The sequence below is a fragment of the Aeromonas encheleia genome, assembly GCF_900637545.1.
Lineage (GTDB): Bacteria > Pseudomonadota > Gammaproteobacteria > Enterobacterales > Aeromonadaceae > Aeromonas > Aeromonas encheleia.
On the sequence record NZ_LR134376.1, the window covers coordinates 3120564 to 3235906 of the forward strand.

Here is a 115343-nt window from a genome sequence, read left to right on the forward strand (position 1 = left end):
CCGCGCCCTGTTCAAGGTTGCCAAGGAGCTGGGCCTCGGGGTGCTGACCGAGGTGAGCAACGAAGAGGAGCTGACCCGCGCCATCGCCCTGGGGGCGCCGGTGATCGGCATCAATAACCGAGACCTGCGCGATCTCAGCGTGGATCTCGCCCGCACCGGCCAGCTGGCCGCCGACATTCCCGCCGATCGCGTGGTGATCAGCGAATCCGGCATCCGGGATCGCAGCCAGGTCGCCCGCCTGCGCCAGCATGCCAAGGGCTTCCTGGTAGGCTCCTCCTTGATGGAGGAGGCGGATCTGGAGGCCGCGGTGCGCAAGCTCACCCTCGGCCAGAACAAGGTGTGTGGCCTGACCCGCGCCGAAGATGCCGCCGCCGCCCATCAGGCAGGTGCGGTATTTGGCGGCCTTATCTTCGTGGCCAAGAGCCCGCGCTACGTGGACATCCCCGGCGCCCGTGCCGTGATGGCCGGCGCCCCGCTCAACTATGTGGGGGTGTTTCGCAATGCCCAGCCCCAGACCATAGCCCTGACGGTCGAGGCCCTCGGGCTCGCCGCGGTGCAGCTGCACGGGGATGAAGACGCCGCCTATATCGAGGCGCTGCGTACTCTGCTGCCCGAGGGTTGCGAGATCTGGAAGGCGGTCGGTGTCACGAGCGGCGAGCCGCTGCCCGCCCTCGACTATCCGGCGGATCGGCTGCTGCTCGATACGAAAGTCGGCAGCCAGAGCGGCGGCACCGGTCAGGCGTTCGACTGGGCCATGCTGGCAAGCCTTGATAAATCTCGCCTGATGCTGGCGGGGGGCCTCAATCCCGACAACGCCCTGCGTGCCGCAGAGGTGGGTTGTCTCGGCCTCGATTTCAACTCCGGGGTGGAAAGCGCCCCGGGCCAGAAGGATGCACAGAAGCTTGAGGCCGCCTTCGCCGCCCTGCGCAAGCTGTGACGCACCTGCCGCATTGACGGCACCGAATTTGATGCTGAATTTTTGATATTTAAGTTTTTAATGAATCTGAACAAGGAATAGATCATGACCCTGCTTAACCCGTTTTTTGGTGAATTTGGCGGCATGTATGTGCCCCAGATCCTCATCCCCGCCCTGCTCCAGCTGGAGAAGGCCTTCGTCGATGCCAAGGATGACCCGGCCTTTATCGCCGAGTTTCAGGAGCTGTTGACCGAGTACGCCGGGCGCCCGACCCCGCTCACCCTGACCCGCAACCTGACCAAGGGCACCAAGACCCGCCTCTATCTGAAGCGCGAAGACTTGCTGCACGGCGGCGCCCACAAGACCAACCAGGTGTTGGGCCAGGCCCTGCTCGCCAAACGCATGGGCAAGAAAGAGATCATCGCCGAGACCGGCGCCGGTCAGCACGGGGTCGCCACGGCCCTGGCCTGCGCCCTGCTCGGCCTCAAGTGCCGGGTCTACATGGGTGCCAAGGATTGCGAGCGGCAGAAGCCGAACGTGTTTCGCATGAAGTTGATGGGGGCCACCGTCATACCGGTGCATTCGGGCTCATCCACCCTGAAGGATGCCTGCAACGAGGCGCTGCGCGACTGGGCTGCCAACTACGACAGCGCCCACTACCTGCTCGGCACCGCCGCCGGTCCGCACCCCTTCCCCACCATAGTGCGGGAGTTCCAGAAGATGATCGGTGAGGAGGCCAAGGCCCAGTGCTTCGTAAAAGAAGAACGGCTGCCCGATGCCGTGATCGCCTGCGTCGGCGGCGGCTCCAACGCCATCGGCATCTTTGCTGATTTCATCGACGAGCCCTCGGTGCGCCTCATCGGGGTCGAGCCCGGTGGCCACGGCATCGAGAGCGGCGAGCACGGTGCGCCGCTGGGTCACGGCAGCAAGGGGGTCTTCTTCGGCATGCACTCCTACCTGATGCAGGACGAGCAGGGTCAAATTCAGGAGTCCTACTCCGTCTCGGCGGGGCTGGACTTCCCCTCCGTCGGCCCGCAGCACGCCCACCTGGCCGCCATCGGCCGCGCCGACTATGTCTCCATCACCGACAAGGAGGCGCTGGACGCCTTCCAGGAGCTGGCCAAATCCGAGGGGATCATCCCGGCGCTGGAGTCCTCCCACGCCCTGGCCCACGCCCTCAAGATGGCGCGCAGCGAACCCGAGAAAGAGCAGGTGCTGATCGTCAACCTCTCCGGCCGTGGCGACAAGGACATCTTCACCGTCGCCGATATCTTCGAAAAAGAAGGAACCCTGTCATGAATCGCTACGCACAACTCTTCTCCCGTCTGGATGCCGTCAATCAGGGCGCCTTCGTGCCGTTCGTGATGCTGGGGGATCCCACTCCCGAATTGTCGCTGGCCATCGTCGATGCGCTGGTCGAGGGGGGCGCCGATGCCCTCGAGCTCGGTATTCCCTTCTCCGACCCGGTGGCGGACGGCCCCACCATCCAGGGCGCGGCCCTGCGCGCCTTCGCGAGCCACACCACCCCGGATGGCTGCTTCGAGCTGCTCACCAGGGTGCGCGCCAAGTACCCGCAGATCCCCATCGGTCTGCTGGTCTACGCCAACCTGGTCTATGTGCGCCACATCGACGGCTTCTATGAGAAGTGCCAGCAGGCAGGCGTGGATTCGGTGCTGGTAGCGGACGTGCCGGTGCAGATGTGCGAGCCCTACAAGGCGGCGGCCGATCGCTTCGGCATCGACAGCATCTTCATCGCGCCGCCCAACGGCGATACCGAGACCCTCAAGGCCGTGGCTGAGCTCGGCAGCGGTTACACCTATCTGGTGAGCCGCGCCGGCGTGACCGGCGCCGAGACCAAGGCCGGCATGCCGGTGGATGGCCTGATCAATACCCTGCGCGAGTTCAAGGCGCCGCCTGCCCTGCTCGGTTTCGGCATCAGCGAACCGGCCCAGGTCCGTGACGCCATCAAGGCCGGCGCCGCCGGTGCCATCTCCGGCTCCGCCGTGGTGAAGATCATCGAGACCCACCACCAGAACCCGGAACATATGCTCACTCGTCTGAAAGAGTTTGTGGAAGGGATGAAGGCCGCGACCAATCGATAAGGAATGGCATTAGCCAAATGCCATTGGCCGTGTCTGAGAAAAGGGAGCCTGATAGGCTCCCTTTTGTTATCCGGTGTCAGAGGTTGGCTTATCTGTAGGTCTGATTAGCGAAGCATAATCAGACGATCGCGGAGTTGATCTGGTGGCGCGGCTTTGCCACGCAGGATGCGAGGACTCCGTCCTCGACGGGGTTTCGCCCGCCCTTCGGGCCTGGGCGAGTGACTTTTCTTTGCGTGGCCAAAGAAAAGTCACCAAAAGAAAGGCCACCCCCACTTATTCGCCCGACTGACGTCGGGTACCTTCGGCTCACCCTCTTGTCCAATGGCACGCGCCGATGGGCCGTCCATGGCCCAACGGCGCTCGCTCGGCATCCTGCCTCGCGGCCTGGACAAGAGGCCTCGCCTCAGCGAATAAGAGGGGGATCAAGACAAGACAGTGCCAACCCTCACCACCGCGTAACCATGAACAAACCCCCTCTCCCCTTGGGAGAGGGTTGGGGTGAGGGGAACTCCCACTCTTCTGCTAACCCAGCAACCAATCTAAAGCAGCTGTTTATCACTAATTGGTTGAACCTGCTCAGATTTTTATCAACCTCTTCTTCCCATGCCCCGAACAGAGCCCTTAAGATAGCCAAACGACAATCCATCTCTAGGGAGAGCCCCATGACAGCGATTGTTGCTATCTCACAGGTTAAAAGCAGCGAACTGGGAGCTGTCACTCAGGGGCGGTAGCCTTGCCAAAAAATAGTAGCCCCTCAAATAACGAGCTTTCTCTAGATATAAAACAAATTAAGAATCAGACCAATAGGTACAAAATGAAACAGTTGGATAGAAAATATTACAATTTAAAACCAATCCATTCTAATTTATATGACCATTACATATTGGGGCTAGCTTGGAAAAAATCAGATGGGTTTGTCAGAAACTACAATTGGTACGCTGATTTATTATCTCTCGATAAATACACTCTAATTATTGATTCGGCAATAAAATCTTGGTCAAATAAAATTTCAAACGGACACTTTACAAGTGTAAAACTGAACCTCATCCCTGCACCTAAATCTGCAAAATGGACGATTAAAAATGGCGAGTGGACTTTGAACGATAGTGAGAGAACGTTGCGTCCTTTAGCTGACATTTCTATTAGAGACCAAACCATAGCGACAACTGTACTGATGTGCCTTGCCGATGCACTGGAAAGTCGGCAAAAAAACTGTTCTTTATCCGAGCAAGATTACTCTGAACACATTAAAAACAAAGTTGTTAGTTATGGTAATCGCTTACTTTGTGATTGGGAGGGAGAGGTTGCTAGATTCCGGTGGGGCGGTAGTGAGTTTTATCGGAAATATTCTTCAGACTATCGCTCATTTTTACAAAGACCGATATCGATCGGACGAAAAATTAGAGAACAAGTAAGTACTGCCGATGAAGTTTATATCATTCACTTAGACCTAAAGAACTTTTATGGCTCTATAAAGCTAGAATTACTCATTAAGAAACTAGAGGAGATAGTTACCACCCACTATAAAGATTTGGAAGATGAAGCATATGTTTATGATGATGTATTCTGGAAGAAGACTTTAGATTTATTCCAATGGAGCTGGACTGATGAGTCAAAAAAAATATCTGATGAATTAAACTTTTCAGGTCCAATAGGATTGCCACAAGGACTTGCCTCTTCTGGGGCCTTGTCTAACGCTTACCTTATAAGGTTTGATGAAAAGATAATTAATAACCTAAGACAGAAAATAAATGATAGTGAGATTTACATACATGACTACTGCAGGTATGTAGATGACCTTAGATTTGTCGTTTCTGGCGTGTCATTAACTAAAGAGTACATCAAGAGCACAATTAAGGATTTTATACAGCATGTTCTTGACGAAGACCTGGAACAAAGCCCAAAAGACGCCTCAAATAAATTACCTTACTTAGAAGTAAACAGTCAAAAAACTCAAATTTTTGAATTGTCGGCTCTCGATAACTGGAGCAGTTTAACTAACAGAGTAAATGAAATACAAAGTGAAATTGGCTCTTCGTGTATTGCAGAACGACATACATTGGATTTAAATATCCCAGCACTTCAACAATTACTGCAGATAGACCACAATGATACACTTCAAAATATTGAGCAGGTTTTCCCCGACCTTAACTTGGGCAGTGTAATAAAAGTAGACTCTTTGCATAGGTTTTCTGCACATAGACTAAGCTCGGCATTAATGAGCAAAAGCAAGCTAATATCTCCAAACGAAAACTTCATTTTAGAAAATGAAGCTAGCGTTGTTTCCAATAAGTTAATATCCACTTGGTTAAAAGACCCATCTAACATGGTCTTATTTCGCAAGGCGATAGAAATACACCCATCAACTCCTGCATATGAAAATATACTAGAATTCATTCTTAATAAGGCCATAAATAGCGCCGATATAAAAGAAGTATATATAATGACATACTTGTTGTCAGATATTTTCAGGAGCGTTACGGATATTTACATAAAACTTAATACTTTTCAACTTAATGATTACAACCCTTTGTTTAGCAAGACTACAATCGCGGCTCAAAAATTACTGTCTTGTAAATCAGATTTACCCAGCTATATTTACAAACAAGCATTATTCTATTTAGCAGTTATAAAAAAACCATTCATTAGCATAAAGAGAAGAGATAAAAATATAGCAAAATTACATAAAGTTATTATGAGACAACAATTTAATCAACTTCGTCTTTTTGATGGATATTTATTCGAAATAGCTGCACAAATAACTGGTGACTATAAAGCTAATGCTTCTTTTTTACTATTACATGAGTCTAGCTCGTCAGTTCTAAATAAAATTTTAGACTCATATGCCTTTCGCGGCGGCAAGTTCTGGAATGCTATCTGGAATGAACTTTTAAATAACAATAATGAGGAACTTATAGCTAAATACCGATGGGCTTCACCAAAAATCAACTTGAGTCCAAATGGAAACTCTCATTATCTATCAACTATTGCCGCCTTTAAAGATAACCCTTTCAAACATGAACATTCATTACTAAAACTAGGACTTGCGCTGATAGATGTAGTGGAGAGAGAAAAGTCTAAGTTTTGGAGGAAAGATGGCTATCAACTTTCACCTCATGAACTAAGAGTGGAGATACAGTCTGGAAAATCATGGTGTGATTTATGGAAAATAGATACAGAACTAACTTGTATTCCAGACCCCAAAGAGATGAGTCTTAGCTCATATGATCCAAGATACGAGACTCCAGAATGGTTGGCAAACGATAATGAAGGTTATCAATATGAAAGAAAAATATATTGGATATGTAGTATATTACGAGGGGCAGCATTAGGTAACATTGATTTCACTCAACGAAATAACTTGAGTTATGAAGATGACCGATATTCTGGCATCAGAACTCAATGGCTCAAAAGACGAATGGGAATGTTACAATCACCTGAATCTATTGTTGGCTCTTTTGGGACAATTAGTGATTGGTTTACTCATCTACTCCAGCATGGTCTTCAATGGCCAGGTTTTTCTTCATCATATATCGAAGAAAAAGAAATATTGTCAATAAGCAGCTTGAATGATTTTAAAATTTGTTTGAAGGAAAGATTAGATGCTCTAAACTCTAGAGTGTGTGTGGCATCCAATGTTCCAACATTACCTACCGTAATTAACCGACCAGAACTTTCAGCAAATCTATTCCGAGTTGTAACTGTCCAGCAGTTATTTCCAAAAGAAATACACTTTCATCGTTCGGATGTAACGTTGGACAATAAAGATGTTCGATGGAAACACCGTGAACATTTAGCCGAAGTGTGTAAGTTAACAGAGCAAACATTGAGAGCAAAACTAAGAGTTGAACAAAAAAACTATAAAAGCACCGCTGATTTGATCGTTTTTTCAGAATTAGCAGTACATCCTGATGATGAAGACATCATACGAGGTCTTGCACTTAGAACCAAGTCAATTGTCTTTGCTGGATTCGTTTTCAGCGAGCATAATGGTAAAGTTATAAATAAAGCCCGCTGGATAATACCAGATAAAGCAGAGTTTGGTATGCAATGGCGCGTGCGAGATCAAGGAAAACTTCACATGACACCAGGAGAGAAATCTTTAAATATTGAAGGATATCGACCGTGCCAACATGTCATCGAAATTGAGGGCAGTCCAGAAGGACCATTCAAGATCACTGGAGCTATCTGTTACGATGCGACAGATATTAAATTAGCTGCTGATTTAAGAGACCAAACTGACATGTTTGTCATCTCTGCGTATAACAAAGATGTCAACACCTTTGATAACATGGCATCTGCACTCCAATGGCACATGTATCAGCACATTATCATAGCAAATACAGGGGAGTATGGAGGTTCAACCATGCAAGCCCCATACAAAGAAAAACATCACAAGTTAATATCTCATGCACATGGAACAGGCCAAATCGCCATTAGTACTGCAGATATTGACCTAGCAGCATTTAGACGCAAAGTTATAGAATACAAAAAAACAAAAGCAGAACCGGCGGGTTTCAATCGAAAGCACTAAGGGTGTAAAGATGGATAATCTAGTGAAGTTAGCCACAATATTATCTCCATTAGTAAGTGGTTGCATTGCCATCTGGGCAATTTTAATTGCAAGGAAAACCATTGATGAAAATAAAGAAATCGCAAAAAAACAGTCGCAGATACTGCTTATCAAGAATATTTACGATTAGCGATGGAAAACCCTCAATTTGCAAAAGGCTATAGTGCAACTTCTGAGAAAGACCCCATGTACGACAAATATGTTTGGTATGTTTCCAGAATGCTGTTCTGCTTTGAGAGAGTGATAGATGTCAAAGACAGTTTGAAAGATAAATCATGGAGTAAAACAATTACCAAACATTTGAATTTTCATTCCGAACATTTCAAGAAAACAAAGGCTGTTGATGAAAAACTCTATTGCGAACCAATTCTAGATCTCATTCAGTTAAGCCAAAAAACAGATTAAAACATAGCAACAAAAATTAGGGCTTCCATCTTTCTGAGCAAGACGTAGCATAGCCAACGCACAGGAAGATGGGTGTCCTTTTTACCTAATTTGGTTTCCCCCGGGGATATAAAGAGCAATTTGTGGCTGGAATGATGCCCTCTATTTACCTAATCACAATATATCCTGCAATCACTTCACATCCCACTACTACCACCCCCCTACCCCACACCAGCCTCCCCATCAATACCAGCATCAACATAATTCCCGACAACCAAACCCAGTAGAGCTTTGAGAAGAGCACAGCTTGGCCACGGGCGGTGAGATAAACCTCTAGCTTGAAGGGGGCAACCTTGGGATTGCCAGCCATGGAGCAAAGAAGCACACGGTACGGCACACCGCCAGCCTTGAGCCCATGGCGGGCATTGCCTACAATGACCCACTTTTTATCAAACTCAGGTCTATAAAATGAGCGACAACAAACCCGCACTGCCCGACCATCTGGCGGCCAACCCGCGCAGCCCGCACCATGTGGCGGAGTGCTTCGAGCACGAGATCGGCATTCGCCTCAACGGCAAGGAGCGCACCAATGTCGAGGAGTACTGCATCAGCGAAGGCTGGGTGAAGATCCCCTCCCCCAAGGCCAAGGATCGCTATGGCAACCCCATGCTGATCACCGTCAAGGGCACCGTCGAGGCGTTTTACGCCTAAGCGCATTGCCGCCGCGCCCTGACAAGGGGCTCGACTCTGTGATCCCAAGACACCGGCCTCGCGCCGGTGTCTTGTTTTGTGCGGCACTTGCCGGCAGGCAGCGCCATGGGATCGCCAAGCCCGATCCCTCCAGCCATTAGCTACTGGCGACAAAAAGCCCCGTCTTGCCTTAAAGCGAGACGGGGCTTTTTATTGCTGCGGCTGGCTTGCCGGGCATCGATGCATCAACCCAGCGAGACGAAGATCCCCGCCAGGGTGGCGCTCATCAGGTTCGCCAGGGTGGCGGCCAGCACGGCTTTGAGACCCATGCGGGCGACGTCCTGGCGGCGCTCCGGCGCCATGGTACCGATGGAGCCAAGCTGGATGGCGATCGACCCCAGGTTCGCGAAGCCGCACAGGGCGAAGGTGATGATGATCTGGCTATGGGCGCTCAAGTTCTCCTTGATGCTGGCAAAGTCCAGATAGGCGACGAACTCGTTCATGATCACCTTCTGGCCGATGAGGGAACCGGCCGCCATCATCTCGTCGCTCGGCACCCCGATGAGCCAGGCCACGGGGGCAAACAGGTAGCCCAGCAGCAGTTGCAATGAGAGATCGGCCCAGCCGAACCAGCCCCCGACGGTGGCAAAACCTGCGTTGATCATGGTGATGACGCTGACAAACACCAGCAGTATGGTGCCGATGGCCACCGCGATTTTCATGCCACCCATGGCGCCGCCCGCCAGGGCGTCGATGGCGTTGCTGTAGTCGCTCTTGTCCAGGGTGATCTCGTCCTGCTCGCGCACCCGCTCCTGCTCCGGCACCAGCAGTTTGGCCATCAGCAGGCCGCCCGGCGCCGCCATGAAGGAGGCGGCGATGAGGTATTTGAGATCCACGCCGAGCCCGGCGTAGCCCCCCAGCACCGAGCCCGCCACCGAGGCCATGCCGCAGGTCATCACCGCAAACAGCTCTGAGCGGGTCATGCCAGCCAGGAAGGGGCGGATGAGCAGCGGCGACTCCCCCTGGGAGAGGAAGATGTTGCCGGTGGCCACCAGGGACTCGGCGCGGCTGGTGCCGAGCAGGCGGTGAATGCCGCCCCCCAGCACCCGGATCACCCACTGCATGATGCCGAAGTGATAGAGCACGGCGATGAGGGCACTGATGAAGATCACCAGCGGCAGCACCCGCACGGCGAAGATGAAACCGTTGCTGGCCAGATCGCCAAACACGAAGCGGATGCCGCTGTCGGCGAAGCCGAGTAGGGCGGAGACGCCGTTGCTCATGGCGCCGAGCAGGAGCTGGCCCGGGGGAAAGTAGAGCACCAGGGCGGCCAGGCTTATCTGCAGCGCCAGGGCGCCCAGCACGGTGCGCCAGCGGATGGCACGGCGATTTTCACTCGCCAGCCAGGCGATAAACATCAGGGCCAACATACCGACCAGACTCAATAACAGGGTCATCTTGCACCTATGAAGAGAGGAGATTCATACGGCAGGTCTGCAGAGGGGCATCGCGGGACAGTCAGGCGGGAAGTGTGCCGACCACGCGATACACAGACCACAAACCTGCTGGCTAGTGGCGGGTCCCATCCTGGGGTCATTCACGTTCCGGGTGACGGCGAGTATCGGGTGACGCCAGCGCCGCCGCGAGGATATTGCGGCCAACTAGCAGGTCGGGCGGCGATGCTACAGTGATCGCCGTCACAGAAAAAGCGGTAAAACGATTCGCATCGGCAACTTTTTGCCTGTCTGGCATAGACCCACCCGAAACGGTATCGGGATGCCCCTGCTCTGCGCTCTACCAGGCAGACTCTACAACGACTGCAGGCATCTGCTAAGACGCGTCCTCGCGGTGATGCTGATACACAAGCAATGCGGGCGACCTCCTCCTGGCCGGACAAAAGCTGCCTGTTGGTCCTGCCGGCCCCCTGTACCTGGTGCCGGATCCAGCTGTTTTAACAGCGCTTATTTTTCACAGCGTCATGGTAAACAATGCCTTCAGACCAAAACAACACAAATAACCAGCAACCTTGCAACAAAGCAGACACAACCATGGACGACCAAACCCATCCATAAAGAGGTATAAAAATATAATTCATTGATTTTTAATCAAGAAAGTCAGAAATCACCCTAAAAAAGAGCAATTTAAAAACGTTTTCCATTTAAATCCTTAAAAAAACTTTATTTTACGTCTGAACGATAATGCCAGTTCATATAATGAGCGCCTTTTCGTGGCATCACACTCGTAATAATAAAAATATAAAAACAGTTCAGTCTATTAGGAAAACACGTCATATGTTCAGAATCCTGCTCGATCAACCGATGGAAATTACCCATGCTCAAGGCGAGTCTTGGGTAGTGTTAAAAGATGGCTCGATAAAAACGGTACAGGTTGGAGACTTAATACCCAAAGGGGTATTGCTAGTGTCCAAGTCCGAGGTGGAACTCACCCCGCCGGCACCGGTTTCTGATGCGCCCGACAAGGCGCAAGCCGCCATCAGTTTCGACACCGAGCCACTGTCGCCAGAGGAACAGCAGGAACTTGCCGAGCTCCAGCAAGCGATTCTGGATGGCAAGGATCCTACCGAGGTCGCTCAGGCCACCGCCAGTGGCGGCGATGCATCAGGTATCGCCGCCGGCTCCGGCAATGCCGGCGCCATAGTGACCGAGCGCACCAATCAGGCGACTATTTCCAACGCCGGGTTTGACACGGCACATGACGCACCCGAATTTATTCGGTATCGGGATATATTGGGGGAGCTGACTGCCGAAGAGGCTGAACACGATCCGATCGCATTTGACCAATCACATATTATTTCGGAAGATGCCCCGACGCTTTATGCTCAAGTACCCGCAGCACAAGATCCCGATCATGACGGTATTAATCCCCAAGGCTATTCCCTAGTGACGGATGTAGATCGGGGCCAGCTGATATTAAATGCCGACGGAAGCTATATTTATACCCCCTCTGCAGAGTTCCAATCCCTTAAAGAAGGGGAAACCCAGCAGGTTTCCTTTACCTATATTGCCACCGATCCCAATGGCAACCAGAGTGCCCCGGCGACGGTCACCATCACCATCACCGGCACCAACGACGATGCCAGCATCGGCGTCGCCACCCCGGGTGCCGACCAGGGCGCGGTGAAAGAAGATGTGACCCTCACCACCGGCGGCAAGCTGGTTGCCACCGATGTCGATCAGGGCGAGGCCCACTTCCAGCCCCAGGACCAGGTCAAGGGCGCCCACGGTACCTTCAGCCTGGATGCCGACGGCAACTGGACCTATAACCTCGACAACAACGACCCCGCCGTGCAGGCCCTCAAGGAGGGCGAGACCCTGCCGAGCGAGCACTTCGTGGTCAAGAGCGCCGATGGCTCCGCCGAGCACAGCGTCACCGTCACCATCACCGGCACCAACGACGTCGCCAGCATCGGCGTCGCCACCCCGGGTGCTGACCAGGGCGCGGTCAAAGAAGATGTGACCCTCAGCACCGGCGGCAAGCTGGTCGCCACCGATGTCGATCAGGGCGAGGCCCGCTTCCAGCCCCAGGACCAGGTCAAAGGCGCCCACGGCACCTTCAGCCTGGATGCCGACGGCAACTGGACCTACAACCTCGACAACAACGACCCCGCCGTGCAGGCCCTCAAGGAGGGTGAGACCCTGCCGAGCGAGCACTTCGTGGTCAAGAGCGCCGATGGCTCCGCCGAGCACAGCGTCACCGTCACCATCACCGGCACCAATGACGACGCCAGCATCGGCGTCGCCACCCCGGGTGCCGACCAGGGCGCGGTGAAAGAAGATGTGACCCTCAGCACCGGCGGCAAGCTGGTCGCCACCGATGTCGATCAGGGCGAGGCCCGCTTCCAGCCCCAGGACCAGGTCAAAGGCGCCCACGGCACCTTCAGCCTGGATGCCGACGGCAACTGGACCTACAACCTCGACAACAACGACCCCGCCGTGCAGGCCCTCAAGGAGGGTGAGACCCTGCCGAGCGAGCACTTCGTGGTCAAGAGCGCCGATGGCTCCGCCGAGCACAGCGTCACCGTCACCATCACCGGCACCAATGACGACGCCAGCATCGGCGTCGCCACCCCGGGTGCCGACCAGGGCGCGGTGAAAGAAGATGTGACCCTCAGCACCGGCGGCAAGCTGGTCGCCACCGATGTCGATCAGGGCGAGGCCCGCTTCCAGCCCCAGGACCAGGTCAAAGGCGCCCACGGCACCTTCAGCCTGGATGCCGACGGCAACTGGACCTACAACCTCGACAACAACGACCCCGCCGTGCAGGCCCTCAAGGAGGGTGAGACCCTGCCGAGCGAGCACTTCGTGGTCAAGAGCGCCGATGGCTCCGCCGAGCACAGCGTCACCGTCACCATCACCGGCACCAACGACGACGCCAGCATCGGCGTCGCCACCCCGGGTGCTGACCAGGGCGCGGTCAAAGAAGATGTGACCCTCACCACCGGCGGCAAGCTGGTTGCCACCGATGTCGATCAGGGCGAGGCCCGCTTCCAGCCCCAGGACCAGGTCAAGGGCGCCCACGGCACCTTCAGCCTCGATGCCGACGGCAACTGGACCTATAACCTCGACAACAACGACCCCGCCGTGCAGGCCCTCAAGGAGGGCGAGACCCTGCCGAGCGAGCACTTCGTGGTCAAGAGCGCCGATGGCTCCGCCGAGCACAGCGTCACCGTCACCATCACCGGCACCAATGACGACGCCAGCATCGGCGTCGCCACCCCGGGTGCCGACCAGGGCGCGGTGAAAGAAGATGTGACCCTCAGCACCGGCGGCAAGCTGGTCGCCACCGATGTCGATCAGGGCGAGGCCCGCTTCCAGCCCCAGGACCAGGTCAAAGGCGCCCACGGCACCTTCAGCCTGGATGCCGACGGCAACTGGACCTACAACCTCGACAACAACGACCCCGCCGTGCAGGCCCTCAAGGAGGGTGAGACCCTGCCGAGCGAGCACTTCGTGGTCAAGAGCGCCGATGGCTCCGCCGAGCACAGCGTCACCGTCACCATCACCGGCACCAATGACGACGCCAGCATCGGCGTCGCCACCCCGGGTGCCGACCAGGGCGCGGTGAAAGAAGATGTGACCCTCAGCACCGGCGGCAAGCTGGTCGCCACCGATGTCGATCAGGGCGAGGCCCGCTTCCAGCCCCAGGACCAGGTCAAAGGCGCCCACGGCACCTTCAGCCTGGATGCCGACGGCAACTGGACCTACAACCTCGACAACAACGACCCCGCCGTGCAGGCCCTCAAGGAGGGTGAGACCCTGCCGAGCGAGCACTTCGTGGTCAAGAGCGCCGATGGCTCCGCCGAGCACAGCGTCACCGTCACCATCACCGGCACCAACGACGACGCCAGCATCGGCGTCGCCACCCCGGGTGCTGACCAGGGCGCGGTCAAAGAAGATGTGACCCTCACCACCGGCGGCAAGCTGGTTGCCACCGATGTCGATCAGGGCGAGGCCCGCTTCCAGCCCCAGGACCAGGTCAAGGGCGCCCACGGCACCTTCAGCCTCGATGCCGACGGCAATTGGACCTACAACCTCGACAACAACGACCCCGCGGTGCAGGCCCTCAAGGAGGGTGAGACCCTGCCGAGCGAGCACTTCGTGGTCAAGAGCGCCGATGGCTCCGCCGAGCACGGCGTCACCGTCACCATCACCGGCACCAACGACGACGCCAGCATCGGCGTCGCCACCCCGGGTGCTGACCAGGGCGCGGTCAAAGAAGATGTGACCCTCACCACCGGCGGCAAGCTGGTCGCCACCGATGTCGATCAGGGCGAGGCCCGCTTCCAGCCCCAGGACCAGGTCAAGGGCGCCCACGGCACCTTCAGCCTCGATGCCGACGGCAATTGGACCTACAACCTCGACAACAACGACCCCGCGGTGCAGGCCCTCAAGGAGGGTGAGACCCTGCCGAGCGAGCACTTCGTGGTCAAGAGCGCCGATGGCTCCGCCGAGCACGGCGTCACCGTCACCATCACCGGCACCAACGACGACGCCAGCATCGGCGTCGCCACCCCGGGTGCTGACCAGGGCGCGGTCAAAGAAGATGTGACCCTCACCACCGGCGGCAAGCTGGTCGCCACCGATGTCGATCAGGGCGAGGCCCGCTTCCAGCCCCAGGACCAGGTCAAAGGCGCCCACGGCACCTTCAGCCTGGATGCCGACGGCAACTGGACCTACAACCTCGACAACAACGACCCCGCGGTACAGGCCCTCAAGGAGGGTGAGACCCTGCCGAGCGAGCACTTCGTGGTCAAGAGCGCCGATGGCTCCGCCGAGCACGGCGTCACCGTCACCATCACCGGCACCAACGACGACGCCAGCATCGGCGTCGCCACCCCGGGTACTGACCAGGGCGCGGTGAAAGAAGACGTCACCCTCACCACCGGCGGCAAGCTGGTCGCCACCGACGTCGATCAGGGCGAGGCCCGCTTCCAGCCCCAGGACCAGGTCAAGGGCGCCCACGGCACCTTCAGCCTCGATGCCGACGGCAACTGGACCTATAACCTCGACAACAACGACCCCGCGGTACAGGCCCTCAAGGAGGGTGAGACCCTGCCGAGCGAGCACTTCGTGGTCAAGAGCGCCGATGGCTCCGCCGAGCACAGCGTTACCGTCACCATCACCGGCACCAACGAAGCGCCCGATGCCCGGGACGATGGCGCCAGCACCCAGCAGACGGTCACGCTCGATGGCCAGAACTGGGATACCAGTGGCGATATCAAGGTCGATTACTATGTCATCGATGCGACGACCGGGTTGAAGATCGCCAATGCCGAGCAGTCGGATTACACCGGCGACGGTGATCATCGCTACGGGGTGAAGTCAGACATTGAGCAGCCCAATGCGGATGCGGTGCAGGCGGGACAGCTTGGTTATCTGGACAGCGAAAACAAGAGTGAAGCCATGCGCTTTACCTTCCAGCAAGGGCAGGTCGCCGATCACGCATCCATCGAGATCAAGAATCTGTGGTCTGATCGTTTCAATGGCGGCTGGGAGCCCGGCTGTGAGCGCGGCGTATGGAAGGCCTTCTATAAGGGTGAGCTGATCGCAACCGGTGTCTTTGAAGGCACCTCTGGCGGGAAGCAGACGCTCCAGATCGAGGCCGGCGGCCGCTACTTCGACACCATTGAGATGTCGGCCATTGGCTACAAAGATGGCATCGTCGATCCGCAAGGCTCCGAATACTTCATCACCAAGGTGACGGCAGACCTGACCCACTTCGATCAGGCCTTCCAGACCAACGAGACAGGCAGCCTCGATCTCGATGTACTGAAGAATGACACCGATCCCAATCAGGATGCGATCGCCATCGTAGAGGGCAGCTACCCGGACTACATCACGCTGGTGAATGGCAAGCTGCACTTCGATGCAGCCAAATATCTCCAGACATTGCCGGCGGGGCAACGTGACCTGCAACCGGGAGAGGTCAAGTCGATCGAGTTTGAATACAGCATCCGGGATATCCACGGCGCAACCGATCAGGCCAAGGTCACCATCACCATCATCGGCGATCCCCTCTCCGGCACGGCCCCGCTACATGTCGAGATGCAGGAAGGCGATCTGGCGGGAGGCGCCACCGCTCACAGTGAGGGCCTGCTGCCGGGCGCCCATGAGGCAACCCCTCATGACTACCGCTTTGCGACCCAGCAGAGCGGGGCCGAGGTGCACAGCGGCGGCAACCCCCTCAGTTATGAGGTCAGTCAGGATGGCCTGCAGCTGACAGGCTTCATCATGGAAGGGGGACAGAAGGTTAACGTGCTGGTCGCGCAGCTGGATCCCCAGCAAGGCTCCTATCAGTTGGATCTCTTCCGGCCGCTGGACCATGGCCTGCCGGGCAAGGATCTGCTCTCCCTCCCGTTCGACATGAATATCCAGGTCGGGAACCAGCTTACTCAGGGGAAACTGATCGTCGACATCATCGACAGCGCCCCCACCCCCGGCACCATCAGTCATGCGGTGGGCGATGTGGAGCCACAATCCAACTCCGTCATCATAGCGCTGGATATGTCAGGCTCGATGAAAGACTACGTGCACGATGCCAACGGCCAGTGGACAACCCGTTGGTCTATTTCCCAGCAGGCCATCAAGGCGATGTTCGAGCAATATGACAAGGCGGGAGAGGTGCAGTTCAAGATTGCGACTCATGCGGGCTATCCGGATGGTCAGGTCTCCGGCTGGTTGCACTCCCTTGCCGATATCCAGGCCTTCTTCGACACCATAGTTCCATCAGGCTGGACTCCCTATTATCAGGCGCTGAACCAGCTCGATGCCATTCTGAGCAACCCGCAGGATCAGGTTGCCATGGAGGGTACCAACAAGCAGTTCTATTTCCTCTCCGATGGCGCCCCCTCCGACTTCGGCTACTGGACCAACGGTTCATACAAGTCCCAGGAGATACGTGACCGGCTGATGAGTGGCATCAGCCCGGATGAAGTGGGCGGGGAGCAGCACTATCAGGAGCTGCTCAAGGGTACCGTTTCGCCTACCAAGGCTGAACAGTTCCTCATCCTGGGTGAGTCCATGGATCACATCATGGACAAACACGGCAACCCCTTCGACAGCATGAACATGCTGGCCATAGGCCAGAGCTCGTCACTCGAGTACCTGACGCCACTGGCCGGCCAGGATGGCACCGCCATCCTGGTAGAAAAGGATGCCGATGTCGTCAACATCCTGACGGAATCGGTGCCGGGTCAACTGCAGGGTGATGTCACCTTGCAGTCGATCGAGGGCGAATGGGTGCAGAGCCTGACCCACGATGACCGCACCTACTTCTATGACCAGACCAAGGGCGGCATCTTCATCCATGACAGCGCGACCGACAACAAGGTGGTCGATGGCGCCAAGCTGACGCTCGATACCACCAACGGCAAGCTGGTACTGAACTTTGAAACCGGGCAGTACGACTATCAGGCCAAGGATGTGCATGGGAATGGGCAGGACAAGTTCCTGCTCACCTTGCGCGACGGTGATGGCGATACCGCAGATACCGCTCTGGTTATCGACGTCACGGATCTGCAAGGTGGCGTCAGCGCATCACCGCTGACTCTGGGGACGGCTGAGAAGCCTGCCGCCTTTGCCCTCTCGGCCCCGCTGCTCGGTTCAGAGGCGCAGGATGAGCTCATCGAGCTCCCCGTCAGCCAGCCGGCGGCACCTGCCAGCCATCTGGAGAGCCTGACAGCAAACGGGATAGCCATCGGCGACCTGCTTGATCATGATGAGATGGACAGCCTGCTCACTCAGGTGGCGCCGGCCACGCAGGACTCCCCGGGTATTGCGGGTGAAGGTGCGGCCATGTCGGCGCTGCCGGATGGCAATGTCCCTGACTTGCTCAGCCATACCATGCCCAATCCGGTATTTGATGAGCTGTTGTCACAACAGCAATTTATCCAGTAACCCCTCAAACCAGGCCCCCAACCCAAACGTTGGGGGCTTTTTTGTATGCCGACATGCCCCATTGAACCCCGCTCACACCCCACGAAACAGTTAACCGCTCACAGTTTAAGATCCTGATCTGGAGTAATATCCCACTCTCCCCTCATCCCCACGATCGAAGAGGCATGTTCTCCTGACCGACCTCAACTGCGAGCCGACCTACATGAAGCAGACCCTACTCTCCCTGACCCTGGCCAGCCTGTTGGCACTGCCGGCGTTTCTCCCCTCTATTGCCTGGGCTGCCCCGGTACGCTCCCTGCAAAAAGAGCAGAATTACGATCAATACATCAGCAAGCGCCAGGTGGTGGATCAGCTGCTGGCGGATGCCTGGCAGATCTTCAAGTCACCGGCCAGGGTCTCGACCGCCGGGTTCACCGCCAAGATGCCGAGCAACATGGAGCGGGTCACCGAGCTCTTGCTGCAGGCCTATCAGCTCGAGCCCTATCGCACCGATCTGCTCATCTCGGCGGCCAACGCCCAGATCTACAACGGCAACGTGGAGCGGGCCATCAACCTGTTCGAGCAGGCCCTCACCACGGCGCCGGACGACTTGGACCTCAACAGCTACCTCGCCACCTGGCAGCGCTTCAAGGGCGATCAGGCCAAATCTGATACCTATCTCAAGCGAGTGAGCGAGCTCAATGGCGGGCGCGCCGCCGATCTGCAGCGCCTGTTCGATACCGTTGACCGGGTCAACGCCACCCCGCTCAAGGAGCAGGGGGAGCGCTCACCCAAGCCGGGCAACAGGGCCATCGTCACTTTGGGCTATGCCCTCAATCCGGATGGCAGCATGCACGACATCCTGCTGGGCCGGCTGGAGACCACCCGCTCCCTGGCCCAGGCCAACCCGGCCGCGCTCATCATACTGACCGGCGGCGTGCCCCAGAACCGCCAGACCGAGGGCAAGCTGATGGCGGACTGGCTGGTGAAGAAGGGCATAGACCGCTCGCGCATCATCGAGGAGAACTACGCCACCAGCACGGTGGAGAACGCCCTCTACAGCGGCTATGCCCTCGCCCGCCACCAGATCCAGTACGCGACCCTGGTGAGCTCCGCCAGCCATGTGCGCCGGGGCCAGACCCTGCTGGAGATCGCCTGCTGGCAGAGCGGTCCGGCCGGGATCCAGATAGACAGCGTCAGCTACCCGGACCAGCCGCTGTCGACCCTGGCCAAGGTGAGCGACGGCGAGCTGCTCGGCATCTACCGGGATGCCCTGCGCACCTACGGCCTGTGGAGCTACCGCTCGGCCCCGCTGATCGAACGCTAGGCCCCTGGGCCCCATCGACAGATACCCGCCGCTTGGCGGGTATCTTGTTTTCCCCCTGTTCTCGTCCCCTCATCAGCCCCGCCTATCTGAGTTGCCTCCCCCGCAGGATCCGGCTCGATTGCCAGCCAGCGAATAAGCATCCCCGCATTTGAGATATCCATATCTCATTGTTTCATTTCAGTTATTTATCTAAGAACCATAGCGTCTTAATGCAGGTTTCTCGTTCCTTCAGTCAGCGGGTCATTACGGGAAAGATGGCGTCTCCATCCCCGAAATCAGGAACGACATCATGACAGGAAAAGGAACTTCCCTCTGGCTGGCGGCGCTGGCGCTGGTCGTGCAATCCGCCCAGGCGGTCGAGGTCACGGTGGCCTACCAGACCTCGGCCGAACCCGCCAAGGTGGCCCAGGCCGACAACAGCTTCGCCAAAGAGAGCGGCGCCAAGGTGGACTGGCGCAAGTTTGACAGCGGCGCCAGCGTGGTCAGGGCGCTCGCCTCCGGCGACGTACAGATCGGCAACATAGGCTCCAGCCCGCTGGCGGTGGCGGCCAGCCAGAACGTGCCCATCGAGGTGTTCCTGCTCGCCTCCAAGCTCGGTGACTCCGAGGCACTGGTGGTGAAGAAGGGGCTCTCGACGCCTCAGGATCTGGTCGGCAAGCGCATCGCCGTGCCCTACAGCTCCACCACCCACTACAGTCTGCTGGCAGCGCTCAAGCACTGGGGAGTCGATCCCACCAAGCTGGAGATTGTGAACCTGCAACCACCGGCCATCATCGCCGCCTGGCAGCGCGGCGACATCGACGGTGCCTATGTCTGGGCCCCGGCCCTCAACAAGCTGACCAAAGAAGGATCCGTGCTGACCGATTCGGCCCAGGTCGGCAGCTGGGGCGCCCCGACCCTGGATGTGTGGGTGGTGCGCAAGGACTTTGCCAAGGCCCATCCCGAGGTGGTGCAGGCCTTCGTCAAGAGCAACCTGGCGGCGCAGCAGGCCTACCTCGACAACCCGGCCGACTGGCTGGCCCAACCGGCCAATCTGGACAAGCTGGCGAGTTTGAGCGGCGTCTCCGTGGCCGAGGTGCCCGATCTGGTGCGCGGCAACACCTACCTCGGCGCCCGTGAGCAGAGCGCCCAGCTCGGCAGCCTGGTGAACCAGACCATCGTCGATACCGCCCGCTTCCTAGAGACCCAGGGCAAGGTGCCGAGCGCCGCCCCCGACTACAGCCAGTTCGTGACCGATCGCTTCGTCAAGCCCCTGGCCCAATGACCCTGAGGAGAAGACCATGCTGCAGCTCGCCTATGTCTCTGCCGAATACGCCGGCAAGAAGGTGCTCGACAACATCAGCCTGAGCCTGGCCGAGGGCGAACTGATGGTGGTGCTAGGCCCGTCCGGGTGCGGCAAGACCACCCTGCTCAACCTCATCGCCGGATTCGAGCCCTGCCAGAACGGCCAGATAAGCCTGCAGGGCAAGCCGGTGAGGGGCCCGGGCGCCGAGCGCGGCGTGGTGTTCCAGAGCGAGGGGCTGCTGCCCTGGCGCAACGTGCAAGACAACGTCGCCCTCGGCCTGCAGCTGGCCGGGGTGCCCCGCGCCGAGCGAAGTGAGCAGGCACTGACCCTGCTGCGCAAGGTCGGTCTGGAGGGGGCGGCCGAGCGCCCCATCTGGCAGCTCTCCGGCGGTCAGCGCCAGCGGGTCGGCATTGCCCGCGCCCTGGCCACCCGGCCACAGCTGTTGCTGCTGGACGAGCCGTTCGGCGCGCTCGACGCCTTCACCCGCGAGCAGATGCAGACCCTGCTGCTGCGGCTGTGGCATGAGGGGCGTCGTCAGGTGCTGCTGATCACCCACGACATCGAGGAGGCGGTGTTCCTGGCCAGCGAGCTGGTGCTGCTCTCCCCCTCCCCGGGCCGGGTGGTGGAGCGACTGAGCCTGGATTTTGGTCGCCGCTTCGCCGCCGGCGAACCCTGCCGCAGCATCAAGTCCGATCCGGCCTTCATCGAGCGGCGCGAATATGTGCTAAGCCGGGTCTTCAACGAGCGTGAGGCCTTCGCATGAGCATCGCCCTCGTCCGATCCACCGCCGCCGGTCGTGTCCTGCGCTGGCCGCTGCCACGGCGGCTGAGCCTGAGTCTCGCCACCCTGCTCGCCCTGCTGGCCCTGTGGTGGCTGGTGGCCCGGCTCGGCTGGGTCGATCCGCTGTTCCTGCCGCCCCCCGGCCGGGTGCTGGCCCAGCTCGTAACCCTGGCCGGCCCACAGGGCTTCATGGACGCCACCCTGTGGCAACACCTGGGCGCCAGCCTGCAGCGCATCCTCATCGCCCTGCTGGCGGCGGCGGTGTTCGGCATCTCGGCCGGCCTCGCCATGGGGCTGAGCCCCACGGTGCGCGGCATGCTGGATCCACTGATCGAGCTCTATCGGCCGGTGCCGCCGCTGGCCTACCTGCCGCTCATGGTGATCTGGTTTGGCATCGGAGAAACATCCAAGGTGCTGCTCATCTATCTGGCCATCTTCGCCCCTGTGGCCATGGCGACCCTGGCCGGGGTGCAGAGCGCGCAACAGGTGCGGCTGCGGGCGGCCCGCTCGCTCGGCGCCTCCAGGCTGCAGGTGCTGTGGCATGTAATCCTGCCGGGCGCCCTGCCCGAGATCCTGACCGGGCTGCGCATCGGCCTCGGCGTGGGCTGGTCGACCCTGGTGGCGGCGGAGCTGATCGCCGCCACCCGAGGGGTGGGCTTCATGGTGCAGTCTGCCGGCGAGTTTCTGGCCACCGATGTGGTGCTGGCAGGCATTCTGGTGATCGCCCTGGTCGCCTTCGTATTGGAACTGGGTTTACGCGCACTGCAGCGCAGGCTGACGCCCTGGCATGGTGAAGGACAATGAACGACAAGCTGACCGTCCTCATGGTGATCCTTCACATCGTCTTCGTATTGGAACTGGGCTTGCGAGCCCTGCAGCGTCGACTGACGCCTTGGCATGGAGAAAGCATATGCACGACAAGCTGACGATTACCCCGCTCGGGCCCCACATCGGCGCCGAGATCGCCGGCCTCACCCTGGCCGAGCCCCTGACGCAGGAGCACTTCGAGCAGCTCCATCGTGCCCTGTTGAAGTATCAGGTGTTGTTCCTGCGGGATCAGCCCATCAGCCCAAGGCAACAGCGGGCGCTGGCGAACCGCTTCGGGGATCTGCACATCCACCCCGTCTATCCCCACGCGGAGGAGGCCGAGGAGATCATCGTGCTCGATACCCACGACGACAATCCGCCGGACAACGACAACTGGCACACCGATGTGACCTTCATCGAGACCCCGCCGGCGCTGGCCATCCTGGCCGCCAAGCAGCTGCCCCCCAGCGGCGGGGACACCCTCTGGGCCAGCGGGATCGCGGCGCTGGCGGCGCTCTCCCCGCCTTTGCAAAAACTGCTGGCGGGGCTGGAGGCCGAGCACGACTTCACCAAGTCATTCCCGGCCCACCGCCACAACGGCAGCGAAGAGGAACGCCAGCGCTGGCAGGCCGCCGTGGCCAACAACCCGCCCCTGCGCCACCCGGTGCTGCGCACCCACCCGGTGAGCGGGCGGCAGGCGCTGTTTGTCAACGAGGGCTTCACCAGCCGGCTGCCGGATCTGCCAGCCCGGGAGAGCGAGGCGCTGCTGGGCTTCCTGTTTGACCATATCCGTCGGCCCGAATTTCAGGTGCGCTGGCGCTGGCAGGAGAACGACATCGCCATCTGGGACAACAGGGTGACCCAGCACTATGCCAACGCCGACTACCTGCCGGCGCGTCGGGTGATGCACAGGGCCACCATCCTCGGGGACAAGCCCTACTGGCGGCCTTGAGCGAAAGAGATCCACCGGGTGATGCACAGGGCCGCCATGCTGGGGGCAAATCCTGCTGGCGGCCATAACGAAGAGGCCCGCCAATATGGCGGGCCTCTTCTGCTTTCAAGACACCTCAGCCGCGCAGATCCAGCACTGGGCTGAAACCCCCGAAGATCATGCGGGCACCATCGAACGGCATCGCCAGATTGGCAGGATTGCTCGGGTCCATCCTGGCGTCTTTCATTATCTTCGCCATGGCCTCATCCCGGGTGGCCTTGTCCGGCCACTCCACCCAAGAGAAGACCACGCTCTCATCTTCCTTCGCCGCCACGGCGCGGTAAAAGTCGGTCAGCTTGCCGTGAGGCACGTCGTCCCCCCAGCCCTCCAGCACCCGGGTGGCGCCGTATTCGAGGAAGATGGGATCAATTTGCCGAGCGTGATCGATCAGGGCCTGCTTGCTGGCCGTGGGCACGGCGAGCACGAATCCATCTATATATGACATGACACTCTCCTCCTTATTGAGGATCTCAGCATAGCAAGGGGTGCTGCCCGCTGCGCTGCCCAGCGTGAGTGCCCGTCAGATCGCCACCAGTCGCTCCAGATCGCTGCGCGTGAGGTGTTTGGTATCCACCTTCACGTAGAGCGAGCGTTCGGCTTCGACCAGCAGCACGTCGCTCACCCCCTCACAGGCGCGGATCTTCTGCTCCAGCGCGGGGGTCGCGGCGACCCCCTCCGGCAGCACTATGCGCAGGCTGCTCACATAGGGGGGCTCCTGCATGGTCAGGCTTATCCCCAGCCAGAGCAGGGCCAGCACGGCGCAGCTGCCGAACACCAGGGGCGCACCGCCGAGGCTGTAGAACAGGCCGCCCAGGCTGCCACCGATGGCGACCCCGATGAACTGGCTGGTGGAGTAGACCCCCATGGCAGTGCCCTTGTAACCCGGTGGCGACTCCTTGCTGATGAGCGACGGCAGCAGCGCCTCCATCACGTTGAAGCCGATGAAGAAGAGCTGCAGCCCGGCGAGCAGGCCCCACAGCTGCAACCCGGCTTGCCACAGCACCACTTCGGCGATGAGCATCACCAGCACGCAAGCCTGGAATACCCGCTTCATCTGGCGGCGTTTTTCGGCATAGATGATGAAGGGCACCACGCTGACAAAGGCGACCAGCATGGTGACCAGATAGGCCTGCCACTGGCTGTCACGGGGCAGACCGGCCTGCTCCAGCAGCGGCGGCAGCGCCACGAAGCTCGACATCAGCAGGGTGTGCACGCAGAGGATGCCGAGGTTGAGTTTGAGCAGGCGCGGGTTGGTGAGCACTGTGCGGATCCCCCCCTTCACCAGCGCCGACTCGCGGTTGCGCAGGTGGCTGGTCGGGGTCGGCACCCACCACAGGGTGATGCCGATGCCCCCCAGCGCCAAGAGGGCGATCAGCCAGAACAGGCCGGACAGCCCCAGCGCGTGGGTGATGAGGGGGCCCGTCACCATGGCGATAGCGAAGGTGATGCCAAAGCTCACCCCGATGAAGGCCATCGCCTTGGTGCGGTTCTGCTCGCGGGTGAGATCCGAGAGCAGCGCCATGACGGCCGCCGAGATGGCGCCGCTGCCCTGCAGGGCACGGCCGACGATGACCCCCAAGATGGAGTCGCTGAGGGCGGCGATGACGGCCCCAAGGGCGAACATCAGCAGGCCGCCGACGATGAGCGGCTTTCTGCCGATGCGATCGGAGAGCAGGCCGAACGGGATCTGGAACAGCGCCTGGGTCATGCCATAGATGCCGATGGCAAGGCCGATCAGGGCTTCGGAGGCGCCCGCCAGAGACATGCCATAGGTGGTCAGCACCGGCAGCACCATAAACATGCCGAGCATGCGCAGGGAGAAGACGGAGCCGAGCGCCCAGGTCGCGCGGCGCTCGCCCCTCGTCATGGTGAAATCATTCATGATGGCCTCGATAGGTCAAAGAGAAGGGAGACGCAAGGGGTGGATGACGCAAGGCGCGTCACACCCGAACAGCGGGAAAAGTGCCCCGCAGGGCGGCCCCATAATAACAGAGCCGGGAAGGTTCCCGGCTCTGGATTTCATGCATTTAGGGGTGCAGTTCACACTATCAGGGCAGCATGCTCACCAGCACGGGAGTCGCGTCCGGCTGGAAGTCCACCGACATCATCACGCTCAGGCAGGTGATGGTGACGATGGAGAACATGTCCGCGTCAGGATCACGGCAGCATGCTCACCAATACCGGCGTCGCGTCCGGCTGGAAGTCCACCGACATCATCACGCTCAGACAGGTAATGGTGACGATGGAGAACATGAACAACTTGCGGGCCCACAGGGAGTCATCGACCGCCTGCTTGTAACCCGACAGCGCCATCCCCAGCCACCAGACACTCACCGCCGTGGCCACGATCAGATACTTGTAACCGGCATAACCGCCGAGGAACAGCATCAGGGTCGGCACCATAAACGCCAGTATGTAGAGGGTGATATGGTGTTTGGCCACCGAGATCCCCTTCACCACCGGCAACACCGGGATGTTGGCGGCCTGGTAATCCTTGAAGCGGAAGATGGCAATCGCATAGGAGTGCGGCATCTGCCACAGGCTGAAGATCGCCAGCAGGATCAGGGCGCCCGAGTCGAACTCGTTGCTCACCGCGCAGTAGCCGATGACGGGTGGCGCGGCGCCGGAGAGGCTGCCGACCAGGGTGCCATAGACCGAATGGCGCTTCATGTAGAGGCTGTAGACGCCCACATAGACCAGGAAGCCGAGCACTGCCAGCAAGGCGGCCAACGGATTGGCCGCAAAGTAGAGCAGTGCAATGCCCGCAACGCCGAGTGCGCTCGCATACCAGAGCGACACGCCAGGGGCGATCAGCCCCTTCACCAGGGCGCGGTTCTTGGTCCGCTCCATGATGCAGTCGATGTCCCGGTCGATGTAGTTGTTGAACACACAACCGGAGGCGACCACCAGTGACACCCCCGCCATGGTCAGGATGAACAGGGGAACGTCCAGGCTCCCCTTGGAGGCCAGCAGGAATCCGCCGATAACCGAGATGAGGTTACCGAAGATGATGCCCGGTTTGGTCACTTGCAGGTATTGCTTCATCATCACACCAACCCGCTTAGTGAACCATCATGTTGACGTTGAGGTTGTACATGATCCACAGGGAACCCACCACCACTATGGCGATGATGAGCACGGTAAACACCAGTGCCACCAGGTTCCAGCGCTCCTCAGACGAGGTGTTCATGTGCAGGAAGTAGGCCAGATGCACGAAGATCTGGACCACCGCCATGGCAACCACGGTACCCAGCACCATGGCATGGGAGGCGCTGCCGTCCATCACCATCCAGAACGGGATCGCGGTCAGGATCACTGACAGCACGAAGCCGATCAGGTAGGACTTGGCGCTGCCGTGGCTGGCGCCGTGATTATCGACTGCATGACTACTCATTTACATTGCCCCCATCAGATAGACCACGGTGAAGACGCAGATCCACACCACGTCCAGGAAGTGCCAGAACAGGCTCAGGCACATCAGGCGAGTACGGTTGCGCTCGGTCAGCCCCTTCTTGGCTACCAGCACCATCATCACGATGATCCAGATAAGGCCGCTGGTCACGTGGATACCGTGGGTACCGACCAGGGTGAAGAAGGCGGACAGGAAGCCACTGCGCTGCGGGCCGAAGCCCTCGGCGATCAGGTGATGGAACTCGTAGATCTCCATGGCGATGAAGCCGGCACCGAGCAAGAAGGTCACCAGCAGCCAGCCGTTGACGGCGGCCACCTTGTTCTTGTTCATGGCCAGCATGCCAAAACCGAAGGTGATGGAGCTGAACAGCAGCAGCATGGTTTCGGCGAACACGAACGGCAGCTCGAAAATGTCCTTGCCGCTCGGGCCGCCGGCGGTGCCGTTGACCAGGACTGCATAGGTTGCGAACAGGGTCGCAAACAGGATGCAGTCACTCATCAGGTAGATCCAGAAACCGAACACCTTGGTGGCACCGGCATCATGGTGCCCATGATCGTCATGGGCGCCGTGAGTGTGATGTAGAACGTCAGTTGCCATAGCGTCAGGCTACCTTGTTGATGTTGTCGAAATGCTGACCTTCGATGCGCTCGATCTCGTCAACCTGTACGTAGTAGTCCACATCCTCGTTGAAGCTGTGGATGATCCAGGTGGCGATCATGCCGACGAAGCCGGCGATGGCCATCCACCAGATGTGCCAGATCATGGCGAAGCCAAACACCACGCTGAGGGCGGCGATGACCACACCGGCACCAGAGTTCTTCGGCATGTGGATGGGGGCGTACCTGGCCGGCTGCAGGAAGGCAGAGCCGTCCTCTTTCGCTTCCCAGAAGGCGTCGAGACCCTTCACCTTCGGCTCGATGGCGAAGTTGTAGAACGGCGGCGGAGAGGAAGTGGCCCACTCCAGGGTACGGCCACCCCAGGGATCGCCGGTCCAGTCACGGTTCTTCTCGCGGTCACGGATACTGACCACGACCTGGATCACCTGGCACAGGACGCCGATGGCAATCAGGCCGGCACCGCAGGCGGCCACGACCAGCCAGCCGTGGAACTCGGGATCGATGTTCTGGCTGACCCTACGGGTCATGCCCATGAAGCCCAGCACATAGAGCGGCATGAAGGCCACGAAGAAGCCGGTGATCCAGAACCAGAACGCGCGCTTGCCCCAGACGTCATCCAGCTTGAAGCCGAACGCCTTCGGGAACCAGTAGGTGATACCGGCGAAGCAACCGAACACCACGCCGCCGATGATGACGTTGTGGAAGTGGGCGATCAGGAACAGGCTGTTGTGCAGCACGAAGTTGGCGGCCGGCACCGACAGCAGTACCCCGGTCATGCCACCGACGGTGAAGGTGATGATGAAGCCGACGGTCCATAGCATGGGCGAGCTGAACTCGATGCGACCGCGATACATGGTGAACAGCCAGTTGAAGATCTTCACCCCGGTCGGGATGGAGATGATCATGGTGGTGATGCCGAAGAAGGCATTCACGTTGGCGCCCGATCCCATGGTGAAGAAGTGGTGCAACCAGACCACGAAGGAGAGCACGGTAATGGCCACGGTGGCCCACACCAGGGAGGTGTAACCGAACAGCTTCTTCTTGCAGAAGGTCGCCACGATTTCGGAGAAGATCCCGAACACCGGCAGCACCAGGATATACACCTCGGGGTGACCCCAGGCCCAGATCAGGTTGATGTACATCATCATGTTGCCACCCATGTCATTGGTAAAGAAATGGGTGCCGAGGTAACGGTCTGCGGTGAGCAGGGCGATGGTGACGGTCAGGATCGGGAAGGAGGCGATGATCAGGATGTTGGCGCACAGGGCGGTCCAGGTGAACACCGGCAACCGCATCATGGTCATGCCTGGGGCACGCATCCGGATGATGGTGGCAAAGAAGTTGACACCGGTCAGCAGGGTACCCAGACCCGAGATCTGCAGGCTCCAGATCCAGTAATCGACCCCGACGCCCGGACTGAAGTCCACGCCCGACAAGGGCGGATAGGCCAGCCAGCCGGTCTGGGCGAATTCACCGACCGCCAGGGAGACGTTGATCAACACCACGGCCGCGGCGGTAAACCAGAAGCTCAGGTTGTTGAGGAAGGGGAAGGCGACGTCACGGGCACCGATCTGCAGCGGCACTACGATGTTCATCAGGCCGATCACCAGTGGCATGGCCACGAAGAAGATCATGATGACGCCGTGGGCGGTGAAAATCTGGTCGTAGTGATGCGGTGGCAGTATGCCCTCGCCCCCGGCCGACGCCATCACCTGCTGGGTCCGCATCATCACCGCATCGGCGAAGCCGCGCAGCAGCATGACCATCCCCAGGATGAGATACATGATACCGAGGCGCTTGTGATCCACCGAGGTGAACCACTCTTTCCACAGGTATTCCCACTTGCCGAAATAGGTGATCAGCCCGGCAATGGCCAACCCGCCCAATATGATACCGGCTATCGTGACCATGATGATGGGTTCATGGTACGGGATAGCGTCGAGTGTTAACTTTCCAAACATCGATTATTCCTCGGATCCTGCTTTCACACTCTTGTCATCCATCGGCATGGCCATGTGCCCGGCATGCTCAGCGGAGGTCATGTCGCCATGATCCATGTCGGCCATGTCCATCCCGTCGTCATGCTTGGCGGCGGCTTCGTGCTGCATGCCTTTGTGCTCACCCGGCTTCATGTCACCCATGAACTTGTTGATCACATTGACGAACAGCTTGGGATCGGCGCTGGCGAAGTACTCTACCGGATGGTTTTCGCTCTTCTTGGCCAGCACATCGAACTCGCCCATGGTGTTCAGCATCTTGGGAGACTGCTTCACCTTGGCGACCCAGGCATCGAAACCGGCCTGATCGGTCGTGGCGATGGCCTTGAACTTCATGCCGGAGAAGCCGGCGCCGCTGTAGCTGCCGGAGATCCCCTTGTACTGACCCGCCTCGTTGGCAATCAGATGCAACTTGGTCTGCATCCCGGCCATGGCGTAGATCTGACCGCCCAGTTGCGGAATGAAGAAGGAGTTCATCACGGTGTCGGAGGTCACCCGGAAATTGACCGGGGTATTGACCGGGAAGGCCAGCTCATTGACCGAGGCGATACCCAGTTCCGGATAGACAAACAACCATTTCCAGTCGAGGGAAATAACATCGACCTGGATCGGTTTGACGTCCGATTCCAGCGGTTTATAAGGATCCAGCGAGTGGGAAGTTTTCCAGGTAATCACCGCCAGGATGGCGACAATAATGACGGGTACGGTCCAGACAACCGCTTCAATCTTGTTGGAGTGAGACCAATCCGGGGTGTATTTGGCGGTGGTATTGGATGCTCTGTATTTACGAGCAAAGGCCACCGTCATAATAATCACAGGAATCACTACAATTAACATCAGACCGAGTGCGGTTAATATTAGTGACTTCTGTTCCAGACCAACCTGCCCTTTGGGGCTCATCAGAGCCATGTCGCAGCCACTCAGCAAGCCAGCGGTTGCAATCAACAGCAAAGCGCCCAAGCCCCTCTTTACTTCAAAAGGTCTCATGCAATGTCCTCATCGTTTCAAGGCTTATTGGTATAATAAAAATGCAGCATTTTATTGCATCAGACCGGCATGTGAACAACATGAAAAATTAATCCGGAAGTTGTTTTTTGTTTGGTGCGAAGATGCGTTATTTGTTAAACGCTTGACAGTGACGATTTTTATACGATCACAAATTTCTGATTCAGCCTGCATTGCTTTCATTTCGATCCCTCATCGAGCAACAACTGGGCAACACTCTCACTTCCCCTTAATGTTGTCATGGTCAATATGCATCATTTTCTGCTGGTGGATATTCTGACTGCACGCTTTTTAATCAACAAAACCTTGATCTGATCGGGGTAAGTGATGAGATAAAATAATAAATAATTAATCAAATAACTGTGTGATTAACTTCCTGCCATGGTGGGAACGGCGGCAAAAAACGGCCATTAGAGTCCGCCTCCCATCCATGCCTCATAAAAAAGGCCTCCAATGGAGACCTTTCTATCGAGCTTCCCTGCTCCTGTTCACACCAGGTTCATCTCCCTGGATGACAGGGCGGCCATGCCCCTCTCCAGACTCAGCTAAGCGGGTGTTCCATCCGGGTGGCGACGGCAATCCGGTTCCAGGCGTTGATGGTGACTATCTGCATCAGACACTGGGCCAGCAGGGTCTCGCCGAGCAGCGCCAGCCCCTGCCGATAGACCTCCTCGCTCAGCCCCTGCCCGGCGATCAGGGTCACCTCGTCGGTCAGCGCCAGCACGGCCCGCTCACGCTCATCGAACAGCGGGGATTCGCGCCAGGCGGACAGCGCCAGCAGACGTTGCGGGCTCTCCTGCTGCTTCATCGCCACCTCGGCGTGCATCTGGATGCAGTAGGCGCAGCCATTGATCATGGAGGCCCGCAGCTTGATGAGCTCCTTGAGCCGGGAGGGGATCTCGGTGCCACCGAGATAGGACTCCAGCCCCATCATGGCCTGGATGGCGGCGGGGATCTGCTGGGCGAGCTGGATACGGTCTGACATGGTGCGGCTCCTGTGGCGCTATGCCCGTCTCGGGCGATGACGGCATTGTTCACCTTCTCACCGATGAATAGAATACCGTCACAACCTGCAACAGTTTTGCATTAAACGCAAAGGAGTGTCCGTGCTGGATCGCATTCGTATCCTGGCCCAGGTAGTGGAGTCAGGCAGCTTCTCCCGCGCCGCCCGCGCCCTCAATCTGGCCCCCTCCTCGGTGACCCGTACCATCGACAGCCTGGAGCAACAGCTGGGGGTGCCCCTGTTCAAGCGCAGCACCCGCCAGCTGGTGCTGACCGAGCAGGGGGAGTATTTCCTCGCCCGCTCGGTGCGCCTGCTGGAGGAGGCCGAGCAGCTGGTGCAATCCCTCCAGCCCCTGCACGTGGCGCCCCGTGGCCCATTGCGGGTCTCGGTGTTCGAGAGCTTCGGGGCGGCCTGGCTGGCGCCGCGGCTGCCCGCGTTTCTGGCCCGCTACCCCGGGGTCAGGGTCGAGATCGAGTTCGACAACCGGCTGGTGGATCTCAATGCCGACAACGTAGACGTGGCCATTCGCATCGGGCGCCCGACCGACAGCAGCCTGCATGCCCGCCACCTGCTGGCGAACCGGACCCTGCTGGTCGCCTCCCCCGCCTATCTGGCGCAGCATGGCGAGCCCGTCCATCCCGATGAGCTGGCCAGTCACAACTGCCTCATCCGCGGCCAGGGCCGTCAGCGCCAGCATTGGTTTTTCCGGCGCGGGGCTGAGCGGCGCAAGGTCGCGGTGCAGGGCAATCTCGCCTCCGTCGGCGGCACGCCCCTGCTCTGCGCGGCCCAGGCGGGATGCGGGCTCTTGCTGCTGTCGAGCTGGATGGTGCAGCAGGGGATCGACGATGGCAGCCTGCGCCAGCTGCTGCCCGACTGGCAGGCCTCCCCTTACGAGGATCGCCACGACGAGATCTTTGCGGTGTTTCGCGGTGGCCGCTTCTTGAAGCCGCAGACCCGCGCCTTCATCGACTTTCTGATCGAGGTGATGGCGCCGCTGCAGGGGTCAGACGGGAAGGCTTGACCGCCTGCTGCCTAGTCGGCCAGGGCGATGGGAAAGAGAGGATGCGAAAATAAGAAAATAAACAGCCGGGCACCTGGCCCGACTGCGGCTCACGGGGTATGCATGTCGGCTCTATTTATGCGGCTTGCGCCCGTCCGGGACGGCGGGAGGGGTACGGTAGTCACCATAGGGAAAGATGTTGCGCAGCCGCTGGGCCACCGGCTCGGGGATGGAGCGGGAGAAGACCAGCCTGACGCCGTTGTCGTCGCGCTGACCCAGGATCCGGCCCCGCACCGGATCCTGCTGCAGGATCTGCTTGGCCTGGGCCAGGAAGCGCGGCGACACCGCGCCTCGCTTCAGCTGCACCTTGCCAGGTTGCAGCCGGATCTCGAACAGGGCGCCACGCCCCAGCTTCATCAGCCACCAGATCAGGGCTATCGCCACCAACAAAGACAACCAGGCCATCCGTTTCCCCTTCCCATGCTTAACTTCTGGTCAGTATAGGCCGCGCCAGCCGGTGATTACCTGGCGAGCATCACGCTTTGTCCATCCTGCGGGCGAGCCTCAGCAATCCTTGCCCCAGGCCACCAGCGTCTCGCGATAGAGCGCCAGCAGCGCCTGATCCCGTACCGCCACCCCGACCCGCTGGGCCGGATAGCCCGCCCACTCATCGTGGGGATGCGCCTTGTCATCGAACTTCTGCAGGGTGTGGCCGATGGCGGGGCCACCGTCGATGACCCGCACCGGCCCTTCCCGCAGGGTAAACAGGGTCGGATCGATCACATAGGCGATGGCGGAGGGATCGTGCACATGGCAGCCATCCAGGCCGATGCGCTCGGAATAGAAGCGCAGGTAGAAGCGGCTCACCGCCCACAGGAAGCGACCCGGCTCGCCCGCCTCATCCCGCAGCGCATCGAGGTAGCGGCTGCTGAAGAAGCTCTGCTGGGTCACGTCCAGCCCGATGATCACCACGGGCCAGGGGGCGGTGAACACCACATCCGCGGCCTCGGGATCATCGTGAATATTGGCCTCGGCATAGGGGGTCACGTTGCCGCGATGACCGTTGACGCCAAAGGCGCCGCCCATCACCACCACCTGCTTCACCAGCCCGGTGATCTCGGGCGCCTCCTGCAGCGCCAGCGCCAGGTTGGTGAGCGGCCCTATGGTGACCAGGGTGATCTCGCCGGGAGCGGCCTTCACCGCCTCGACTATGTATTGCCAGGCCGGACGGGGATCCGCGCTGATGGTCACCTCCCCCGCCTCCACATCCCCCAGCCCGCTCGGGCCGTGCACCACTGTGGTCGGCCCGACCGGCTCGCGTCGCAGCGGGGCGGCCGCTCCCTGGGCCACATCCGCCTTCATGCCGTATTTCTGCTTGAGCCAGAGTGCGTTGCGGGTACCGTTCTCGATGGTGGCATTGCCAAACACTGTGGTGATGGCGAGCAGATCGATGGCGGGGTGTGCCTCGGCAAAGAGTATTGCCATGGCGTCGTCGATACCGGGATCGGTATCCAGAATGATCTTGTGGGTCATGGGGCCTCCATACAACAGAACTGCCAGTGTAGCGGTCTGCCACCCGTTTAACAGCGCAGGGATCACAGCCTAGCGCTTTGCTCTGCTTCAACCCCGCCGACCGACGACATCTTGAGCAAGCCAGACTGACCGGCAGAGGGCGGCCCTGCACCGAGGGGGCAAACTGCCGAGATTATGGGCAACCGGACGGGGATCGGCCTCCATCGCCTTGTGGGCCGGCGTACGGGATGGTATCACTTGGCCTCATTGCCACTCATTCCAACCACTTGCCGAGGCACCCTAGTGATCACCCTGATTAAAGAGTCTGACCAGCTGAAGATGCCCTGGAAGAACAAGCAGGGCACCACGGCCCAGATCCTCATCTCCCCCAAGGGGGCGACTCTGGACAAGCTCGACTTCGATTACCGTCTCAGCTCGGCCCCCATCAAGGCGGCGGGCCCCTTCTCCACGTTTCCCGGCTACAGGCGCATCCTGCTGCCCATCAGCGGCGCTGGCTTCGTGCTCAACGGTCACCCCTATGCGACCCATGAGGCGGCCCACTTTGACGGTGACGAGGAGACCCACTGCGAACTGCTGAAGAAGGAGGTGACGGATCTCGGCCTCATCTATCATCCCGAGCGCATCAGCGCCAACGTGCGGGTGCTGAATCTGCCCTTCCCGCTCACCCTCACCCTGGAGGCGGACAAGACCTATCTCTGCCATCTGCTGAGCGGTCAGCTCAGCGTGCAGGATCGGGCCCTGGCCATCAACGAGACCCTGGTGATCAGCGGCGAGGAGAGCATCAGGCTGGAGTGCCAGAAGAAGACGGCCATCGCCTTCTTTACCCTGCAACGACGCGCATAGCGCGTCGGGGTCAGCGTTTAGGCGCGCGCCCCCCGCTGTCGAGGCAGGCCCGCATGCTGTCGTAGGGTTCGTAGTGTTTGGTGCGGCTGTAATAGGTGCCGCCCTGGGGGTGGCAGATGCCGTTGCGGCTCTTCTTGACCGGGGGCTCTGCGGCCAGTGCCATGGCACAGACCAGCATCAGGCAGCCGCTGATGACCCATTTTATGGCGCTCATAGCCCCTTCTCATCGGGTTCGTTGCCGGGTCACCTGACCCAGCTTGCGGCCCATTCTACCCCGTCACTACAGTGCGATACCGCCCGCCAGATCATGAAATTCAGCCATGAATTCAGTTGGTTCGCGCGAGCGAGCCATAAAAAAAAGCCGGGCAAGCCCGGCTTATTCTCAAAACTGGAGGTGGTCTAGCCGACCTTGAAGGAGCCCTTCATCATGGCAAAGTGGCCCGGGAAGGAGCAGAAGAAGGTGAGATCCTTGCCCGCCAGCCCGTCGGTCTTGAAGGTGACGCTGGTGCTCTCGCCGCCCCCCACCAGCTTGGTGTGAGCCAGGATCCTGGCATCTTCCTTCGGCAGGTAGTCGTGATCGACGCCGGCGCTCATGCCCGCGGTGGCGATGGCTTGATAGTCGGCGGTGTTGGCCAGCACCCAGTTATGACCCATGGCCGTCACCGGCATCTTGCCCGTGTGATTGAGGGTCACAGTCACCTCTTTGCAGGTGGCCGGCACGCTCATCTCCTTGAGGTTGTACTGCATGGCATCATTGCCTTCGATGACCAGTGCGCACTCATCGGCCAAGGCCGGTGCCGCCATGCCCAGTGCAGTAAAAATACTCAGAAACAGCAGGGTAATCGCCTTTTTCATCATCTTCTCCTTTGATTGGCAGTGGATGGCAACACGCTTGCCTGAAACTCGCGTCGGCGATGGGCAAAGATGCTGTCAGAATCGATCTTAATTGTACTCAACTGTTGTCAATCGACTATGGCTTTTGCTCAAAGCTGCGGCCCAAGTCACCTGTTTACCCCCAAAACCATTCAACTTTGGAACAGATCTGTCGGGTTAACAGCCTGAGTCGCTTAATTATTTTCCGCCCCGCGCCCGGCTGAAGACTCGTCAAGCCGGGCCCCGTTGGCTAAGCTGCTCCCCCGTCGACGATTCCCGCGAGGATGCAAGATGCCGTTCCCTTCCCCCACCCTGGCCGCACGCGGCCTGCTGCTGAGCCTGATGCTGATGCTGACCGCCTGCCAGCCCGCCCCGACCCAGCTTCGCATTCAGGGCAAGACCATGGGCACCTTCTACGTGGTGACGGTGAACGACGCCTTTCCGGGGGGAGAGGCGGCGCTGCAGCGCGAGGTCGATACCCTGCTGGTGCGCATGAATCAAGAGATCTCCACCTATGATCCGGGCTCGATCATCTCCCGCTTCAATCAGGGGCCGGCCGGGGTGCCCATGCTCATACCGGCCAGCATGGCCAAGATTGTGCAACAGGGCATAGACGCGGGCCAGCTCACCGGCGGCAGGCTGGATGTGACCGTGGGCCCGCTGGTCAACCTGTGGGGCTTCGGGCCGGACAAGCGCCCGGTCAAGCGGCCGACGGCGGAGCAGATCGCCAAGGCCCGCGACAGAGTCGGCATCGACAAGCTGAGCCTGACGAACCAGGATGGCAAATTCCTGCTCGGCAAAGCCATCCCCGATCTCTATCTGGATCTCTCCACCCTGGGGGAAGGGGCGGCCGCGGACGAGCTCGCGACGCTGCTGGAGGGCAAGGGGGTAGGCAACTACCTCATCGAGGTGGCGGGGGCCGTGCGCAGCGAGGGCCACAACGCCAAGGGCAACCCCTGGCGGGTGGCCATCGTCGAACCCTCGGACCGGCCCGGCGCCATCGAGGACGTGGTGATCCCGAACGGCATGGCGCTCAGCACCGCCGGCAGCTATCGCAACTACTACGAGCTGGATGGCCGGCGTTACTCCCACATCATAGATCCCGCCAGCGGCGCCCCGGTGACCCACAGGCTGGTCTCCGCCAGCGTGATCACCCACACCGCGCTGGAGGCCGACGCCCTCGACACCGCGCTGATGGTGATGGGGCCGGAGCCGGCGCTGGCCTTCGCCAGGGAGCATAAGCTGGCGGTCTATCTCATCGTCAAGACCGAGCAGGGCTTCGAGGCCAGGTTCAGCCCCCAGTTCGCCCCCTATCTGGTCCCCAAACAGCCATAAAAACGGGGCCCCACTGCGCGGGGCCTCGCTGTTTTAAAGACGGCGCGACTCGATGGGAATACGGTGGGGCGCCGGGGTCACTGTCTGTTTGGGTAGCCGCAGGGTGCGTTCATCCTTGCTCTGACTGTCGTGCTGGCGGACCTCCGCCTTCAGGGTCACCAGCTTGCCGTGCACATCCACGTGGAGGTCCCCTTCGCCACTCCGGGCTGCTCGGCCCGGTGGTGGAGCGCGCCTTCGGCGACATCAAGCCAGTGGCCGCCGAGATCAAGTGGACCGACGGGACCCTGACCGCCGACAAGGTGCTCCCCTTCTAATCCCCACAGCCGGCCGGATCGGCAGACGGACGCGCCGCCCGGCTGCCTGCCCCGTAGAGGACAAACACCAGCACGCAAATCGCGGTCATCACGGTGAACAGGGCCGGGCCGCCCCACACCTGCAGCAGCCAGCCTCCCACCAGAGGTGAGAGCGCCCAACCGAGCCCAGCCAGGGCGCTTGCCCCGAAGTAGCTCCCCTTGAGGTGGGCCGGCGCCATCTCGTCGATGAGCACGTTAAAAAGCGGAAACAGCACCGCCTCCCCCACGCTCAACAAGAACACCGCCACCAGCCAGGGCCACAGCAGGGCCGGACTCGACAGGGCGAACAGCACCTGGGCGGCCGCCATCAGCAGGATGGAAAACTGCAGCCGCAGGCTCACCCGCCAGCGCCGGGTCAGGTGCAGCAGGGGGAACTGCAGGGTGATGATGGTCAGCGCATTGGTGGCCACCAGCAGGGCCACCAGGGTCTCCACCTCGGGGGCACCGGCGCGGGTCAGGTACTGGATCAGCGGCGACTCCACCTGGGCGTAGACCAGCATCATCAGCAGATTGGCGAGGATAAACAGCATGAAGGCCCGATCCCGCCCCACCACCTTGAGCATGGCCCCCAGGGTGAGGCCCGCATCCGGCCGGCTGGCGCACTCGCGGCGAAAGCCGAACTGGAAGGCGATGCCGAGCAGACCATAGCTGACGGCCGTCACCACGAAGGTCTCCTGGCGCGCGCCGAGCCCCACCATCACGCCGATGAGGGGCCCCACCCCCGCCCCCACGTTGAGCAGGAAGTAGCGCAGGTGCTGGGCCAGCTCCCGCTGCCCCTTCTCGGGCAGCAGATCCCCCATCAGCGCCTTGCCCGGGGTATCGATGAAGGCGTAGGAGAGGCCGGAACCAAACACCCCGAGGGCGATGAGCCAGAGGGAGTGACCAAAACCGAGCAGCAGGTAAGCAACGCACGACAGGGCGCAGCCCAGCAGCAGTATGGTGCGCCGGCCTAGCTGGTCGGAGAGCCAGCCGACGTAGAAGCCGATGAGGCAGGAGAGCACAGCCGCGCCGCCCAACAGTACCCCGATGCCGGAGGCCGACAGAGCGTACTCCCGGTAGAGCAGGATGGAGAGGAAGGGCCAGACCATGAAGAAGCTGGTGCGCACCATGAAGGTGCCCAGGATCACGATCCAGACCAGAGGGGGAAAGGGGGGCAGGCGCATGGGAACTCCTTGTCACGCAATGGCAGCATAGCCGCAGGGAAAAGCATTCATTGGTATCAAAAGACACCCATTTACACAATCCCCGCTCATAAAAAATGCCGCCCCGAGGGACGACTGCTGATCCGGCCGGCGTCACACCAAATGGAAACCTTGATGCGCTGGATGTTGCGGCTCAGCTCATCGGATACCGCACCTTGCTGGCCGCAGACGCTGGCGATCTGGATCCCCAGCTCGGCGATGCTGGTGGCCGTGTCGGCGCGCCCCTGCCGGGAGGCGATGGCCTCGCCAGGGCGCACCGGCTGGCGGTCTACCTCATCGTCAAGACAGAGCAGGGCTTCGAGGCCAGATTCAGCCCCCAGTTCGCACCCTACCTGGTCCAGAAGAGATCATGAACGGCGGGGCTTAGCGTAAAAACCGCGGCGCCACCCCATGTTCAATTGCCTGGCTGCAGACTTTGGTGGCACACTTCAGTCACCCGCCCGCAGCGTCCCGACCCAAGCAGATGCAGACTCCCGAGCCAGAGAAGAAAGCCCAGCCCAAACCCAGGCGCATCCTGCTGGTCAACGAACAGCGATCCTTCCAGATGATGATGAAGGCGATGCTGATCAACATCGGCATCAACCGCATCACCTATGTCAACTCGGCCGACGAGGCGCGGCGCCGCTGCCAGAAGGAGAGCTTCGACATCTATCTGCTCGACTACGAGCTGGGGGCCGGAGAGAACGGCCGCCAGTTGCTGGAGAGCCTGCGGGATCAGCAGCTGATCCCGCCCCAGAGCGTGGTGATCATGGTCAGCAGCGACGGCTCTCGCGCCATGGTGCTGAGCGCCCTCGAGGCCGAGCCCGACGAATACCTGATGAAGCCCTTCTCCCAGGAGCAGTTCTCGTTTCGTCTCAAACGCGCCCTCGCCCGCCGTCAGGCGCTGGAGAGCGTCTTTATCGCCCTCACCAAGGACGATCCATCGGCGCTCATCGAAGCCTGCGCCACCCAGGCCGACGCCGTGCCGCGCTTTGCCAACTTCTGCCGCTGCCTGCAGGCCGACACCCAGCTCAAGCTCGGTCAGGCCAGGGAGGCCCGCAGCCTGATGCGCCAGCTGCTGGCCGGCCAGGAGAACAGCTGGGCCAGGCTGACCCTGGGCAAGGCCTGCCACACGCTCGAACTGCACGAGGAGGCGGTGAGCCACCTGCAGGCGACACTCAAGAACACCCCGCTGATGGTGGAGGCCCACCTCTGGCTGGCGGAATCCCAGCTGGCGCTCGGCAAGGGGGAGATCGCCCAGCAGGAGCTGCGGCGGGCGGTGGACATCTCGCCCCAGTCGGTGCAACTCTCCCGCCGTCTGGCGGAGGTGTGCCTGCTGCGCCACGACTACGGCCAGGCCAAGGATGTACTGCTCGCCCTCATCGATCTGTCGCGCAACTCCATCCACCGCACCCCGCACTACCTGGGGGCCTACATCCAGACCCTCACCCTCTATGCCCTCAACAGCAACGACAGCTACCACATCGCCAACCTGCAGAAGCAGGTGAACTCGGCGCTGTCACGCATTCGCGATTCGCTGATGATGGCGGAGTTCAACTACCCGGTGTTCGAGCAGATCTGCCAGGCCCGGGTCCAGATCGCCCTCGGCGAGCTGCTCAAGGGCAAGAAGATGCTCTATCGCGCCAACCAGAACTGGCTGGATCGGCCGGAAACCATGCCCCCCGCCCTGCTCGGCGAGACCATACTGGCGCTCTATCAGCTCGGCGAGTTCGAGTACGCAGAGAGCCTGCAGGCGCTGCTGGCGGAGGATGAGGATCGGCTGCTCACCACCTGCATCCAGGTGACCCGCGACGACAAGACGGTGCAGGAGCGGCGCCAGCGCTATCAGCAGCTCAACGACCTTGGCATCAAGGCCTATCAGGGCGGGGAGCTGGAGCAGGCCCTCGGCCACTTCCGCGAGGCGCTGCGCCGGGCGCCGGCCAATACCGGCGCCGCCCTCAACAAGATCCAGGTGCTGTTGCAGCTGATGCAGAAGAACCGCAAGAGTCCGGAGTTCGGCGCCGAGTGCAAGGAGACCCTGGAGGTGCTGGAAGGCATCCCCTTGAATCCTGCCCAGCAGGATCGCTTCCGCAAGCTGCGCCAGGAATTTAACCAGTTCAACTAGCCAGCCGGGCCGGCGCCTCACCTATGCTGATACAGACTCAGCAAGGAGAGGCGACAGCATGGCGATGTGCCGATATCTGGTGGCGGATGGCCGCCACTGCAGCGAAGAGGCGGGGGAACACGACTTGTGCCGCTGGCACGATCCCCAGGCCGATCATCAATCCCCCGACACCGCCCAGGCGCTGGAGCACTACGTTCGCCAGGGCGGGCTCTGTCACGGCCTGCAGCTGGCCCGCGCCGAGCTGGCCGGCCTCAACCTGGTGAACAAGCAGGATCCCCAGGGCTTTCTGCTGGAGCAGTGCAACCTCTATCGCGCCAACCTGCGTGGCGCCCACCTCTACGGCATCCGCTTTCGCGGCGGCAGCCTGATGAAGGCGGATCTCAGCGACGCCAACCTGCACTGCGCCCAGCTGCACGACATCAACCTGCTCGGCCTGCGCTGGAAGAACACCCGGCTCGACAATCTGGATACCGGCAAGCGGCTGATGCAGGACCGCAAGGGGCGCAAGGAGCGGGATCCGGCGCAGGCCCGCATCTGGTTCAAGGAGGCGGAGGAGACCTACCGGGACCTGCGCAAGGCCTCGGAGGCCCAGGGCATCTTCACCATGTCCGGCCGCTACATCCAGCAGGAGCTGACCATGCGCCGGCTGCAGCTGCCGCTCTGCTCCTACCAGCGTTTCGCCTCCTGGATAGTGGATCTGTTCTGCGGCTACGGCGAGGCGCCGATGCGGGTGGTGCTGTTCTCCCTGCTGCTGATCCTCATCTGCAGCATCTTCTACTTCTTCTTCGGCCTGAGCTTCAACGGCAACCACCTCATCTATCGCCCCGAGGCGTCCCTCGAGCAGAACGCCATCTTCCTGCTGGAGTGCCTCTACTACAGCGTGGTGACCTTCACCACCCTGGGCTACGGCGACTTCACCCCCACCGGCCTGTCGCGGATCTTTGCCGCCTTCGAGGCCTTCACCGGCAGCTTCACGCTGGCGCTGTTTGTGGTGGTGTTTGTCAAGAAGATGACCCGCTAAAACTTGTCCACGATCTTGCTGCGAGGCCGTGATCAAGGTTCATATGCTGCTCGCTTATGTGTAACCAGGAGCTCTCATGTATACATATACACTCCGGTTCCTGCGCTTCACCTTGCTGACGACCTCTCGCGACAGATCGTGAACAGGTTCCGATGCAAGTTCAGGAGCGGCACCGGGCGTCCCCCGGAACTTGCATCCAGACCGGATTCCTAGTCCAATAGCGACTAATAAAAACGACATGAGCATCCCGGACATGAAGATCATCTCTTTCAATATCAATGGCCTGCGCGCCCGTCTTCATCAGCTGCAAGCCATCATCGACAAGCACCAGCCGGATGTGATCGGCCTGCAGGAGATCAAGGTACACGACGATGCCTTCCCGGTGGCCGACGTGGAGGCCATGGGCTATCACGTGGTGTTCCATGGCCAGAAGGGTCACTACGGGGTGGCCATCATGAGCAAGCAGCCGCCCCTCGAGGTGCAAAAAGGCTTCCCGACCGATCCCGAGGATGCCCAGCGCCGCATGATCATGGCCAGCTTCAAGCGCGAGGATGGCTCCCTCATCAAGGTGATGAACGGCTACTTCCCCCAGGGCGAGAGCCAGGATCACGAGACCAAGTTCCCGGCCAAGCAGAAGTTCTATGAGGACTTGCAGCACTACCTGGAGACCCACCACACCCCGGACGATCAGCTGGTGCTGATCGGCGATGTGAACATCTCCCCCACCGATCTCGACATCGGTATCGGCGAGGCGAACCGCAAGCGCTGGCTGCGGGATGGCAAGTGCTCCTTCCTGCCCATAGAACGCGAGTGGATGGAGCGCCTGAAAGGCTTCGGGCTGACCGACACCTTCCGCGCCGCCAACCCCACAGAGTGCGAGCGCTTCTCCTGGTTTGACTACCGCTCCAAGGGCTTTGACGAGAACCGCGGCCTGCGCATCGATCTCATCATGGCGTCCAACGCGCTCAAGGACAAAGTGACCGAGACCGGCATCGACTACGAGCTGCGCGGCATCGAGAAGCCCTCCGATCACGCCCCCATCTGGGCCTGCTTCGCCTGACCCCTCGCCAGTGGGGGCGCCCTGCCCCCACTGCTTTCCGCCTGACTCCCGACCTCCCCTCGTCAGGGATTGTCGTAATCCCCCCCGCTTTCCCCCTATAGATCCTGTATGGAGCCGACAACTTCCCCTGCCGAGCAGCTCCAGTTCAACTTTGTCACTTTATTATTAAAAAACCCGCATATATCAAGATGTTGAGTTTGTAAACATGATGTTGTCCAGGTTTGTTAATAACAACGAAAAAGCGGGCCGTCGCGGCCCGTCCAGCCAGCGTGTAGGAGTGAAGGATCACCCCAACGGGCTGCGAGTATTGCGACGCGGTTGCATCGCCCTGGCGCTGGCCGGCGCCCTGACCGGCTGTGGCGACGACGCCGCCAGCCAGGTCCAGGCGCCGCCCCCGGTGCCCGTGGTGGTGGCCGAGGTCAAGCTGACCGACGTCCCGCTCACCACCGAGATGGTGGGGGAGACCGCCGGCTTTCGTGAGATCGATGTGCGCTCCCGGGTGAACGGCATCCTGCTGCAGCGCACCTACATCGAGGGCCAGCCGGTCACCGCCGGTCAGGCCCTGTTCCTGATCGATCCTGAACCCTACAAGGTGGCACTGGAGCAGGCCAAAGGCACCCTGGCCCAGGAGCAGGCGCGCCTCAACAAGGCCCACGCAGATCGGGATCGCATCATCCCGCTCTACAAGCGCCAGGTGGTGAGCCGGCAGGATTACGACACCACCATCGCCAACTACGAGGCGGCCGTGGCCAGCCACCAGGCGGCCAAGGCCAAGGTGAAGGAGGCGGATCTCAACCTCAGCTACACCCAGGTGACCGCCCCCATCAGCGGCATGGCGAGCAAGAGCTCCCAGTCCGAGGGCAGCCTCATCGCCACCGGCGGTGACAGCGGTCTGCTCACCACCATCACCCAGTTCGATCCGCTCTACGTGAACTTCTCCTACTCGGAGCAGGATCGCCTCAACTTCGAGAACTCGGTGAAGAAAGGGCTGATCGAAGCCAGGGACGCCACCAACTGGCGCACCCATATCCGCCTCGCCGACGGCTCCGTCTACCCGCAGGCGGGCAAGCTCAACTTCTCCGACAGCCGGGTCGATCCGCAGACCGGCACCATCCGGGCCCGCGCCATCTTCGATAACCAGGAGGGTAAGCTGCTGCCCGGCCAGTTCGTGCGCATGACCATAGAGCTCGGCCTGCGCAAGCACGCCATAGTGGTGCCGCCGCGCGCCATCGTCCAGTCCCAGGCCGACCGCATGGTGATGGTGATCGATGCCGACAACAAGGTGGTGCCGCGGCCGGTCAAGCTCGGCCAGAGCGTGGACAGCGGCGTGCTGATCGACAGCGGCCTCGAGCCCGGTGAACGCTACATCGTCGAGGGCCTGATGAAGGCTCGCCCGGGCGCCGTGGTCAAGCCGGTCTCGGCCGCCGAGATGAAGGCGATCAACGCCAAGATGGTCAGCCAGATCGCGGCCAAGTAAGGAGTTCGTATGTTTTCCAAGTTCTTCATCGAACGCCCCATCTTCGCCAGCGTCATCTCCATCATCATAGTGCTGGGCGGGCTGGCGGCGATGCGAGCGCTCCCCATCGAGCAGTACCCGCAGATCACCCCGCCGGTGGTCTCGGTCACCGCCTTCTACCCGGGGGCCACCCCTGAGGTCATCTCCCAGACGGTCGCGGCTCCCCTCGAGCAACAGATCAACGGGGTGGAGGACATGCTTTATATGCAGTCCGGCTCCGCCTCCAACGGTCAGATGAACCTCAACGTCTACTTCGAGATAGGCACGGATCCGGATCAGGCCACCATCAACGTCAACAACCGGGTCAGCGCGGCCATGGCCCAGCTGCCGGAAGAGGTGAAGAAGCAGGGGGTGACGGTCAAGAAGAAGTCGACCTCCATCCTGCAGGTGGTGACGCTGCAATCCCCCGGCGGCACCTTCGACACCACCTATCTGTCGAACTACGCCCTGCTCAACATCATCGATGAGCTCAAGCGCATCCCCGGGGTCGGCGACACCACCCTGTTCGGCGGCACCGACTACGCCATGCGCATCTGGCTGCGGCCGGACCGGCTGGCCCAGCTCGAGTTGACCCCGAGCGACGTGATCGGCGCCATCCGCGAGCAGAACACCCAGTTCGCGGCCGGCAAGATCGGCGCCCAGCCCACCACGGCCCCGGTCGACTTCACCTACACGGTGCAGACCAAGGGACGGCTCGAGGATGTGCGCGAGTTCCAGAACATCATCATCCGCTCCATGCCGGATGGCTCCAAGATCCGGGTGAAGGACGTGGCCAGGGTCGAGCTCGGCGGCAAGGACTACGACCTGCTGGCCAAGGCCAACGGCAAGCCCGCCATCGGCATCGCCACCTACCTGCAGCCGGGCGCCAACGCCGTGGCGGTCGCGGATCAGGTGCATGCCACCATGGCGCGGCTCAAGGAGCGCTTCCCCCAGGACATCGAGTACCAGATCCCCTACGACACCACAGAGTTCGTGAAGATCTCCATCGAGGAGGTGGTCTACACCCTGTTCGAGGCGATAGTGCTGGTGTTCGTGGTGGTCTACCTGTTCCTGCAGAACCTGCGCGCCACCCTGATCCCCTGCATCGCGGTGCCGGTGTCGCTGATCGGCACCTTCGCCGGCATGCTGCTGCTGGGCTTCTCCATCAACCTGCTGACCCTGTTCGGCATGGTGCTCGCCATCGGCATAGTGGTGGATGACGCCATCGTGGTGCTGGAGAACGTCGAGCGGATCATGCAGGAGAAGAAGTGCTCGCCCAAGGAGGCCGCCATCCTCGCCATGCAGGAGGTGTCGGGCCCGGTGGTCGCCATCGTGCTGGTGCTGTGCGCCGTCTTCCTGCCGGTCGCCTTCATGGGCGGCATGACGGGGGTGATGTACAAGCAGTTCGCCATCACGGTGGCGGTGTCGGTGGCCATCTCCGGCCTGGTGGCGCTGACCCTGTCGCCGGCCCTGTGCGCCGTGCTGCTGAAGGAGGGCCATCACAAGCCGGCCCGCTTCTTCGTCTGGTTCAACAACGCCTTCGATGGCCTGACCCGCCGCTACGTGCGCGGGGTGGCCTTCCTCAACCGCCGGGTCGGGGTGGCGTTCACCATCATCGCGCTGATCCTGGTCTCCATCTACGGCCTGCTGCTGAAGGTGCCGGGGGAGCTGGTGCCGAACGAAGATCAGGGCTACCTGCTCTCCGCCATCATGTTGCCGGACGCGGCCGCCCTCACCCGCACCCAGGCGGTGGCGAACGACTTCGACCGCATGGCGATGGCGAACCCCAACATCAAGGACGTCATCACCTTCTCGGGCTTTGACATCCTCTCCAACGCCATCATCAGCAACAGCGGCATCAGCTTCATCACCCTCAAGGACTGGCGCGATCGCCAGGGCGAGGGGCAGGACTCCTTCTCCCTGGCCAAGACCCTTCAGGGCATGAGCCTGATGGGGCTGGCGGACGGCTTCGTCGCCTCCTTCAACCCGCCTCCCATCACCGGCATGTCCACCACCGGCGGGCTGGAGGCCTACCTGCAGAACCGCAGCACCGGCGATGCCCAGGCCTTCTCGGCCGAGGTGCAGCGCTTCCTCGAGGCGGCGAAGGCGCGTCCCGAGTTCGCCAGCGTGACCAGCACCTACCGCGCCAACGTGCCCCAGGTCTACCTGGATCTCGACAGGGAGAAGGCCAAGGCGCTGGGGCTGCCCATCAACGCGGTGTTTGACACCATGCAGGCCACCTTCGGCCAGGTCTATGTCAACGACTTCAACCAGTTCGGCCGCACCTACCGGGTCCAGCTGCAGTCCGAGGCGGACTACCGCGCCAAGAAGAGCGACATCCGCAACGTCTATGTGCGCTCCAACAAGGGGGAGATGATCCCGCTCAGCAGCCTGGTGACGGTGCGTGACGCCACCGGCCCCGAACTGGTCGAGCGCTTCAACATCTTCCAGGCGGCCAAGATCATGGCGCAGCCGGCGCCGGGTTACAGCTCGGGTCAGGCCATCGCCGCGCTGGAAGTCGTGGCAAACGACACCCTTGGCAACGACGCCAAGCTGGAGTGGACCGGCTCCGCCTATCAGGAGAAGGCCTCCGCCGGCAGCGCCGGCACCGCATTCGGCTTCGGCATAGTGATGATCTTCCTCATCCTGGCCGCCCAGTACGAGCGCTGGAGCCTGCCGTTTGCGGTGATCACCGCGGTACCCTTCGCCCTGTTCGGCGCCCTGCTCGCCACCTGGGCGGTGGGGCTCACCAACAACGTCTACTTCCAGATAGGGCTGGTGACCCTGGTCGGCCTGGCGGCCAAGAACGCCATCCTGATCGTGGAGTTCGCGGTGATGAAGCACGAGGAGGGGATGAGCCTGATCGAGTCGGCGCTGGAGGCGGCGCGACTGCGTTTTCGCCCCATCATCATGACCTCGCTGGCCTTCATCCTCGGCTGCGTGCCGCTGGTAACCTCGAGCGGCGCCGGTGCCGCCAGTCGTCATGCCCTCGGCTGGCCGGTGATCGGCGGCATGCTGGCGGCGACCTTCATCGCCACCTTCTTCATCCCGCTCTTCTTCCGCCTCATCATGAAACGATCTGAACAACGGGGGGCCCCGCTGCCGCCTCCCAAACCCTGACCCAGAGCCCCCGCCGATGCGGGGGCTTTTTTTATCCGCGCCAAGCCACCACTGAGCAGATTGCGACCAAGTTCAGGTTCCCATCACATATTCGCCCCTTATGCCCAGGCCATACCTTGACCTTCTCCTGTAGGTAAGGTTTACATTTCACCTATCCGTCAGAGGGAAAGCATCCATGTTGTCATCGAGATTGCCCACAGAGCTCATCGCCCGGCTGTTGCTGGCGCTGGTGCTCGTCTGCAATCTCACGCTCTGCATCAGCTGGCATGGCGCGGCGACGGCAGAGATGGCCATGGCCGCCGACACCCTGGTCATGACCGACGCCGCAGAGATGTCGTCCGCCATGCAGGGGCTACCCTGCCACGATGCCGGCAACGGCATGGCCGGCGCCGGCATGAGCCAGGGAGACTGCCAGATGCACGGCGGCCTCACCTCCCCGGGTGCGGGTATCCCCCTGCTGGCGGCGCTGCTGACCCTGTTTGCCCTGCCCCTGTTGCTCATGCCCCGCCCGGGCGCCACCGCGTCCCTGCTGGATCAGTGGCTGCGGGATCCCTTCCTGCGCCAGCGTGGCACCCATCCCCCCTCCTGGCCCAGACGGCATCTGATGCTCTCTGTGCTGCGCCATTAGCGTGATCTTCTCCCCCTGCAAGGTGTGGCCTGGCCCGACCTTGCACGCTGTGCCGTGCACCTGCTGATCCGTCGGCGGTGCTCCGTTTGCCGCCCCGTTCGTACGTTGTGAGGTTGTGAGAGGCAAGCCTGCCCAAGCGGGCACGCCTGTCCGGGTCTGAGAGACCCGCACTCCGACGACGACCCGGCGGCCCGACACGAGAGAAGATGTACCATGTCACCAGCCAACTTTGTCGCCTCCCCGGGCGCCCCGTCCTCCTGCACTTTCTGCATGCAGATCCGCGCCGGAGGCCTGTCATGAACAAGAGCCTGCTGATGTCCGCGCTGCTGCTCGCCCTCGGCGCCGGCGGCGGCTACTGGGCCGCCAGCCAGACCGCCGGCAGTGGGCCTGAGGCGAAGGCCCCGCTCTACTGGGTCAACCCCATGGATCCGCGCGATCGGCGCGACGCCCCCGCCAAGGACAACATGGGGATGGACTTCATCCCCGTCTATGAGGAGCAGAAGAGCGGCTCCCCCGGCACCGTCACCATCAGCCCCGAGATCCAGCAGAACCTGGGGGTACGGCTCGCCAAGGTAGAGCGCCTGCCCCTCCACCAGCAGATCGAGACGGTCGGCTACGTGGGCTACGACGAGGAGCGGCTGGAGGCCATCAATGCCCGCATGGCGGGCTGGATCCGCACCCTCGCCATCAAGAACGAGGGCCAGCGCATCGCCAAGGGCAGCTTCATCTACGATCTCTACGCGCCGGATCTGGTCAACGCCCAGCACGAATACCTGCTGGCGCTCAACACTGCCAACCCGCTGCTGCTGCGCGCCGCCGAGGGCAAGCTCAAGTCCCTGCAGGTACCGGCGGATCAGATAGCCACCCTCAAGCGCAGCCGCCAGGTGAGCGAGACGGTGCGCATCTATGCCCCGAGCAGCGGCTATGTCTCCGAGCTCAAGGTGCGCGAGGGCCAGTACGTAGAGCCCGCCGCCGCCCTGTTCAACATCAGCACCCTGCAACAGGTGTGGGTCAGCGCCGAAGTGTTTGAGCGCCAGGCCGGCCAGCTGAAGGTGGGCGACCCTGTCACCATGACCCTGGATTACGCCCCCGGCCGGCGCTGGCAGGGCAAGGTGGATTACCTCTACCCCACCCTGGACGCCGTCACCCGCACCCTCAAGGTGCGGCTGCGCTTCGACAACCCGGACGAGTTTTTGAAACCCAACATGTTCGCCAAGGTGAGCATTCGCAGCGGCGAGGGCGAACCCCAGATGGTGGTACCGAGTGAGGCGGTGATCCGCACCGGCAGTCAGAACCGGCTGGTGCTGGCACTGGGGGATGGCGGCTTCAAGTCGGTGGCGGTCACCCTGGGCGCCCAGTTCGGTGACAGGGTCGCCATCCTGGACGGGGTCGAGCCGGGGGACAACATAGTCTCCTCGGCCCAGTTCCTGCTCGACTCCGAATCCAGCATCGACTCCGACTTCCAGCGCATGACGGCGGTGCGGCCGCAGCAGATCTGGACCCAGGGGGAGATCCAGACGCTGGATCTGGCGAGCCGCACCCTGACCGTCGCCCACCAGCCGATCCCCGAGTGGCAGTGGCCCGCCATGGAGATGGACTTCGCCGTGGCAGATGGCGTCGACATGAGCAAGCTCGTTCAGGGGCAGCGCCTGCACCTGCAGGTCGAGCAGCAGGGGGACGAGTATCGCATCGTCAACATCCATGTCGAGGATGCCTCCGCCAGCCAGGCCGCCCCCGCCAAGGATGAGATGAAGGGCATGGAAAACATGGAAGGCATGGACCACAGCCAGCACCAGATGGGGGACAAGCCATGATCCCATCCATCATCTGCCGCTTTGCCGGCAACCAAGCCCTGCTGCCTGCGCGCCAAGCGAGAGGAGCCAGATCATGATCCCTTCCATCATCCGCTGGTCCGTCGGCAACCGCTTCCTGGTGTTGCTGCTCACCCTCATGCTGACCGCCTGGGGGCTCTGGTCGGTCAAGCAGACCCCGGTCGATGCCCTGCCGGATCTCTCCGACGTGCAGGTGATCATCAAGACTTCCTACCCGGGCCAGGCGCCTCAGGTGGTGGAGGATCAGGTCACCTACCCGCTCACCACCGCCATGCTGGCGGTGCCGGGCGCCACCACGGTGCGCGGCTACTCCTTCTTCGGCGACTCCTTCGTCTATGTGCTGTTTGACGACAGCACCGATCTCTACTGGGCCCGGGCCCGGGTGCTGGAGTACCTGAGCCAGGTGGCCCCCAGCCTGCCCGGTTCGGCGCAGCCCCAGCTCGGCCCCGACGCCACCGGGGTGGGCTGGGTCTACCAGTACGCCCTGGTGGACAGGAGCGGCAAGCACGATCTGAGCGAGCTCACCTCCCTGCAGAACTGGTTCCTCAAGTACGAGCTGCAGACGGTGAACGGGGTCTCGGAGGTGGCGACCGTGGGCGGCATGGTGCGCCAGTACCAGGTACGGGTCGATCCCGACAAGCTGCGCGCCTACGGCATCCCGCTCTCCCTCATCCAGACCGCCATCGAGCAGGGCAACCAGGAGACCGGCGCCTCCGTCATCGAGATGGCGGAAGCCGAGTATATGGTGCGCTCCAACGGCTATCTGAAGAGCGTCGAAGATCTCAAGCAGATACCCCTCGGCACCCAGGTGCGGGGCGCCCCCCTGCTGCTGGGAGACGTGGCGGATGTGATCACCGGCCCCCAGAGCCGGCGCGGCGTCGCCGAGCTCAACGGCGAGGGCGAGGTGGTGGGCGGCATCATCGTCATGCGTTTCGGCGAGAACGCCCAGCGCACCATAGACGGGGTCAAGGCGCGGCTGCGCGATCTCAAGAGCAGCCTGCCGGAGGGGGTGGAGGTGGTCACCGTCTACGACCGCTCCGATCTCATCCAGCGCGCCATCGACAACCTCTCCGGCAAGCTCATCGAGGAGTTCGCGGTGGTGGTGCTGGTCTGCCTGGCCTTCCTGTTCCACCTGAGATCCTCGCTGGTGGTGGTCATCACCCTGCCCATCGCGATTCTGGTGGCCTTCATCGTCATGCACCTGCAGGGGATCAACGCCAACATCATGTCCCTTGGCGGCATCGCCATCGCCATCGGCGCCATGGTGGATGGCGCCATAGTGATGATAGAGAACGTCCACAAGCATATGGAGCGCACCGAACTCACCGACAAGAACCGCTGGCAGGTGATCGCCGAGGCGAGCATAGAAGTGGGGCCCGCCATCTTCTTCTCCCTGCTCATCATCACCATGAGCTTCCTGCCGGTGTTCGCGCTGGAGGCGCAGGAGGGGCGTATGTTCCATCCCCTCGCCTACACCAAGACCTACGCCATGGCTGCGGCGGCCGGGCTCTCCATCACACTCGTTCCCGTCATCATGGGCTACTTTATCCGCGGCAAGGTGCTGGCGGAACAGGCCAACCCCCTCAACCGCTGGCTCAGTCAGGGCTATATCCCGCTGCTCAACGCCGTGCTGGCCCGCCCCAAGACCACCTTGCTGCTGGCGCTGGCAGTGACCGTCATCGGCTTCTGGCCGCTCAGATATCTGGGGTCCGAGTTCATACCGCCGTTCGATGAGGGGGACATCATGTACATGCCCACCACCGCGGCCAACATCTCGGTGGGCAAGGCCAGGGAGATACTGCAGCAGACCGACAAGCTGATCCGCACCGTGCCCGAGGTGCAGAACGTGTTCGGCAAGGCGGGGCGCGCCGACAGCGCCACCGACCCTGCCGATCTGGTGATGATGGAGACCAGCATCCAGCTTAAAGATCGCGACCAGTGGCGCCCCGGCATGACCCCGGAGAAGCTGAAGGAGGAGCTCGACTCCCTCATCCAGTTCCCCGGCCTCACCAACGCCTGGGTCCCCCCCATCAAGACCCGCATCGACATGCTGGCCACCGGCATCAAGACCCCGGTCGGCATCAAGATAGCCGGTCCGGATCTCAAGGTGATCCAGCGACTCGGCCAGCAGCTCGAGCAGATCGTCGGCAAGGTGGAGGGGGCGGCCTCGGTCTACGCCGAGCGGGTGGCCGGTGGCCGCTACGTCAAGGTGGACATAGACAGGCTCAAGGCGGCCCGCTATGGCCTCAACATCGCCGACGTGCAGGCGGTGCTGGCCACCGCCGTCGGCGGCATGGACGTGGGTCAGACCATCGAAGGCCGCGAGCGCTATCCCATCAACCTGCGCTATCCCCAGAGCTACCGCGACTCGGTGGGGAGCCTGGAGCTGCTGCCGCTGGTGACCCCCAAGGGGGAGCGGATCGCCCTGGCGGACGTGGCCCGCGTCTACATCAGCGACGAGGCCCCCATGCTGCGCAGCGAGAACGCGCGCCTCAACGGCTGGGTCTACGTGGATATCCGCGAGCGGGACATCGGCTCCTTCGTGGCCGATGCCAAGGCTCAAGTGGACAAGCAGCTGGTGCTGCCGGCGGGCTACGCCCTCACCTGGTCCGGTCAGTACGAATACATGGAGCGGGCCAAGGCGCGCCTCGCCTACGTGGTGCCGCTCACCCTCGCCATCATAGTGCTGCTGCTCTATCTGGCGTTCCGCCGCATGCAGGAAGTGCTGCTGATCCTCACCACACTGCCGCTCGCCGTGGTCGGCGGTATCTGGACCGTCTGGCTGCTGGACTTCAACCTCTCGGTGGCGGTGGGGGTGGGTTTCATCGCCCTGGCCGGGGTGGCGGTGGAGACAGGCGTGCTGATGCTGGTCTACCTCAACCACGCCTGGGACGATCTGCTGGCCCGTGGCAAACCCGACTTGCGCGGCCTGCATCAGGCCGTCATCCAGGGCGCCGCCCTGCGGCTGCGCCCCAAGATGATGACGGTGGTCACCATCATCGCCGGCTTGCTGCCCATCATGTGGAGCCACGGCACCGGCTCTGAGGTGATGCAGCGCATCGCCGCGCCCATGATAGGCGGCATGGTGACGGCCCTGGTGCTGACCCTGCTGGTGCTGCCCGCGGCCTTCTATCTGTGGCGCCGCCGTGGCCTTGCGCCCGGGCAGGCCGACTGATCCGAATTTACAACCGATACAAATTCAACGACTTCAAGGAAAACACCATGAACTACAAGACGCTGACCCTGACCCTGCTGCTTGGCCTCGCCTCTCTCCAGGCCCGGGCCGAGATGACCATGAACCACGAGGGGCACGACATGTCCCAGATGGAGGGGATGGAGATGAAACCGACAGAGGAGATCGTGATGACCAAGGGGGTCATCAGCCGCATCGACGAGGCGAACCAGAAGGTCGGGATCAAGCACGAGGCCATCGCCAACCTCAAGATGCCCGCCATGACCATGGTGTTCGTGCTGGCCGACCCGGCCCTGCTCAAGGGCCTGCAGGTGGGGGATGCGGTCGGCTTCCACGCCGAGAACCCGGCCGGCAAGCTGACCATCACCCGGCTGCAGAAACAGTAAGATACGCACCGGACAAGAAGACGGCGGGCACTGGGCCCGCCGTTTCTTTATCTGCTCTCTCGGCCGGATTCAGCCGCGAATATGGTCGATGAAGGCGTCGATCTGCTCGCGGCCGCAGGCCGGGTTCATGAACACCGCCTTCTCGCCGGCGATGTAGGAGTACTTGCCGCGGGCGTCATAGTCCGAGCGCGCCACCGCCTCCACCCAGTTGGTGAACAGCCCCACCTTGCCGCGCCCCTTGAACAGGCTGCGGTGATAGTCGGTGTTGCGCGCCAGCCTCGCCTTGTAGGCCGCATCCGAGGTGCGCGCCAGCTCGAAGGCGAACTCGGCCTCCGGATCCTGCACCCACTCAGGGTTGTAGATCTTGAAGCCCACGCTCGGCCCCTGGTTCTCCTGGGCCACCAGCTTGACGTTGCCGAGCTGGCTCAGGCGGAAGCGGAAGTAGTTCGCATTCTGCAGGCAGTGCGCCAGCACGGTGCGATAGCCCTCGACCCCCATGTAGTTGAGCGCCGCATAGGCACCGAACAGGCCGCTGGCCCCCCGGGAACACTCGATGGTGGACTGCAGGTGGGTCTGACCCTGGATGTCCCGCTCGAAGTAGGAGAAGTTCTCCGGATCGTTCTCCATCGCCTTGAGATCCTCTTGCTCCTTGATCATCACCAGGCTGGAGGTGTAAGGCACATAGCCCCACTTCTGGAAGTCGACGGTGAAGGAGTCGGCGTATTTCAGCTCGGCGAAGCGCGCCACGTTGCGCTCTATCCCCGCCAGGGTGGCGGCGTTGATGGCGAGCGGGTTGGCGCCAAAGTCGTAATCCAGGAAGAAGATCATCGACCAGCCGATGGCCGCATCCACGTGGATGTGGGGCTTGACCGCCACCTCGAACCGCTCGCACAACCTGTCCCGCAGCTCGACCACCGGCTTGACCTGATCCACCCCGAAGGTGTCGGTGGTGCCCATGGTGAGCATGATGGTGGGGACCACGTGTTTGAGGGCGAAGCAGGCGGTCAGGGTGCGCTCGAGATCCACCAGATCGATGTCGTTGTTCTCGCCGACCTGAATGCGAATGGTCTTGTGCTCTATGTCCACCCCCAGCAGGGAAAGGTTGGTGATGTTGGAGTAGTGGCCGCCCTGGGAGTTGATGATGCGGTAATCCTGATAGTGGCCGAGCCCCTTGTGCTTGGCCTCGGGCAGGCTCTTGCGGATGCCGAGCAGGTAGCCGTAGAGGTTACAGAAGGTCCCCCCCTGGGTGAAGATGCCGGTGGCGCGGGCCGGATCGTAGCCCGCCAGCAGGGCTATCTGGCGCACCACCTTCTTCTCCAGCTCCTCGGCCACCCCGGCATACTCGGAGTAGACCAGGTTGGGGTTGGCCAGGATGCCGAGCTGGGCGCCGTAGATGGCGGGATCCGCCGACATGGTGATGACGTTCTCGACGCTGGAGGGGTTCTCCCAGTCCTTGGAGAGGGCGCCGGCAAACAGCAGCTCGGCCATGGGCTCGCCCGGGGCACGCATGGCCTGGGGCACCGGCATGGTCTCGCACAGATCAGCGAGCCGGGCCCGGCCATCGGGCCAGGCGTTCAGCCGCGCGTCCGGGGCCAGACCACGGGCACGAAACTCGTTGAGGGTGGCGAAACCGGGTTCGCGGAACACCGGCCAGAGCTCGGGATTGCGGGAGAAGTAGTGGGCTTTGACGGTGGCGAAACGACGCTCGAATGCGGGGGAGACGGCATTGACACCGTCATCTTTCAGATAAACCAGATCGCTCATTTTTAGACCATTAGTACTGCAAAGGTGCCCCGTTTATACCTCTGAGGCTGCGTTTGAGACAGCGACAATATCTAATGGCCTGCCCTACTTTTTATCATGGCAGCGGCAGGCCAAGGGCTGGCGGCGAGCCGCCCCCGGCCGGCCCGATGCCGTTTCGTGATCCGGGTCATGCCCGCCTCAGCGCAGGGCCGTCACCAGCCAGGCCTCGAGTTCTGCCAGCTCGCCCGCCTGGGCAGGAAACGCCAGCCCCAACTGGCGCAACAGGGCCGCGACGGCCTCGGGTCGATAGGCAGTGCCCGGCAGCCGCTCGGCCAGCGCATCCAGCGGCGCCGGATCCAGGCTGTCGCTGAAGATCTGCACCCGGCCGATGAGCCCCTTCTCCACGTCGAAGTGCAGCTCGACCCCGCCCCAGCCGAAGCGCTCATCCAGCTGGTGACTGAAGGCAGGCGCGTGGCCGAAGTTCCACTCCCAGCTGCGCTGACGGGCGAAGGTCTCGGCGAAGCCGGGCAAGTCCGGCAGCTGTTCGGGGGAGATGTGCTCCGGGGCGACCCGGGTACCATGATGCGCAAAGAAGGCATCCGTCAGCGCCTGAACGACCCGCTCATGATCGATTCCCGGCAGCAGCTCGCAGAGGTTGGCGACCCGGCTGCGCACCGAGGTGATCCCCTTGGCCGCCAGCTTCTTGGGATCCGGGTTCAGGTAGTTCGCGAGCCGGCTCAAGTCAGCGTCCAGCAGCAGGGTGCCGTGATGAAAACCGCGATCATGGGTCTCTCGATAGGCGGAGCCCGAGACCTTGCGATCCCCGTCCGGGGTCGCCACCAGCAGATCGTTGCGACCGGAGGCGAAGGCCTCCACCCCTAGCTGTTTCAGGGCTGACAATACGATGGCAGTGGAGAGGCTCTTGTCATAGCCGGGCTTGCCGGCCATGAAGGTGAAGCAGCTGTTGCCAAGGTCGTGAAACACGGCCCCGCCCCCGCTGCTGCGGCGGGCCAGGGTCACCCCATCCTCCTCCATCCGGCGGGTGTTGCACTCCTTCCAGGGGTTCTGGGCGCGGCCGATCACCACGGTGTTGGCGTTGCGCCACAGGAACAGCACCCGCTGGGCGGGATCCATCTGGCGGAAGATGCACTCCTCCACCGCCAGGTTGAACAGGGGATCGTGAGAATCTGAGATAAGCAGGCGCAGGGGCAGCATGGGCAAGCCTTGTCAAAACAACGGGGCTCCGATGTTACCACCTTCGGCCCCGGGTGGGAGCCGTCGCGCCAGCCAGCGGCGCGATAGGCCCGGGAGACATCAGGGCTGGTTGCGTTGCTGCAGCCAGGGCAGCGTCCGATCGATGAGCAGGACACCGGCCACCATGGCGGCCACGAACAGCCCTATCATGGGCTGGCCGCTGACGAGCAGGCTCAGCGCCGGGCCCGGGCAGATCCCGGCCATGCCCCAGCCGATGCCAAACAGCGCCGAGCCGCCGAGGAGACGCGCATCCAGCACGGGCGCGGGCAGGGTGCAGATGGCGTCACCCAGCAAGCCGTGGCTGCGGGGTTTGACCAGCAGGAAGTAGCCCGGCATGAACACCAGCAGGGCCCCGCCCATCACGAACGCCAGGCTCGGATCCCAGGCCCCCGCCACGTCGAGAAAGCCCAGGATCCTGGCCGGATCCACCATGCCGGAGAGGGCGAGGCCGAGCCCGAACAGCAGGCCGGACAACAGACTGATCAGCAGTTTCATTCCGGATCTCCTTACAGCAGGTGGTGGCTGACAAACACGGTGAGCGCACCGGTGGCCATGAAGGTGAGGGTGGCGGCGAGGGAGCGACGGGACAGCCTCCCCACCCCGCAGATGCCGTGACCGCTGGTGCAGCCATTGCCGAGCCGGGTGCCTATGCCGACCAGCAGCCCGGCCAGCAGCACCAGCGGCCAGGCCGGCAGCGTCGCGAAGCTCGGCATGGGGACCCACGCCAGGCGAAACGCCAGCAGCGCCCCGCCGCCCAGCCCCAGCAGGAACAACCAGCGCCAGGCATCCGTCTGCTGCAGGGCGCCGGCCAGGATGCCGCTGATGCCGGCCACCTTGGCATTGAACAGCAACAATATCAGGGCGGCGGATCCGATCAGCATGCCGCCCCCCAGGGCAAACAGCCATTGGCTCTCAAACATAGGCACTCCTGGTAACGGGCTCAGCCTGCTGGCAGGGTAGCCCCTTGGCTTGGCCCGCCTACTGCGACGGCGGGATGATTCATAAATTAGCGATTGCTAATGTTTGGTCATTCTACGATCCAGGTAAACATTAGCAACCGCTAATTTATAGCCGCTGCCGGCGGCAGGCGCACCCTGCCGTGGTGGCGTCGCCCTTGAGGGTGCCGGGCCGGTGAAGTTGTTTCCGAATGTTGCCGCGTTAGGAGCGGGCTTTACCTCGGCGCCGCGGATGGGTACCATCTGGCCGTCCATCAACAGCGGAGACCATCAGTGGGCAATTCATCAAGTGACAGTGACAGGCCGACCCTGATCGTCGGCACCCAGGTCGCGAGATAGCCGCAGCGTTGCCTCTGCCGCCCTCTCGCAAACCTGCGAGAAGCGGAAATCCACTCCCCTCTTCTCTCGTTTTACACTTGACGTCAGGTGAGCCCCTGTCCATGTCGGCGGCCACCTTGCCTGCATAGTTTCTGCTTCCCACAAGGAGGCTGCTATGCGCTTTGTTTCGACCCTATTGACCTCAACCCAAGCCCGTCCCCTGCTGAGCAGGCTGGGCCTGTTGCCACGCTGGCCGCGCGGCAAGCAGCGCCAGCACCACTACCGGCTGCAGATCCGTTGTCAGGATCGCGCCGACATGGAGCTGGTGCTGGGCATGGTGGCCCACAGCCTGCAACCGGCCGGGCTGCACCCCATGCAGTCGCTGCGGCCGGGCCGCGGCGATGGCCGGGAGCTGGTGCTCAACCTGAGCTGCACCCCGTCCCAGCGCCGTTACCTGGTGCAGTTCGTCCATCAGGTCGGGGTCGCTCACCCCGTTCGTTGGGAGCTGCACCCACGGCGAGGTGACGAGCCCCGGCTCAATTAAATGAAAAAGGGGCCAACTTGGTTGGCCCCGTTCAATCACACTTTAGTGCCCGCCCGCCGACGGTCTGAAAACACGGGCCGGCTCGGCCTGTGCGCCCGCTTTCCATCATCATGATGGCCTTCACCGCTCAGACGCCATTTATCGGGGCATCCGACGGCCCCCTCATCCTTGCCGAAGGCCATCTTCAACCAGAAGGAGTACGCCATGAGAATGTGGCAACAACTAGACATGATTTCCCTGCTCGACACCCTGGCCAGCCTGCTGCTGGCCTTCGTGCTGGGCAGCCTGGTTGGGCTGGAGCGCCAGTACCGCCAGCGTACCGCCGGCCTGCGCACCAACGTGCTGGTCGCCGTGGGGGCGGCCCTGTTCGTCAGCCTGGCCCAGCGCATCTATGACCTGCACGGCGGCAACTACAACGTGGTCCACGTGGTGGCCTACATCGTCTCCGGCATCGGCTTCCTCGGTGCCGGCGTCATCATGCGCGAGTCCGGCAACATTCGCGGCATCAACACCGCCGCCACCCTGTGGGGCGTGGCCGCGGTCGGAGCCGCCTGCGGTGCCGGGCTGGCCATGGAGGCTGTGCTTGGCGCCCTGTTCGTGCTGGCCGCCAACACCCTGCTGCGGCCACTGGTCAATCAGATCAATCGCCGGCCGGTGGACAACACCGACACCGAGGTGACCTATCGCGTCACCGCCCTCATCCGGCGCGAGCACCAGAAGGAGGTACTGCCCTGGCTGGAGAAGATGCTGGATCAGGCCAACTACCCCCTGAGCGAGCTGGATATCGAACCCTTCGGAGAGCAGGATCTGGAGATCTCGGCGGTGCTGCTGGCCACCTCCATCGACGGCGTCGAGCTGGATGCCCTGATGCAGACCCTGGGGCAGCACCCCTGCATCCGGCAGATCTTCTGGCGCACCAGCATCACGGATTGAGCCCGCAGCCAACAGCAAAAAGCCCCGCCAGTATTGGCGGGGCTTTTTCATATGAGACGTGAACCTGAGTGACTAGCGGCGGCTGCGCCAGCGCACCCTGGGGAGGATCACCTGGGCGGTCTGTGCGGGGGGATTGCCCGCGATCAGTTGCTGCATCAGCTCGAAGGCGGCCCGGGCCAGGGCCGGACAATCCTGGGCCACCGAGTCGATGCGCATGGGAATGCAGTCGAGCAGATCGTGATCGTCGAAGGTACAGAGGCGCATCCCCGTCTCCATCAGCCCCGCCTCGTTGAGATAGCGCAGCACCCCCTCTAGCAGAGTGAAAGAGGCGGTAAAGAGCCCTTTGGGTGGCGCCCCCAGCTCGGCCACCAACTCGGCCATCAGCTGATAACCTGAGCTCGGCTGATAGTCGCGATGGCGCACCCGGGCAGGATTGGCCTCCAGCCCTGCCCGGTACAGACCGAGTTCATAACCTGCCAACCGGTGGCGGCTGGGGGAGAGATCCAGCAGACCGCCGAAGTAGTAGACCTCATCCCCACACTCATTGGCCATCTGATGCACCAGCTCGGCGGTGGCCTTGCAGGCGTCCGAGATCACCATGGGCAGGCGCGATTCGCCGATGTGGCGGTCGAGCTGCACCACCGGCAGGCGGTCGTGAATGCGGGCATAGATGTCGTCGCTGTGACCGCTGGAGGCAACGATGAGGCCATCCACCTGACGGCTGATAAGGTTGTCCACCACCTTCTGCTCCAGGGTGGGGTCATCCTCGGAGCAGGCGATCAGCAGCTGGATGCCCGCTTCCCGGCAGTGGGCCTCGAGGGCGCGCGCTATGCTGGCAAACCCGAAGTTGGTGAGATCGGGGATCACCAGCCCCCAGGTGTAGCTGCGGGTCTCGCGCAGGGAGCGGGCATGAAAGCTCGGCTGGTAGTGACACTCATCCGCCACCGCCTGGATCCGCTTGCGGGTATCGTCGGCAATCCTGTACTCCGCACTCTTGCCGTTGAGCACCAGACTGGCGGTCGCCTTGGACACCCCCGCCAGTTCGGCTATCTGGGCAATCGTGATCCGTTTCTTCTTCTCCACCTGGCCTCCCGGCTGACTAGCACCGGGCTATTGTACTAGGCAAGCCGCCAGCGGCCAGTGATCAAGGCAAATTTTGCTGCCATCATCGCCGTTACCCGATGAAAGTTGAGGCTTTTCCCCGGGGAAGTAGCGGGCTGACAGACTCTGGCGACCGCCATCCACGAAACACTCGAGGCTGGAGCGGTCACAGAGCAGCGTCAGCGGACCTCCCAGCCAGGGGGCGGCTCTCTCTTCCCACGCCCCGCTCTGCCAGTTCTGGCGGCGCAGGGTGATACGCCCCGGCTGCCACACCAGCTCGGCCACTGTGCCAAACCAGAGGCTCCCCTCGCCACAGAGATCCAGATCGAGCCAGGCCGAGTCGATGGCGAGCCCCGGAAACTCCCTGAGCGCCCCCTCGAAGCGGGTCAGTTCCCCCTTGAGGGCGGCCAGCTCAGCCACCGGTCGCTGGCAGAGCCACTCATCCTGCCAGAACAGCTCCCGCGGGCAGCTCATCTGGTGGATCCAGCCATAGGGAATGGTCGGCTGGCTCATCTCGTTCTCCTCCGGCAACCCCAGCCAGCCAAACAGCAGGCGGCAACCCTGACTATCCAGGGTGGTCTGTGGCGCATAGAACTCAAAGCCCCTGTCCAGCTCGTGAAAGTCCCCGTGGGCAAACTGCGTCCCGTCGAAAGTGCCCGCCAGCCAGCCACACTGATGGAGGTTGAGATAGTCATCCCCCTCGGGGGCAATCCCCTGGGGGCAGCAGATCAGCAGATGGCGATCCCCTAGCGGGAAGAGATCCGGGCACTCCCACATGTAGCCAAACTCCCCCAGCCCACCGTACCCGCTGCCGGCGATGGGGCCCACCAACTGCCAATGGTGCAAGGTGTCGCCGCGATAGAGCAGCACCTCACCTTTATCATCCAGGGTGCGGGCCCCCAGCACCATCAACCACTGCTGCCCGTCGTGCCACACCTTGGGGTCGCGCACATGGCCGCTGTAGCCTTCAGGCAGTTCCAGCACAGGGCCCAGCTTGTCGAAACCGCCCTCACCGTCGGCGCGGGCCAGACACTGGTAGGCGGTGCGGCTGCCATCCAGGTATTTGACGTTGCCGGTGTAGATGAGGGTCAAACGCCCCTGCTCGTCGCTCACCGCCGAACCCGAATAGCAGCCGTGGCTCTCATAGGCTTCGGTGGGCAAGAGCGCCACCGGCTCGTGCTGCCAGTGCAACAGATCGGTGGAAGTGACGTGGCCCCAGCCCTTGTTGCGGTGCTCGCAGCCGAGCGGGTTCCACTGGTAGAAGAGGTGGTAGCACCCATCATGCTCGATAAAACCGTTGGGGTCATTGAGCAGCCCCACCGGGGCTGCCAGATGCCAGCAGGGCCTATGGGGATCGGCCGCCGCCTTGAGCTGTCCGGCCAGCAGGGACCGGACAATCTGGTTGAGGAGATAAGCGTCCTTCATCACTCCACCTTGTACTTGAGCAGGTAGGAGGCGACGAAGGCGGCACCGAAGGCGATCACCAGCCCGATGACGTAGTGGATGAGGCTCATGGGCTGGACTATTGCCATGCCCGGAATGCCGGTCAGGCCCACCGCCGTCATGCCCACCTTGGCCGCCACCACGTAGGCGCCGCCGCAGGCACCGCCGAACAGACCGGCCAGGAAGGGTTTGATGTAGCGCAGGTTGACGCCGAAGATGGCGGCCTCGGTGATGCCCAGCAGGCAGGACATGGCCGCCGGCACGGTAATGGCCCTGATTTTCGGATCCCGGGTCTTGAAGTAGACCGCCAGACAAGCCCCGCCCTGCGCCACGTTGGCCATGGCCCAGATGGGCAGCAGGAAGTTGACCCCTATGGCCGGATTGGTGAGCAGTCCCGCCTCGATGGCGTGGAAGCTGTGGTGGATGCCGGTGATGACGATGAGCGAGTAAGTTCCGCCAAACACCAGCCCTGCCAGCCAGCCCGCCTGCTCATAGAGCGCACTCAGGCCAAAGGAGATGCCGTCCCCCAGCACCCGCCCGGCCGGGCCGATAAACAGCAGCGCCACGAAACCGGTGATGATGACTGTGAGGAAGGGGGTCAAGATCAGATCCAGCGCATCCGGGATCCGCTTGCGCAGCTGCTTCTCCAGATGAGACATGAACCAGACCGCCAGCAGCACCGGGAAGACGGTGCCCTGATATCCGATCATGGCCACATCAAGCCCGAAGAAGTCCATGGTCTTGAAGCCACCGGCCACCCCCCAGGCGTTGGTCAGCGCCGGATGGGTGAGGATCCCCCCCATGGTGGCGCCCAGATAGGGGTTGCCGCCAAATTCCCGCGCCGCGGTAAAGCCGATGAGGATCGGCAAGATGATGAAGGCCGCCGAGCTGAACATGTCGAGCATGACGAACAGGGCGCTGTCGGCATTGACCCAGCCGTAGGTGCGCACCATGCCGAGCAGCCCCATCAGTAGACCGGAGGCCACTATGGCCGGAATGATAGGCACGAAGATGTTGGAGAGCGTGCGTGCCAGACGCTGGGCCACATTGAGCTTGGCGCTGGCCATGTCGGTCAGCTCCGCCTTGCTGGCAGTGCCGGTCCCGGTCAGAGCCACAAACTCGGCGTAGACCCTGTTGACCAGCCCTGTGCCGAAGATCACCTGGATCTGACCCGCGTTGCTAAAGCAGCCCTTGACCCCGTCCAGCTTGTCGATGGCGGCCTTGTTCACCTTGCTGTCATCCGCCAGCACCAGCCGCAGCCGGGTGGCACAATGGGCGGCACTGACGATATTCTCACGGCCCCCAAGCAGGGGCACCAGATCCTTGGCTATCGCACTGATATTCATACTCTTCCTCTTATGGCCCGCCATGCTGGCGGGCCCTTGTCATACGTGATTAAGACCAGATCGTAAAAACACATCCAGTTGAGTGCGGGTCGGCAGCGCCGTCATGGCCCCCTTGGCGGTGGTGGCGAGCGCCCCGCAGCCATGGGCCTGGGCCAGGATGGCGGGCAGCTCGCCCATAGTGGGCAAGCGCTCGCCCTGGGCCAGCGCGGCCAACAGACCGGCGACGAAGGCATCCCCCGCCCCCGTGGTGTCGAGCGGCGCCACCTTGGGCCCCACCCACTCCAGCCGCTCGCCATCGAGCCGGGCGACCACACCAGCCGCCCCGCGGGTCACCAGCACCAGAGCGGGTCCATCGATGGTGGCAAGACCGGCAACCAGATCCTGATGGCCGCTTAGCAGTTGCAGCTCCTCGATGGAGAGCTTGACCACATCAGCCAGCCCGATGGCGTCTCGCACCACCGGTAGCATCTCGGCCGGGTTGCCCCACACCTCCGGACGCAGGTTGGGGTCAAAACAGACCCGTCCCCCTGCCACCCTGATGGCGGCCATGGCCTGCAGGCAACTGGTGCGCACCGGCTCGTTGGCGAGCGCGATGGAACAGGTCAGCAGCCACTGCCCGGCTTCGAAGCGGGGCAAGTCTGCCGGTTCGAGGAACTGGTCGGCACTGGGGCGCACCATGAAGGTGAAGCTGCGCTCCCCTTCTTCATCGAGCTCCACCAGCACGGTGGAGGTTCGGTGGGCCGGATCCTGGGTCAGATGACGGATATCGACGCCCTCTGCCACCAGGGTATCGGCCATAAAGCGGCCGAAGGGATCGGCGCCGACCCGGCCGATAAAGGCCGATTCACCGCCGAGCCGCGCCACCCCCACCGCCACGTTGGCGGGCGCACCGCCCGGACATTTGAGGTAGTGCAGCTCCCCTTCCGGGATCAAATCCACCACCGCATCCCCCATTACCCACACACGATTCCCCACCTTGCTACTCCACTGCTGCATCGGATCCACTGCCAGAGCCGGGCTCTGTTCTCTTGGTCGGCATTATCAGCTAAACCGTTTTAGCTAACCAACAGATCCCGGCGTCGGCTGCCATTTTTGTGATCGGGATAACGAACTAGAACCAGGTTTCCATCTGCACGCCAAAGTTCCACTCGCCACCGGCGGTGAAATCGCTCTGGCCCATGGCATCGGTGCTGGCGTAGTTGTCGAGCTCGGAGGACCAGTCCATCCAGGTGGCGAATACCCGCAGCTCGGGCCGCTCGAAGAAGCCGGCGGTCTGTGCCTTGAAGGTGGGGGCGAAGGTGAGCTTGGTGAAGTTGCCGCTCACCGCCTGGCGTCCCTTGTAGCCCTTGGGATCCAAGTCCATGTACTGCCAGGCGGCCTCGTAGACCAGCTCGACGTTCTGGCTCAGCACCTGGGCCACCCGGGTGTTGAGGGTCAGCCACTGATACTCGTCCCCCTTCACGTAGCGATCCTGGCTCTGCTCCGCCAGCAGGGCCGGGGCCAGCCGCCAGCGCGGAGCGATATCGGTAGCCCCGAACACGGCGACCCGTACGGCGTCGGCATCGGGCAGCAGCTCGCTGTCGGAGCCCAACCCCTTGAGCTCGGCCCCCAGGCCATGGCCGTAGAGCACCGCGGCCTTGGAGAAGCCGGGATTGATGCCAAAGAAGCTGTCGCCATGGTAGGCCACCAGGGTGTGCGCCCCCTTGTTCGCCGCCTCGCTGCCGGTGCCGCCGTCGTTGATGCGCGCCTCGTTGTCCTTGGCCGAGAGGCCGTTCAGCATCCACTGCCAGTTGCCGAACCTGTTGTTCATGGTGAGGATGTAGCTCTCTATGTCCGAGAGGCCGCTGGCGCTGATGTCGCCGTAGTCGCGGCCGTAGAGGGAGAAGTTCGCCTTCCAGCTGTCGGCCAGCTGCACGTCGTAGACGCCGCCACCTGTCCCGGCCAGGAAGACCACGTCGGAGTCGAGCCAGTGGATGTCGAAGTTGTCCCGATCGAAGCGCTTGCCCGCCCAGAGCACCGAGTGCTGGAAGGGGCCGCTGAAGCTCGCCAGATTGCCGATTTCGGCAAACACCTGGCGGGTGTTGAGGCTGGAATCGCTGGCGGTCCAGTCGTTGCTGGTCTCGACTCCATCCGCCAGCATCAGCTTGTAGCGGGCCCAGCTGCCATCGGCGAAGGTCTGGGTCTTGAGCAGGTTGGCCTCCATGTAGGTGTCGTCTTCGTTGCCTAACCTCCCTACAGCCCCCCCCACCGAACCGGCTGGCGTGATGTAAGGGCCGCCACGCCCCCCGTTGCCGTTGCTGTTGGCCAGCAGACCAGAGCGGGCGTAGCCGTGAAACTCGAAGCCCTGGGCGCCGGCGGTCTGCTTGTCCACTTTCTCGCTTTGAGCCTTGGCGACCACGGCTGTCTCCCGGGCCTCGCTCGCCTTGCTCTCGGCCTGGTCAGCCCGCGCTTCGGCAGCGGCGGCGCGGGACTCTGCCGCCTGCACCCGCGCCTCCAGCGCCGCCAGACGCGCCTCTATACCGCCCTCGGCCGCCCACAGCGGGCCGCTCATCCCCAATCCCAGCGCCACTGCCAACGCCAATTTGCTCTTGAACATCGTCATCTTCCTCACCTGTCGTGTGTTACCCGATCGGGCTCTGTTTTTATCGGCGAAGAGAGCATAGCTAAACCGCTTTAGCTAACTCAATATGGCAGCTAAACCGTTTCAGCTACAATGTGAGCGGGATAACATTTGTACAGGGAAAACTGGCGGGAGTTGTGAGGAGGATCCCTCATCGGGATCCACTCAATAGCGGGGATCCAGGCTAAATCGCAGACAAAAAGAAAGCCGGCACAGAGGCCGGCTTGCATCACGCTTGCGGTGATTACTTGGTCAGGTCATCGAAGAAGCGTTTCACCCCTTCGAAGAAGCCTTCCGATTTTGGCTTGTGGGTCTTGGCGGCGGCACCGCTGAACGACTCGTCCAGCTGACGCAGCAGCTCTCGCTGGGTCTCGGTCAGCTTGACCGGGGTCTCGATCACCACCTTGCACATCAGATCGCCAACCTGGCCGGAGCGCACGGACTTGACGCCCTTGCCGCGCAGACGGAACAGCTTGCCGGTCTGGGTTTCCGCCGTGACCTTGAGCTTGACCCGACCATCCAGGGTCGGCACCTCGATCTCGCCGCCCAGCGCCGCCGTGGTGAAGCTGATGGGTACTTCGCAGTAGAGATCATTGCCGTCACGCACGAAGATCTCGTGCTCCTTGACGTGTACCTGTACGTACAGATCCCCTGCCGAGGCCCCCGCTTCCCCCGCTTCCCCTTCACCGGAGAGACGGATGCGGTCACCGGTATCGACCCCGGCCGGGATCTTGACCGACAGGGTCTTGGTCTTCTGGTAGCGGCCCTCACCGTGACACTTGCGGCACGGATCCTTGATGATCTTGCCACGACCGTGGCAATGCGGGCAGGCCTGCTGCACCGCGAAGAAGCCCTGGCGCATCTGCACCTGACCCGCACCGTGGCAGGTCGGACAGGTATGGGCCTGGCTGCCGGTGTGGGCACCCGAGCCATTACAGACCTCGCAATGGACCTGAGTCGGTATCTTGATCTCCTTGGAGACCCCACGTACCGCCTCTTCCAGGGTCAGCTCCATGTTGTAGCGCAGGTCGGAGCCACGGGCCGGGCCACGACGGCCACCGCCACTGCGGCCACCGAAGATGTCACCAAAGATATCGCCGAATGCATCACCGAAGTCCGCGCCGCCGCCAAAGCCGCCGTGACCACCGCCACCCTGGCTCTGATCCACCCCGGCATGACCGTACTGGTCATAGCGGGCGCGCAGGTTCTCGTCGGTCAGCACCTCGTAGGCTTCCTTGACCTCTTTGAACTTCTCTTCGGATGCGGCATCACCCTGGTTGCGATCCGGGTGATACTTCATCGCCAGACGCTTGTACGCCTTCTTGATCTCGCGCTCATCGGCACCTTTCGACACCCCGAGCACTTCATAGAAATCGCGCTTCGACATACTCATCCTGTTGCTACTTAAACAGTTATGCAGACGGGCGTTGGTCACCCAACGCCCGCAAATTCAGTGACTAAGCCAATGGGCAGAGCGAACTCTGCCCAGCTGGGTATGGCTTATTTCTTGTCGTCTTTCACTTCTTCGAACTCGGCGTCGACCACGTCGTCTTCGGCCTTGGCAGAAGAAGTCTGACCGGCATCGGCGCCAGCGCCCTGTGACTGCTGCTGGGCAAGCTCCATCAGCTTCTGGGACGCTTCCAGCAAAGCCTGTTGCTTGGCTTCGATGGCCGCCTTGTCGTCACCCTTGATGACGGCTTCCAGCTCGCTCAGTGCGGTCTCGACCTTGGTCTTCTCGTCGGCGGGCAGGGCGTCACCGGCTTCGGTGATCTGCTTGCGGACCGAGTGGACCAGACCGTCAGCCTGGTTGCGGGTCTGCACCAGCTCCTCGAACTTCTTGTCTTCGGCCGCGTTGGCTTCCGCCTCGCGTACCATGCGTTCGATCTCCTCGTCGGACAGACCGGAAGAAGCCTGGATGGTGATCTTCTGCTCCTTGTTGGTCTCCTTGTCCTTGGCGGAGACGTGCAGGATGCCGTTGGCATCGATATCGAAGGTCACTTCGATCTGCGGCAGACCGCGCTGTGCCGGACGGATGCCTTCCAGGTTGAACTGGCCCAGAGACTTGTTGTCGCTGGCGCGCTTGCGCTCACCCTGCAGCACGTGAATGGTCACGGCAGACTGGTTGTCTTCAGCAGTGGAGAACACCTGGGACTTCTTGGTCGGAATGGTGGTGTTCTTCTCGATCAGCGCCGTCATCACGCTACCCATGGTTTCGATACCCAGGGAGAGCGGAGTCACGTCCAGCAGCAGCACGTCGGTCTTCTCACCGGACAGTACGGCGCCCTGAATGGCAGCACCCATGGCCACGGCTTCGTCCGGGTTGACGTCTTTGCGCGGCTCTTTGCCGAAGAAGTCAGCCACGGTTTTCTGCACCAGCGGCATACGGGTCTGACCACCCACCAGGATGACGTCGTCGATCTCGCCGACTGCCAGACCGGAGTCTTTCAGGGCGACACGGACCGGCTCCAGGGAGTCTTTCACCATGTCTTCCACCAGGGATTCCAGCTTGGCGCGGGTCACCTTGATGTTCATGTGCTTGGGACCGGTGGCATCTGCGGTGATGTACGGCAGGTTCACGTCGGTCTGCTGCGCGGAAGAGAGCTCGATCTTGGCTTTCTCGGCGGCATCTTTCAGACGCTGCAGAGCCAGCTGGTCGTTGCGCAGGTCGATGCCCTGCTCACGCTTGAACTCGTCAACCAGATAGTTGATGACACGGTTGTCGAAGTCTTCACCACCCAGGTGGGTGTTACCGTTGGTCGCCAGTACTTCGAAGGTGGTTTCCCCTTCGACTTCGTCGATCTCGATGATGGAGATGTCGAAGGTACCGCCACCCAGGTCATACACGGCAACCTTGCGCTCACCCTTGACCTTGTTCACGCCGTAGGCGAAGGCCGCAGCGGTCGGTTCGTTGATGATGCGCTTGACGTCCAGACCGGCGATGCGACCGGCATCCTTGGTGGCCTGACGCTGGGCGTCGTTGAAGTAGGCCGGTACCGTGATGACGGCTTCGGTCACCGGCTCGCCCAGGTAATCCTCGGCAGTCTTCTTCATCTTCTTCAGCACTTCGGCAGAGATCTGCGGCGGTGCCATTTTCTTGCCTTTGACTTCTACCCAGGCGTCACCGTTGTCAGCCTTGGCGATGGCGTACGGCATGATCTTCAGATCGCGCTGCACTTCTTCATCCTCGAAACGACGGCCGATCAGACGCTTGATTGCAAACAGCGTGTTCTTCGGGTTGGTGATGGCCTGACGCTTAGCCGGCTGACCAACCAGGATTTCGCCGTCATCGGCATAGGCAATGATGGACGGAGTAGTACGGTCGCCTTCCGCGTTCTCGATCACGCGAGCATGGTCGCCATCCAGAATAGCAACACAGGAGTTGGTAGTACCCAGGTCAATACCGATGATTTTACCCATTTGACGAATCTCCAAATACTTTGAATAAACTGGCGAGGTGCTCGCCTTAATACGTTAACGGCTAGGTGGGGGCTGCCACTGTGGCTTTCAAGCTCCCGACATCAAATTCTTGCCACTGTGCAGTGCAATAGTCTGTGCCGCCGTGGCCTTGCCACCTATATGGGGCCGCGATGTTGAGCTTCAAGCCCTGCGCATAAAAAACCGTACCAACTTGTCGGTCAGCGGCCACATTTTCACCCACTCGCCGCGGATCCCAATAAAAAGCCCGCCGAGCGGCGGGCTCAATGGGGGGATGCGTCTCAGGCAGGGGCCTTGGAGACCATCACCATGGCCGGACGAATGACCCGACCGTTGAGCTCGTAGCCCTTCTGCATCACGGCGATGACGGTGTTGGGTGCCAGCTCGGCATTCTCGATCATGCTGATGGCCTGATGGGCATTGGGGTCGAACGGCTGGTTCAGGGGATCCAGCGCGACCAGACCGAACTTGCCCACCGAGCTCTGCATGGACTTGAGCGTCAGCTCAACCCCTTCGATCATCGGCTTGAGGGCTTCGTCTTCTTTGTCTGCCAGCTCGATGGCCCGCTCCAGGTTGTCCAGCACCGGCAACAGTTCCCCGGCAAACTTCTCCAGCGCGAACTTGTGTGCCTTCTCCACGTCCTGGGCGACGCGGCGACGCAGGTTTTCCATCTCGGCGGCGGCGCGAATGGCGCGCTCGCGCTCGTCGGCAGCGGCCTGCTGGGCAGCTTCCAGCTGGGCTTCCAGCTCGGCAATGCGGGCCTGTTCGGCTGTCACTTCACTGTCTACATCGGTCGGCTCGACTGGCTGGACTTCCACTTGCTCCATCGCTTCAACCTTTTGTTCTTCGTGGTTCATGACATCTCCAATATTCAGGGTTACTTGTTAGGGTCTGTTGACGTTTAGGCGCAAGCCGCGTTGCTGCAACAAATGACGTCAGGCTAGGCGCGAAACGCTGGCAATGGTTGTTCCCTTGGCAAGTTCCGCAACAACGCATGGCCTCATTTGCGGCGCAACCCGCAGGGACGGGTCAGTTTTTGCGTGTAACGTCGTTACTCGACGGCTCATTTGGATGACCAAACTTCGCGTCTCGCGCCTAGCTCCGCGCAAAAACTGACTCCGTCGCGGTCGCGACGAAACATCAACAGACCCTATGTTGGCGCTATTATGGGGACGTCGCCCCGGCTTTCAAGGGGAAAAGGGCCCTCTCATGGCCAATGAGGTGAGCCAACCGGCATTTTTGCCGCTTTTCCGGGCCGGATCCGCCCGCCGGGCATGGCAGCAGACAAATCCCCACCAAAGCGCGGTATACTCCCCTCAATACTCAGCTCCAGACCCGATAACCTATGGATTCTCCGTTCAAAACCATCGCCCTGATCGGCAAACCCCATCATGAAGGTGCCAACCAGACCCTCAGCGGCCTCTATCAATACCTGAGCAGCCGTGGCTTTCGGGTGCTGCTCGAGAGCCGGGTCGCCCACACCCTGGGCGTGCTCTGCGATGACGTGATGGATCTGGTGCAGCTCGGGGAACAGGCGGATCTCGCCATAGTGGTCGGCGGCGACGGTAACATGCTGGGGGCCGCCCGGGTGCTGTCACGCTTCGATGTGGCGGTGATCGGGGTGAACCGGGGCAACCTCGGCTTTCTGACGGATCTCTCACCCCAGGATTATCTGCCGCCGCTGGAGCAGGTGCTCTCCGGCCACTTCAAGAGCGAGCATCGCTTCCTGCTGGAGGCCGCCGTCTATCGCCACGGTGAGCGCAAGTCCAGCAACCTGGCGGTGAACGAGGCGGTGCTGCACCCGGGCAAGATAGCCCACATGATCGAGTTCGAGGTCTACATCGATGGCAGCTTCATGTACAGCCAGCGCTCGGACGGCATCATAGTCGCCACCCCCACCGGCTCGACCGCCTATTCCCTGTCGGCGGGGGGCGCCATCCTCACCCCCAAGCTCAACGCCATCACGCTCGTCCCGATGTTTCCGCACACCCTGAGCAGCCGCCCCATAGTGCTGGATGCGGACAGCGAGGTGCGCCTGCTGGTCTCCCCCGACAACCAGGACGACGCCATGCAGGTGAGCTGCGACGGCCAGGTGACCCTGGCGGTGCACCCGGGTGACGAGATCCTCATCAAGAAGAGCAGCCACAAGCTGCATCTGGTCCATCCCCTCGATTACAGCTACTTCCACGTGCTGCGCAACAAGCTCGGCTGGGGCAGCAAGCTGTTCTAAGCCGGTCAGACAGCCTGTGTGAGGCCGACACTTTACTGTATGGAAAACCAGTATATACTGGATGCATACACAGTAATGTTGGCCCATACAGGATGAGACCATGCTGACCCAGCTGACCGTCAACAACTTCGCTATCGTCAAGTTTCTCGAACTCGATCTGCAATCCGGCATGACCTGCATCACGGGTGAAACCGGCGCAGGCAAATCCATTGCCATCGATGCGCTCGGCCTCTGCCTCGGCGAGCGGGCCGAGGCCAGCATGGTGCGACCGGGCAGCGACAAGGCCGAGGTCAGCGCACGTTTCCTGCTGGACGGCAACCCGGCCGCCCGCGCCTGGCTCACCGCCAACGAGCTGGAAAATGAGGGGGAGTGCATAGTGCGGCGGGTGCTCTCCGCTGAGGGGCGCTCCCGCAGCTACATCAACGGGGTGCCCGTGCCCCTGGTGCAGTTGCGCAGCCTTGGCCAGCTGCTGGTCAACGTCCACGGCCAGCACGCCCACCAGATGCTGCTCAAGCCCGATTATCAACTTGCCCTGCTGGATGGCTACGCCGGCCACCATCTGCTGCTGGACGAGGTGCGCCAGCACTACCAGCAGTGGCGCCAGCTGCAAAACGAGCTCAACCGCCTCAAGGCCGAGCAGCAGCAGCGGGAGGCTCGCCGCCAGCTGATCGAATACCAGGTGCAGGAGCTGGATGAGTTCGCCCTGCAACCGGGGGAATTCGAAACCATCGAGGAGGAGCATCAGCGGCTCGCCAACGGCACCGAGCTGATGCAGGAGTGCGGCCAATGCCTCGATCTGCTCTATGACAACGAGGAGACCACCATCGCCGGCCTGCTGCAGGTGGCGGTGGACAGGGCCGAGACCCTGGTCGCCATGGATGGTCGTCTCGGCAACGTGCTGGGGATGCTCAACGAGGCCCTGATCGGGGTGCAGGAGAGTCACAGCGAGCTGCGCAGCTACCTCGATCTGCTGGAGCTGGATCCCGAGCGCTTCAACGAGCTGGAGGCCCGCCTCTCCAAGGCCATCAATCTGGCCCGCAAACACCATGTCAAACCGGCCGAGCTGGCCCTGCATCACCAGGATCTCGCCAGCGATCTCGCCCGCCTCAACTCGGATGAGGAGCGCCTCGAAGGTATGGAAGACGAGCTGGCCCAGGCCCGCCAGGCCTTCGTGCAGGCGGCAGAGGTGCTCAGCCAGAGCCGCCAGCGCTATGCCGAGGAGCTCGGCGCCAAGGTGACCAGCAGCATGCACGAGCTGGCCATGCCAGATGGCCGCTTCATCATAGAGGTGCGGGCGGATGCCCAGAGCAGCCTCTCCCCCCTCGGCATCGATAGGGTGGAATTCATGGTGACCACCAACCCGGGGCAACCGATCCAGCCCCTTGGCAAGGTCGCCTCCGGCGGGGAGCTGTCGCGCATCAGCCTCGCCATCGTGGTGATCAGCGCCCGCAAGGTGTCGACACCGACCCTCATCTTCGATGAGGTGGACGTGGGGATCAGCGGCCCGACCGCGGCCGTGGTCGGCCGTCTGCTGCGCCAGCTCGGCGAGTCCACCCAGGTGATGGTGGTCACCCACCTGCCGCAGGTGGCCGGCAAGGGGCACCAGCACATGGTGGTCAGCAAGCATACCGATGGCAAGACCACAGAAACCCAGATGCGGGCCCTCACTCCGGGTGCCCGTCTCAACGAGCTGGCCCGCCTGCTGGGGGGGGATCAGATCACCGACAATACCCTGGCCAACGCGCGCGAGCTGCTCGCCTGCTGAGCCCGGGCCGGCAAGGGGGGTGATGCCCCCTTGCCGCCCACTTGACCGCGCCTTGCCTGCCAACGAGCCAGCTGACGCCCCCACCTGGCTGTCACCGGGTTCTGCCTGCGCCCCTTTGCCCAGCCAGGGCTGACCAGGATTGCCCCCGCGGCCCCCACGCAGTAGAGTTGAACCGACTCGGGCCCAAGGCCCTCTCTCTCATGGCCCGGCACCGCGGCCACCACCCCACATCAGGAACACCCCATGCTTCATGTCTTTGGCCACAAAAATCCCGACAGCGACAGCATCTGCACCGCGCTGGTCACCGCCGACTGGCTCAATGGCCAGGGCCGCCCCGCCCAGGCCTTCGCCTTGGGCAGCCCCATCGCCGAGACCCGCTTCATCCTGGAGACGGCGGGGGTAGAGGCACCGCCCGTGCTGACGGGCAGCGTGGCCGACAAGCCGGTCTTTCTGGTGGATTTCAGCGAACTGGAGCAGGGGCCGGAAGGGCTGGCCGATGCCGATGTGCAGGGCCTCATCGATCACCACCGCATCGGCACCCTGATCACCCGTGGCCCGCTCGATGCCTGGATCAGGGCGGTCGGTTGCAGCGCCACAGTGCTGCTTGAGCTGATGGGTTATGACAAGCTGTCCCGCGCCCAGGCCCGCCTGCTGCTGGGGGCCATCGTCAGCGACACCTTCAACTTCACCTCCCCCACCACCACTGAGCAGGACAGGGTCGCGGTCGACCGGCTGCTCCCCATCGCCGAGCTGGCGCTTGCCCCCTTTGCCCAGACCCTGCTGGAGCGCCGCACCCAGCTGGGCGACGCGCCGCTCAGCGAGTTGCTCACCGCCGACGAGAAGGCCTATCAGATCGCGGGCCACTCCCTGATGGTCAGCCAGATCTGTGTGATGAACCCGGCCGAGATCCTGGCCCGACAGGATGAGCTGCAACAGGCGATGCAGGAGAGACTTGGGCGAGACAAACTCGATGCCTATGTGCTGATGCTGACCGATCTGGCCAAGGGGGACAGCCAGCTCCATTTCGCCAGTGCCGGCATCTTGCCGGGCGAACCCGTCCACCTTGCCGGCGCCGTCAGCCGCAAGAAGGAAGGACTGCCCTGGCTCGCCAGACACTTCGCCTGAGCGCCGAGCACCCCATACCCCCTCATCACTGCCCTAGCCCCCATGCCAGCCCGCATAGGGGCTACCCAATCCAGCATCGAGTCCGTTCGCGATCCCCCTCACAATCCCCTTCATTTTCCATTCAACTCAATTTGTTATGATGTGTTAAGCGGGCCGATGCGCGGCGACGCACAATGGTTCGCTTGATGTGACATCTCGCGGGATCGCCATGGGAAGGGACAGCCGTCTTGTCCTCCATGACCCGCACATGCCAAGGAGAACTGCTTATGACCCCAACCAATATAGTGCTGTTGCTGGAAGGCAAGGATTACGAGCAGGAGACGCTGGCCAAGGCGAGCCAGTTGGCGCAGGGAATGGGTTGCACGCTGACCCTGCTGCACCTGACCCACAGTAGCAAGACCCGGCGTGACAGCCTGTCGCTGTCGGAAGAGGAGCGCAGTGCCCAGGGCACCCTGGACGCCAAGGCCGTCATCAGCGAGCTCATCACCACCTTGCGGCATCCGGTGGATTACCAGTGCCTGGTGGTGAATGAGGTGGTGTCGGATCTGCGACGCTGGCTGGCCGCACACCCGACCCAACTGCTGCTGGTCGGCAGCCGTCACCACTGGATGGAAGGCTCCCTGGCGCGCCTGCTCATCTACAAGCTGCCTATCGATATCCAGATCTGCCACGAACCCTATGCCGAGCAGAGCAAGGCCGTCGCCTGATCCCTCGAGCGCCCGCCCCTGGGGTGGGCGCTCTTTTGTTCCCCTCCCCTTTTCCCTGCGCCGCTCAACCCGGTGCCATGGCACCCGCTCGGGACGTGACTGCCCGCTGGCCACAGCGTTACTGACAAGTCCATCCACATGATTTCTTACATATTGCTCGCTGTTTTTTCAGCGCCGTTTGCTGCAGGATATTGCCCTTGCACGGCTTCGCACGTTTCGTTCAGGTGATAAATGAAAATACTCCCCAAGCAGGGCAAGCTCGTCCTGCTCGTCCTCATTCTGCTGGCCATCATCGGTTGGCTGGCCTGGCCCAGCAAGACGCAGGCCCCGGTATTGACCGCCTCCGTCATCCGCCAGGACGTGGAGCAGACCGTGCTGGCCAGCGGTGTCCTGCAAGCCATCGAGCAGGTGGATGTGGGTGCCCAGGTCTCGGGTCAGGTAACCTACCTGGCCGTAGAAGCCGGGCAGCACGTCAAGCAGGGAGACCTGCTGGCGGAGATAGATCCCCTGATCGCCCAGAACAACCTCAAGACCGCCGAGGCGGATCTGGCCAGCCGCCGTGCTCAGCTCAAGATCAAGCAGGCGCAGCTCAAGCAGAACGAGCTGGCCTGGCGCCGCCAGCAGCAGATGTTCAGGCAGGAGGCGAGCTCCCGGGCCGATCTGGAGAGTGCCGAGGCGCAGCTGGCGGTCACCCGGGCCGAGCTGCAGAGTGCCCAGGCCGACGTCGACAGCGCCCTGATCAAGGTGGATCGCACCAAGACAGAGCTGGGCTATAACCGCATTCAGGCCCCCATGGATGGGACAGTCGTCTCCATCGTGACCCGCCAGGGCCAGACCCTGGCCGCCAGCCAGACGGTGCCGACTCTGCTCAAGCTCGCCAACCTGGAGACCATGACGGTCAAGGCCCAGATCTCGGAGGCCGATGTCACCAAGGTCAAGGCTGGCATGCCGGTCTATTTCACCCTGATCGGGGATCCGGATACCCGCTATCACGCCACCCTGCGCACGGTCGAGCTGGCCCCCACCAATATCAACGAGCAGACCGCCAGCAGCACGGCGACCAGCAACGCGGCCGTCTACTACTACGCCCTGTTCGATGTGCCCAACCCGGACCATCAGCTGCGGGTCGCCATGACGACCCAGGTCACCATAGTGCTGGGTGAACGCAAGCAGGTGCTGGCGATCCCCCAGACCGCCCTCGGCAAGAAGCTGGGGGACAACGAATATGAGGTCAGCCTGCTCAAGGAGGACGAGCAGAAAGAGACCCGCCGCATCAAGACCGGCATGAAGGACGACATCAAGATCGAGGTGGTGAGCGGCCTGAACGAGCAGGACAAGGTCACCCTGGAGCAGGGCAAGCCCGTCCAGGACGATGACGGGGAGATGAGGCCGTGAGCGAGCCCCTGATCCGGCTCAAGGGCATAGAGCGTCGCTACCAGAGCGGGGAGCAGGAGGTCACGGTGCTGCACCCGCTGGATCTCTGCATCCAGGCGGGGGAGATGGTCGCCATCGTCGGCGCCTCCGGCTCCGGCAAGTCCACCCTGATGAACCTGCTGGGCTGCCTCGACCGCCCCAGCTCGGGCGAGTACCTGTTCCGCGGGCAGGACACCGCCCAGCTGGATGCCCTCGCCCTGGCCCGTCTGCGCTGCCATCACTTCGGTTTCATCTTCCAGCGCTATCACCTGCTGCCCCATCTGGATGCGGCCGCCAACGTGGAGATCCCGGCCATCTACGCCGGCACCTCGCGCCCCGAACGCCAGCTGCGGGCCCGCACCCTGCTGTCCCGCCTCGGCCTGAGCGATCGCAGCCACCACAGGCCGGGTCAGCTCTCCGGCGGGCAGCAGCAGCGGGTCAGCATAGCCCGGGCGCTGGCCAATGGCGGCGAGGTGATCCTGGCCGACGAACCCACCGGGGCCCTCGACAGCCACAGCGGCAAGGAGGTGATGGCCATCCTCAAGGAGCTGCATGGCCGGGGCCACACCATCATCCTGGTGACCCACGACATGGCGGTGGCCAACCACGCCGATCGCATCATCACCCTGCGCGATGGACGGGTAGTGGAAGACAGTGGCCAGCCCGCGACGACGACGGCCCGAGACCAGGCCGAGCCTGGTCTCCCCCTGCCCGCAGAGACGGTGGAGGAGCGCAAACTTATGCCGACCCACGCCGCCGGCCAGCCTGCGACGTCCATCGCCAAACGGGGCAGCCAGGGCTGGGATCGCTACCGGGAGGCTGGCCGCATGGCCCTGCATGCCATGCTGGCACACCGCATGCGCACCTTCCTCACCATGCTCGGCATCATCATCGGCATCGCCGCCGTGGTCAGCGTGGTCGCCCTCGGCCAGGGGGCCCGCGCCAAGGTGATCAATGACATCAACGCCATGGGCACCAACACCATCGACATCTTCCCCGGCAAGGACTGGGGGGATGAGAAGGCGGCCAGCATCCAGACCCTGAACGAGCGGGATCTCGACGCCCTGCTCGGCCAGCCCTATCTGGAGGGGGCCAGTCCCCAGATCGCGACCTCGGGTCAGCTGCGTTATCGCAACAAGACCAGCAGTGGCAACGTGGTCGGGGTCGGCAGCGACTTCTTCCGGGTCAAGGGGATGACGCTCACCCAGGGCCGGCTGTTCGATGAGCGGGATATCCAGAGCCGGACGGCGGTGGCCGTGGTGGATGGCAAGACCATAGAGAGTCTGCTCGGCAAGGAGGACCCCATCGGCCAGGTGGTGCTTGTCGGCACCCTGCCGGTGCGCATCATCGGCGTGGTGGCGCAGGAGACCGGCTTTGGCCGCAGCAGCCAGTCGGTCACCGTCTGGTTGCCCTACAGCGCCGTGATGAGCCGTCTCATCTCCCAGAACCACTTCAGCCAGATCACCATCCGGGTCAGGGACGGGATCCAGCCCGCCCTGGCCGAGCAGGCCGCCGTGGCGCTGCTGACCCAACGCCACGGGGTGAAGGACTTCTTCACCTTCAGCAGCGACAGCATCATCAAGTCGGTGGAGAAGACCACCGCCACCATGACCCTGCTGGTCTCCGCCATCGCGGTGATCTCGCTCATCGTCGGCGGCGTCGGGGTGATGAACATCATGCTGGTGTCTGTGGTGGAGCGCACCCGGGAGATCGGGATCCGCATCGCGGTCGGCGCCCGCCAGTCCGACATACTGCAACAATTCCTGATCGAGGCGGTGATGGTCAGCCTGCTGGGCGGCCTGCTCGGCATCGGCCTGGCCCTGCTCATCGGCTTCGTGTTCTCACTGATAGTGGAAAGCTTCCAGATGCACTTCTCACTCTTCTCCATCCTGATGGCCTTCGGCTGCTCCTCGCTCATCGGGATCCTGTTTGGTTACCTGCCTGCTCGCAACGCGGCCCGGCTAGATCCGGTCGAGGCGCTGGCGAGGGAATGATGATGCACAAGTTGTCCAGACAGAGGCGCCGCCTCTTATCCAGACAGGGCCGCAGCCTCTTATCGCGACCAGCGCTCTGCCTCGCCACCGGCCTTGTCCTCAGCGCCTGCAGTCAGCAGAGCACCTATCACCAACCGGATCTGGTCGTGGCGCCGAGCTGGCAGCAGGCCGACGAGGGGCTCACCCAGCAGCAGGCGGGCCTCTGGTGGCAGGGGTTTAAGGATCCCGCCCTCGACCGGCTGGTCGATGCCGTGCTGGCCGCCAACCCGGATATGCAGGTGGCGGGGCTCAGGTTGAAGAACGCCCTGCTTAGCGCCAGCCTGGCCGACACCAATCTCACCCCCTCGGTCAACGCCAGCATAGGGGTCAGCGGCAACAAGAACATGGGCACCGGCGTGACCAGCCGCAATCTGGGCCCCTCTCTCAACCTGGGTTACGAGGTGGATCTGTGGGGCAAACTCGCCTCGGTCCGGGATCAGGCCGGCTGGGAGGCCCAGGCCAGCGAGCAGGATCTGGCGGCCACCCGTCTGATGCTGATCGGCAAGGCGCTGGAGCAGTACTGGCAGCTGGCCTATCTCGGCTCGGCCATCTCCCTCGGCGAGCGCCAGCTCGCCAACTACGGCCGCGCCGAGCAGCTGACCCGCGCCAAATATGACGCCGGTGCCGTTACCCGGCTCGATCTGGTGCAGGCCGGCCAGCAGAAAGCCGGCAAGCAGGCGGAGCTCGCCTCCCTCGTCCTGCAGCGGGAGCAGGCTGGCAATGCCCTGCGGCTCTTGCTCGGCCGCAGCAGCGGTCCGCTGGAGTTCATCCCGGCCGCCCTGACGACCAGCCCCATCCCATCGCTGGCGGTCGGCATTCCGGCCGACGTGCTGGCCCGGCGCCCCGATGTGCGGGCCGCCGAGCTGCGGCTGCGCAAGACGCTGGCCAGGGGGGACGAGATCCGCACCAGCTTCTACCCCAGCCTCAGCCTGACCGGCAGCGCCAGCACCACCTCGGACACCCTGACCCAGGTGCTGCAAAATCCGGTGGGGACCCTGGGGGCCACCCTGGCCCTGCCCTTCCTCGAGTACAACAAGACCAAGCTCTCCATCGCCAGCTCCGAGGTCGATTACCAGATCGCCGAGACCGAGTTTCGCAAGCAGCTCTACGGCGCCTTGCTGGAGGTGGAGGATGGGCTGGCCGCCCGCCATCAGGGCGAGCAGCGGCTGCGCTATCTGGGGCAGCAGCTGAGCTATGCCAGGGAGGCCGAGCGGTTGGCCCGGGCCCGCTTCCAGGCCGGTGCCACCGGGGTACAGCCCTGGCTGGATGAGCAGAATCGGCTGTGGGATGCCGAGCTCAGCCTGTTGACCCAACAGCAGAGCCAGCTCAACACCATGGCCGGGATCTACCAGGCGCTGGGGGGGAGCGATCGGGGCTAGTCAGCCGCCTCTCTGTGCCACGGCCGGGGTAAATATCCCTCCCGGCCGTGGCACCCTTCTCACCCACAAACCAATTGATAATAATTTTCATTTGATGAAGAATGAGCGCCATTGCCTGTCAGGAGTACTCATATGTCACAGCCCGCCCCGGTCAATCGCCCTCGCCTGCTCACAGTCAAACAGGTCCATGATGTGGGCCCCCATCTGCGCCGCGTCTGTCTGACCAGCCCTGAGCTGGCCGACTACCCCTTCAGCTGTGGCGGCGCCCATGTCAAGATCATGCTGCCCCAGCCGGGCCAGCCCCATGCCGTGCTGCCGACCCCGACCCCCAAGGGGCCCCGCTGGGAAGACCCGAGCCAGAAACCCATCCTCCGCACCTTTACCATCCGCGCCTTCCGGCGTGAGGCGCTGGAGCTGGACATCGACTTCGCCCTGCACGGCGATGCCGGCCCGGCCAGCCGCTTCGCCCTGCGGGTCCAGCCTGGCGATCTGCTCGCCATCTCAGGCCCCGGTGGCCCGGATCCCATGCTGCAGCCGGCCCTGCACTACTACATGGCGGGGGATCTCACCTCCCTGCCCGCCATCAGCGCCATGGCAGAGGTGATGCCGGCCGAAGCCCGGGGCCATATCGCGCTGCTGGTGCCCCATAGAGAAGATGTGCAGGATCTGTCGCTGCCCGTCGGTGTCAGCCTGCGCTGGTTTGTCGGGACTCCCGACCAGACCGAGCCCCTGGTGAACTATTTCACGGCCCTGCCCATGGCCTCTGAGCAGAGCTATTTCTGGTTCGGTGGGGAAGAGGGGCTGGTGGTGCCGCTGCGCCGTCATGTCAGACGCGCGCTGGAGGTGGATCGCTCCCAGGTCTATGCGGTGCCCTACTGGCGCCACGGCAAGGATGAGGACGCCTACCATCAGGATCGCCATGTCGTGATGGATAGCTGATAACGCCTTATTTTTCTTATGGTTATCGGGCCTTTTCCCATTCGGGATCGGGCCCGATTGCAATCCGGTTTCTGCCCTTTTTACCCCCTCCCCCCCATTCTGGTGATCCTCGTTCTAGTGCTTGCATTTGAGACTGACAACAAGATAATGATAATCACTCTCAACAAATAGTGATGTGTCAGCGTCCCTCGCCGCCTGATCCGGCGTCCGGGTTTCGCAGGTACCTCATCGACCCCATTTGCACAGCAAGGTAATCCCAGATGGCAGTTTTGAATTCGGTAATGCGCGCCTTCGCGGTGGAGGCGCTCCCCACTCCTGCCGACCTGTTGGCACAGCATCCCTGCCCTGCCGAGATGGCGGAGCAGATTGACCAGCACCGTCACCAGGTTCGTCAGATCCTGACCGGTGCAGACGATCGCCTGTTGGTGGTGATCGGCCCCTGCTCCATCCATGATCCCCTCGCCGCGCTCGACTATGCTCGGCGCCTGACACGCCTCGCCGAGGCCTATCAGGACCGGCTGTTGATAGTGATGCGCACCTATTTCGAGAAACCACGCACCACCGTCGGCTGGAAGGGTCTGGTATTCGACCCCCATCTGGATGGCAGCAACGACATCGGCCAGGGTCTGTGCCTGGCGCGCCAGCTGCTGCTCGACATCAACCGGCTGGGACTGGCCACCGCCACCGAGTTTCTCGATACCACCAGCTTCCTCTACCTGGCCGATCTCATCAGCTGGGGGGCGATAGGCGCCCGCACCACCGAGTCTCAGGTACATCGGCAACTGGCCTCGGCCCTGCCCTGTCCCGTCGGTTTCAAGAACGGCACCGACGGCAATATCCAGGTGGCCATCGATGCCATCCAGGCCAGCGAGGCCTCCCATCTGTTCACCGCCCCCGGCAGCCAGGGTGGCATAGTGGTGATCAAGAGCGAGGGCAATCCGAGCGGCCACATCATCTTGCGCGGTGGTACCCTGCCCAATTATCACCAGAGCGATGTGATGGATGCCGCCGAACGGCTGGCACGGCAGGGACTCAACCATCGACTGATGGTGGATTGCAGCCACGGCAACAGCCAGAAACAGCACAAGAACCAGATCCGGGTCGCCGGGGAGCTCTGCCGCCAGCTGAGCGAGGGCAGCGAGGCCATCGCCGCCGTCATGGTCGAGAGCTTCCTGCAGGGGGGGAGCCAGAAACCGGCCCCCCTGAGTGAACTCCAGTACGGCCTGTCGGTCACCGACGCCTGTCTGTGCTGGGATGACAGCCAGACGCTGCTGGCCATGCTGGCCGATGCCGTCGAGGCTCGCCGGCAATCCCAGGGGACAAGCTCGCCGTCGACCCGCCGCGAAGAGGCGTTGCCGGTCAGTTAATCGACCGCTTATTTGTTAATGCCAGGGATCGCTCCAGATCCCTGCATTAAATAGCCGCCATCATTATCCCCCAGACAAGCTGCGCATATCGCCAGTCGTCGAGGGTCAAATAGACCAGCGATAACCCGAGTTAAATAACCTGACATGAGTTAATGCCTTTATGGCCACGCGGACAGCATCTCGGGGAGAACGAAGAAGTCTGACTGAAAGAGTGCCCTCTCATTTCCTCGATGAGGGGGTCCGTCACATGCTTCTGCGAGTTTCATAGGTGAAAATAAATGGGCTGTATGAGTCCAACTTCAAGTGGTCGGCAATGATGGGATCAGGATTGATCCCATTGCTTCCAGCAGGGGGAATCTTCTTTATTGGATCGAGATGATCATGCAGATCCAGATATGCCGGCGAAAATAGCGCAGCTGCGCCATGGGGGTGATTTTGTATTATCCCAAAAATAATAATGCCGCCCATTGGGCGGCATTATTGACAAGCGGATCCAGACAATCAGATCAAGAAGTCGTTCAGATCCTTGCCCAGCGCAACCTGCTCGGCAATGGCTTTCGGCATACGGCCCTGACCGGTCCAGGTCTTCTCCTGGCCATCTTCCTGATACTTGTACTTGGCAGGACGCGGAGCACGCTTGCTCTTGGCTGCGCCAGCGGCTGCCGGGGCAGCGACGCTGCCGATCAGCTCACGCGGGTCGATACCGGCTTGTTGCAGCATCTCGGTAAATTCGCTCAGCTTGCGCTGACGCTCTTCCTGCTCGGCACGTTCCTGTTCAACAGACTCGGCACGCTCGTTATATACCAGATCAAACTTTTCTTTCGCTTCTTGCAGTTGCTCAAACGGCAGTTCACGAATGGCAGCACGCAAGCTGCGAATGTTCAGTAGAACTTTCAGAAACTCGTTCATTACTTCCTCACAGAATTATTTTTGTATGTCACAGGGATAACACAGTTTGAGAATAGCATGTCCGCTCGATAACAACATAATGATTTTATAGTGCAAGCAGGAGGCTTGACAACATCATGACCATTATTCGTTGCCGTTAATTCACACTGTTGTCGTTATTGAAAAAGAGGGCAGCTAGACATTATTTTCTTCAGCCTTGGTTAATCACGGTCAGATCCTCAGCCAGGATATTCGTCGATCCGATAAATGAGCATGGAGTCATCCAAGCACCGGGGGATGATAAAACACCAGATCTCTCCCGACTCATGTCAGTCTGCCATCCACTGCGAATACCGAGGGCATTATCCGCCCCCGGATAGAAATAAACCGCGGCGAGTCAGCCAGCCCCGCCACAGGAATACCCCACCTTGCAGCCCTCCGACTCAGCACGCCATCGCGGCCTGGGCGCCTATCCAGTCGATGAAGGCCTGGATCTTGGGGCACTGGCGGTTGGGGAGCGTCGCCATGTAGTAACGCTGCTCGCAGCGCACCTCCCTGCCCGGGAAGGGCTCCACCAGCTCGTTGCGCTCCAGCCGCTGGCGTACCAGGTTCTTGCGGCCCATGGCCACCCCGGCGTGATTCATGGCGGCGATGATGGCGAGATCGGAGCGATCGAAGCCCATGCTCGACTGACAGCCGTCGAGGGAGATCCCGGCCTGACGGGCCCAGCTGCACCACTCGTCGGTGTCGGAGTCGTACCCCCAGGCCTGCCTGTCGTGCAGCAGGCGGCAGCGAGATAAGTTGTCAGGGTTATCCAGCAGCCCATGCTGCTCGGCATAGTCGGGGCTGCATACCGGCACCATGTATTCATCCATCAGCGGGTGGATGGCGAGCCGCTCCGGCATCTTGTCGTCGAAATAGATCGTCAGATCGATGCCATAACCGTGCAGGTTGACGTTCTCGTTGCCGGTCATGATGTTGAGATCGATCTGGGGATGCAGGCGGGAGAAGTCCGCGAGCCGCGGCACCAGCCAGCACTGGGCGATGGAGGGGCGGGAGTAGACAGTCAGGGAACCGGACAGTTCCTGATTCTTGATCTCCAGGATCTCCTGATTGATGAACTCCAGCGAGGACTTGAGCGCCCAGAAGATCCGCTGCCCCTCCGCCGTCAGCATCACCTTGCGGTGAAAACGCTGGAACAGCTTGAAGCCAAGCTCCTCTTCCAGCGCACCTATCCGGTGGCTCACCGCGCTCGGGCTGAGCGCCAGCTCATCCGCCGCCAGGGCGAAGGAGCAGTGACGGGCCGCCGCCTCGAAGGTGTGCAGCTTGGAGAGTTGATAGCCGCTCAGCAGCTTGTTTCTCGATACATAGTTGTCTTCGGTATACATCCGCCTTCCCCATCACCGGCTAAAGATCGCCGTCATGATATCCCGGAAAGCCCGCTTTAGGATGAAGCAACCGAATCCAAGTCACAGATCCACAGCTAAATGTGATGAATGTGGCACCTTTGCATCAACCCAGCGCATCCAAGACGCCATTTTCATCATTTGTCAGCCCGGCGCCATTCCCGTTCAATAGGCCCATCGTTCATCTCTTATCACCCTTGTCGAGGCGCAGTATGAATTCTGAAATGTGGGTCGTCGGTACCTTGCTGACTAGCATCATCCTGATCGTCTTCACCATAGTGAAGGGCAGGATCCACCCCTTCCTCGCCCTGCTGTTGGCGAGCTTCTATGTCGGCACCATGATGGGGATGAACCCGGTCAAGATGGTCAATGCCATGGAGGAGGGCATAGGCGGCACCCTGGGCTTCCTCGCCGCCGTCATCGGCCTTGGCACCATACTCGGCAAGATGATGGAGGTTTCGGGCGCCGCCGAGCGCATCGGCCTCACCCTGCAGAAGTGCCGCTGGCTGTCGCCTCAGGTCATCATGGTGCTGGTCGGCCTGGTGTGCGGCATCACCCTGTTCGTCGAGGTGGGGGTGGTGTTGCTGATCCCGCTCGCCTTCTCCATCGCCCGCAAGACCAACACCTCGCTGCTGACGCTCGCCATCCCGCTCTGCACCGCCCTGATGGCCGTGCACTGCATAGTGCCGCCCCATCCGGCCGCGCTCTATGTCACCAATCAGCTGGGAGCCGATATCGGATCCGTCATCGTCTACGGCCTCGCGGTCGGGCTCTTTGCCTCCCTGGTCGGCGGCCCCCTGTTCCTGAAGCTGCTGGGCAAGCGGGTGCCGTTCAAGAGCGTGCCCGCCGCCTTTGCGAATATCGAGGCGCGCGATGAGGCCGAGCTCCCCTCCCTCGGCGCCTCCCTCTTCACCGTGCTGCTGCCCATACTGCTGATGCTGGCCAAGACGGTGGCCGAGCTGAACATGGATCAGAGCTCCATCCTCTATACCCTGCTGGAGTTTATCGGCAACCCCATCACCGCCATGTTCATCGCCGCCTTCACCGCCTACTACGTGCTGGGGATCCGCCAGAGCATGAAGATGGAAGGGCTGCTGGACAAGACGGAGCAGTGCTTCTCCTCCATCGCCAACATACTGCTCATCATCGGGGCCGGTGGCGCCTTCAACGGCGTGCTCAAGGCCAGTGGCCTGGGGGACAGCCTCGCCACCATCCTCTCCCAGCTGGACATGCACCCCATACTGCTGGCCTGGCTGGTGGCCATAGTGCTGCACGCCGCCGTCGGCTCCGCCACCGTCGCCATGATGGGGGCCACCGCCATCGTCGCCCCCATCATGGTGCACTACCCGAACATCAGCCCGGAGATCATGACCCTCGCCATCGGCTCAGGCGCCATCGGCTGCACCATGGTGACCGACTCCCTGTTCTGGCTGGTGAAGCAGTATTGCGGCGCTACCCTGAACGAAACGCTCAAGTACTACACCAGTGCCACCCTCCTCGCCTCCCTGATGGCGCTGGCCGGCACCTTCCTGCTCTCCTATATCGTGTAAAAGACAGAGACATCCCATGAAAAATACCGACATTGCGCAGCTCATCTCTCAGTACCCGCTGGTTCAGACGCTGATCTCTCTCGAGCCTGTGACCTGGTTCAACCCCAATGCCACCACATTGGCGGCCGGCCTGCCCTACGTGGGGCTGGATCAACGCGACGTCGCAGACGCCTCAGCCCGCCTGGCCCGCTTCGCCCCCTACCTGTGCCAGGCCTTCCCCGAGACCCGTGCCATGCAGGGCATGTTGGAGTCCGAAGTCGCGGCCATCCCCGCCCTGCAGGCAACTCTCAATGAGCGTTACGGCGTTGACCTCACCGGCCGGCTGCTGCTGAAAAAAGACAGCCACCTGCCGATCTCCGGCTCCATCAAGGCCCGTGGCGGCATCTACGAGGTGCTGACCCATGCCGAGCAGCTGGCGATCAAGGCCGGGTTGCTGCGCGAAGACGACGACTACAGCAAGCTGTTCAGTGATGAGTTCCGCCGCTTCTTCGGCCAGTACAGCATCGCCGTGGGCTCGACCGGCAACCTCGGCATGTCCATCGGCATCATGAGCGCCAAGCTCGGCTTCACCGTCACCGTGCACATGTCCGCCGATGCGCGGGAGTGGAAGAAGCGCAAGTTGCGCGAACACGGGGTCATAGTGGTGGAATACGTCGAGGATTACGGGGTCGCCGTGGAGCAGGGGCGTAAGGAGGCCGAGCGCGATCCCAACTGCTTCTTCATCGATGACGAGAACTCCCGCACCCTGTTCCTCGGCTACTCGGTGGCGGGTGAGCGGCTGAAAAAGCAGTTCGATGAGATGGGCATCGAGGTGGATGCCGAGCACCCGCTGTTCGTCTACCTGCCCTGCGGAGTGGGCGGCGGCCCGGGCGGGGTGGCGTTTGGCCTGAAACTCGCGTTCGGGGATAACGTTCACTGCTTCTTCGCCGAGCCCACCCACTCCCCCTGCATGTTGCTCGGGGTGCACACCGGCCTGCACGATCAGATCGCGGTACAGGATCTGGGGATCGACAACCTCACCGCCGCCGATGGCCTCGCGGTGGGGCGCGCCTCCGGTTTCGTCGGCCGCGCCATGGAACGGCTGCTCGATGGCTTCTACACCCTGAGCGATCAGGAGATGTATGACCTGCTGGGGCTGCTGGACAGGGATGAGCAGATCCGCCTCGAGCCTTCCGCCCTCGCCGGCATGCCGGGCCCCTGGCGGGTCAGCGCCGATGGCGAGTGGCAGGCATCCCGCGGTCTGGATGCCCTGCGCATGGCACAGGCCACCCACCTGGTGTGGGCCACCGGCGGCGGCATGGTGCCGGCGGAGGAGATGGCAAAATACCTCGCCACCGCCAACATCTGATCTTTTTTAAGCCGCAAAACCCGCCACCCTGGCGGGTTTTTCTCTTCTGGGATCAGCAAGATGGCATGCTCTTTACCCAAGATCTGCCGGCACCCACGCCCCTCCCCCTGCCGTCAATCCCCCCAAGTTGGTTATTTTGTGATACGATAGGGGCCGTTTTTTGACATCTGCGCCCCGTTGACGCCCATATCCGGCGAGATCACTACCCAATCCGGTGATAACAACGAGCAGTCGCGCAGCACAACAAGTGACCTGGTTGAGTCATATCTGGCGAGTTCGCTCGGCCAGAGGGCAATCACCAAGGGCACCTTAGATAAGGAGATCGGGCAATGAAACAGTATCAAAGCTGGCTGGGACAATATCTGATGAGCCGTCGCGATGGCGATCACGCCATGGCCTCCGAACTCGCCAACTCCATCTGCGAGTTCTGGCAGGCCCAGGGCGACGAAGCCGAGAGCAGCAAGTGGCAGCAACGTTATCAACAACACATAGAGCAGGCGCAATAAGGCAAGAGCCTTCGTCTGTCACCCATAAAAAAACCGGCGCTCATGGCGCCGGTTTTGCTTTTGGGAAACCCGATTACATCTGGTCGACCATGTCCTGGGCGAACTGGGAACAGGAGCGCAGGGTGGCGCCTTCCATCAGTCGCTCGAAGTCATAGGTGACCGTCTTGTTGGCGATGGCCGCTTCCATGCCCTTGATGATGAGGTCGGCCGCTTCGACCCAACCCAGGTGGCGCAGCATCATCTCGGCGGAGAGAATGAGGGAGCCTGGGTTGACCTTGTCCTGACCGGCATACTTGGGCGCGGTGCCATGAGTCGCCTCGAACAGGGCCACACCGTCACCAATGTTGGCGCCGGGGGCGATGCCGATGCCACCGACCTGAGCGGCCAGGGCGTCGGAGATGTAGTCACCGTTGAGGTTCATACAGGCGATGACGTCATACTCGGCCGGGCGCAGCAGGATCTGTTGCAGGAAGGCATCGGCGATGACGTCCTTGACGATGATGGTCTTGCCGGTCTTCGGGTTCTTGAAGGAGCACCAGGGGCCGCCGTCGATCAACTGGGCGTCGTACTCTTTCTGGGCCAGGGCATAGCCCCAATCCTTGAAGGCACCTTCGGTGAACTTCATGATGTTGCCCTTGTGCACCAGGGTCACTGAGTCGCGATCGTTGTCGACGGCGTACTCGATGGCGGCACGGACCAGACGCTCGGTCCCGGCCTTGGACATCGGCTTGATGCCGATGCCGCAGGACTCGGGGAAGCGGATCTTCTTCACGCCCATCTCGTTTTGCAGGAAGGCGATGACCTTCTTGGCTTCATCGCTGTCCGCCTTCCACTCGATGCCGGCGTAGATGTCTTCGGCGTTCTCGCGGAAGATCACCATGTCGGTCAGATCGGGACGCTTGACCGGGCTCGGGGTCCCTTCGTAGTAACGGACCGGGCGCAGGCAGATGTAGAGATCCAGCTCCTGGCGCAGGGCCACGTTGAGGGAGCGAATACCGCCACCGACCGGGGTGGTCAGCGGGCCCTTGATGGCCACGCAGTATTCACGAATGAAATCCAGGGTTTCGGCCGGCAGCCAGGCACCTTCGCCATAGACATGAGTCGATTTCTCGCCGGTATAGATCTCCATCCAGGCGATCTTGCGCTCGCCTTTGTAGGCTTTCTCGACCGCGGCATTCACCACACTCAACATGGCCGGGGTCACGTCCACACCGATGCCATCCCCTTCGATAAACGGAATGATCGGGTGGTTGGGAACCTTCAGCTTGCCGTTGGCATCGACTGTGATTTTCTGACCCTGGGTCGGGATAACTACTTTGCTTTCCATCGGCATCTCCTAACTTCCGTTTGTTATAAATCTGATCGTTGCGCGCGGCCATCTTAGCCCATCCATTTTCATAATCAAATGGCGAGCGTGCATGTCCGACCATAGTCGAGTACTGGATCACAGTGCGCTCTGTCCGTGCGCATCCGGCACACGGCGAGGCCCGCCGGCGCCAGCGCCGATGCGGGTCCAATGGCATCCGTCCTCATCCCGCCAGATCCTCCGGCTGCCCCTGGGGCTGGCTCAGGGAGCGGTACTGGGACGGGGTCAGCCCGGTCTTCTGCTTGAACACCCGGCAGAAATAGTTCACATCGCCGTAACCGCAGCGGCTCGCCACCTCCTCCAGCCGGAAGCGGTACTTTTTCAGCATGAACTTGGCCCTGTCGATCCGCACCCAGCTGATGTAATCCGCCAGCCGCATGTGGCCCTGCTCGCGAAACAGGTGGGAGAGATGGCTGGCCGAGACGTTGAAGCGGTGGGCGATGGAGTCCCGGGTGACGGGGCGGTGAAAGTTCTCCTGAATGTAGATGCAGATGCCGTGAAACAGATCCGCTCCCCTGGGCCGCTCGGCGGCGGATTCTGCCAGCAGCTGGCGGGCGCTGGTGAGCAGCGCCTGCAGCAGGTGGTTGTCGGTGGGGGAGCGGCCGGGATCCTCGGTCAGCACGTTGAGCGCCGCCAAGATGTGTTCGAGCACATGGCCGGCCCTGGCCATGATGCTGTGCTTTTGCACATCGAAGAAGTCGGGGTCCTCCCGGCGCTTGCTCACCAGGCTGAAGCCGAGCTGGCGCTTGCCAAACAGCAGGCTCAGCACCGAGCAGTCGGTGGTCCATTGCGGCTTGTTCCAGCCGTTGGGGGGGATGTAGAGCGCCTGCCCCGGCAGTACGCTGATCTCCTTGCAGCCCAGCTCCTTGTCCCAGACCTGGTTGTGGTATTCGCCGCTGAACACCAGTTCGAGGCGGGGAAAGTTGACCTGATAGCTGAAGCCGGGTGGAACCCCCTGTTCGCTGGCGAACCAGATCTGCTCGAAAGGAACCTGTTCGTGGAGGGCGCCGTCGAGCAGCTGGCTGAAGATGAGTGACATGATGATCCCGATCAAGAGAGAGGCAAGCGATTGCGGCGGCAAAGGTCGCCCATGTTATAGTCCGGGCCGGACCGTCAATTCCACCCTTTTCTGCAAACCACTTTCTTCAAACTCAATGAGGCGTCCCTTATGAGCAGTCGAGATCTGCCCTCCTTCCTGTTGATGCAAAACCCGATTCAAGGCTATGACTGGGGCAGCCATGACGCCCTCACCACCCTGTTTGGCATCCCCAATCCGGACGGCAAACCCCAGGCCGAGCTGTGGATGGGCGCCCATCCCAACGGCTGCTCCGAGGTGAACCTGGCGGGCAACGCACAGAAGCTCTCCGCCGTTATCGAGGCCGCCCCCAGCGCCGTGCTGGGCGAGGCCACCGTCGCCCGCTTCGGCAGCCTGCCGTTCCTGTTCAAGGTGCTCTGTGCCGAGAAGGCGCTCTCCATCCAGGTGCATCCCAGCAAGGCGCAGGCCGAAGCGGGCTTTGCCAAGGAAGAGGCCGCCGGCATCGACGCCAAGGCGAGCAATCGCAACTACAAGGATCCGAACCACAAGCCGGAGCTGGTGTTTGCCCTCACCCCCTATCAGGCGATGAACGGTTTTCGCGCCATTCCCGCCATCCTGGCACTGTTCGAGCGGGTCAAGCTGGCGGCCATCGCCGATCTGGTCGCGGCCCTCGCCGCCAACCAGAACGAAGCCGGGTTGCAGCACTTCTTCCACCAGCTGCTGATCCTGGCAGGCGCACGCAAGGAAGCCGCCCTGACGGGCCTGCTGGCCTATGCCAGCGAGCATCAGGACGAAGAGACCTTCGCACTCATCGCCAACCTGGCCGCCCAGTACCCGGGGGATGTGGGGCTCTTCTCGCCGCTGCTGCTGAACGTGGTGACCCTCGAGCCGGGCCAGGCCATGTTCCTCGATGCCTGCACCCCCCACGCCTATGTGCGCGGCACCGGCCTCGAGATCATGGCCAACTCCGACAACGTGCTGCGGGCCGGTCTCACCCCCAAGTACATAGACGTGGCCGAGCTGCTGGACTGCACCCGTTGCGTCGCCAAACCCGACGATCAGATCCTGCTTGCCCCCCGCGTCGAGGGCATGACCGAGAACATGGTGCAGCACTTCGAGGTGCCGGTGCCGGACTTCACCTTCAGCGTCTACCCGGCCGGTGAGCATGCCCTCACTACCTCCAGCGCCGAGATCCTGTTTGCCATAGATGGCACAGTGACGCTCAGGCAGGATGAACAGATACTGCGGCTGGAGAAGGGCCAGTCCGCCTTCGTCCCCGCCGCCACCGGCCACTATCGGCTGCTGGCCGAGGGCCGGGTCGCCCGCGCCGGCAACCGCTGCTGACGGCTGTCTTGCTAAAGCGATAACCGGACAAGGGCCATCATCGATGGCCCTTGTCATTGGTGCCAGATCCCGACCTGGCCTCCCTCTCTTGGCCCTCCCGCAGCGCGGCGCCTTGACGGGCGCCGGCCGTCACATGGTACGATTCCGCACCGGCCACGGCCCCCTGATAGAAGCCCCCCATGAATGACCCCCTGACCCTATCCGTTGCGTTCACAGTCGCGCTCGCCTGCGGCAAACCGACCCGCAGCCAACACAATGACTGCCAGCCAAGGCCGCCCTGCAAGGGCCCCATCCTGTGAGCGCCGAGCCGAGCGGGCTGATGCCGCTCTGGACGCTGTTCCAGCAACAACCCCTGGCGCAGGGCATCGGCCTTGCCGCCATGCTGGTCGGGATCAGCGCCTTTAGGCAACGGGACGACGGGCGTTTTCGACTGCGGCTTTGCCTCTATCAGGCGGCCATCGCCCTCCACTTCTTCCTGATGGGTGCCAGCACGGCGGCCCTCAGCGCAGGCCTCAGTTGCATTCGCACCACCGCCTCGGGGCACACCCGCAGCCCATGGGTGATGCTGTTCTTCCTGATCCTGGTCTGGGTGCTCGGCATTCCCCAGATCACGAACCCGGTGCAGTGGTTGCCCATCCTAGGTACCACCATAGGCACCTGGGGACTGTTTCGCGCCCAGGGCATCACGCTGCGGCTGAGCATGCTGGCGGGGGGCCTGTGCTGGACCAGCCACAACATACTGATAGGCTCCATCGGGGGCAGTCTGATCGAAGTCAGCTTCCTGTTCGTCAACTGCCACACCATGTACCGCATGTGGCGGCAACCGCAGTCGAGCCCGGCCTGACCCCGCCCGGCATTGCCGGCCCGCGGTCTGAGAGAGCCGAGCAAGGCCGAGATAAGCTTGAAAAAAAACCACCGCCCTGTCTCGGGGCGGTGGTTTTTTATTATCTGCGCAACCGGTAGCCATGATGGCCGTCGGCAGGCTAGTGTTCTGCCGCTTCCGGCTGGGGAACCTCGGTACGCTCCCGCTGCAGTTCATCGACCCTGGCCTGCCACTTGTCATGGGCCTGCTTCTGCCCTTGTGACTCAAACTCCTGGCGCATGGTGTCGATCTCTTGGTCAAGTTTTTCCATCAGGATGTCTCCTTACATCAATAGGGTTACACACTGGCTGACGGCACTGTTGGCCAACCTGCTCACAGAGTGTGACACCACTATCCCCCCAACTGTCCAACGAAATAAACGATTGATTATCCATAAACCAATCTAAAAATTGGGTGAAGACTCTCCTGCAAGCAGGCCAACAGGGCCAGAGCAAGGGCGCTTGCCACCCTTGCCCGTTCCAATTGCGCAGCAATATCAGCCACCTATCCCCATGACTCTCACCGCCATTCCCCTGCTGCCGGCTCGGGCGCGCCTCCGGTTTGGCCGCCTCAAACCGCGACGGCAGTCGCCTTCCCTCGCCCCCGCCAGCCGCATTTTTGCCAGACGGCTCACATTTCAGGGGGTGGCAATAGCACACAAATCTCCATCCCCCGTGGCTGACCGGCGAGGCAGATGGCACCTTGCCCCCTTGGCCCTCATTCCAAAAACCACAATAACCATATGTTTTTAAATGATATTAAATGCGGACCGGCAGACTCCCCTCTCGAAACCAAAATGCGAGCAGGGTCACAGGCCCGGCGCACTGACACAAAAATCCAGTAAAGGGCACATATGTCCGATTTCGATGAGACGGCAAGGGCGAAACAATAGACGGGTCAATTGTTACCCATCGCAACGGCTCCACGAAGGAGCCAGGAGACACATATGCTCACCTCGTTGATAGATGAAGGACTGATCTGCCTCGACATCGCCGCCAAAGACAAGCAGGGGCTGTTTGTCGAGCTGGCCGCCCGGCTCAAGGCCAGCGGCAAGATTGCCAATCAGGATCAGTTCGTGCGCGACCTCTGGGCACGGGAAAATCTCGACAACACCGGCTTCGAGCAGGGGGTCGCCCTGCCCCACGCCAAGAGCGAGGTAGTACTCCACCCCGCCATCGTCATCGGCATCAGCCGCCAGGGGATCGACTACGGCGCCGAAGATGGGCAGCCCTCCAAGCTGTTCTTCATGATTGCCTCCCCGGCGGGGGGCGCCAACCACCATATCGAGGTGCTGGCCGAGCTCTCCACCAAGCTGCTTGAGCCAGGCTTCATCCCGCAGATGCAAGCGGCCAGCAGCAAGGCCGAGGTGCTCAGCCTGTTGACCAGCGCCCAGCCCGACCCCAAGCCGCGGCCACAAGCCAAAGCCCTGGCGAAGCCCAGCGTGCCTGAGCCCCAGGATCGCAGCATCAAGGCCCAGCTCGGCACCCTCAAGCAGCACCTGTTGTTTGGCACCTCCCACATGATCCCCTTCATCGTCGCGGGGGGCGTCTTGCTGTCGCTGTCGGTGATGATGAGCGGCAAGGGCGCGGTGCCCGAGGCCGGGGTGCTCAAGGACATGGCCGACATGGGCATCGCGGGGCTGACGCTCTTCACCGCCGTGCTCGGCGGCTACATCGCCTACTCCATGGCAGACAAACCGGGCCTGGCTCCGGGCATGATCGGCTCCTGGATCGCGGTGCAGCAGTTCCACACCGGTTTTCTCGGCGCCATCCTGGTGGGCTTCATCGCAGGCCTCATCGTCAATCAGCTCAAACGCATAAAACTACCGGATTCCATGAGTTCGCTCGGCTCCATCTTCATCTATCCGCTGATCGGCACCTTCCTGGTGTGCGGCATAGTGATGTGGGTGATAGGCGCCCCCATCGCCGCCATGATGGACGGGATGAACCACTGGCTCTCCAGCATGGCAGGCTCCGGCAAGGTGATGCTGGGCGCCATCCTGGGCGGCATGACCGCCTTCGACATGGGCGGCCCGGTCAACAAGGTCGCCACCCTGTTCGCCCAGACCCAGGTCAACACCCAACCCTGGCTGATGGGCGGCGTCGGCATCGCCATCTGCGTGCCGCCACTCGGCATGGCGCTGGCCACCCTGCTCTCGCCCCGTCGTTACAAGAAAGAGGAGCGTGAAGCGGGCAAGGCGGCCGCCATCATGGGCATGATCGGCATCAGCGAGGGGGCCATTCCCTTTGCCGCCGCCGACCCGGTGCGCGTCATCCCGGCAATCGTCGCGGGCGGCATCGTCGGCAACATCACCGGCTTCATGATGCACAGCATCAACCACGCCCCCTGGGGCGGCTGGATAGTGCTGCCGGTGGTGGAAGGCAAGATGGGCTACATCCTGGGCACAGTGCTCGGCGCCCTGACCACGGCCCTCATCGTCAACCTGCTGAAAAAGCCGGTGACCGAGGATGAAGAAGTGAGCCAGCCCGACAGCGACTACCAGGCCATCGAGGCCGAGGGTGAGGCGGACGTGCTCGCCATCACCGCCTGCCCCTCCGGCGTGGCCCACACCTTCCTCGCCGCCAAGAGCCTGCAAAAGGCGGCCGCCAAACAGGGGATCAAGCTGAAAGTCGAGACCCAGGGCGCCAACGGCATCATCAACCGCATCACCGCCAAAGACGTGGCCAACGCGCGCTACGTCATCCTGGCCCACGACGTGGCCATCAAGAACCGGGAGCGATTCAAGGACATCGAGATCATCGATGTGAAGACCAAGGAGGCCATCCACAATCCGGAAGGGTTGCTGGCCCGCACCCTGGCAGGCAGCAGCAAGGTAGCCTGACGAGACTGGCACTGACTGCAGATGAAAAAAACGAAGGGGCCTCAGGGCCCCTTCTTGTATGTCTGCGTACCGCGAGCCCGTCATGATGCTGACTGTGGCTCGCTCGGGATATCCCACCCGGTGCCGGATCAGGGGGCCGGCTTGACCAGGGTATCGAGCCCGCTCACCACCAGGGTGCCCCTGCCTCCCGTCATCTTGTGGAAGTTGGTGCCCTGCTGGGAAGGGTTGTCGGTGCGGGCCAGCAGGGTGGCGCCATTGTTGTAGTTCTGGATCTCGGTGGCGGTGAGCGCCCGATCCGACAGGATCAGCAGCAGAGTACGAAACTCCTTCTGCGAGTTAGCGGCACTCGGCACCCTGGTCTGCTGGTCAACCGGGATCCGGTTATAGGCATCGATACTGGCCGGATCCGTCATCTCGGATGCATCCATCAGCCCCATCAGGTAGAGCTCGATATCGGCGTAGTTGGCACTCACGCTGTTCAGCTGTCCGACGATGCCGAGCCAGGGAGCCCAGTGGCCGGTGGCAGGAGGGACCACCCAGTTTGCCCAGCGATGGGCCATCTCGTGCAGTATGGGGCCGTAGGTCGAGGTCGACAGGTACCTTTTCGCGTACAAAAACCAGATGCCCTGCAACTTGCCATCCGAGTGAAACTCCGCCGAGCTATCAAACATGCCAAGGCCGATGCCCGCCACATCGTTCCTGACGTGGGCGTACTCGCCGGTGGGCATATCTACAGGGGTCGTGGGAACCTCCTCGTTGTTCATCACCACTGTGATGAAGTCGAACTCGTCCCGGAACTGCTCGTAGACCCGCCCGCTCAGCGCCTTGAGGGCGCTCTGTCCCTCGGGCGAGTTGATGGAGGTCGCATTCCAGAATGCAAACTCCGCCTGGCTCAGCTGCAACGAGGCGATCTGGTTATACCGCGGTTCTATGACGATGGGTGCCACGGGTGCTACCGGCATCACAGTGAGCTGCGTCGCCGTACTGGTGACGCCGGCCAGGCTGGCGGTGATGAGCGCCAGCCCCTCGCTCAGGCCGCTGGCCTCCCCCCGGCTTCCATCCACGTTGCCGATAGTCGCGATGGTGGGGGCATCGGAGTACCAGATAGTGGAGGCATCGCCCGTCACATCCCGATTGCTGCCATCGGAGAGGGTCGCCACGGCCTGGAACTGCAGCCGGTTCCCGATGGACAAGGATGCCGCTGGCGGCGTGACCGCCAGACTGGTCACCACGGCGGATGACACAGTCACCGGAGCCGATGCACTGAACGGCATGCCCTCGACAGTGCCGCTCGCCGTGATGGTGGCAACGCCAGCCGTTTGCCCCGTCACCAGCCCCTTGCTGCCCTCGAGGTTGCTGACGGTCGCGATCTCGGGTTGGCTGCTGTGCCACTGTACGAGGGGGTTGTCGGTGACGTCGAACGATGTCCCGTCTGACAGATGCGCCACGGCGGTGAAGGCGAGCTGCAGCCCCACCGGGACTGTCCCGTCCGTCGGTTGCAACTCGAGCCGGGTGACGAAGGCCGAGCTTATCCTGAGCTGCTCGGTCGCATTGAGGGGCACCCCGTTGATGGTGCCGCTCACCCTGATGGTGGTGCCGCCCTGCGCCAGTCCGGTGACCAGCCCGCTGTCGCTGATGCTCGCCACCGCCGGATCGCTGCTGCTCCAGCTCAGGGCCTCATGCTCGGTCACATCGATGGGGGCACTGCCATCCGACAGGCTGGCGAAGGCGCTCAGCTGCGCACTCATCCCCACCGGCAGCGGATCTTGCGGGGCATGGATATCCAGCCCGGTGATCAGGGCATCCGTCACTTCCAGTTGGGCCGAGGCCTGAAGCGGCTCGCCATTGACCGTTGCGACGGCCTCCAGGGTCAGTGCCCCGACCGCCAACCCGGTGGCCAGCCCCTTGCTGCCCTCCTCGTTGCTGACGACAGCCAAACTGTCGTCACTGCTGTGCCAGCTCAGGGCCGAGGCGTTGGTCACATCCCGCGACTGGCCGTCTGAGAAGCTGGCAGTGGCCACGAAGGCCTGGCTCAAGCCCACCGGCACAGTGGCACTGGCCGGGGTCAGCTGCAGCCCGGTCACATAGGTGTCGATGACCTCCACCCTGGCGGTGGCGCTGTAGGGTTCACTGTTCACCATGGCGGTCGTGGTGATGACCGCCGTGCCCGGGCTGATCCCCTTGGCGAGGCCATGCTCATCCACTGTCACCACGGCGGCGTCACTGCTGCTCCAGGCGACGTCGGGGTGTTGGGTCACGTCCTGCACCGAGCCATCTTCCCAGGTCGCCTGCGCCTGGAACTGCTGCTCGAAACCGACGGGGACCCTGGCCTCACCCGGGCTTATCTGCAACGAAGAGAGGGGGTGACCATCCCCCGTGGAGCCCCCCTCATCGTCATCACCACAACCCAGCAGCGCCAGGGCCGCCAATCCTATCATCAAGCACTTAGCCAACTTCATTGCCACTCCTTCCTCTCTTCCTTGCCCGGACCACTCAGGGTGCGCCGGGGCCGCTGGTCGCCGCGGCTGTTTTTACCTGGCGCGGAGTAGAGCAACGGGGCCTGTCGTCGTCCACCGAAAGCCACGACAGATACAGGCTGCATTAAGAAAGGGTCAACAAAAGGTTGCGCCTGGCGCGGCAGCCCGCTGACGGCCTGCCCTGCACCCACCCAGGCCCTCGCGTCGGCCCCAAAGGTTGAGGCCCTTGCGGGCCTCGAAATGGGGATGGGACGAGGCGCCGACTCATGGCGTCGCCAGCAGGCTGATGGTCATGCCGAGGCTCATGCGATCGCCGCGCGCCAGCAGCCGCAGGCCGGGGTGACCGGCCATATGGTGGGCATTGGCGGCGTGACTCTGGGGCTCAAGGCAGACGAAGCCGCTGCCCTCGTCGGGCTGATAGAGCATCAGGAAGCCGCCATCGCTGGAGATCTGCAAGCGTTGATAGCGGCCCGGATGCTCGATCTCGGCCTGCCCGCGCCAGCCGCCATAACAGTGGTTAAGCCAGCCCTGTGGCCGCCGCCACTGGCGAAAGTCCAGGTTGGGCGCCAAGGCGCTGCTCCAGTTGGTTGGCAGGTGATCCGCCCCCTCCTGCCAGACCCCGCTCGCCAGAAAGCGCAGCCGGGTCTGCTCATCGCGCCAGAAGAAGGGGTGAAAACCCGCACCATAGAGGCAGGGTACCTCCCCCAGATGGGTCAAGCCGATGCGCGCCACCAGGCTAGGCCCCTGCAGGCGATAGTCGATCTCCGCCAGATAGTGAAAGGGGCCGTTATGGCCGGTGAGCTGCAGCGTCACCGAGCTGCCGGTCTGCGCCACCGTCTGCCATGGCCGCAGCCACCCCTCCCCGTGCAGGAAGAAGTCGGGATCGGCGTCGCTCTCGGGCAGAGGTTGCGCCTCCCCCCACAGCTCGAAGCCATTGCCCGCCACCCGGTTGGCCAGCGGCAACATGGGAAACAGGGCGCTCTGCCCCGGCTGCCAGGGGGCCTCGGGGTCGGTGTCCCGCAGCAGCGGGCGCCCTTTGTCATCCTCCAGCCCTAGCAGGCAGGCCCCCTGGGTTGAAACCCGCATCCGAAGATGCGGGTTGTTCAGGTTGTGCACCTTCATGCAGAGGTGCTCGCCTTGGCCTGGGTCAGCTCCACCTTGCCCTGGGCCAGCTGGGCTTCCAGCGCCTCCAGGGTCACGCCCTTGGTCTCGGGCACCTTGCGGTAGATGAAGATGAGGCCGGCGAAGCTGATGAGGCCATAGAGCAGGAAGCTACCCGCTGCCCCCAGTCCGGCATTGAGCAGCGGGAAGGTGTAGGTCAGCACGAAGCAGGCGATCCAGAGCGCCAGGGTGCCCGCCGACATGGCCAGACCCCGCACCCGGTTCGGGAAGATCTCCGAGAGCAGCACCCAGGTGACCGGCGCCAGGGTCAGGGCATAGATGGCGATGGCCGCCAGCACCAGCAACAGCACCGGCAGGCCCAACACGCCGCTGGCGTAGGCCGCCGCCATCATACCGTAGATGATGGTGAGACCGGCCGAGCCGATCAGCATCAGCTTGCGGCGACCTATCTTGTCCACCATGGGCAGCGCTATCAGGGTAAACAACAGGTTGATGAGGCCGGTGGCGACGATGGACTTGAGGGTGCTGTCGATGTCAAAGCCGGCGGAGGCGAAGATCTCCTGCGCGTAGTTGAAGATGACGTTGATGCCGCACCACTGCTGGAACACCGCCAGCACTATGCCGATGATGAGGATGGGGCGCACCGAGGGTTTGCCCAGCTCCGCCAGGGACACCTTGTGGGTCTCCCCCACCAGGGTCTGGCGGATCTCGGCCAGGGTCTGTTTGGCATAGGCATCACCGCCTATCTTGCTCAGCATGCGGGACGCCTTCTCATACTGCCCATCCTTGGCCAGCCAGCGGGGGGATTCCGGCACGAAGAACATCAGCACCAGAAACGCCAGGGCGGGCACCAGCTCGGCGCCGAACATCCAGCGCCAGCCGGACTGACCATTCCAGGTCGCCAGAATGTCGGCCTGGGTCGCGCTGCTGGCCACCGGATCGGCGATCATCAGGTTCACCAGCTGGGCGGCCAGCACCCCGATGACGATGGTGAGCTGGTTGATGGCCACGAACTTGCCGCGCCTGTCGGCCGGGCTTATCTCGGCGATGTACATGGGGGAGAGCGCCGACGCGAGACCGATCCCGATGCCGCCGATGATGCGGTAGACCACGAACAGATCGAAGTTGCCGGCCGCGGCCGTGCCCCAGGCCGAGATGGTGAACAGGACGGCCGCCAGGATCAGCGGCTTCTTGCGGCCGAAGCGATCGGACGACCAGCCGGAGATGGCGGCCCCCAGCACGCAGCCTACCAGCGCCGAGCTCATGGCCCAGCCGGATTGGGCCGGATCCGTGATGGCGAAATAGGCCTCATAGAAGGGCTTGGCCCCGCCTATCACCACCCAGTCATAGCCGAACAGCAGGCCACCGCAGGCGGCCACCAGGCAGATCATCCAGATGTAGCCCATATTGAGCCCACCCGTATCCATTTGATTTCGCGAACTTTTCATGACTCACTCTCGCTATCTTGTGATTGTAGGGTACTGGGGCGCTCCGCACCGTGGCGGAGCGCCGGTTTTTGTTATGAGTGGAGCTGAGATTGGCGGCAGAGCAGGCTGAACAGGTGCCCCTTGTCATGGGCCGGGTTCAGGGCGAGCAGCTCGCGCAGGCTCTGCTCGCCGCGCGCTTGCTCCCCCAGCCCCAGCTGGCCGAGGGCCAGCACCAGCAGGCAGTGCTGGCGGTGTTTGTGCTGGGGATCGTCGTCGAGCACGATGAGATCGGGCAGGGAGACGGCGAAGAAATCCGCCCCGACCCGCTCGTCCATGGCCTGCCCGGCCCAGGCCACCATGCCCTCGAACAGACGCTGCGCCTCCTGCTTGTGACCGAGGCGGGCCAGCGCCATGCCCCGATAGAAGAGGTAATCCACCGGCTGATCGTTGTAGTAACGGCTGGCCCCCAGCTCACCCTGACCGAGGCAGGCCTGATGCAGGCATTGTTCGGCCAGACTCTGCTGATCGCAGGCGAGGTGGCAGAGCGCCAGCAGGTAGTGGATGTCGTTGTCGCTCTGCCCCACCAGGCGCCCCTCCCCCAGGTTGAGGGGATAGTGCAGCGCCTGCTGCAGCAGCGGTATGGCCTGCTCATGCTGCCCTTGCGCCATCAGTGCCAGTGCCCGGCTCTGCTGGTTGATGAGGTACTGGCCGGTGACCCTGCCCTCTCCCCCTTCCCAGGGGTGGAACTGGCGCAGCCGCAAGATCTCGGCCGCCGCCTCCAGTCGACCCTCGATGTGCTGGAGGCTAAGTAGCTCGGCGGTCAGATCGTCGCGCTTGAGGGCCACCTCCCGGTGTGCCTCCAGCAGCGCCAGCCGCTGCGCGGGTGCCATGGCCATGCGCTTGTGCAGTTGATCCAGCTCGAACAGCAGGCGGGCATCGTCCGGCTTGAGCGCGAAGGCGCGACTCAGGCACTGCTCGGCCGCCGCCAGATCGCCGCTCTTGTTGAAGTGATAGATGCCGAGGTTGCGCCAGGCCGGGGCAAACTGAGGGGTCTGCTCGCACACCCCTTGCCACAGGGCGATGGCCGGCTCATAGCGGCGCTTGCTGTAGTGGAAGCAGCCGAGCAGGTAGCGGGCGAAGGCACTGTGGGGCAGCCGCTCGAGCATGGCCACCTCCCCCAGGGTGTTGGGGAAGCGCACCTTGCTGGCAAAGGCCCGCTCGGCCCGTTGCAGCAGCCCCTCTTGTTGCTCCCCTGCCGGCAGCAGGCTGGCCTGGAACAGCCGCGGCAGGCTCTCCTCCACCGGCAGTGCCATCAGCAGCGCCGTCGCCAGCTCGGGACGGCCCAGCTCCAGCAGGTTGCTCGCCAGGAAGCAGAGGTTCACCCCGCGCCCATTGCACAGGGCCCGCAGCGCCTCGAGATCCGCCCCCTGCTCGCTCCCCTGCCAGCGCAGGAAGGCCAGCTGATAGTGGAGCGGGTAACGGACCCGCTGCTCGTCTATGTAGGCGAGGGCCGCCTCCCGCTCGCCGCACTCCAGCAGCGCCAGCCCCTTGAGGGCGATGGCGCCGTAGTGGGTACCGTTGACCGCCAGGCTGCGCTCGACAAATTGCAGCGCCTGCACCGGGTCGCGGCGCACCATGGCGATGCGGGCCAGGCCGAGGAAACCCGCATCCCGGCCGTTGCCGCTCCAGGTCGCCTTGTGGAAGTCGTCGAAGGCGGCGTCCAGCAGGCCTTGGCGCTCCTCGATATGGGCGCGCAGCAGGCTGGCCTTGCCGCACTGGGGGTTCTTGTTGAGGCGGTGGGCCCGGGTCAGCGCCTGGTTGGCATACGCCAGCGCCTGCTCATAGTTGGCGCGGTTGTATTCCAGCGTCGCCAGCGCCAGGTTGCAGCGATAGTCGCCCCCGTCCAGCGCCAGCGCCCGCAGGTAGTAGTCAAAGGGGGAGCGGCTGGCGTGCAGGTACTGCTCCAGGTGCTGGCCGATGAAGTAGAGCTCATCGACCGAGTCGAGATCCGCCGCGGCCAAGGGCGCCGAGGCCGGATCCGGCAAGGCCTCGCCGGCCGGTAGATGCTCTAAATAACTCAGCACCGGTTGGCCCTGCTCATCCAGCAGGCGCACTTGCAGGCGCCCCTCACCGGTGAGGGCGAACGGCTCAAGCCAGGCCTGACCCGGTTGCAGATCGAGGGACTGACTGAGCAGCACACCGCCCTCGTCACTCACCTCGAAGCGCGCCCCGCACAGCGGCGCCACCGCGTAGACGCCGCACAGCAGCCCGTCATCGGTGCGCTCCAGCTTGATGGCGGCGCGGGTGTTGGCGTTTTGCAGGGTGCCCAGGGTGTTGTAGGGCAGGAAGTTCTGCACGAACACCTTCTCCTCCCCCGCATCCAGCCAGGTGAAGTCGGGCTGGTTGTCGGTATAGACCCCGGTCATCAGCTCGATGTAGGGGCCGTTGTCGTCGGTCAGGTTGCGATCCCAGGCCAGGCCAAAGTCGCAGTTGCCCCAGCTCCACTGCTTCTTGCCGGGGGAGACGTGGTGATCCGCCACGTGCAGCAGGCCGCCCCGCTCGCCATGGCAATAGGCGCCGACGAAGTCGTAGTCTGACTTGTCCGCCATGTAGGAGGTGGGTACCGGGATGTTGCGGTAGCGGGAGATGTCGACCCCGGCGGAGTAATCCACCTTGTAGTAGGTGCCGCGGGCGATGGGGAAGGCGCTCACGTCGCGCTTGCCGTGGTCATAGACGGCGGTGACATCCGGCGGGAAGACGCTCTGGTGATCGTCCCCGCCCTTGACGGCCGGGTTGGACCACCAGAGGAAGTGGCGCGGGGTGTCGTTGCCGTTGAACACCTTGCCGGTGATCTCGATCAGCGCCTTGTCCGGGTAGAGGGTGAAGCCGGCCATCACCTGCAGGCCGCGCATCGCCTCCACCTCGCCGAGCCAGACGGTCTTGGCGCCGCCCTCGCGCTCCTGGATGCTGACATCCACCGGCATGAAGGTGGTGGGCCTGTGGTGCTGGGGCCAGTTGAACTCGATGCCGCCGGAGATCCAGGGCCCCACCAGCCCCACCAGCGCCGGCTTGATCACCTCGTTGTAGTAGACAAAGTCCCGCTGCATCACCTTGTCGTAGGCGCGGTGGATGCGACCCCCGAGCTCCGGCAGCAGCATCACCTTGATGAAGTCGTTCTCCAGCCAGACCGCCTGATAGGACTTCATCTGCTTCTGACCGGTGAGGGTGTCGATCACCCCATAGGGATAGACGGCCCCCGAGGAGCCCTGATAGACCCGCTTCTCGAGAAACATGGGGTTGGGATCTTCGGCACCGACCTCGTAGGTCGGCAGGGTGACGGCTTCGACCCAGACTCTTACATCAGCTCTCATCAATCTCGCCTCATTCAACATTTATTAGTAAACGTTTGGATGAGGCCAGTTTAGAATGGTCATTACAGCGATTTTTGCTTAAAGATCACGCAATACAGTAAGCGGAGTTTAGTGAACAGATGATCGTCGGCCTGAACAACCAGAAAGTCCGCCACCACAACAAACAGGTGTTGCTGGCGCTACTCTACCAGCTCAAGGAGGCGAGCAAGTCCACCCTGGCCCGCCACTGCGAGCTCTCCATCCCGGCGGTCAGCAAGATCCTCGACGAGCTGGTGGCCGATGGCGCCATCAGCCACAGCGAGCAGAACCTCTCCCTGCGTGGCATCAACGGCGGCAGCTACCGCATCGCCAGCGGCAAGGGGGCCATCCTCTGTCTCAACATCAGCCCCACCAGCCTGGAGAGCATACTGGTGGACAACCTGATCACCCCGCTGGATGAGTTCAGCGGCCAGAAGATAGCGCCGCAGACCCCGGATGAGCTGCTGCGCCTGATCGAGGCGCACTACTACCAGCACAAGCGCCGCCACAAGGGGCTGGCGATCCGGCTGGCGCTGGCGGTACACGGCCAGGTCAATCCGGCCACCGGGGTCTCCCAGACCATGCCGCAGGCCCCCTGGCACGCGCCGGTCGAGCTCAAGTACCTGCTGGAGGAGCGCCTCGGCTGCGAGGTGATGGTGGACAACGACTGCATCATGCTGGCGCTGGCCCAGAAGTGGCAGGGCCGGGAAAATGGCGGGGATTTTTGCGTCATCAACGTCGACTACGGCATCGGCTCCGCCTTCATCATCAACGGCCAGATCTACCGGGGTGCCCTGTTTGGCAGCGGCCAGATAGGCCACACCATCATCAACCCGGACGGCAGCGCCTGTGCCTGCGGCCGCTACGGCTGTCTGGAGACGGTCGCCTCGCTGTTTGCCATCAAGAAGCGGGCGAGGGTCTTTCTCAAGCAGCAAGCCAGCGCCGACAACCCGGCGCCGGCGGGCGGGGAGCTCGACACGGCCCAGCTGCTCGCGCTCTACCATCAGGGGGATGCCATGATCCGCGCCCTGGTGGACGAAGGCGCCCGCGCCATTGGCCTGAGCCTCTACAACTTCCTCAATATCCTCAACATCAACCGCATCTACCTATATGGCCGCAGCTGCGACTTCGGCGAGCCCTGGCTGCAGACCATCGTCAGCCAGACCGGCGCCAACCCCTTCGATTGCAGCGACGCCGTCAATGCGACCCAGCTGCGCTTCGGCGAGCTCAACCGCGCCCAGCAGGTGATGGGCATCGGCTATCTCTACGTGGAGCGGGCGCTGGCGCGGCGTGATGCCGCAGGCTTTAGCCAGTGACGCTTCTTGCCCCGACAGATGATGCTGACTTCAACCAGGGAAACTTGCCGCCCCTTGTCCCGACAGATGATACTGATTTCAATCAGGGAAACTTGCCGCCCCTTCCCCCGGCAGATAAAAAGTGAGCCCGCTCCCGATTGCAGAACTCCGTATGGGGAGTAGGAGAGCCAAGTGGAGAGGAATATGATGAGCGCACCATCCAGAGCGGGAGCCAGTGCATCATGACAGCCCAGCGTGAACAGCAAAAACAGAGTGAACAGCAGGAGCAGAGCGAAATCCATCGCTGCGACCAGTGCGTGGAGCGCACCCGCCATATAGTGGTGCTGGTCGCCCGCGACCACAGTCAGGACATCATGCCCAAAGACCCGCGCAAGGCCTTCTGGCAAGCCTTTCGCACCAGCACCCTCACCAACTGGGCATTCGGCTCGACCCTGGCCTATCAGACCACCCATGTGCGCCACCTTATCTGTGAGCGCTGCGGCGAGACCTTTCTCGAGTATTGAGCCCTGCTCCTAGCGCCGGATCGCTGAGCGGTTGGCGCCTCTGCGGTAACTCGAGTCAGCCCCGCCAATTCTGCGCTGGCCGCCCCCCTGAACAAGCCATTTGTTGATCCCGAGCCGGTTTTTATTGGCTCCCTGTGTTACTACCGCACCGCTTTGATTAAGATGTTCCACTTGGCTACCAATGCCTTTGTGGAGTCGCATCCATGACACGGATCTATTACGCCATTTCAGCGCAATCGCAGATGAAAAGCAGCAAGCTGGAGGCTGATATTCAGGGGCGGTAGCTTAGTCTGATAAAAAGGTGAAGGTCTTGAATATGTCTTCGCGAAAGTCCGATTACGCTGCGCTAATCGAACCTACAGTTCTAATCGGAGCGACACTTAACCGAGCGTTATACGTAACTAGGTGAATATATGGAAATAGTAGAAGCAAAACTATCAGATTTAGATCTCTTCTTTGAGTATCTAGGTGTTCAACTTCTAGAAAACGCATCCGACAACTCACCACTATTTCAACCAATTCCAAAAGATCACTGCAAAGTATCAGAACAACTTAGAACCAAGTTTCGAGATGGTTTTGGCGTTAGTATCGGTAAGCCAAGTTGGAGAAAGCTTTGGTTAGCTAAAGACTCAAGCAGCCATATTTTTGGACATATAGATTTGCGCCATTACAGTGGAGAATATAATTTCCATCGTGTTTTATTAGGCATGGGTGTAAAAAACAATGCCAGAAAACAAGGTTTAGGCGTAACGCTATTAGAATCAGCATTCCGATTTTGCCAAGAGACTGACAGTATTGACTGGTTAGATTTAAACGTCCTTTCAAACAACATTCCCGCAAAGAGCTTGTATTTGAGGTGTGGCTTCAAAATCATAGGTGAAGCATCTGATTTTTATCGCATTGATGGAGAATCAGTGTCAGAAACTACGATGACTCTCTGCACAAAAAATCATGTATAAGGAATGATTTTAGAGATGTTCTCTAGGAGTTGCAGGTCCGTAGGCTCGAAGGCTCGAAGGCTCGAAGGCTCGAAGGCTCGAAGGCTCGAATAGCGTAGTGTATTCGGACGATCGCGTAATCAAATCTCGTATACTGGGCTTGCAAGCTGTAGGTTGGGGCTGAACGAAGTGAAACTTAACGTTTACCACGAAAAAATCAATAAACATCTATATTTCATGCGTCGCCATGTTCAATACCATCACGATTAACATAGCAACTTACGATTAAAATGAATCAAAGCGAACAGACTAGAGAACCGAAAATATATTTCTCGTCAAATTTAAATCCGGTCTGGCCATTACGGTACCTATCGGCGTGATTTCTGCATGACCCGACATGACGTCTAGAGGGAGTTGTTTTCGCCAAGGGTATTATTCCTCTATTTTTTCATTTTTTTCGTCGCGGCTGTTTATACAGGGATGGCGTGGCTGTTTCATCGCATAATGAGAAGACTTGGGCCGGTGACGGAGTTTATGGATAACCATGAGAGCGCATTGAGCCTCAACTTTTATATACATGAGATAGGTGAATATAAGATGCAGATAAGAACAGCCAGCCACCATGAACTGGATACCATCTATCTTATGGGTTTCGATGTTTGGGGTGAGGGTCTATCTCGAGATGAATATCTTGCTGGTTGCCAAAGCAGCAAGAAATACCAGTCCGGTGTTTGGTATGTATTGGTTGTCGATGAAAAGCCGGTCTCTTCCCTTATCGTTTATAGCGACCTATTTGGCCTCGGCCAGGGTTGCTTTGGTATCGGCTCTCTGGCAACGGATCCGGCGATGAGAGGAAAGGGTTTTGGCTCCCAGCTGCTGCGCTGCGTGACAGAAAAGCTCCTGAACGCTCCAGAGGCCATCGCCACTTTTCTGCATGCGGATATCGACCATCACTACTACGAAAAGTTGGGGTATCAGCGCATCCAGAGTGGTGATTGCATGTTCTTCTCTCTCAGACACCCACACTATGCGGGTGTGCCGCCCAGCTACTTTTAACCCGCCATCCATATGGCTATCGCCTCGATGGTCTGCGACTTTTCTCCAGCTTGCTCTCCCCTATCCTCCCCTGATGGCCGTCATTTATGTGCGCTGGCTCACAGCCTGCCGACTCCTTTCATCTCACAAATTTACAGAAGAGGCTTCTCTCTCCAGTTCACCCCGGTAGGGCCACATCTGTCCGCTCACATAGAAATAGACCATAACAGCATGATTTAATTTGTAAAAATACAATATCCATACTCCTTACGCCCAATCCCTCGCTTTGGGATCCCGCTCACACTCGGGTTTTTACCGCACAAAAATCCAGTGATTCGCATATTTGTCCGATAGGGCGGTTGACGCCGTGCCGCCATAATATGAGTGTCAATTTTGTCCACATGCCCCGGGCATGCCAACAGGCTTCATCAAGGAGCGGGAGAGCGCCATGATCACCACACTGATCAACGAACATCTGATCAATCTCGATTTAAAAGCGACGCGCAAGGAAGAGATCTTCAGCGAGATGGCCCGCCTGCTGGTCGCCCAGGGCAAGGTCAGCGATGAGCAGCAGTTCATCAAGGACCTGTGGGCCCGGGAAGAGCTGGACAACACCGGTTTCGAGGAGGGCGTTGCCCTGCCCCACGCCAAGAGCGCGGCGGTGAGCACACCGGCGGTGGCCATCGGCATCAGCCGTGCCGGTATCGATTACGGCGCCGAGGATGGCAAGCCGTCCCGACTGTTCTTCATGATTGCCTCCCCGGCCGGCGGTGCCAATCACCATATCGAGGTGCTGGCCGAGCTCTCCGCCAAGCTGATCGAAGAGGGTTTCATCGCCAAGTTGCTGGCCGCCAACACCTCCGCCGAGGCGCTGGCCCTGCTGCTTGAGCGCAAGGAGGAGCAGGCCGCCCCAGTCGCCGACAAGGGCTTCATCATCGGCGTCACCGGCTGCCCGGCCGGCATAGCCCACACCTATCTGGCCGCCGAGTCTCTGGAGCGCGCCGCCAAGGAGCTGGGGTACGAGGTGAAGGTGGAGACCAATGGCTCCATCGGCGTCAAGAACAGCCCGACCGCGGCCGAGATAGCCCGCGCCAGCGCCATAGTGGTGGCCTGTGACAAGCAGGTGGACATGGCCCGCTTCAACGGCAAGCCGCTGATCAAGACCGGGGTCAAGGCTCCCATCAAGGATGGCAAGGGGCTGATCGAGCAGGCCCTGAAGGCCCCCGCCTATGTGGCCGACAAGGAGGACAAGAAAGGGGAAGAGCAGAGTGCGGGCGGCAGCTCGGATCTCTATCGCTACCTGATGAACGGCGTCTCCCACATGATCCCGTTTGTCGTCACGGGTGGTCTGCTGATCGCCCTGGCGCTCGCCATCGGTGGCGACCCGACCCCGAGCGGCATGCAGATCCCGGCAGGGAGCATGTGGAACCAGATCCTCAACGTTGGCGTAGCCGCCTTCACCCTGATGATCCCCATCCTGGCCGGTTACATCGCCTACGCCATCGGTGATCGCCCTGCCCTGGCGCCGGGCTTCATCGGTGGCTGGATCGCCAACAACGGCAGCTTCTACGGCGCCGACGCCGGTACCGGCTTCATCGGTGCCATCATAGCGGGCCTGCTGGTCGGTTATCTGGTGCGCTGGATCGCCACCCGTCACTACCACAAGATGGTGCAACCGCTGGTGCCGATCCTGATCGCCCCCATCGTCGGCTCCCTGTTTATCGCCGCCGTCTTCATCTTCATCATTGGTGCCCCCATCGCCGACATGATGACGGGTCTGAACGCCATGCTGCTCTCCATGAGCGGCGGCAGCCTGGTGCTGCTGGGCATAGTGCTCGGCGGCATGGCGGGCTTTGACATGGGTGGCCCGGTCAACAAGGTGGCCTTCCTGTTCTCAGTCGGCATGATTGCCTCCGGCCAGACCCAGTTCATGGGCGCCATGGCCTGTGCCATCCCGGCCGCACCGCTCGGCATGTCGCTGGCCACAGTGCTCGGTCGCAAGCTGGGGATCTTCGATGCCTCCGAAATCGAGGCGGGCAAGGCCGCCGGTGCCATGGGCCTGGTGGGGATCTCCGAAGGCGCCATCCCATTCGCCGCCCGTGACCCGCTGGCCGTCATTCCGGCCAACATACTGGGCAGCATGACCGCCGCCGTGATGGCCTTCCTGTTTGGCATCACCAACAGCGTGGCCCACGGTGGCCCCATCGTTGCCCTGCTCGGCGCCGTCAACAAGCCGCTGCTGGCACTGCTCTGCATGATCTGCGGCGCCATCGTCACCGGCGTCACCGCCGTCGCCCTCAAGAAACTGCGGGTGAAGAAGACAGACGAAGCGCAGCTGGCCAAGGCCGCCTGATCCCCCGTTAATACCAGCCTGGAGAGGCCATTCGGCCTCTCCACTTTTTACCCCGCGCTCACCGTTTCCTCTTATCACTGCAACCATTTTCTACAAATTGAGTGCCGTTTCCTGACGGAGTGCACCTCACCATCTCCATAGAATGACCTCCAGACACACAACAGGAGGTTCAATGCAGATCCAAGCCCTACAGACACTCGTCAATCAGCAAATCAGCCAGTTAGGTCACGCCGATCAAGCCGGTCGTCTTGACAATAGCACCCGTGGCAACATTGGTGCGGGTGCATCCAGCCAGGAACATGCATTTGCCAGCGCGATACTGGAGCAGGTACGCAACATCTCCCTCAATCACCAGGAAGTGGCAGGCTTGCTGCCGCATATCGCCAACTTCAAGCTACAGCAAGATACAGGTGGCAATGCCATCCTCGCCGGATTGCGCTCCGACCAGCTTTCACTCGCGGATGCCAAGCTGCTACTGGATGCCGCCTCTCGCCAACTGCCACCACCACTACCCGAGCGCGCCACAAAACCGGCTCCCGCCCTGCCTCCCCGTGGCCAGAACGGCATGGTGGATCTGTGCCACCATTTCGCAGGACAAGATGTGCAGGTATTGGCCAGCAAACCGGCCCCCAGCACCAATGCTGCCGCCATTTGGCCCAGTGCCAGCAAGCCGGGACAATTCGGCATATTTATTCCGGACCAAGGCATGAAACACGCACCGACGCTGGCAGATGCCAAGAGTCAACTCGACGCTTACAGTGCCAATCAGCAAACTCGACAGCTCGAATCCCGTTGGGGCGGAGCCGTCAGCGTGCTCGCAGAAAAACCGGCAGCCAACTTCGACCGCCCCGCGATTTGGCCCAGCGCCAGCAAACCCGGCAGCTTCGGCATCCATATTCCGGGCAAGAGTGCTCTTCGCGCAGAGGATCTGGCCAAAGCCGACAGCCTGTTTGCCAAAAATGATATTGCCGCCCGCCTGAGCGATGGTCAGCACATCAAGGTCGGCGGCACCAATCTGCCCGAGGCTGCACGCATATCACTTGAGCGGCAACACCAGATAGCCATCACTCCCATCACCATCAATGGCAAAGAGATAGCCTATCTGTTCAGTGGCCAACAGCAGCTCAACCGCAATGTGCTCTTCTCATCCCACGGGAGCGGCATCAATGAGGGGACCTTCATCAAGCCGGAAGGGATTGAATTTGATTTTGCCTCGACCCGCAACAACGTGCTGGTCTCCAACACCATGGCCTTTGCCGAGAAGCTGAAGGATGACCTGGTCGCTTTCCGGGATGAAAGCCAGATCTACGGTACCTTGAGCCGGGAGGCGACCAACTACCGGCTGGATGGCGGCATCCGTACCCAGCCCGAGCAGGCGGCCGAGCTGATCGGCAGAATTAACCGGGACGGAGCCGCACAACCATTTGACTTCGTGCTGCTCAACCGTGAAGCCAAAGGCGTTCATTTTGCCGATCTACTGCAGGGGTTCAAGGACACGCTGGGTTGGCTGCCGGATCAGCTGGTCTGCCACTTCTGTCGCCCGCAGGATGAGAACAAGGGTCGCTTCAACGTCAGCAACAACTATCTGGGATGAGTCACACCATGAACCTCTATACGGCTCGCCTTGGCGAACTGGCAACCCATCTCGGCATCGAAACCATCGAGCAAGATGAAGCAGGTCATTCCTGCCTCACACTGGACAAACTCTGGGCCATCCATCTGGCCCCACTCGACGGGGAGAGCATGGTCATGTTTCTGCGTGCGGGCGTGATTGGCGGCGAAGCGCAGGCCCGCGAGCTGCTGCAGGATAACCTCTTCAGCCCCGAGCCTGGCACTATCCGGGTTGCCCTGGGTCAGGACAATCACCTGATCCTCTGGTGCCAGCTGTCACTGGCGAAGGCCGAGGCACCGCAGCTCCAGCGGGCCTTGCAACAACTGGTAGCAAAAGCAGTGATGCTGGCTAGCGAAACGGGAGAAAGACCACGTAGCGACAGCGTGCCAAGCCTGAGGGTGTAGAAATAGAGATAGGCCACCGCAAGGTGGCCTCTTTCATTGCATCCCCGCCCCCCTGAACCCCCGCACTTACATGCTCCCGACCACCAAAACCGTCACCACCAGAGCAGCGATGGCGTGATCCCCTTCACACTTCATGGTCAACCGCCGCCAAACTAGGAAATTTTCTTAAGCCCACTAGGGATGGCTCTCACGCCATCGGCGCCGCGCCTCATTACAGTCGGTTCACCTGATGTAGTAACCCGACCCTCGCGCTGGCGCAGGGCCTGGCATGGGTTCAATCGACAGGGCGGCGAAGCGCACAGTCCGCGCCTTCCCTGTTGTCCTTTCCGTGGCGCGACCTCCCATAACAGATTGAATTATTTCAATACACAAATGAGGGGCGCGGCGGAAACACCGACTATCTCGCAGAGGATGAATATGTTGGATTTTCTCAAGCAGGTGCGGGTCCCGACCCTGGACTTGCCGGTCGCAGCCCGGCGCAAACTCTGGTTCAAGCCCTTTATGCAATCCTATCTGGTTGTATTCATTGGCTATCTGACCATGTATCTGATCCGCAAGAACTTCAACATTGCGCAGAATGACATGATCCAGGAGTACGGTCTCTCCATGACCGAGCTCGGCATGATAGGCCTTGGCTTCTCCATCACCTACGGGGTGGGCAAGACGGTCGTCTCCTACTATGCCGACGGCAAGAACACCAAGCAGTTCCTGCCGCTGATGCTGATCCTCTCTGCCCTCTGCATGCTCGGCTTCAGTGCCAGCATGGGCGGCACCGGTTTCAGCCTCTACTTCATGATCTTCTTCTATGCGCTGAGCGGCTTCTTCCAGAGCTGTGGCGGCTCCTGCAGCTACTCCACCATCACCAAGTGGACCCCCCGCAACAAGCGCGGTACCTACCTCGGCATGTGGAACCTCTCCCACAACGTGGGCGGGGCCGGTGCGGCCGGGGTGGCGCTGTTCGGTGCCAACTACCTGTTCGATGGCAACGTGCTCGGCATGTTTATCTTCCCGTCCATCATCGCCCTGGTCGTCGGCTTCGTCGGCCTGCGTTTCGGCAGCGACTCGCCGGAAGCCTATGGTCTGGGCAAGGTGGAGGAGCTGTTTGACGAGGTCGCCAGCGAAGAAGATATCGCCACCGAGGAACAGAAGCTGACCAAGGGTCAGATCTTCGTGAAATACGTGCTGATGAACAAGGTGATCTGGCTGCTCTGCTTCGCCAACATCTTCCTGTACGTGGTACGCATCGGTATCGACCAGTGGTCCACCGTCTACGCCCACCAGGAGCTCGGCTTCTCCAAGGAAGTCGCCATCCAGGGCTTCACCTTCTTCGAAGTGGGCGCCCTGGTCGGCACCCTGATGTGGGGCTACCTCTCCGATCTGGCGAACGGTCGCCGTGGTCTGGTGGCCTGCGTGGCACTGGCGCTGATCATCGCGACCCTGGGTCTCTACCAGCACGCCACCACCCAGTTCATGTTCCTGGGCTCCCTGTTCACCCTGGGCTTCCTGGTGTTTGGTCCGCAGCTGCTGATCGGCGTCGCCGCCGTGGGCTTCGTACCGAAACAGGGCATCAGCGTGGCCGATGGCGTCAAGGGCACCTTCGCCTACCTCATCGGTGACAGCTTCGCCAAGCTGGGTCTTGGCATGATCGCCGATGGCACCCCCATCTTCGGCCTGACCGGCTGGAGCGGCACCTTCGCGGCGCTGGACATGGCCGCCGCCGCCTGCCTGGTGCTGATGGCCTGCGTGGCCGTGGCCGAGGAGCGCAAGATCCGCCGCATCAAACGCGAACTACGCGCCGCCGAACTGGCGAGCCAGTCAGCCTGATAGACACAACAGGTTCCACTCAGTAGTGTGCATTCGGCCCGCCCTTTGGTGGGCCGTTTTTTCATGCCAAGCACCAACCGTCATCAAACGACACCAAATTGCAGCCATCCTCTGTGCAAACGACACGGCAGCACCGCCGAGATCCCATTTTTTCCCCGCGGCTTTGGTAAAGGTCGGCGGTTGGCGCTATCTTGTTGCCCCCATGTCATTAGCCCCGAGAACCGATGAAGATCCTCGCCGTCACCGCCTGCCCCACCGGCATAGCCCACACCTACATGGCCGCCGAGGCGCTGCAGAGAGCCGCCGACAAGCTGGGGCTGAAGATCAAGGTTGAGACCCAGGGCGCCATGGGTCTGGAGAACATACTGACCGCCCGGGACATCGCCGGCGCGGATCTGGTGCTGATCGCCTCCGATATCGAGATCGAGCAGAAGGAGCGCTTCCTTGGCTGCCCCCTGCGCCAGGTATCGCTGGAAGCCGTGCTGCTGGATGCGGCCGCCGTGCTCAAGACCCTGACGCCCGGCGTCTGAATGCTCCGCCGCGAACTCACCTTCTGCTGCCGTCAGGGCCTGACCATAGCCCAGGGCAAGCAGCTGAGTCGACTGGCCGGGCTGTTCAAGTCCCAGATCGGCTTCATCAACATCAGCCGTCGCCAGAGCGTCGGGGCGGACAACCTGCTCGCCCTGCTCACCCTGGGCACCCAGCCCGGTGATCTCTGCCAGCTGCTGATCGAAGGGCTGGATGCCGAGCTCGCCCACATGGCATTTACCTGCTGGTGCGGCGAGCTGGGTCAGCCCCTTGGCCGTCCGGGATCCGCGGCCCTGGCCGAGCAGCGCCTCGCCGCCGTCCAGCCCGACTACTGTTTCGCACTCAACCAGCTTGGCCACGCCACGGCGCCCCTCGACAAGGCCCTGGCGCTGAAGATACTGGTCGATCTCTTGCCGGCCGAGTTGGTACGCGACAGGCCTATGCTGGAGCAGGCCATCGCCAGCCGCGAAAAGCTCGCCGCGACCATCATCCGGCCCGGCCTCGCCATGCCCCATGTGATCTGCCCCGCCATCCGCCAGCCCGCCCTCTCGCTGCTCCACTGCGCCGAGCCCATCGAATGGGGCTCAACGCTCGGGCCGGTGCAGACCCTGCTGCTGCTGGCGATCCCGGCCGGGCTTCCCCCCGAGCAGTTGCGCCCCCTCACCCGGCTGGCCCGCGCCATGATGGACGAGGTGGTCAGCATAGCGCTGCAGCACGCCAGCACGGCCCCCGCCCGTCAGGCCATCGTCATCGAGAGCCTGCTGAGCTGAGTTAAGGGTCCCCCGCCGGCCCACCGCCGTTCATCTCCCAGTCGTCCCCCTGTGATACACTGCCGCATCCCTTGCTGTTGGTGTGCATTCGATGAAATCTGCCCGTCCCCGTCTCTCCCTCTCCGGCCGCCCCGCTGCCGCAGACCGCCCCCTCAATGCACGCTCACGCATTGGCAACCCTGCCGAGCAAAAGCCGGTGCTGGCGCCAGCCGATCGCAAGTTGCTGCTGCTGAACAAGCCCTACATGGTGCTGTGCCAGTTCACCGACGAGGCGGGACGAGAGACCCTCAAGGATTACATCAAGGAGCCCGGCATCTATGCCGCCGGCAGGCTGGACCGCGACAGCGAGGGGCTCTTGCTGCTCACCAACGACGGCAAGCTGCAGGCGCGCCTCACCCAGCCTGGGGAGAAGACCCCCAAAACCTACTGGGTGCAGGTGGAAGGCGTGCCGAGCGAGGAGGCACTGGCGGCCCTGCGCGCCGGGGTCGAGCTCAACGACGGCATGACCCTGCCCGCCGGGGCGCGGATCATGGACGAGCCCGAGCTGTGGCCACGCAATCCGCCGATCCGCGAGCGCAAGGAGA

90 protein-coding genes and 1 pseudogene (2 of these 91 cut by a window edge) are annotated in these 115343 nt (G+C 61.8%); 53 read left to right on the forward strand and 38 right to left on the reverse strand.

Going from position 1 to position 115343, the window contains the following annotated elements:
* From trpCF to EL255_RS21475, 5 genes are all read left to right on the forward strand, one after another.
* Positions 1-937 carry the 3' portion of a bifunctional indole-3-glycerol-phosphate synthase TrpC/phosphoribosylanthranilate isomerase TrpF gene (gene trpCF, locus EL255_RS14480; protein WP_042654998.1) on the forward strand. It extends 560 nt beyond the left edge of the window, so the window shows 937 of its 1497 coding nt (coding positions 561-1497); its start codon lies beyond the left edge, outside the window; the stop codon is at positions 935-937.
* Positions 938-1021: 84 nt separating this feature from the next.
* Entirely contained in the window at positions 1022-2215 is a 1194-nt protein-coding gene (trpB, locus tag EL255_RS14485) for a tryptophan synthase subunit beta (RefSeq protein WP_042654999.1), read from the forward strand.
* A complete protein-coding gene (gene trpA, locus EL255_RS14490) occupies positions 2212-3018 on the forward strand; it encodes a tryptophan synthase subunit alpha (protein WP_042655000.1) in 807 nt (268 codons plus the stop codon). The genes trpB and trpA overlap by 4 nt, the downstream gene beginning before the upstream one ends.
* An 814-nt stretch (positions 3019-3832) precedes the next feature.
* The gene (locus EL255_RS14495; protein ID WP_197720898.1) at positions 3833-7552 is read left to right on the forward strand and encodes a reverse transcriptase domain-containing protein; all 3720 of its coding nucleotides are present in this window, start codon (positions 3833-3835) and stop codon (positions 7550-7552) included.
* Positions 7553-7723: 171 nt separating this feature from the next.
* Positions 7724-7996, forward strand: a complete 273-nt coding sequence (locus EL255_RS21475; RefSeq protein WP_197720899.1) for a hypothetical protein — start codon at positions 7724-7726, stop codon at positions 7994-7996.
* 145 nt (positions 7997-8141) lie between these two features.
* Here the strand turns inward: EL255_RS21475 and EL255_RS21640 are convergent.
* Positions 8142-8356, reverse strand: a pseudogene (locus EL255_RS21640) (hypothetical protein); the annotation flags it as partial.
* A gap of 87 nt (positions 8357-8443) precedes the next feature.
* Here EL255_RS21640 and EL255_RS14515 point away from each other — a divergent pair.
* Positions 8444-8686 carry a DUF3297 family protein gene (locus tag EL255_RS14515; RefSeq protein WP_042655004.1) on the forward strand — a complete coding sequence of 81 codons (243 nt, stop codon included), beginning with the start codon at positions 8444-8446 and terminating at the stop codon, positions 8684-8686.
* Between the two features lie 224 nt (positions 8687-8910).
* Here the strand turns inward: EL255_RS14515 and EL255_RS14520 are convergent, their stop codons facing one another.
* Together EL255_RS14520 and EL255_RS21395 are read right to left on the reverse strand one after the other, a co-directional pair.
* Positions 8911-10122, reverse strand: a complete 1212-nt coding sequence (locus tag EL255_RS14520) for a NupC/NupG family nucleoside CNT transporter (RefSeq protein WP_042655005.1) — start codon at positions 10120-10122, stop codon at positions 8911-8913.
* Between the two features lie 136 nt (positions 10123-10258).
* On the reverse strand, positions 10259-10417 hold the full coding sequence (locus tag EL255_RS21395; protein WP_157013119.1) for a hypothetical protein: 159 nt from the start codon (positions 10415-10417) through the stop codon (positions 10259-10261).
* A 566-nt stretch (positions 10418-10983) separates the two neighbouring features.
* Here EL255_RS21395 and EL255_RS14525 point away from each other — a divergent pair.
* The 6 genes from EL255_RS14525 (at position 10984) to tauD (ending at position 23211) form a co-directional block, all read left to right on the forward strand.
* Positions 10984-18081 carry a retention module-containing protein gene (locus tag EL255_RS14525; RefSeq protein WP_232018953.1) on the forward strand — a complete coding sequence of 2366 codons (7098 nt, stop codon included), beginning with the start codon at positions 10984-10986 and terminating at the stop codon, positions 18079-18081.
* Positions 18082-18283: 202 nt separating this feature from the next.
* The gene (locus EL255_RS14530; RefSeq protein WP_042655007.1) at positions 18284-19387 is read left to right on the forward strand and encodes a YdcF family protein; all 1104 of its coding nucleotides are present in this window, start codon (positions 18284-18286) and stop codon (positions 19385-19387) included.
* Between the two features lie 289 nt (positions 19388-19676).
* Positions 19677-20651, forward strand: coding sequence for a taurine ABC transporter substrate-binding protein (gene tauA / locus EL255_RS14535; RefSeq protein ID WP_042655008.1), 975 nt, complete (start codon positions 19677-19679; stop codon positions 20649-20651).
* A 16-nt stretch (positions 20652-20667) separates the two neighbouring features.
* Positions 20668-21435 (forward strand): taurine ABC transporter ATP-binding subunit, encoded by a 768-nt coding sequence (gene tauB, locus EL255_RS14540; RefSeq protein ID WP_042655009.1) that lies wholly within the window; start codon positions 20668-20670, stop codon positions 21433-21435.
* Positions 21432-22256, forward strand: a complete 825-nt coding sequence (gene tauC / locus EL255_RS14545) for a taurine ABC transporter permease TauC (protein ID WP_126623376.1) — start codon at positions 21432-21434, stop codon at positions 22254-22256. The genes tauB and tauC overlap by 4 nt, the downstream gene beginning before the upstream one ends.
* 106 nt (positions 22257-22362) lie before the next feature.
* A complete protein-coding gene (tauD, locus tag EL255_RS14550) occupies positions 22363-23211 on the forward strand; it encodes a taurine dioxygenase (RefSeq protein WP_126623377.1) in 849 nt (282 codons plus the stop codon).
* Positions 23212-23326: 115 nt separating this feature from the next.
* Here the strand turns inward: tauD and EL255_RS14555 are convergent, their stop codons facing one another.
* The 8 genes from EL255_RS14555 to EL255_RS14595 form a co-directional block, all read right to left on the reverse strand.
* Positions 23327-23695, reverse strand: a complete 369-nt coding sequence (locus EL255_RS14555) for a DUF1428 domain-containing protein (protein ID WP_042653816.1) — start codon at positions 23693-23695, stop codon at positions 23327-23329.
* Positions 23696-23770: 75 nt separating this feature from the next.
* Entirely contained in the window at positions 23771-25132 is a 1362-nt protein-coding gene (locus EL255_RS14560) for an MFS transporter (protein ID WP_042653817.1), read from the reverse strand.
* Positions 25133-25407: 275 nt separating this feature from the next.
* Positions 25408-26301 carry a heme o synthase gene (gene cyoE / locus EL255_RS14570; protein WP_042653818.1) on the reverse strand — a complete coding sequence of 298 codons (894 nt, stop codon included), beginning with the start codon at positions 26299-26301 and terminating at the stop codon, positions 25408-25410.
* A gap of 10 nt (positions 26302-26311) precedes the next feature.
* Complete coding sequence (locus tag EL255_RS21480; protein ID WP_042653819.1) at positions 26312-26644, reverse strand: cytochrome o ubiquinol oxidase subunit IV; 333 nt, start codon at positions 26642-26644, stop codon at positions 26312-26314.
* On the reverse strand, positions 26645-27259 hold the full coding sequence (locus EL255_RS21485) for a cytochrome o ubiquinol oxidase subunit III (protein ID WP_042653820.1): 615 nt from the start codon (positions 27257-27259) through the stop codon (positions 26645-26647).
* A 4-nt stretch (positions 27260-27263) separates the two neighbouring features.
* The gene (gene cyoB, locus EL255_RS14585; protein ID WP_042653821.1) at positions 27264-29240 is read right to left on the reverse strand and encodes a cytochrome o ubiquinol oxidase subunit I; all 1977 of its coding nucleotides are present in this window, start codon (positions 29238-29240) and stop codon (positions 27264-27266) included.
* Between the two features lie 3 nt (positions 29241-29243).
* Complete coding sequence (cyoA, locus tag EL255_RS14590) at positions 29244-30263, reverse strand: cytochrome o ubiquinol oxidase subunit II (RefSeq protein WP_084228357.1); 1020 nt, start codon at positions 30261-30263, stop codon at positions 29244-29246.
* A gap of 559 nt (positions 30264-30822) precedes the next feature.
* Positions 30823-31266, reverse strand: a complete 444-nt coding sequence (locus tag EL255_RS14595; RefSeq protein WP_042653823.1) for a carboxymuconolactone decarboxylase family protein — start codon at positions 31264-31266, stop codon at positions 30823-30825.
* Positions 31267-31387: 121 nt separating this feature from the next.
* Here EL255_RS14595 and EL255_RS14600 point away from each other — a divergent pair, with 121 nt between their 5' ends.
* Complete coding sequence (locus tag EL255_RS14600) at positions 31388-32305, forward strand: LysR family transcriptional regulator (RefSeq protein ID WP_042653824.1); 918 nt, start codon at positions 31388-31390, stop codon at positions 32303-32305.
* 111 nt (positions 32306-32416) lie between these two features.
* Here EL255_RS14600 and EL255_RS14605 read toward each other — a convergent pair whose 3' ends face one another.
* A complete protein-coding gene (locus EL255_RS14605; protein ID WP_042653825.1) occupies positions 32417-32749 on the reverse strand; it encodes a DUF3634 family protein in 333 nt (110 codons plus the stop codon).
* Positions 32750-32848: 99 nt separating this feature from the next.
* A complete protein-coding gene (locus tag EL255_RS14610; RefSeq protein ID WP_042653826.1) occupies positions 32849-33817 on the reverse strand; it encodes a nucleoside hydrolase in 969 nt (322 codons plus the stop codon).
* Between the two features lie 282 nt (positions 33818-34099).
* Between EL255_RS14610 and EL255_RS14615 the strand changes: the two genes are divergently transcribed.
* Positions 34100-34660 (forward strand): HutD family protein, encoded by a 561-nt coding sequence (locus EL255_RS14615; RefSeq protein WP_042653827.1) that lies wholly within the window; start codon positions 34100-34102, stop codon positions 34658-34660.
* A 10-nt stretch (positions 34661-34670) separates the two neighbouring features.
* Here the strand turns inward: EL255_RS14615 and EL255_RS14620 are convergent, their stop codons facing one another.
* Complete coding sequence (locus EL255_RS14620) at positions 34671-34874, reverse strand: hypothetical protein (protein WP_042653828.1); 204 nt, start codon at positions 34872-34874, stop codon at positions 34671-34673.
* A gap of 185 nt (positions 34875-35059) precedes the next feature.
* Positions 35060-35515: an azurin gene (gene azu, locus EL255_RS14625; RefSeq protein ID WP_042653829.1), complete on the reverse strand. Its 456-nt coding sequence runs from the start codon at positions 35513-35515 to the stop codon at positions 35060-35062.
* A gap of 309 nt (positions 35516-35824) precedes the next feature.
* Between azu and EL255_RS14630 the strand changes: the two genes are divergently transcribed.
* Entirely contained in the window at positions 35825-36868 is a 1044-nt protein-coding gene (locus EL255_RS14630) for an FAD:protein FMN transferase (RefSeq protein WP_042653830.1), read from the forward strand.
* 33 nt (positions 36869-36901) lie between these two features.
* Here the strand turns inward: EL255_RS14630 and EL255_RS14635 are convergent, their stop codons facing one another.
* Both EL255_RS14635 and EL255_RS14640 read right to left on the reverse strand, forming a co-directional pair.
* Positions 36902-37048 carry a hypothetical protein gene (locus tag EL255_RS14635; protein ID WP_232018874.1) on the reverse strand — a complete coding sequence of 49 codons (147 nt, stop codon included), beginning with the start codon at positions 37046-37048 and terminating at the stop codon, positions 36902-36904.
* A 130-nt stretch (positions 37049-37178) separates the two neighbouring features.
* Complete coding sequence (locus tag EL255_RS14640; RefSeq protein ID WP_042653831.1) at positions 37179-38384, reverse strand: MDR family MFS transporter; 1206 nt, start codon at positions 38382-38384, stop codon at positions 37179-37181.
* Between the two features lie 194 nt (positions 38385-38578).
* Here EL255_RS14640 and EL255_RS14645 point away from each other — a divergent pair, with 194 nt between their 5' ends.
* From EL255_RS14645 to EL255_RS14690, 10 genes are all read left to right on the forward strand, one after another.
* Complete coding sequence (locus tag EL255_RS14645) at positions 38579-38776, forward strand: hypothetical protein (protein WP_042653832.1); 198 nt, start codon at positions 38579-38581, stop codon at positions 38774-38776.
* Positions 38777-38886: 110 nt separating this feature from the next.
* Positions 38887-40527: a tetratricopeptide repeat-containing response regulator gene (locus tag EL255_RS14650; protein ID WP_042653833.1), complete on the forward strand. Its 1641-nt coding sequence runs from the start codon at positions 38887-38889 to the stop codon at positions 40525-40527.
* Between the two features lie 58 nt (positions 40528-40585).
* Complete coding sequence (locus EL255_RS14655; RefSeq protein WP_042653834.1) at positions 40586-41548, forward strand: pentapeptide repeat-containing protein; 963 nt, start codon at positions 40586-40588, stop codon at positions 41546-41548.
* Positions 41549-41801: 253 nt separating this feature from the next.
* Positions 41802-42608: an exodeoxyribonuclease III gene (gene xthA, locus EL255_RS14660; RefSeq protein ID WP_042653835.1), complete on the forward strand. Its 807-nt coding sequence runs from the start codon at positions 41802-41804 to the stop codon at positions 42606-42608.
* Positions 42609-42813: 205 nt separating this feature from the next.
* Positions 42814-44085, forward strand: coding sequence for an efflux RND transporter periplasmic adaptor subunit (locus EL255_RS14665; protein ID WP_408608779.1), 1272 nt, complete (start codon positions 42814-42816; stop codon positions 44083-44085).
* Positions 44086-44094: 9 nt separating this feature from the next.
* The gene (locus EL255_RS14670; RefSeq protein ID WP_042653837.1) at positions 44095-47223 is read left to right on the forward strand and encodes an efflux RND transporter permease subunit; all 3129 of its coding nucleotides are present in this window, start codon (positions 44095-44097) and stop codon (positions 47221-47223) included.
* Between the two features lie 175 nt (positions 47224-47398).
* On the forward strand, positions 47399-47851 hold the full coding sequence (locus tag EL255_RS14675) for a hypothetical protein (RefSeq protein ID WP_042653838.1): 453 nt from the start codon (positions 47399-47401) through the stop codon (positions 47849-47851).
* A gap of 296 nt (positions 47852-48147) precedes the next feature.
* Entirely contained in the window at positions 48148-49665 is a 1518-nt protein-coding gene (locus tag EL255_RS14680) for an efflux RND transporter periplasmic adaptor subunit (protein ID WP_042653839.1), read from the forward strand.
* Between the two features lie 73 nt (positions 49666-49738).
* Positions 49739-52858 carry an efflux RND transporter permease subunit gene (locus EL255_RS14685; protein ID WP_042653840.1) on the forward strand — a complete coding sequence of 1040 codons (3120 nt, stop codon included), beginning with the start codon at positions 49739-49741 and terminating at the stop codon, positions 52856-52858.
* A 47-nt stretch (positions 52859-52905) separates the two neighbouring features.
* Complete coding sequence (locus EL255_RS14690) at positions 52906-53262, forward strand: copper-binding protein (protein WP_042653841.1); 357 nt, start codon at positions 52906-52908, stop codon at positions 53260-53262.
* 69 nt (positions 53263-53331) lie between these two features.
* Here EL255_RS14690 and EL255_RS14695 read toward each other — a convergent pair whose 3' ends face one another.
* The 4 genes from EL255_RS14695 to EL255_RS14710 form a co-directional block, all read right to left on the reverse strand.
* Positions 53332-55026, reverse strand: coding sequence for a pyridoxal phosphate-dependent decarboxylase family protein (locus tag EL255_RS14695; protein WP_042653842.1), 1695 nt, complete (start codon positions 55024-55026; stop codon positions 53332-53334).
* 177 nt (positions 55027-55203) lie between these two features.
* Positions 55204-56220 carry a lipoate--protein ligase gene (locus tag EL255_RS14700; protein ID WP_042653843.1) on the reverse strand — a complete coding sequence of 339 codons (1017 nt, stop codon included), beginning with the start codon at positions 56218-56220 and terminating at the stop codon, positions 55204-55206.
* A 99-nt stretch (positions 56221-56319) separates the two neighbouring features.
* On the reverse strand, positions 56320-56754 hold the full coding sequence (locus EL255_RS14705; protein ID WP_042653844.1) for a YeeE/YedE family protein: 435 nt from the start codon (positions 56752-56754) through the stop codon (positions 56320-56322).
* Positions 56755-56765: 11 nt separating this feature from the next.
* Positions 56766-57179, reverse strand: a complete 414-nt coding sequence (locus EL255_RS14710; protein ID WP_042653845.1) for a YeeE/YedE family protein — start codon at positions 57177-57179, stop codon at positions 56766-56768.
* 529 nt (positions 57180-57708) lie between these two features.
* On the opposite strand from EL255_RS14710, the gene EL255_RS14715 reads away from it, so the two are divergent.
* Both EL255_RS14715 and EL255_RS14720 read left to right on the forward strand, forming a co-directional pair.
* Positions 57709-58077, forward strand: a complete 369-nt coding sequence (locus EL255_RS14715; protein WP_042653846.1) for a hypothetical protein — start codon at positions 57709-57711, stop codon at positions 58075-58077.
* Between the two features lie 204 nt (positions 58078-58281).
* Complete coding sequence (locus EL255_RS14720) at positions 58282-59010, forward strand: MgtC/SapB family protein (RefSeq protein WP_033130404.1); 729 nt, start codon at positions 58282-58284, stop codon at positions 59008-59010.
* A gap of 72 nt (positions 59011-59082) precedes the next feature.
* Here the strand turns inward: EL255_RS14720 and EL255_RS14725 are convergent, their stop codons facing one another.
* From EL255_RS14725 to grpE, 8 genes are all read right to left on the reverse strand, one after another.
* Positions 59083-60093 (reverse strand): substrate-binding domain-containing protein, encoded by a 1011-nt coding sequence (locus EL255_RS14725; protein ID WP_042653847.1) that lies wholly within the window; start codon positions 60091-60093, stop codon positions 59083-59085.
* A gap of 27 nt (positions 60094-60120) precedes the next feature.
* The gene (locus EL255_RS14730; protein ID WP_042653848.1) at positions 60121-61536 is read right to left on the reverse strand and encodes a glycoside hydrolase family 32 protein; all 1416 of its coding nucleotides are present in this window, start codon (positions 61534-61536) and stop codon (positions 60121-60123) included.
* Complete coding sequence (locus EL255_RS14735; protein ID WP_042653849.1) at positions 61536-62900, reverse strand: sucrose-specific PTS transporter subunit IIBC; 1365 nt, start codon at positions 62898-62900, stop codon at positions 61536-61538. Before EL255_RS14735 ends, EL255_RS14730 begins: the two co-directional genes overlap by 1 nt.
* A 39-nt stretch (positions 62901-62939) precedes the next feature.
* Positions 62940-63896: a carbohydrate kinase family protein gene (locus EL255_RS14740; RefSeq protein ID WP_126623378.1), complete on the reverse strand. Its 957-nt coding sequence runs from the start codon at positions 63894-63896 to the stop codon at positions 62940-62942.
* A gap of 115 nt (positions 63897-64011) precedes the next feature.
* Positions 64012-65502 carry a carbohydrate porin gene (locus EL255_RS14745; RefSeq protein WP_126623379.1) on the reverse strand — a complete coding sequence of 497 codons (1491 nt, stop codon included), beginning with the start codon at positions 65500-65502 and terminating at the stop codon, positions 64012-64014.
* 262 nt (positions 65503-65764) lie between these two features.
* On the reverse strand, positions 65765-66907 hold the full coding sequence (dnaJ, locus tag EL255_RS14750; protein ID WP_033130361.1) for a molecular chaperone DnaJ: 1143 nt from the start codon (positions 66905-66907) through the stop codon (positions 65765-65767).
* Positions 66908-67020: 113 nt separating this feature from the next.
* Entirely contained in the window at positions 67021-68937 is a 1917-nt protein-coding gene (gene dnaK, locus EL255_RS14755; protein ID WP_042653852.1) for a molecular chaperone DnaK, read from the reverse strand.
* Between the two features lie 299 nt (positions 68938-69236).
* The gene (grpE, locus tag EL255_RS14760; RefSeq protein WP_033130359.1) at positions 69237-69812 is read right to left on the reverse strand and encodes a nucleotide exchange factor GrpE; all 576 of its coding nucleotides are present in this window, start codon (positions 69810-69812) and stop codon (positions 69237-69239) included.
* A gap of 488 nt (positions 69813-70300) precedes the next feature.
* Between grpE and nadK the strand changes: the two genes are divergently transcribed.
* The 9 genes from nadK (at position 70301) to EL255_RS14805 (ending at position 81913) form a co-directional block, all read left to right on the forward strand.
* A complete protein-coding gene (gene nadK, locus EL255_RS14765; RefSeq protein ID WP_033130358.1) occupies positions 70301-71185 on the forward strand; it encodes an NAD(+) kinase in 885 nt (294 codons plus the stop codon).
* Between the two features lie 100 nt (positions 71186-71285).
* Positions 71286-72950 carry a DNA repair protein RecN gene (recN, locus tag EL255_RS14770; RefSeq protein WP_042653853.1) on the forward strand — a complete coding sequence of 555 codons (1665 nt, stop codon included), beginning with the start codon at positions 71286-71288 and terminating at the stop codon, positions 72948-72950.
* A gap of 243 nt (positions 72951-73193) precedes the next feature.
* Positions 73194-74075 carry a DHHA2 domain-containing protein gene (locus EL255_RS14775; protein ID WP_042653854.1) on the forward strand — a complete coding sequence of 294 codons (882 nt, stop codon included), beginning with the start codon at positions 73194-73196 and terminating at the stop codon, positions 74073-74075.
* 266 nt (positions 74076-74341) lie between these two features.
* Entirely contained in the window at positions 74342-74782 is a 441-nt protein-coding gene (locus EL255_RS14780) for a universal stress protein (RefSeq protein ID WP_042653855.1), read from the forward strand.
* 231 nt (positions 74783-75013) lie between these two features.
* Positions 75014-76177 carry an efflux RND transporter periplasmic adaptor subunit gene (locus tag EL255_RS14785; RefSeq protein ID WP_042653856.1) on the forward strand — a complete coding sequence of 388 codons (1164 nt, stop codon included), beginning with the start codon at positions 75014-75016 and terminating at the stop codon, positions 76175-76177.
* Positions 76174-78189, forward strand: coding sequence for a MacB family efflux pump subunit (locus EL255_RS14790; protein ID WP_042653857.1), 2016 nt, complete (start codon positions 76174-76176; stop codon positions 78187-78189). Before EL255_RS14785 ends, EL255_RS14790 begins: the two co-directional genes overlap by 4 nt.
* Before the next feature lie 2 nt (positions 78190-78191).
* Positions 78192-79607: an efflux transporter outer membrane subunit gene (locus EL255_RS14795; RefSeq protein ID WP_042653858.1), complete on the forward strand. Its 1416-nt coding sequence runs from the start codon at positions 78192-78194 to the stop codon at positions 79605-79607.
* A 132-nt stretch (positions 79608-79739) separates the two neighbouring features.
* Positions 79740-80546 carry a siderophore-interacting protein gene (locus tag EL255_RS14800; RefSeq protein ID WP_042653859.1) on the forward strand — a complete coding sequence of 269 codons (807 nt, stop codon included), beginning with the start codon at positions 79740-79742 and terminating at the stop codon, positions 80544-80546.
* A gap of 260 nt (positions 80547-80806) precedes the next feature.
* Positions 80807-81913, forward strand: a complete 1107-nt coding sequence (locus EL255_RS14805; RefSeq protein ID WP_042653860.1) for a 3-deoxy-7-phosphoheptulonate synthase — start codon at positions 80807-80809, stop codon at positions 81911-81913.
* A gap of 501 nt (positions 81914-82414) precedes the next feature.
* Here EL255_RS14805 and EL255_RS14810 read toward each other — a convergent pair.
* Positions 82415-82822, reverse strand: coding sequence for an H-NS family histone-like protein (locus EL255_RS14810; protein WP_042653861.1), 408 nt, complete (start codon positions 82820-82822; stop codon positions 82415-82417).
* Between the two features lie 422 nt (positions 82823-83244).
* Positions 83245-84189, reverse strand: a complete 945-nt coding sequence (gene dsdC, locus EL255_RS14815) for a DNA-binding transcriptional regulator DsdC (RefSeq protein ID WP_042653862.1) — start codon at positions 84187-84189, stop codon at positions 83245-83247.
* Positions 84190-84419: 230 nt separating this feature from the next.
* Here dsdC and dsdX point away from each other — a divergent pair, with 230 nt between their 5' ends.
* From dsdX to EL255_RS14830, 3 genes are all read left to right on the forward strand, one after another.
* Entirely contained in the window at positions 84420-85757 is a 1338-nt protein-coding gene (gene dsdX, locus EL255_RS14820) for a D-serine transporter DsdX (protein ID WP_042653863.1), read from the forward strand.
* A 16-nt stretch (positions 85758-85773) separates the two neighbouring features.
* On the forward strand, positions 85774-87105 hold the full coding sequence (locus tag EL255_RS14825) for a D-serine ammonia-lyase (protein WP_042653864.1): 1332 nt from the start codon (positions 85774-85776) through the stop codon (positions 87103-87105).
* A 329-nt stretch (positions 87106-87434) separates the two neighbouring features.
* A complete protein-coding gene (locus tag EL255_RS14830; protein ID WP_126623380.1) occupies positions 87435-87611 on the forward strand; it encodes a hypothetical protein in 177 nt (58 codons plus the stop codon).
* Positions 87612-87684: 73 nt separating this feature from the next.
* Here the strand turns inward: EL255_RS14830 and icd are convergent, their stop codons facing one another.
* Positions 87685-88938 (reverse strand): NADP-dependent isocitrate dehydrogenase, encoded by a 1254-nt coding sequence (gene icd / locus EL255_RS14835; protein ID WP_042653865.1) that lies wholly within the window; start codon positions 88936-88938, stop codon positions 87685-87687.
* Between the two features lie 202 nt (positions 88939-89140).
* Complete coding sequence (locus tag EL255_RS14840) at positions 89141-90016, reverse strand: helix-turn-helix transcriptional regulator (protein WP_042653866.1); 876 nt, start codon at positions 90014-90016, stop codon at positions 89141-89143.
* A gap of 129 nt (positions 90017-90145) precedes the next feature.
* Here EL255_RS14840 and manA point away from each other — a divergent pair, with 129 nt between their 5' ends.
* Complete coding sequence (gene manA / locus EL255_RS14845) at positions 90146-91357, forward strand: mannose-6-phosphate isomerase, class I (protein WP_042653867.1); 1212 nt, start codon at positions 90146-90148, stop codon at positions 91355-91357.
* 295 nt (positions 91358-91652) lie between these two features.
* Positions 91653-92201, forward strand: a complete 549-nt coding sequence (locus EL255_RS14850) for a YgjV family protein (RefSeq protein ID WP_084228359.1) — start codon at positions 91653-91655, stop codon at positions 92199-92201.
* A 139-nt stretch (positions 92202-92340) separates the two neighbouring features.
* Here EL255_RS14850 and EL255_RS14855 read toward each other — a convergent pair whose 3' ends face one another.
* Positions 92341-92490, reverse strand: coding sequence for a hypothetical protein (locus EL255_RS14855; RefSeq protein ID WP_126623382.1), 150 nt, complete (start codon positions 92488-92490; stop codon positions 92341-92343).
* Positions 92491-93165: 675 nt separating this feature from the next.
* Between EL255_RS14855 and EL255_RS14860 the strand changes: the two genes are divergently transcribed.
* Complete coding sequence (locus EL255_RS14860; protein WP_042653869.1) at positions 93166-95061, forward strand: PTS fructose transporter subunit EIIC; 1896 nt, start codon at positions 93166-93168, stop codon at positions 95059-95061.
* 128 nt (positions 95062-95189) lie between these two features.
* On the opposite strand, the gene EL255_RS14865 is transcribed toward EL255_RS14860, so the two are convergent.
* The 4 genes from EL255_RS14865 to EL255_RS14880 form a co-directional block, all read right to left on the reverse strand.
* The gene (locus EL255_RS14865; RefSeq protein WP_048823139.1) at positions 95190-97520 is read right to left on the reverse strand and encodes an Ig-like domain-containing protein; all 2331 of its coding nucleotides are present in this window, start codon (positions 97518-97520) and stop codon (positions 95190-95192) included.
* 282 nt (positions 97521-97802) lie between these two features.
* A complete protein-coding gene (locus EL255_RS14870; protein ID WP_042653870.1) occupies positions 97803-98660 on the reverse strand; it encodes an aldose 1-epimerase in 858 nt (285 codons plus the stop codon).
* On the reverse strand, positions 98657-100066 hold the full coding sequence (locus tag EL255_RS14875; protein WP_232018875.1) for a sugar porter family MFS transporter: 1410 nt from the start codon (positions 100064-100066) through the stop codon (positions 98657-98659). Before EL255_RS14875 ends, EL255_RS14870 begins: the two co-directional genes overlap by 4 nt.
* Positions 100067-100179: 113 nt before the next feature.
* The gene (locus EL255_RS14880) at positions 100180-103458 is read right to left on the reverse strand and encodes a DUF5107 domain-containing protein (protein ID WP_042653872.1); all 3279 of its coding nucleotides are present in this window, start codon (positions 103456-103458) and stop codon (positions 100180-100182) included.
* A 119-nt stretch (positions 103459-103577) separates the two neighbouring features.
* Between EL255_RS14880 and EL255_RS14885 the strand changes: the two genes are divergently transcribed.
* The 11 genes from EL255_RS14885 to EL255_RS14935 all read left to right on the forward strand — a co-directional run.
* A complete protein-coding gene (locus tag EL255_RS14885; protein WP_042653873.1) occupies positions 103578-104792 on the forward strand; it encodes an ROK family transcriptional regulator in 1215 nt (404 codons plus the stop codon).
* Positions 104793-105013: 221 nt separating this feature from the next.
* Positions 105014-105295 (forward strand): hypothetical protein, encoded by a 282-nt coding sequence (locus EL255_RS14890; protein WP_042653874.1) that lies wholly within the window; start codon positions 105014-105016, stop codon positions 105293-105295.
* A 413-nt stretch (positions 105296-105708) separates the two neighbouring features.
* On the forward strand, positions 105709-106254 hold the full coding sequence (locus EL255_RS14895; protein ID WP_084228360.1) for a GNAT family N-acetyltransferase: 546 nt from the start codon (positions 105709-105711) through the stop codon (positions 106252-106254).
* A 513-nt stretch (positions 106255-106767) separates the two neighbouring features.
* The gene (locus EL255_RS14900) at positions 106768-107289 is read left to right on the forward strand and encodes a GNAT family N-acetyltransferase (protein ID WP_232018876.1); all 522 of its coding nucleotides are present in this window, start codon (positions 106768-106770) and stop codon (positions 107287-107289) included.
* 427 nt (positions 107290-107716) lie between these two features.
* Positions 107717-109621 (forward strand): PTS fructose transporter subunit IIABC, encoded by a 1905-nt coding sequence (locus tag EL255_RS14905; protein WP_042654299.1) that lies wholly within the window; start codon positions 107717-107719, stop codon positions 109619-109621.
* A gap of 172 nt (positions 109622-109793) precedes the next feature.
* A complete protein-coding gene (locus EL255_RS14910; protein ID WP_048823141.1) occupies positions 109794-111215 on the forward strand; it encodes a hypothetical protein in 1422 nt (473 codons plus the stop codon).
* An 8-nt stretch (positions 111216-111223) separates the two neighbouring features.
* Complete coding sequence (locus tag EL255_RS14915) at positions 111224-111637, forward strand: CesT family type III secretion system chaperone (protein ID WP_042653875.1); 414 nt, start codon at positions 111224-111226, stop codon at positions 111635-111637.
* A 417-nt stretch (positions 111638-112054) separates the two neighbouring features.
* Positions 112055-113461 carry a hexose-6-phosphate:phosphate antiporter UhpT gene (gene uhpT, locus EL255_RS14920; RefSeq protein ID WP_042654301.1) on the forward strand — a complete coding sequence of 469 codons (1407 nt, stop codon included), beginning with the start codon at positions 112055-112057 and terminating at the stop codon, positions 113459-113461.
* Positions 113462-113685: 224 nt separating this feature from the next.
* Complete coding sequence (locus EL255_RS14925) at positions 113686-113991, forward strand: PTS fructose transporter subunit IIB (RefSeq protein ID WP_042653876.1); 306 nt, start codon at positions 113686-113688, stop codon at positions 113989-113991.
* Complete coding sequence (locus tag EL255_RS14930) at positions 113992-114759, forward strand: PTS sugar transporter subunit IIA (RefSeq protein WP_042653877.1); 768 nt, start codon at positions 113992-113994, stop codon at positions 114757-114759. It begins immediately after the preceding gene.
* A 91-nt stretch (positions 114760-114850) separates the two neighbouring features.
* Positions 114851-115343 carry the 5' portion of a pseudouridine synthase gene (locus EL255_RS14935; RefSeq protein WP_042653878.1) on the forward strand. The gene runs 410 nt beyond the window's last position, so 493 of the gene's 903 nt are visible here — the first part of the coding sequence; its start codon is at positions 114851-114853; its stop codon lies off the right edge, out of view.

Bases quoted from the DNA above. Each gene is read 5' to 3' on its own strand.
- trpB (WP_042654999.1), top strand. From the start codon at position 1,022: ATGACCCTGCTTAACCCGTTTTTTGGTGAATTTGGCGGCATGTATGTG.
- trpA (WP_042655000.1), top strand. From the start codon at position 2,212: ATGAATCGCTACGCACAACTCTTCTCCCGTCTGGATGCCGTCAATCAG.
- EL255_RS14495 (WP_197720898.1), top strand. From the start codon at position 3,833: ATGAAACAGTTGGATAGAAAATATTACAATTTAAAACCAATCCATTCT.
- EL255_RS21475 (WP_197720899.1), top strand. From the start codon at position 7,724: ATGGAAAACCCTCAATTTGCAAAAGGCTATAGTGCAACTTCTGAGAAA.
- EL255_RS14515 (WP_042655004.1), top strand. From the start codon at position 8,444: ATGAGCGACAACAAACCCGCACTGCCCGACCATCTGGCGGCCAACCCG.
- EL255_RS14520 (WP_042655005.1), bottom strand. From the start codon at position 10,122: ATGACCCTGTTATTGAGTCTGGTCGGTATGTTGGCCCTGATGTTTATC.
- EL255_RS21395 (WP_157013119.1), bottom strand. From the start codon at position 10,417: ATGCCAGACAGGCAAAAAGTTGCCGATGCGAATCGTTTTACCGCTTTT.
- EL255_RS14525 (WP_232018953.1), top strand. From the start codon at position 10,984: ATGGAAATTACCCATGCTCAAGGCGAGTCTTGGGTAGTGTTAAAAGAT.
- EL255_RS14530 (WP_042655007.1), top strand. From the start codon at position 18,284: ATGAAGCAGACCCTACTCTCCCTGACCCTGGCCAGCCTGTTGGCACTG.
- tauA (WP_042655008.1), top strand. From the start codon at position 19,677: ATGACAGGAAAAGGAACTTCCCTCTGGCTGGCGGCGCTGGCGCTGGTC.
- tauB (WP_042655009.1), top strand. From the start codon at position 20,668: ATGCTGCAGCTCGCCTATGTCTCTGCCGAATACGCCGGCAAGAAGGTG.
- tauC (WP_126623376.1), top strand. From the start codon at position 21,432: ATGAGCATCGCCCTCGTCCGATCCACCGCCGCCGGTCGTGTCCTGCGC.
- tauD (WP_126623377.1), top strand. From the start codon at position 22,363: ATGCACGACAAGCTGACGATTACCCCGCTCGGGCCCCACATCGGCGCC.
- EL255_RS14555 (WP_042653816.1), bottom strand. From the start codon at position 23,695: ATGTCATATATAGATGGATTCGTGCTCGCCGTGCCCACGGCCAGCAAG.
- EL255_RS14560 (WP_042653817.1), bottom strand. From the start codon at position 25,132: ATGAATGATTTCACCATGACGAGGGGCGAGCGCCGCGCGACCTGGGCG.
- EL255_RS21480 (WP_042653819.1), bottom strand. From the start codon at position 26,644: ATGAGTAGTCATGCAGTCGATAATCACGGCGCCAGCCACGGCAGCGCC.
- EL255_RS21485 (WP_042653820.1), bottom strand. From the start codon at position 27,259: ATGGCAACTGACGTTCTACATCACACTCACGGCGCCCATGACGATCAT.
- cyoB (WP_042653821.1), bottom strand. From the start codon at position 29,240: ATGTTTGGAAAGTTAACACTCGACGCTATCCCGTACCATGAACCCATC.
- cyoA (WP_084228357.1), bottom strand. From the start codon at position 30,263: ATGAGACCTTTTGAAGTAAAGAGGGGCTTGGGCGCTTTGCTGTTGATT.
- EL255_RS14595 (WP_042653823.1), bottom strand. From the start codon at position 31,266: ATGTCAGACCGTATCCAGCTCGCCCAGCAGATCCCCGCCGCCATCCAG.
- EL255_RS14605 (WP_042653825.1), bottom strand. From the start codon at position 32,749: ATGGCCTGGTTGTCTTTGTTGGTGGCGATAGCCCTGATCTGGTGGCTG.
- EL255_RS14610 (WP_042653826.1), bottom strand. From the start codon at position 33,817: ATGACCCACAAGATCATTCTGGATACCGATCCCGGTATCGACGACGCC.
- EL255_RS14620 (WP_042653828.1), bottom strand. From the start codon at position 34,874: ATGAGCGCCATAAAATGGGTCATCAGCGGCTGCCTGATGCTGGTCTGT.
- azu (WP_042653829.1), bottom strand. From the start codon at position 35,515: ATGAAAAAGGCGATTACCCTGCTGTTTCTGAGTATTTTTACTGCACTG.
- EL255_RS14630 (WP_042653830.1), top strand. From the start codon at position 35,825: ATGCCGTTCCCTTCCCCCACCCTGGCCGCACGCGGCCTGCTGCTGAGC.
- EL255_RS14640 (WP_042653831.1), bottom strand. From the start codon at position 38,384: ATGCGCCTGCCCCCCTTTCCCCCTCTGGTCTGGATCGTGATCCTGGGC.
- EL255_RS14650 (WP_042653833.1), top strand. From the start codon at position 38,887: ATGCAGACTCCCGAGCCAGAGAAGAAAGCCCAGCCCAAACCCAGGCGC.
- EL255_RS14655 (WP_042653834.1), top strand. From the start codon at position 40,586: ATGGCGATGTGCCGATATCTGGTGGCGGATGGCCGCCACTGCAGCGAA.
- xthA (WP_042653835.1), top strand. From the start codon at position 41,802: ATGAAGATCATCTCTTTCAATATCAATGGCCTGCGCGCCCGTCTTCAT.
- EL255_RS14665 (WP_408608779.1), top strand. From the start codon at position 42,814: ATGATGTTGTCCAGGTTTGTTAATAACAACGAAAAAGCGGGCCGTCGC.
- EL255_RS14670 (WP_042653837.1), top strand. From the start codon at position 44,095: ATGTTTTCCAAGTTCTTCATCGAACGCCCCATCTTCGCCAGCGTCATC.
- EL255_RS14675 (WP_042653838.1), top strand. From the start codon at position 47,399: ATGTTGTCATCGAGATTGCCCACAGAGCTCATCGCCCGGCTGTTGCTG.
- EL255_RS14680 (WP_042653839.1), top strand. From the start codon at position 48,148: ATGAACAAGAGCCTGCTGATGTCCGCGCTGCTGCTCGCCCTCGGCGCC.
- EL255_RS14685 (WP_042653840.1), top strand. From the start codon at position 49,739: ATGATCCCTTCCATCATCCGCTGGTCCGTCGGCAACCGCTTCCTGGTG.
- EL255_RS14690 (WP_042653841.1), top strand. From the start codon at position 52,906: ATGAACTACAAGACGCTGACCCTGACCCTGCTGCTTGGCCTCGCCTCT.
- EL255_RS14695 (WP_042653842.1), bottom strand. From the start codon at position 55,026: ATGAGCGATCTGGTTTATCTGAAAGATGACGGTGTCAATGCCGTCTCC.
- EL255_RS14700 (WP_042653843.1), bottom strand. From the start codon at position 56,220: ATGCTGCCCCTGCGCCTGCTTATCTCAGATTCTCACGATCCCCTGTTC.
- EL255_RS14705 (WP_042653844.1), bottom strand. From the start codon at position 56,754: ATGAAACTGCTGATCAGTCTGTTGTCCGGCCTGCTGTTCGGGCTCGGC.
- EL255_RS14710 (WP_042653845.1), bottom strand. From the start codon at position 57,179: ATGTTTGAGAGCCAATGGCTGTTTGCCCTGGGGGGCGGCATGCTGATC.
- EL255_RS14715 (WP_042653846.1), top strand. From the start codon at position 57,709: ATGCGCTTTGTTTCGACCCTATTGACCTCAACCCAAGCCCGTCCCCTG.
- EL255_RS14720 (WP_033130404.1), top strand. From the start codon at position 58,282: ATGAGAATGTGGCAACAACTAGACATGATTTCCCTGCTCGACACCCTG.
- EL255_RS14730 (WP_042653848.1), bottom strand. From the start codon at position 61,536: ATGAAGGACGCTTATCTCCTCAACCAGATTGTCCGGTCCCTGCTGGCC.
- EL255_RS14735 (WP_042653849.1), bottom strand. From the start codon at position 62,900: ATGAATATCAGTGCGATAGCCAAGGATCTGGTGCCCCTGCTTGGGGGC.
- EL255_RS14740 (WP_126623378.1), bottom strand. From the start codon at position 63,896: ATGCAGCAGTGGAGTAGCAAGGTGGGGAATCGTGTGTGGGTAATGGGG.
- EL255_RS14745 (WP_126623379.1), bottom strand. From the start codon at position 65,502: ATGACGATGTTCAAGAGCAAATTGGCGTTGGCAGTGGCGCTGGGATTG.
- dnaJ (WP_033130361.1), bottom strand. From the start codon at position 66,907: ATGTCGAAGCGCGATTTCTATGAAGTGCTCGGGGTGTCGAAAGGTGCC.
- dnaK (WP_042653852.1), bottom strand. From the start codon at position 68,937: ATGGGTAAAATCATCGGTATTGACCTGGGTACTACCAACTCCTGTGTT.
- grpE (WP_033130359.1), bottom strand. From the start codon at position 69,812: ATGAACCACGAAGAACAAAAGGTTGAAGCGATGGAGCAAGTGGAAGTC.
- nadK (WP_033130358.1), top strand. From the start codon at position 70,301: ATGGATTCTCCGTTCAAAACCATCGCCCTGATCGGCAAACCCCATCAT.
- recN (WP_042653853.1), top strand. From the start codon at position 71,286: ATGCTGACCCAGCTGACCGTCAACAACTTCGCTATCGTCAAGTTTCTC.
- EL255_RS14775 (WP_042653854.1), top strand. From the start codon at position 73,194: ATGCTTCATGTCTTTGGCCACAAAAATCCCGACAGCGACAGCATCTGC.
- EL255_RS14780 (WP_042653855.1), top strand. From the start codon at position 74,342: ATGACCCCAACCAATATAGTGCTGTTGCTGGAAGGCAAGGATTACGAG.
- EL255_RS14785 (WP_042653856.1), top strand. From the start codon at position 75,014: ATGAAAATACTCCCCAAGCAGGGCAAGCTCGTCCTGCTCGTCCTCATT.
- EL255_RS14795 (WP_042653858.1), top strand. From the start codon at position 78,192: ATGCACAAGTTGTCCAGACAGAGGCGCCGCCTCTTATCCAGACAGGGC.
- EL255_RS14800 (WP_042653859.1), top strand. From the start codon at position 79,740: ATGTCACAGCCCGCCCCGGTCAATCGCCCTCGCCTGCTCACAGTCAAA.
- EL255_RS14805 (WP_042653860.1), top strand. From the start codon at position 80,807: ATGGCAGTTTTGAATTCGGTAATGCGCGCCTTCGCGGTGGAGGCGCTC.
- EL255_RS14810 (WP_042653861.1), bottom strand. From the start codon at position 82,822: ATGAACGAGTTTCTGAAAGTTCTACTGAACATTCGCAGCTTGCGTGCT.
- dsdC (WP_042653862.1), bottom strand. From the start codon at position 84,189: ATGTATACCGAAGACAACTATGTATCGAGAAACAAGCTGCTGAGCGGC.
- dsdX (WP_042653863.1), top strand. From the start codon at position 84,420: ATGAATTCTGAAATGTGGGTCGTCGGTACCTTGCTGACTAGCATCATC.
- EL255_RS14825 (WP_042653864.1), top strand. From the start codon at position 85,774: ATGAAAAATACCGACATTGCGCAGCTCATCTCTCAGTACCCGCTGGTT.
- EL255_RS14830 (WP_126623380.1), top strand. From the start codon at position 87,435: ATGAAACAGTATCAAAGCTGGCTGGGACAATATCTGATGAGCCGTCGC.
- icd (WP_042653865.1), bottom strand. From the start codon at position 88,938: ATGGAAAGCAAAGTAGTTATCCCGACCCAGGGTCAGAAAATCACAGTC.
- EL255_RS14840 (WP_042653866.1), bottom strand. From the start codon at position 90,016: ATGTCACTCATCTTCAGCCAGCTGCTCGACGGCGCCCTCCACGAACAG.
- manA (WP_042653867.1), top strand. From the start codon at position 90,146: ATGAGCAGTCGAGATCTGCCCTCCTTCCTGTTGATGCAAAACCCGATT.
- EL255_RS14855 (WP_126623382.1), bottom strand. From the start codon at position 92,490: ATGGAAAAACTTGACCAAGAGATCGACACCATGCGCCAGGAGTTTGAG.
- EL255_RS14860 (WP_042653869.1), top strand. From the start codon at position 93,166: ATGCTCACCTCGTTGATAGATGAAGGACTGATCTGCCTCGACATCGCC.
- EL255_RS14865 (WP_048823139.1), bottom strand. From the start codon at position 97,520: ATGAAGTTGGCTAAGTGCTTGATGATAGGATTGGCGGCCCTGGCGCTG.
- EL255_RS14870 (WP_042653870.1), bottom strand. From the start codon at position 98,660: ATGAAGGTGCACAACCTGAACAACCCGCATCTTCGGATGCGGGTTTCA.
- EL255_RS14875 (WP_232018875.1), bottom strand. From the start codon at position 100,066: ATGGGCTACATCTGGATGATCTGCCTGGTGGCCGCCTGCGGTGGCCTG.
- EL255_RS14880 (WP_042653872.1), bottom strand. From the start codon at position 103,458: ATGAGAGCTGATGTAAGAGTCTGGGTCGAAGCCGTCACCCTGCCGACC.
- EL255_RS14885 (WP_042653873.1), top strand. From the start codon at position 103,578: ATGATCGTCGGCCTGAACAACCAGAAAGTCCGCCACCACAACAAACAG.
- EL255_RS14890 (WP_042653874.1), top strand. From the start codon at position 105,014: ATGACAGCCCAGCGTGAACAGCAAAAACAGAGTGAACAGCAGGAGCAG.
- EL255_RS14895 (WP_084228360.1), top strand. From the start codon at position 105,709: ATGGAAATAGTAGAAGCAAAACTATCAGATTTAGATCTCTTCTTTGAG.
- EL255_RS14900 (WP_232018876.1), top strand. From the start codon at position 106,768: ATGGATAACCATGAGAGCGCATTGAGCCTCAACTTTTATATACATGAG.
- EL255_RS14905 (WP_042654299.1), top strand. From the start codon at position 107,717: ATGATCACCACACTGATCAACGAACATCTGATCAATCTCGATTTAAAA.
- EL255_RS14910 (WP_048823141.1), top strand. From the start codon at position 109,794: ATGCAGATCCAAGCCCTACAGACACTCGTCAATCAGCAAATCAGCCAG.
- EL255_RS14915 (WP_042653875.1), top strand. From the start codon at position 111,224: ATGAACCTCTATACGGCTCGCCTTGGCGAACTGGCAACCCATCTCGGC.
- uhpT (WP_042654301.1), top strand. From the start codon at position 112,055: ATGTTGGATTTTCTCAAGCAGGTGCGGGTCCCGACCCTGGACTTGCCG.
- EL255_RS14925 (WP_042653876.1), top strand. From the start codon at position 113,686: ATGAAGATCCTCGCCGTCACCGCCTGCCCCACCGGCATAGCCCACACC.
- EL255_RS14930 (WP_042653877.1), top strand. From the start codon at position 113,992: ATGCTCCGCCGCGAACTCACCTTCTGCTGCCGTCAGGGCCTGACCATA.